Source organism: Akkermansiaceae bacterium, assembly GCA_017798145.1.
Classification (GTDB): Bacteria; Verrucomicrobiota; Verrucomicrobiia; order Verrucomicrobiales; family Akkermansiaceae; genus Luteolibacter.
On sequence record CP059069.1, the window covers coordinates 2,649,411 to 2,764,753 of the forward strand.

Sequence of the window (115,343 nt, forward strand, 5' to 3'; positions counted from 1 at the left end):
TTTCGGCGAGCACCGGATTCACTTGGGGTTCTTCCGGGCGCTATCGTCCAGGTTTCCCTACGCCATCTACTACCGGGACAAGGATGACATCCGGCAGGTTGTCGCCGTGCTGGATCTACGCCGATCACCGAAATGGATCCGGGAGACGCTTACCAAACGGTGAAAATGTCACAATGAAGCACCTGCAAAAAAAATGAATGATTTTCCCTTCAGAACCCGCAAACGGAATGTTTGGCTATTCACATGGGAATCAAGTCCCGCAGAACGCATAAAGGCGCTCGGCAGGCAAAAAATCGTAGCTGTTCTCGATTCAAGGGTTTCAAATACCTTTGTGGAAAGATATTTTCCACTTCTTCAATATTCAGAAAAATCCCTAACAATTCATGAAAAATGCGAGGGAATGCACTATGATTCAACCAAACATCCAAAAGACCCTAACTGGAAAGAAATAAGGTCAATCGAAGGACGATATAGGTCTAGGGGAAACCCTTGGCTTGAAGCAAGACGCGTAGAATGCTTTTTTGTCGATGTGGTGAACATTTACTTTGAAATCTCGTATTGGATTGAACCAGAAACATTAAATCTAAATTACTCAGAGGAGGCTGGCGCGGTTACTCCTCAGCGCCTCGTCAAGCTCGAATCTCGACGCCTGAAAAATGGCTACGACGAGCGAATATTTTACAACGAAAATGCAATCCCACCGAAAAAACCCGTAACAAAGGATACCGAGTTTTCAGAGGAGGACTATTCCTGCAGAAATCCCCGACGATTATTATGAGCGATCAGAAACGAGCGACGAAGACAGCTTTACTGTTGTATCAACCTGTATTGAAAGCTGAAGAGGATGAGAGGGTTGCGAACGAAATTCCGCATCCCGATTCCCAATAGTTCCGCAGCCTGCAATAGCCTTTCACAGCAAACCTAAGACCTCTCCTCGCAAATTTCCGAAGAACTACCAGAACCATCAGACGAGACCGGGCTGAGAATTCAGCGCGAGGCTGAATTGTCAAATCTCCCGAATGGAAGTTCTCCGGCATTGTCTGAAATTATCAATCGCTCACTAGTCCACATCCAGACGAGTAAGGTAAAGTGGATTCTACATCGAATTGGAGCGCATGAACTTTATGATCCGGATTACCGGCTTGTTTGCGCATACGGGGAGGAATTGAATCTACCGCTGGAGGAAGTGCTGACATTATTGCTGAGTGATCCGTGGAAAGGCCGCGACTCCCCCTTTCGAACAATTCTGCGCGATGGTCATTTTGTAAGACTTTACATTGATCAATCCCTGCTCCCGACTGCCCGCTTCCCGGCAATTACCGGCCTAAAGGTTACAGAGCTTGAACTCAGTTCGAGAGGGGGTCTAAATTTCGATCTTTCGGGTCTGAAACCAAAATCACTTCCAGATCTTATCGATTTTTGTTGTGTCTGTTCCGATTTACAAGAACTGGATCTTTCTCCGTTTCCAATGCTTGAAAGACTCCAATGCCAATTCAACCAACTGACAGAACTTGATCTTTCCCACGTGCCCAATCTTCGCGAACTGCTTTGCTTCGAGAATCAGCTCAAGGAGTTGGATCTGTCTCCGGTCAAAGGAATCAGAGTCCTTTGGTGCGGAGATAATCAGTTGACGGAAATCGACCTTTCCGAATCTCCCAACCTCGAGGATCTTTGCGATTGGAACAATCCTTCGACGGGAATTGATGTTTCGAATCTCACGAAACTCAAAAGGCTTGGGTGCACTGGAATGGGGATATCGAGTCTGGTTCTGTCTGCAAATCCAATTCTCGCAGAACTCTATTGCTTTAACAACCAATTGTCTGATCTAGACCTTTCCTCAGTTCCCAATCTCATTTCACTTGATTGCAGAGATAATCAAATCATCGAATTGGACGTCCGTAATCTGTCGAATCTTGAGACCTTGAAATGTGATCCGGCAACCCGTGTCGTTCAGCGTCCTGACCAGAACTTCAAATGACAGACGACGTAAATTGGATCCTTCTCGACACAGAAACCACCGGCTTCGCCCGGCCTGTCTTTGCTGTGGATCTTGCAGCGCAGAAGATGTGCGGCTGGGAAAAGGACGGCGAGCCGTTCCGGCGGATGCTCAATCACGGGTGCAAGATTTCCGATGAGGCATCGCGGGTGCATGGGTATACCCGTGAGATTCTGGAGCGGGATGGGAGTCCCCCGGCGGAGGTTTACGGGGAGTTTGCGGAGTATGCGGACGGTTTACCGGTGGTGGCCTACAATCTTGCATATGACTGGAACCGGGTGCTGTTGCCGGAGTGGAAACGACTGGGAATTTCCCCTATCGGCGCGCCGGGTTTCTGTGCCCTGAAGCTGGCGCAGCGGCTGCTCGATCCTGTGCCTGCGGGAAACTGCAAGCTCCAGACGCTGCGTCAATATTACCGCTTGCCGGAGAGCGGGGCTCATACGGCGCTGGGTGACGTGCTGACGGTGATCGACCTGATGCAGCAGATGCTGCGGCCCTTGGCGGAGAAGCGCGGACTGGATACATGGGAGAAGATCGTGGGCTTCGCGGGCGACGATTGGTTTCCCTCGCGGCTCTCATTCGGCAAATTCAAGGGCAGGCTTTATCAGGAGGCGCGGGAGGATGCGGAGCTGCGGGCGTGGCTGGAATGGTTGGCGGAGTCCTCGAACGGACGGAGTTCGGCGATGGGGCGCTGGTATCTCAGGCAACTTGAGAACGGCTGCGGGCTGGAAGATGCGGCGTTTCTCGACCTGCAAATCCAGGGGGATACGGGCGGAGCCACCGTCGAGGCCGGGCTGGTGGTTTTCCAGCAACCGGAGCTGGAGCTTTACCAGCGGCTGGTGGAAGCGGCGCGGAACCGGCTGGCGGAGTTGGAGCTGGAATTCGGGATCGAGAAATCAAAGGTTGATTCGGTACGCTCCAGGCTCTTCGCGGCATTGCGAGCAAGCTATCAGGAACGCGACCGTCTGCGGCTGTTGGTGCAGTTCCGCAAGGCCTTCATCGAACGTCTGCTGGCGGAAGGCGAGGAAGCCGCCGGAGCGACGAAGGACGACTATCAGCGCGAGGCGGCGGGGAAGGATCGGGAATATGATTCCACGGCATCGGCGCTGGAGGGGAAACGGGAACTTAACGACGACGAAACAGAACGCCTGAAACGGCTTTGGAAAAAGCTCGTTCGGATGTTTCACCCGGATCTCTACGAGCACGATCCGGAAAAGCGCAAGACCTACGAACGGCTCACCCAGGCAATCAACGATGCCCGCGACCGGGGTGACATCGAGTTGCTGGAACTCATCGCGAAGGATACTCAGGCATTCATTCTCAAGCAAGGATGGGCAAGCATTGCCCTCGACGGCGAACGCGAGCTAAAGGATCTCCGGTCTCTTTACGTACACCTCCAGGCAAGTATCCTGGAGATGATCGAGACTCTGGACGAATTGCGGACCAGTCCGGAGATGGAAATCTTCCAGGAAGTGGAACTGGACGAATCTGTAATCGAGCGGAACGCCGCTGCGCAGCGCGAGGAATTGAGGCAGGAGATCGAAGACCTGAAAGCCGAAGCGGAACGCGTGGCGGAAGAAGCGCGGGAGCTGGCGGGCGAGGTGCCGTTTTGAGAGGGGCGCGGATTCAGACCTCCTCAATATCCACGATCCGTAGCTCTTTGACGGGGTGATCCGCCCAGAAGGCGACCAGAAGATCGCGGATGAGGATGAACTGCACATCGCGCCCGGTATCATCCGGCTCGGAATAGTCCCCGATTTGAGCCGGGCTGGCCGCAAGCTGATATAGCAGCCCGATCAGCTTCTTCTGGCGAGCTTTGGAAAGCGATAGAAGGAAGTCTGCTGCTTTGGATGACAGGACAGGCTCGTATGAGTGCCTTTCAGCCATGTCCGAGATCGGTGGCGAGTTTGGACAGGGGGGTTTTCTTTCCGGCATCCATTTCCCTCATGAGTTTGGAAATGCTTTTGCGCCCGCTTTTTGACTGATGCTTGAGTCTGAGCAGATAAGCAGACATTGCTTGACGATCCCGCTCCGACAAACGGGCGAGGCGTTGTTTCAAATCCAATTCGATCGAAGCAGTCATCCTGAAGAAAGATGTCCCATTTCCCGCCATGGGTCAATCTTCGGGTATCATTTCAAGCACAGGACGAGATCACCGCAGGCTTTTCGATGCGAAGGCGCTCCGCGCCTTGCGTTCGGGGTGGCGTCTCCGCCGCCCGTGCAAGAGTCATTCATGCTGCGGGTGAAGACACCCGCTTGAAGTCAAGGCGCGGAGACGCGCCTACTCCCTCATGAAATCCGCTTAAAACAGCGCCATTCAACCCGGCTCATCCCAAATATCAAATCACCCAATCCCCAATTTCCCTTTCAGGCTAACCCTTCTTGCGGGATTTCCTTTTCCCGCCTTTTTCGGCTGGTACTTCCACCCGGATGGTGGTGGGTTCGCCGGGCGCGGATTCCACCTGGAACACGCCGCCCATCATCTCGACGCGCTCCCTCATGCCGAGCAGGCCGAGGCGGTTCTTCCTTTTGCCGGTCGAGGTGCCGGTGTTGTCGAAGCCCTGCCCGTCGTCCTTGATTTCCATGCGGATCACGCCGTCAACGAGCCGGATGCTCACTTCCACCTGGCTGGCCTTCGCATGGCGAGCCACGTTGGTGAGCGCCTCCTGGGCGACGCGGAAAAGCCCCGTTCGCACGGTGTCCGTCGATTGCTCGATCCCGGCGAAGACCTTGAGCCTGACGCGGATGCCGGTCTCTTCCATGAATTGTTTTAGGAATGCCTGGAGGGTTGGGATCAGTCCCAGTTCGTCCAGCATGGTCGGGCGCAATTCCCTTGCGAAGCGATGCACGGTTTCGACTGCCTTTGACACCAGCTCATGGGTGCTCTCGACCCTCTTCTGGAGGCTTCTCGGATTTGCAGCGGCTCCACTGGACAAGGCCGCCATGTGGACATTGATGCCCACCAGGGTCTGGATGATCACGTCATGCAACTCGCGGCTGATGCGCTTCCGCTCGTCCTCCTGGGCATGCAGGAGCCGATGGGAAAGATTCCGCAATTTCATTTCCTGGCGGCGGGATTGTTTCAGCAAGCGGCTCTGCTCCAGCCTGGACGAGCGAAGATCCGCCTCCACCGCGTGGCGCCTGACGATTTGCTGTTTCAGTTTCAGGTTCGATGCGCTCAGCACTTCCAAACGCCGCCGTGCGGCCTCGGCCTCGGCGCGCTCCGTGGTGTTTTCGAAAAAGCATACCACCCCGTATTCGTCGTCCGGCAAGGTGACCCGCTGGATCTGCCACTCGTAAACCTCCTTCACCCCGAGATCCCGGCGTCGCTCGGCAAACGCGGGTGACCGGTAGGGCTCTCCGGTTTTGAGGGTGCGCCGGAATTCCCTGATGATCTGATCCGCAGCCCGCCGCGGCCAGACGGCGCGCACGATCTCGGAAAAATCCCGGCCGATCAGGGGGCCGACATTTTGGAAAACCGCCATTGCCGTCGGGTTGGCCTGTTGCATGCGGAAATCGGTGCTCACCACGTAAACGCCGACGGGTGCCTGTTCGATGAGGGAGGTGAAAAGAATCCCGCTCCGGCGCGATTTGTCTTCCGCGAGTTTGCGCGCCGTGATGTCGCGGATGTTGCACTGGATGATGGAGTGGTCTCCCTCCTGATAGAGATTCGCCACCACCTCCACCTCGTGGAGCCGCCCGTCCTCGCTTTCCAGCGGCAGATCCTCGTAGCGGACTTCATGGTTCGTTTTTAGGTTGCGGAACATTTCGCGGCTCGCCGCCTCATCCTTGAGCAGGCCTATTTCGAAAAGCTCCTTGCCGATCAATTGCCCGCGCGGATAGCCCAGCAGCTTCGTCATGAACGGATTCGCATCGGTGATCCTGGAGGTTTCGGGATCGATGAGCAGGACGCCGTCGTGTGCCGCTTCGAAGAGGCGGCGGTAGCGGATTTCCGAAGCCAGCACCTGTTCCTCCGCCTGGGTTCGCTCGGTGATATCCATCACCACGGCGCTGCATTCCTCCCCGTTGGCCGAGCTCAGCACCTTGATGTTCACGATACGCGGCGGGGCGCTTCCGCTGGTGATCACGGTATCGATGGACTGCCTGGATCCCTCCCAGAAAGCCTTCTCAAGGAAGGCTTTGAAATCCGCCCGCATGTCAGGGGAAAGCAAAAGCGAGAAGGCACGTCCCGCAAGTTTCGCGCGATCGACGCCGGCCAGCAGGGAGCCGGTCAGGTTGGCAAGCCGGATGATCCCATCGGGTGCGAGGGTGAAATAGCCGACCGGTGCGAAATCATAGAGGTCGGTGTAAAGGTCGCGTTGCGTCTCCGCATCATCGCGGGCGCGACGGAGCTCCGCATTCTGCATCTCCAGCTCGATCTGGTGAACCTCCAGTTCGTGGAGCATGCGCCGGATGTCGGTCTCGGAATTGGGGGCGGCGGGTTTCGCAGTGGTTTCCTTGGCGCGCCGTTCGGCGCGGCGGCGCAAGTCGGCGTCCGTATCCTCGTTGTTCGGCTTCTTCGGCATGGCGTGGTGGATCAGGTGTTGGCGGATCCCGGCGGTTTGCCATCGCCCTTCCGCGACCGTTTGCGTTCCTCCTTCAGGTCCACCCTTGCCTTGTCCAGCTTGGTGGACTGGCCGACCAGGCGTTTCTCGAGAGTGACCTGCATATCCTTCAGCTTTGCCTCCAGCGTCTTCGCGATGCTGATGTCCCAGAAAGTGATCACCACGCCATCGATGCGGTCGTCCTGCGTGCGATAGGGGCTGATGCGCACCGCGAACCAGCGTCCGTCCCGTGTGCTGACCGCGTTCTCGGCGACTCCGAGTTTGCGCAAGACCTCGGAGGCGTCTTCGCTCAGCTCCGGGTAAAGCAGGTCGGATGCGAGGTCGGTGATGGGCCGACCGACATCGCCCGGAATGAGCTTGATGATCTTGGTGGCCTGCGTGGTGAAGCGGCGGACTTTGAGGTCGTTGTCGAGAAACAGGGTGGCGATGTCCGTGCTGTTGAGCAGGTTCTTCATGTCGTTGTTCGCGCGGGACAACTCGTCGAGTTTCCCCTGAAGCTCGGAGTTCACCGTCTGGAGTTCCTCGTTCAGCGACTGCATCTCCTCCTTGGAGGTGGTGAGTTCCTCGTTGGTGGACTGCATCTCCTCGTTGGTGGACTGCATTTCCTCGTTGGCGGATTTGATTTCCTCCTGCGAGGTCAGCATTTTCTCCCGCGTGTTGACCAGTTCCGCACGGGTCTGTTGCAGCTCCCATTCGGATTCCGCCAGGCGGAGGCTGGCAGCGGGCCGCTTGCCTTTCGCGGGCGGGGACTTGGTTTCCGCAGGAGCCACGACGTCCCGGAACACGATCGTCACCAATCCGGCAAGAGGCTCGGCCTCCCCCATCCGTTCCACGGTCACGTCGGCAAACTGCGGCCCATCGTTGGTTCCGATCTTCAAGCCGCGCAAGGTCACCGGGCCCTCCTGCCGCAGGGATTTCTGGAACGCGGCGCCCAGATCGTAGCGCAGTCCCTCGCGGGCCATGGCGAAAATGTTCAGGTTCGCCTTGCCCACGGCGGGTTCGAGATATCTCCCGGTCTGGCTGCTGATGTAGAGGACGTTTCCCTGTTCGTTCACGATCACCGTGGGCGGTGCGTAGCGCCGCTGGATCAATTGCTCCGCCTGCGTCTGGAAATTGAGATACGGCTTCTGCACAGTGCCGGCTCCCTTCCCGCCGATCAGCGCCGGGGCAAAGGAGGACGGAAACTCGATGGGCTCCGGCTGCACCGCGGGCTCCGTCCGCCGGAAGATCCGCGCCTTGATATTGGCGGTCGCAAACAGGTCGGTGAAATGGCCGACCGCCTCCGCGTTCCCCAACAACAGGATGCCACCCGGATTCAGGCTGTAGTGGAAAAGCGGAAGGATTTTTTTCTGCAGCTCCGGCGCGAGATAGATCAGCAGGTTCCGGCAACTCAGCAAATCCAACTTGGTGAACGGCGGATCCAGGATCAGGCTGTGGGGCGAAAAGATGACCATTTCACGTATCTCCGCGCGCACCCGGTAACCGCTGTCCTCCTTGCTGAAAAAGCGGCGGAGTTGCTCCGGCGTCACATCCGCGGAGATGTTTTCGGGAAACACCCCTTGGCGAGCCTTGTCGATGGCATCGCGGTCGAGATCGGTGGCGAAGATCTGGAGTTTGAAGTTTTTCTTCGGCTCGAGTTTCTCCACCACCTCCCTGAACGCCATCGCGAGGGAATAGGCCTCCTCACCTGTCGAACAGCCCGCCACCCATGCCCTCAGCGCACCTTCCGGGCGGTTTGCGAGCAGGGCCGGCAGGGTCTCCTCGCGCAACGTTTTCCAAACCAGCGGATCCCGGAAAAAGGAAGTCACGCCGATGAGGAATTCCTTGAAAAGCAAATCCAGTTCCTGCGGGTTCTCCTGCAGGAAGCGCACGTAGCTTCATGATCTTGTCGAGCTGGTGGATGCCCATGCGCCGCTCGATCCGGCGGTAGAGGGTGTTCCGCTTGTAGAAGGTGAAGTCATGGCCGGTGCGGGTGCGCAGGAGAATGAGGATCTTGTCCATCGCGCTGCGCATCTTCTCTTCGACCACGTCTTCGGGTATGGTGGCGGTGGGCTTGTGCTTCAGATACGCAAGGATTTTCCCCGGCAGCTCCTCCACCGGTGCGACGATGTCCGCCAGGCCGGCATCGATCGCGCTGCGCGGCATGCTGTCGAACTTTGCGGATGACGGCTCCTGCACCAGCACCAGCCCGCCCTTTTCCTTGATGTCCCGCAGGCCGAGCGTCCCATCGGAACACATGCCCGAAAGGATCACGCCGATACTCCGCTCCTGCTGGTCCAGCGCGAGTGAGCGCATGAAAAAATCGATGGGCAGCCGCAGGCCGCGTTTCTCCCCCGGCTCGAAAAGGTGCAACACCCCGTGAAGGATGGACATGTCCTTGTTCGGCGGGATCACATAGACGCGATCCGGTCGCACCCGTGTGCGATCCCTGACCTGCACAACCTTCATCCGGGTGCTGCGCTGGAGGAGTTGCGCCATGAGGCCTTTGCGGGTCGGATCCAGATGCTGGACAATCACCACCGCCACCCCGCTCCCCATCGGGAGGTGCGCCAGGAATTGGTCGAGCGCCTCGAAGCCCCCGGCGGACGCACCGATCCCCACGATAGGGAAAGCGGCAGCAGGCGGCGGGGCCGGGCTTTCCTCAGCGACCGCAGGAGCAGGCGACTTGGGGCGTGGGGATGACGGGCTCTTCATTTTCATACGACAGATGCCCAATGGCCTTTACTACGCGGTTGGTCGAATCGCAACGGCATTCAGCTTTGCAACCAGTCAACACCGTGCCCGCTCGGCATACGGCTCGCAATGCAATTCGTTTTCCGAACCAGAGCCATGGCTCCAAGCAAAGCAGTCATGATGCATGCACGACCTCCCCCGCACCGACCAGCTCGATCAATCGTGGGGCTATCTCTTCCAATGGCAAAACGAAGTCAACGTCGCCGGTCTCGATCGCGGTTTGCGGCATGCTGAAATCCTGCGAAGTGGGGCGATCCTGCGCGATGACCGTCCCGCCATTGTCCTTGATGATGCCCACCCCGATTGACCCGTCCCCATCCCCCCCGGTGAGCACCACCGCGATGGCATTCCTTTTGTAAAGCGACGCCACCGAAGCAAACAGCGGTTCGGCCGATGGGCGCGCGAAATGGACTTTCTCCGCCGTTGCCGAAGAGATCTCGATGATGCCGCCCGACAGGACGAACATGTGATGGTTGGGCACGGCCACAAAGACGCTGGAATGGCATAACACGTCGCCGGTCTCGGCCTGCCTGACATCCAAGGGCGTGCGGCACTTCAGGATCTCGGCCAGAAGGCTCTTATGATCCGGCGAGAGATGCATGACGATGGCGATAGCCGCCGGAAAATCAGCCGGCAAGGCTGCCAGAATGACCGACAGCGCGTTTAGCCCGCCCACCGATGCGGCGATTGCGATGACGCATTGGGCTGGCTCGCAGGGGCTGTCTTTCATGGGTTGCATCAAGGTGATGGAAATCCACAGACTTGCCATGGGGTGTATCCCTACCCCGCTTCACGGGCGTGGCTGCTCTTTGCCGAAGGTGCTGTATCTTTTTCGTCCTTTGGATTTTTACGGCTTATGAAGTCAGAAGTCTCAGTTTCAGCCCGTCCTTTTCGTAGTTCCGGAAGTCCCGGTCAAGCGTGACGAACTCCGCGTCGTGAAGGATGGCGAAGGCGGCGAGGTAGGCGTCCATCCAGACTTTGGGTGAGGAGGATGGTAGTCCGGCGAGGCGGTGCCAGAGCGGCTCCAAATCCGGAGCTTCGGCAAGCAGGTGGATTTTTGGCAGTTTGGCGAGCGAGGCAATCAGGCTCACCGCGTCCTGATTGGTGAATCCCTCAGCGCCGTAGGCACGGAGCAAGGCCGGGGTGGTGGCGAGGCGGAGGAAACTTTGCTGGCTCGCCCGGCAGAAGCAGGCGGGGGATTCCTCGGTGACTGCGTCGAAGACCTGCTTCGCGAGGGAGTGATGCGGGTGGGCCGAGAACGTGAGTGCCAGCCACACGTTGGAATCAAAGAGCGAGTCCAAGGCGCTGGAGATCTTCCTGTTGTAAGGTTTCCTGCTCAAGGGAGAGCAATTCATCGACCGTCATCCGACTGACCGGGGCGTCCGCGGCACACCGAACCACCGGCAGACCGTCTGCCTGGATCTCGATCCGGGGCTTGGCGGGCATTGGCTTTGACGTCGCCCCTTGGTCCGCGAGTCCACGTTTCAAAAGATCGGCTGCAACATCCTTGAGCTTCCGACCCTCATGCACGGCCCGGAGTTTCATTGCCCGCACCAAATCGGGAGGAAGATCGAAGGTGGCTTTCATAGGGGAAACTTGCTGGTTTTCTGGTTTCCTGTCAAATCCCCTGTTGGCGCTGCCAAGCTCGCGGAGAATGCACCGGCGGCGCTCGTTCGCGATGGTGCTAAACCTAAATTCAGATATGAGAACCACGGATGACACGGAAAGCACGGATCTAGAGGCACTTATGAAATCCATCCCGATCACCCAGAGGGTTAGTCGCACAGTCAATGTAACTCACTGATTATCCGTGTATATCCGTGAAATCCGTGGTTCCTATTTTCCTTTCTAGGCTAAGCCCTACCCGGCACCCGAAACTCGGCGAAATGCTCGCGTTGATCGTCGCAGAGGGGCAGGGATTTTCCTGGGATTTCTTTCCCGTCGAGGGTCAGGGAACCCGTTGCTGGCGAAGTTCCCGAAACGCGGCGGATCGTGATGTGATAGACGGTTTGGCGGTAGCGGTAGTGGACCTTGAAGGAATCCCACGCTTTCGGGAGATGGGGCGTCAGGCGCAGGTGATCGCCCTCCAGTTTCATGCCCAGCAAGGTATCCACGAGCAATCGGTACATCCAAGCGGCCGAGCCCGTGTACCAGGTCCAACCGCCGCGCCCGGTGTGCGGCGCGACCGCGTAGACGTCCGCCGCGACGACGTAGGGTTCGACTTTGTAAGTGGCGATTTCCTCCGGTGTCCCGCCGTGATGGACGGGATTGAGGAGGGAGAAGAGTTCCCATGCGCGTTCGCCGTCACCCATCTTTGCGAAGGCCATGGCGGCCCAGATCGCTCCGTGGGTGTATTGCCCGCCGTTCTCGCGCACGCCGGGAATGTAGGCTTTTATGTAGCCCGGATTGAGGGGGGATTTGTCGAAGGGTGGATCGAACAGTTGGATCAGTCCGTCATCGCGGCGGACCAAGCGCCGGTCCACGGAATCCATCGCCAGGCGTGAGCGTGACGGATCACCGGCTCCACTGATCACCGACCAGCTTTGCGGCAGGGAATCGATCTGGCATTCCAGATTGAACCGCGATCCGAGGGGTTCCCCGTTGTCGAAATAGGCACGGCGATACCAGTCGCCGTCCCATGCGTTTTCCTCGATATTGAGCTGCAAGAGTTGTGCGTGGGCGAGGCAGCGTTCGGCAAATGCGTGATCGTTCCGGCTGTGCGCTAGCGGGGCGAAGCGGGTGAGCACATCATAGAGGAAGAACGCCAGCCACACGCTTTCGCCGCGTCCCTCCTCGCCGACGCGGTTCATTCCATCATTCCAGTCCCCGCAGCCGATCAATGGCAGGCCGTGCGAGCCAAGGGGAAAGCTTTTCTCAATGGCCCGCACACAATGCTGATAGAGAGTGCCCGTCTCTTCGGCGCGATTGGGAAGATCGTAGTAGGCCTCCTCGTCGGGTTTGACCGGGCGGGCTTCAAGGAACGGAATGATCTCGTCGAGCACGCCGCTGTCCGCGACGGTGGAAACGTAGTGGCAGGTCACATAAGGCAACCACAGAAGATCATCGGAAAAGTGCGTCCTCACCCCGCGACCCGCCGGGGGATGCCACCAATGCTGCACGTCACCTTCCCGGAACTGCCGGGCGGCGGCGCGAAGCAGATGCTCGCGGGTGAGCGCCGGTTGGGCATGCACCAGCGCCATCACGTCCTGCAACTGGTCGCGGAATCCGTAGGCTCCCCCGGATTGATAGAATCCGGTTCTTCCCCAAAGCCTGCAGCCCAATGTCTGATAGAGCAGCCAGCCGTTTGCCATGACATTCACTGCCGGATCCGGCGTATCCACATTCACCGCGCCCAGCGTCCGGTTCCAGAATGACCAGACGCCTTCAAGCGCCTTCCGGCCCGCGTCCGCGCTGCGGAAGCGTCGGATCATTTCGCCCACTTCCGCCTTGTTCCGGCCGACACCGAGACGAAACGTGGTTTCTCGTTCCCCTCCGTCCGGCAGATCGAAGGTGACCTGAACGGCGCCGCATGGATCCAGCCCCGCACCGACCCTGCCGGAAAGTCGCGCCCGTTTCAGAGCCGCCGGATGCGAAAGGCTTCCGTTGCGCCCAATGAATTCCTTGCGGTCGCCGGTGACCGAGCGCGTGGCATCGCTCACATCCAGGAAGACGATCCGTCCCGGAAACTCGGTGTTGTCGAAGTTTCTCGCGAGCAACGCACCGGTCTTGAAATCCACTTCGGTCCGCACATGAAGCAGGCTCTTCGGCCTCAATTCGCCCAACACCCATTCCCAGTAGCCGGTGACGGAAATTCGGCGCGGACGACCCGAGACATTTTTCAATTTCAATACGGTGAATTTCACCGAGGCGTCCATCGCCACATAAACCCACAGCTCGGAGACAATGCCGTTTTCGGAGTGCTCGAACACCGTATAGCCGAAGCCATGGCGTATGACGTAGGGGGTCTCGCCGCGCGCGGGTGCCTGAGTCGGCGACCAATAGCGACCGGTCTCCTCGTCGCGGATGTAGAAAGCCTCACCCGTCGGATCCCGGACCGGGTCGTTGCTCCAGGGTGTCAGACGGAATTCATGTGAATTCTCAACCCAGGTATAGGCGGAACCAGCTTCCGAAACCACCGTCCCGAAATCCGGATTGGCCAGCACGTTCACCCATGGCGCGGGTGTCGTTTGTCCGGGCTGAAGGGTGATGACATATTCGTGGCCGTCCTCGGTGAACCCGCCATGGCCATTTTCGAAAATCAGTTCACGCGGGGGAAGCGGCATGGCCGGAACGACGGAGTGTTGCCGCGTGATCTCGAGCTTCGGGACCACCGGCTCGAATAAGCTGCGGTGTTCGGCCTGGTCCGCCAACGATCCCTTCTCGTCATCCAGGACGATGCGGGCGGATGCCTGGAGCAGGATCAGGTCATCATGGGCAACCTGTTCAAGGCTCCGCACGAAGATCCCGCCGGGTTTCTCACGCATTTGCGCTTCGGTTCCCGATGAAATCAGATTCGTGATCTCGTCGCCCAGGGATTGGCGGTAAACCGAAACGTCCTCATGCAGGATGACCAAGTCAACCGTCAGCCCCTTCATGCGCCAGTAGGAGTGCGCGCGGATCAATTCGCGGACGAGTTCGATCTTCGCCATGTCGCTGATGCGGAGCAGGATGATCGGTGAATCACCCGATATGCCATAACTCCAGAGTCCGTTCCTGCCCCGCTTGTTGTCGAGCAGGACACCGGGGTTCGCGCGCCTGGCGGGATCCGCGTAGATCAACGCTCCGGCGAGACGCCCGTAGAGCTGGGCTTCCGTTTCGGATACATTGAGATGGTGCAGGGTGACCAGATTGTGCGTCCATGCCAAATCGAAGGCACGTTCGGCCATGTGGAGGCTCTGATACTTTTCCACATGGGCCAGTGCGGCGTCACGGGTTTCGGCGACCCCCAGAACCAGGGTGACGACGGCGTTTCCATTCGGGGGGATCGAGATCGTGCGCCGCAGGGAAACGATGGGATCGAGCACGGAACCAACGCTGTTGGAAAGCGGATCAATGCTCTGCATGGCTGCCGGACGCGCCATGGTGCCGCCCCGGCCGACGAACCTGGTGCGATCGGTTTCGCAGGAAATTTCCCCCACATTGCCCTCGTGACTCACCATCATGTGCAGCAACAAAGGGGGATTCTCATCCTCGGAACGGCCGCGACGGGAGCAGAGGATGGCGGAGGATTCCTTTGCGAATTCCGTTTGCACGAACAGATTGCTGAATGCCGGGTGCGCCGAGTCCGCGCCCGGACTCGCGAGCACCACCTCGGCATAACTCGTCAACTCGACCAGGCGCGCCACCGCGGATCGGTTGCTGATGGTGACGCGGCGCAACTCCACGTCATCCTCCGGAGACACGATGATTTCCGTGTGAATGTCGAATTCGGCATGCGAATGGCGGAACTCGGCCCGCGACTGCTTGAAGATCGCTTCATAGCCCTTCGTCGGCTGCAATGTGGGTTGGTGGGCGGCGGACCATACCTCCCCGGTTGCGGGATCCCGCAGATAGACAAAGGTCCCCCAGCAATCGCGCGTCGCATCCTCGTGCCAGCGGGTGACCATGAGATCGCGCCAGCGGCTGTAGCCTCCGCCCGCACTGCTGATCGCGACATGATAGTTCCCGTTCGACAGCAGGTGCACATCCGGCACCGGTGGGGAGGGATTCGTGAACACGCGCATCACGTTCTCACGTTCATCGTAGAGGATTCGCTTGGCCTCAGGCGCCGAATCATCGGCCAACACCGTCGCCACCGCCTTGGGCACGCGTTCCTGCAACAGCAGGTCGGCGGCCTTGAGCATGGGGCAGGCCATGAAACGCCGTTGCATCGGATCATCAAGCAATAGGTTGTCCAGCGCGAGCAGGCTCATCCCCTGATGGTGGACCATGTAGGATTGGATCGTGGCGCTGGTCTTGCCCGGCGGAAGCCGCGTGGGCGTGTAGTCCACCGCTTCGTAGAATCCGTATTCGCCGGCAAGACCGTCGGCAGCCAGACGCTGAAGGTTTTCGCATGATTCCCGCGGCGCGACCATGAGCGCCATGGCGGAGGCATACGGGGCGATAACCAGATCCTCGGCCAACCCCCGTTTCAATCCCAGACCCGGCACGCCGAAGGCATGGTATTGATAGTTGTGCAGAACATCCGTCCGGTTGTAGCCGGATTCGGAAACTCCCCACGGGATGCCGTGTGCTTTTCCATAAGCGATCTGTTGCTGGACCGCCGCCTCGTAGGTATGATCCAGCAGGGTGTTTTCATAGGTCGGCATGACCAGCAGCGGCATCAGATATTCGAACATCGAGCCACTCCATGAAACGAGCAACGGGTCGCCACGCAGGGAAACGAGCAGGCGACCCAGCGAGAACCAGTGGTCCTGTGGAACCTGCCCCATGGCGATGGCGACGTAGCTGCACAGCCGCGCCTCCGAGGCCAGCAGGTCATAGAAACTGAGGTCACACCGGTTTGCGGGAACGTTGAAACCAACGGAAAACAACTCTCTGGCCGGATCGAACAGGAATGCGAAATCCATCGCCGCCAGATTGTCGCATTGTTTCGCCAGGGCTTCCAGCGACTCCAGACGCTGGCGTGCCCGGTCGCAGGATTCACCCAGACAGCGGGAAAGTTCGGTGAGACGATCGCGTTCGCCCGCCCGGAACCGATTCGGATTCGCTGCGATTTCCTCTGACACAGCGGTGGTCATGGACTGGAACGATTCACCGGATTCGGCCAACTCTTGCAAGGTGGTGACGTGGCCGAGACTGAGCCCGAGCGCCTCGCATGCGGGGAGCGGATCGCCATCGGTTTGCCCAAGGATTGGCAACTCAAGCCATGGCGCAAGAAACAACATCTCCGCGAGGTGCTCCCCGCATTCCCGCTCAAGGCATTGCGCCCACCGCACGGATTCCTCCCCTTCCTCCGCCAGCGAGGCGGCGAGGCCGGAGGCGTGGTCGCTCACCGCCAGTAACAACGAGTATGTGGCGCGGAAATTGCAAGGTGCGGCTTCCAGTTTCGCGTCGAGCGGCTCCAATTTCTTTCCTTCGCCGGTGAGTTCCGCGAGCACCCTCACGGTATCCCGCAGGCCCGAGAAGATCACGGGAGTAAAGGTTTTCGCCCCGGCCAGCTCCCTGAGCCCGGCGCCGAGAACCAGCAAATGGCCTGATAGATTTCCGCTGTCCACGCTCGAGATGTAGAGCGGGTGAAGCGGTTGCAGCGTGCGGGTGTCATACCAGTTGTAGAAGTGCCCGCGATAGCGCTCGAGTCCCTGCATCGTAGCGAGCGTGTCATGGCTGCGCCGGATCAGGCCGCCTGCCGGGAGATAGCCGAAATCAAGGGCGGCAAGATTCGCCAGCAGAGCCAGTCCCATGTTGGTGGGAGAGGTCCGTGTGGCGGTTGTCGGAACCGGAACCTCCTGATAGTTGTCCGGCGGCAGCCAGTTCTCCGTGGCGGTGACAAACGTTTCGAAGTAGTGCCATGTCTTGCGGGCGGTATTTCTCAGAAAACCCACCTGGCCTGCGGTCAGTGCCTGTGTCGGCGATTCAATGGGCAGGCTGATCCACCATGCGATCCACGGAGCGGCGAGCCATACTCCCAGAATCGGCAGCGCCGTGAACAGCTCGGCCGATCGCACGAAGAACAGGAAAAGGCCGACAGCCACCGAGACCGCGGGCGCGATCCACATGGTGATATAAAATCCGGCGAGATCCGATCGGGAGTCTCCTTCGGCATCGCTCGAGGTTCGCCACTCGAGGAGGCGCTTGTGCGTCACGAGCAAACGCATCAGCGTTTTTCCGATGGCATCCAGGCTGATGAACGCGTCGTAAGGCAGAAACGCAATGGTGAGGAATATCTGGCCGACTTGCCGTCCGCAGGATACTGCCACCGCCCGCAGATGCATCGCCCACGGCAAGTCGTGCGGCTTGCGGGCCAGATTGACCAGGGCTGACAGAAGTCCCGGCAGAATGACCATGGAAACGACCACGAGAGTCCCCACGTCTCCGAGGTCGGGAAGTAGAAGCCATGCGCCCAGAATCAAAAGCATCAGCGCCACAGGAACGAGACTCCGCCGCAGGTTGTCGAAAATCTTCCATCGGGAAAGGGCGGAGAGTGGATTGGCGATGCGCCGCGCATCTGGGCCGGGAACCCGCGGCAGCAGCCATTGCGTGATCTGCCAATCCCCACGGATCCAGCGGTGCCGCCGGTCGATATCCACGTTGTAGCGCGATGGATACACTTCGTAGAACTCCACGTCGCTGACCAGCGCCGAGCGGGCATGGCAGGCCTCCAGAAGATCATGGCTGAGAACGGTGTTTTCCGGAAAGCGCCCGCTCATCGCGCGCTGGAAGGCGTCCACATCATAGATCCCCTTGCCGATGAACGAGCCCTCGCGGAAGACGTCCTGATAGACGTCGGAAACCTCCCGCGTGTAGGGATCGATCCCCGCATCGCCGGCGAAGAGCCTGACAAACCACGACCTCCGGGCGCTCGGCAGACTCACGCCGATGCGCGGCTGGAGAATGCCATATCCTTCCGCGACCACACCGCGCTTTTGATCGAACACCGGGCGGTTCAATGGATGGACCATCGTGCCAACAAGCCGCCTGGCCGCATCGCGCGGCAACTGGGTGTCGGTATCGAGCGTGATTACATATTTGATGGAATGCAGGATCCGGACATCACCCACCACCACGGAAAAACAATTCGCGGAACCCCCGCGAAGCAGGGCGTTGAACTCCTCCAGCTTTCCGCGCTTTCGTTCGTAGCCCATCCACAATCCTTCCCCGACGTTCCAGCGGCGCGGCCGATGAAACAGGAAGAACCGGGAGTCGATCCCGTCCGCATACTTCCGGTTGAGCATCTCGATCCCGGCACGCGCCCGCGTCACCAGCAGCTCATCCTCCTCAAGCACTTCCTCCGCAGCGTCCCGGACGTCCGTCAACAGGGCGAAATGAAGCTGCGGGTCCCGGTTCGCGAGATGATGGATTTCCAAGGATTCTATCAGACGATCCACGCCCTCCGGACTGGCAAGCATCGTGGGAACGACGACCATCGTGCGGCATTCCGATGGAATGCCGGAAAAGAAATCGAGGCGCGGCAGCAGCCGGGGTTTCACCACCAGGGTGGATAGCCAGTTCATCAATGCCACTGCCAGTTGGCTTGCACCAACGAGAAACAGCAGGCTGAAAAGAACCAGTTTCCAACCGTTCACCCCGAACAACCGGGCTTGCCAGATGAAACCCGACGCCGCCAGCAGGGTGATCAACACGATGCCTCCGATATAGAAAGTCAGGGGGAAATCATGGATGAACCGCCCGATGGCATGGCGCAATGGCCAACGCACCTTCGCCGCCCTCTCCAACATGGGCCGACCCTTGTCGACCAGATAATGGCCGACATGCGCGGTCCGTGCGCCGTGCCCGTACTTCCGCGCACCTTCGTTGGACATCTCCACGACCAGATCCGCGACTTCGGTTTCCGAATACTTGCTGTGCCGGGAGATGGCTTCGACCGTATGACGGTAGTGATCCCGTGTGGCGAAGTCCATTTCACCGTAAACACCGGCGGCATCCGATCGCAAAGACCCCTCGACCCGGCTCAATGTCTCCACGAACTCCTTCCAATCCATCGCACTTAGAAAACGAAGGCTGCCGATGCAATGGCTCACCGAAACCTGGTCGGTCGCCTGATTCTGGCTATCGAGATGAACCAGTTGCTCGACGGATGTGCCCTCCTCAGCGAGGCGGTGCTCAAGCCAGGTGCGCGCCAGATGAAGAACCGGACTGTATTGTGACAAACGTTGGCTGAATTCCGCCACGAAGGAACTGGACAAATGCAGCTCGGCCTTCGCCATGTCCGCCACGATGATGACCAGGCCGGACGGGTTCTTTTCCGCCATCTCCTGCAATCGGGAGACCCACAGACCGGCCAGCTCGCTATCTTCGCGCGCGATGGTCAAGCGGGTGGCGATACGCTGGAGATTCTCGATCAATGCAAGGCGCAGCATGATGGGAATCGCCCACAGCTCGCCGAGCTTGAGCGTATCCACGGCCTGATAGGAGTCGATGAAGGCACCGAGCGGGCCGGCGTCGATCTGCGCGTCCACATGCCGGATCAACTCCAGCACGATGTCATACACTCGGGGGAATCCGACGGAGGAACCCTTCGAAAGGCGGGGCAATTCCCGGCAATAACCGCGAGGCAGATGCCGCCGCGCCATTTGGATCTGCTCCTCGATGAGATAGAAATTGTCCAACATCCATTCGGCCGCCGGTGGCAGGCGATCGCCGGGATTCATGCTCCGGGTGCTGCGATTGAAGGAGCGGAGATCCCGCTCGTTGGCGTCCAGCCGGGAGAGCAGGCGGTTGCTCCCGCTGTCGGTGACGGTTCGGTGGGCCGCGGCCAAATCTCGGGCGTGGCGAGCGAGCTGCTCGACGCTGAACAACTCGTCCCGCAGCGGAGCATCGGCCTCACCTGGCCGCATCTCTCTGGTTCCACAGCGTGGTTTGCCTGTCAGGAGTTTCCGCATGAATTGATCCCGCGAAAGGGCTTCATGATTTCCACCCTTTGCAAGCCAAGCTTAACCCCATGAAATCCGGAAGCCATGGGGTGTACCCCTACCCCGCAGCCTCATTCATGATCTTGACGATCGTGTCCTCCACCTCACGGGCGACACCTTCCAGTTGCGGGATATTGAAAAGCGTAAACAGCGTGGTCGGCTTCAAGGATGCGAAGATCGTTTTCCCATCCTCTTCGTAGACCGAAATCCGGCACGGCAGGGCGGTGGAGAGGCTCATGTTTTCATCGAGCACCTTCTTGGCATGCTGTGGCTGGCAGACCTCGAAGATCAGGCATTCCCGTGTGAAATCGACGCCCTTCTTCACCATGGTTTCCTTCAGGTTATGTATGTGCATGACACCGAAGTGGTTCGCTTCGACTGCTGCCTGCAGCGAGTCTGCAGCCTCCTTCACGGTTTTTCCGGTCGAAAATTCGATGAGCATAGGATTGTTTTGGTTGAGTGGTTTCGATGGATGTACGGCGCTCACCGCATCACTTGTTTGATCTCATGGTGGCGAACAAAATCAGCAGAACACCCGCCGCGAGCCCGATGGCGAGCCACGGGCCAAATGCCCCGTGATTCCATCCACTCATCCATTCATCGGTATGATACATCATGGATGGTTTTCTTCGGCGATTTGTACGGGATGCATTTTCTCCGCAGGTCAAGTTGCATCAGCCCGATTTAATGCCTGCTTCTATGGTCCGAACGGTTCGTATCCCGGAGATCATGGCTGCGGTTGGAGCCATAATCTTTGTATCTGCCTCCGTAAATGTATTGGCCGTTGTGGTAATAACGGCTGGTGTACGGATTTCCACCGTAGACGTATCTTCCCGTCTGGTAGCTGCCTCCTGAGTAATATTGCCCGTTGTGGTAGTAGGCGCTGCCAACGAATGTGTTCGGCAAAGTGGAATAGACGCCGTATCCGCCCCCACCTGAGGAGTGGCGGTTGTAACTAGAACGGCCTGGATCGACACACGAACCCAGGAGAGCTGCGGCAACAAGAGGACAGGCAAGGAATGCAGATCGGCAATGGTGTTTCTTCATACCCAGACAATGGCGCCGCAATGCCAACGGCCACAATGGGGTCTTCACCCCATCAAGCCGAGCCCCCGGATTTGTCGCCATGGAGTAGGGTTTCACCCCATAGCAACCGACACCGAACGGGAATATTTTTATCTAGGTGGAAAAACCACCCTCCAAAATCATGAAGCCTAAAACCAGACAGATCACCATCCTCATTATTTCAGCCGCACTTTTGTCGCTCTTCTCTTCAAGCTGCGGCACCGTCCACGGCTTCGGGCACGATGTCGAACACGTGGGCGACGCGATAGAGGGCTCAACCCGCTAAGCAAACTGGCGCCGTGCAATAATCCCGATTCAAACTCGGGGAAAAATACAGGGCCAAGGAATCCAAAACCACCGAAGAATCCATCCTCATGTTAATGACCATCGCAATCATCCTCATCATCCTTTGGGCGATGGGGCTCATCACCAGCTTCTCGCTCGGTGGCTTCATCCACATCTTGCTGGTGATCGCGGTCATCATGATCCTCATCCGGATTATCCAAGGACGCCGCATCCTCTGATGCGGATGAAGAGCCATCACCCTGCTATCCCATGAATGCCAAAGCCATAGCCGCCATCATCCTGATCGTCGCGGGTATCATCGTGCTCGCCTATTCGAGCATCAGCTTCACCACACCGGGTGAGAGCATCGATTTCCTCGGATTGCATGTAGAAACACGCGACTCGCATTTCATCCCACCCGTGATCGGTGCAATCGCCCTCGCCGCTGGGATCGTCCTGCTGGTGCTCAAACCCAGATCGGCCTGACGCCGGGATGCGGCCGGCAATCCCAAGAGAATTGAGAATGAGATGGATGCACCTGCCATTCGACCTTATGCTAAACGTTTGGAATGGGAAACTCCCTGAACCAGGGACATTATGAAACCAATCACAGTCTTACTGGCGGAAGACCACACGATGGTCCGCGAAGGGCTTCGCATCATGCTGAATCCGGAGACGGATATCGAGGTCATAGGCGAGGCTCCGAACGGGAGGCGGGCGGTCGCCATGGCCTTGGAGCTCCGTCCCGATGTGGTGGTGATGGACATAGCCATGCCAGGTTTGAACGGCCTGGAGGCAACCCGCCAACTGCTCAAGGAGCTGCCGAAAACCAAGGTCATCATTCTCACCGCACACTGCGACGACGCCTATGTGCAGAGCGCGACCGATTCCGGTGCCGTCGGTTTCCTGCTCAAACAGGACACCGCCCATGATGTCTCCATTGCAATCCGCGAGGCATACAGAGGCCGGACATTCTACAGCGCGTCGGTTTCCAGGCGCATGGGTCGCCTCAACACCAAGTCCCGCGACCGGGCGGGAAAGATCCAGACAAAGCCCTCCGTGCTGACTTCCCGGGAGATGGAAGTGCTGCAACTCATCGCCGAAGGCAAAGCCAACAAGGAGACGGCCTCCGATCTGGGCATCAGCATCAAGACCGTGGAGAAGCATCGCGGACATCTGATGGAGAAACTCGACATCCACGATACCGCCGGCCTCACCCGGCACGCCATCGCCACCGGCATCATCGAGAGCAGCGTGCAGGTCACTATCATTTAGGCAACCTGACGCAACCCTCTGGATGGGATCCTATTGGTTCTCCGCATCCACCTTGGCCTTGGCGGCTTCGGCCTCTGCATCGACCTTCTTCTTGTCCGCATCGAGCTGTGCCTGCACCGATTCCTTGTCGGCTTCGATCCTCGCCAGTTCGATTTCGGCATTCGCTTCGGTTTGCCGGATTGCTTCCTTGGCTTCCTCGCTCACTTCCTCCTTGCGTTCGTCGATCGCCTCCTTGGCCGCTTCCTTGGAATCTTCGATGGCCGCTTTCTGCTTGTCGCAACCTACGGAAAGAACCGCGGCAAGTGCGATGATGATGTATCTCGTGTTTTTCATGATGTTCTATCTTTTTCATCCGCCGTCGAAATTATGCCGGATGGCTCTCAATTTCCCGCGGATCTCGCAAACCTATGCGATCACCGGGGAAGCCACCATGGGGTGAAACCCTCCCCTGCAGGAAACAGCTTCTGGGGGTTACACCCCATAGCGAAGCCGATTCCCCGGCACCATTGTCCGGAGTGACGAATGGCGGATCCGCCAATTCACAAAACAACAAACAAAAGAACATCAAATTATGAAAACAACAAAACTGACCCGCACCGTATTCCTGATTTCCATGGCCGCAGCGTATCCCGCCGCACATGCCGAGGACGCAGTCACCGAAAAGCCGAAGATGGAGGAAAAGGCAACCGTGGAAGCCGGATCGCTCACTGCGGTGATTTCCGACAGCCTGACATTCTCCACTCTCACGAAATGCCTCAAGGCAGCGGAGCTCGACATCACGCTCGGCACCAAGGGTGACTACACGATCTTCGCCCCAACCGACGAAGCATTCGGCAAGCTGCCTGCGGAAACACTCACCAAGCTCATGCTTCCCGAGAACAAGGAGAAACTCCGCATGCTGCTGCTCTATCATGTTGTCGCAGGCAGGATGCTCGCCGCCGACCTGCAGGACGGCGATGTCAAGACGATGAATGGCGAGAAACTGAAGATCGATGCCGATAAAAAGGAGATCGAGATCAACGGAGAGAAAGTCTTCAGCGCCGATGTTACTGCAAACAACGGGGTCATGCACTCCCTTGGCAAGGTGCTTGTCCCTGATTCGCTTGAAGGATTCGTGGGTCTCGACAACTAAGGATCGCCCAACTGACGAGAGGCAGCTGCGTTCTACGGAATGGGCACGCAGGTGCCATGCGCCTTCCATCTGCTAGCTAAAAATGAAGTCCGTCCCGGCCAGAGCCGGGGCGGATTTTTGATGTTCGCTGTGGGGCTCTCGTACTGGAGACGGTTCTCAACCGCATGCTCGAAGACAGTGCTGATGAACCCCACAGGTGGTCTTTGTCGCAAACTCGCTATACTCCGGATTGTCGTCTCCAGGCTGCGACGAAATACCTTGTTACCATGCCGGATAACGGCGTAAAACATCTGCGTGGAGCGAGGGCTTTTACTAGCGCTTGTCGTATCGGATTACATTGCCCCATACGGCAAATTCGGATATGTAAGATGCTTCTCAAACACCTCACATAACTTCGCAAGCCATTGGAATCCAATAAGTTGCACGAGTAGCTCAGCGGTAGAGCAACCCGTTTACACCGTGAAATGACAGCTTGTTCGTGGGACGTTGCGGACTGAATAGGATTCTGTAATCCATTCTAATTCAATCACTTGGAGCATCCCCAAGGATTGAATCCGGATCGAGGTGAGAAGAGCCGATTTGCCCCAAATGGCCCCTTGCGACCTGATTTTGCCACCGCCAGTATACATAGGTAGTATACATAGCTCAAACCCGCTTGAAACGGGTCGCTCTGCGATCCGGTGAGAACCGCCATGGCCAGAATCCATGGTAAAGTCACCAAACCGGGCATCAACCTGGCCATTCGCTCGATCTTCGTCTTCCGGCGCTATTTCCCTTTCCGGATGGTGATCTTCCCGGCACGTCCGGCGGAATCCAATTTCTCCGAAAGGGTGGCGACCAGATCCTTGTGCTCCGGATCATCGACGAGATTGCCCTCGGGGGTCTGGGTTTCCCGATGATCATAGAGTTCCCTTGCCGCGATTTTTTTCGACTTCGTGTCGATCCACTCGGTGTAGCGCCACCGCTCCGTCCGCAGTGTGTATCCCATCGTTCCGCCGCGCGGATACTGGCTGAATGCGAACTCGCGAAGCGCCCCGCCGGGATCCTTCAGCGCCGGCCCGATGCTGCGCCCTTCGCAAGATGCAGGAATTTTCCCGCCGGTCAGTTGCGCCAAGGTCGGGAAAACATCGATCATTTCCACGAGGGCATCGGAGCTTTTCCCCTTGGCGAAACCCGGGGCGGAAACGATGAAGGGCACCCTCGTGTCCAGCTCCAGGTTGGTGTGCTTGCACCAGAGCCCGTAGTCGCCGAGCTTATAGCCGTGATCACCCCACAGCACGACGATCGTATCGTCGCGCAGGCCAAGCCGGTCGAGCTCGGCCATGACCTTGCCGACTTGGGCATCGGTGAAACTCACGCAGGCGGCGTATCCGTGCCTGAGCTCTTTCGTTTTCGCGTCGCTCAGCGGCCCCTCGGCCGGGATGCCCTGGTAGCCGCGCAGCTCGCCCCAATTTGTCAGCGCCAGCGAGGGGGTTCCCTTGGGCGGGTTGCGATCCGGCACGGAGAACCGGTCGCGCTCGTACATGTCCCAGTAGCGTTTCGGTGCGGCGAAGGGCAGGTGCGGTTTGGCGAAACCGACGCACATGAAAAACGGCTTGCCCTTGTTCCGGCGCAGTGACTCGATCGCCTGCCTGGCGACAACCCCGTCCTGATAAGCCTCATCGCCAACATCCGCCGCTTCCGTGTCCGGGCCTTTGGTGGCTGCCCGCAGTTCGGCATCCTTCAACCCTTTCTTCCTGGCCTCCGTGGCTTTCCGTTTGATCGATTGCAGCGTCTTCGGATCCGCATACTTGTCCAGTGACCGGCCGGGCAGTTCCGTCAAGTATTCCTTGTCGTCGCTTCCGTGGTGATAGACTTTGCCGAACGAGGCGGTCACGTAGCCCTTTTCCCTGAAGTAGCGCGGCAGGGTCATCGCATCCGGGATCGTGCGGCGCAGGGGGGTGAACAGATCGAATATGCCCGTGGTGTTGGGGTATTGCCCGGTCATGACGCTGATGCGCGACGGCGCGCAGATCGCCTGCTGGCAGTAGGCGCGCTCGAAAAGCACACCTTCCGAGGCCAGCTTGTCGATTGCCGGACTTTTGATGGATTCCACGCCGTAGCATCCGAGCTCAGGCCGCAGGTCATCGACGAAGAAGAAGAGGACGTTCTTTGCCATGGCGGATCCCGCCATCATCAGCGATGCCGCGAACAGGAGGGCGCCTGGGAAACGAAGGCCGGTTTCGCTACGGGGTGCCATTGTTCCCCCTCCAGAAGCTGTTGTCATTGCCGCCGCGTTTGTCGAACCCCTCGATGTCCTTCCTGCTGACTTCCCCGACGTGACCGTCATAGTAGGCAACGAGCGCCTTGCCATTGTGGCGGTAGGCGATCGCCGGGGCGTTGACCTTTCCCTCCTCACCTTTCCAACTGAAGCGCCCACCGTACTGAACCAACCAGTTCACGGCCGTCACGAAAGCGGCGGTCTGGGCAGGCGAGGTCAATTCAGCCATCCGGTAGCCGGAATCGACATCGCTGTTGCCCGACGAGTAGTTTTCCTTCGACACCATCCCGTAGCTCGCCTTGAGCGTATCGTATCCGCTCGCCCTTGCTTTGTAGGCGATGGAATCGAGGTAATTGGGACTCACCCTGCTTTCCTGGCTTTTGCCGGACGTGGGCCGGCTCACGCCGACGTAGAGGTCGAGGAAATCCGAATTCCTATCCCACAGGCCGCCCGTTTTGCCATCGGAATCCTGGGTGAACGTCGAAACATACCGCCCGTTGTTGTCGGATGCGTAGAGGCCGTTCGCAAGCTGGAGCTTGTGCAGATTGTCGGTGGAATTGGCTCGTCCGGCCGCCGTCCCTACCCTTGGTATCGCGAAGAAAATCAGCGCGGCTAGCACCACGATGATCGAAATGGTGACCAGGAGCTCCACCAAGGTGAAGCCGGACAGTGAATGGGCGGATGGGTTCTTGCGGATGTTGGATTTCACGGAAGCATTGGGTTTGTTGGCTGCGACAATTTGCTGAATCACCGCAACCGGGGAGTATCATATCATCTCCATGCACCCTGTATTGTCACGGGAGCAGGTTACAAGGCCGGCGTGGCCTCCGGGATGCCCTTGCGATCTCAGGTGACGGAAAGCGCCGGACTGATCCCGGCCCGACGCTTACTGTGGATTCGTTTGTCAGATCTGGCTGAGAAAAGACCTCAGCGGCGACGGCGGAGCAGGAAACCTCCTCCTAGGAGCGCGAGCAGCGCGGAGCTTGGCTCGGGAACGACACCGAAGACAGCAAGGTTATCCAGAACCGTGTCATTGCCGCTGCTCGCGGCCGTCCCTCCGGAGAAGGCCAATCGGAATACAACCGACCCACCTGCATCCAATGTGCGGTCGGCCAAACCGGTCAGGTCGATGTCGAAATTATGGGGGGTGGCGTTGGTCAATGGTTCGTTACCCAAGATCACCAGAGTCCCATTCGACACCGGACCGGTGGTGATGACTCCCGACTGCACCGAAAGCGCCCACAATTCAGGGGCATTGGACCGGATGGCGGCGGAATCGAAATTGAAGCTGGTCAGTTCGATCGCGAAGCCGACCGTCGAGGTGATGGTGAAATCGATGTGCCCGCTGTAGCCATTGGCCAACGCGGTTCCCTCGCCAAGGGCGACCGTTGTGCTTGGACCGGGGATGCCCGTCCCGGCAGCCACCGATCCCCAGGTTCCGTCGTTGCTTGCGCCGTAGTTGGCGGTGGCGTTGTTCCAGTTGAACCATGTGCCGCCGGCGTCGGTCGTTCCGACCCCTTGGCCTGAAACGGAGTTGGTTGTGTTCGCGTTCCAGGTGTCTGCGCTGACTTCGGTCCAGACATCCCAGCCGGCCAATAGCACGGCAGCGGAACCGTTTGAGGAAAGAGCCGCAACGGCACCGATTGCGAGTAGGAATTGTTTTTTCATGGTATGGATTTTGATGGGTTTGTTTCATTTGGCTCCAAGCGAACCGGACGCACGGCAACCATCTGGTTAGATACTGTGGGCAAAAAACCGAAATTTTGTAATGTCACTGGAATCCGTGACATGACAGGGCGCCGTGATTCCGGCAGAATATTTGCAGTCAAAATATCACAAGAGGAAAGCCGCGCCGGCAATCCGCCACGAACAACAGAAAACCAGGAAAACAGAAACATGAAAAATTCGGTACAAACTGCGGCCGCCCTTGCGCTCGCATCGACATCGGTGTTGCAGGCAGCTGTCATCACCCAAACGGGTCCGCAAACTGCGGCAAGCGGAGATGATTGGAATGTGCCCGCCCTATGGTCGAACACTGCTGCGCCTTCGGGCGGCAACACGTATGTGATGAACGCCCGCATCAACACCCCCGACACACCCGCCGCCACAGCGGTGTTCGGCGGAGACTCCCTTCGGGTGGATTCCGGCGGCAACCTGCAGGTGCGCGCCAGGAACGAAGCCGCCGATGCCGTCACCGTGAACCTGGTTCTGAATGGGGGACAGGTCGGGCTGAACAAGACGACTTCCAACTACGCCCAGCTTGAAGGCACCGTCTCGGTGACCGCCGACTCGACGTTCAAAATGTTCCAGAACGCGACCACGCAGCGTAACCTAAGGCTGAACTCGCTGGTCAGCGGGGGAAGCGGAAACGTCCTTTCATTGAACGGAACCTCCGGATTCACCGGCCCTGGCAACGTCTTTGTCGAGGTTCTGAACTCATCCAACTCCTTTGCGGGAACTTGGCAGATCAATGACATCAGGGCGATCTTCGGATCCGTCGGCGCAACCGGAAGCGGCGGTTTCAATTTACTGACGGATGGCTATCTCCGGATCAATGACAGCTGGAGCGGCTTCATCTCCGCCGTCAGCGGTTCGGAAGTCAACGTGGGCGGAACCAACACCTACACGCTCAACGGCCTGACCGTCGATGGCAACGCGTTCACGACGGCGGGCACCTATACTTCCAGCGAACTCAATCTGGCAACCGGCACCGCGATTTTCAGCGGACCCGGTTCCTTTGTTGTCGTTCCGGAGCCATCCTCACTGGCTCTTCTCGGACTTGGCGCCCTCGGCCTCATGGTTCGCCGCCGCTAAGCGGGATCCCAAGACATAAACCCAAACGGATCCAGGATTTAGGAAAACGGAGCGTTCGTCGGCTGCCTTCATGGCATGCCACGGAACGGCGATGAAGACAGCCACCTCACATTCAGGGTGGCATCCGGCGCTTGGAATTTTTCGGCCATTCCGGAATGACTCCGCATGAACCCATCAGGCACCCTGGGGGAAGAGGACGGGCGCAGGAAATCACCGGGGATGCGGGGAATTGCCGGAGACCAAGGCCGCTTCAACCGAAGCGCGATGGCTGGTTGCTCCGTTTCGGGGTGAGGGCTTCCGTGCGCTGGGCTGCTGCCGTCCTTGCTATGGCTGCCACCCTTTTACGAAAGCCCGGTCACTCTTGCTGAGTGTGGAGATCGGGATCTCATAGCGCCTGCCGCTTACCATGACGATCAAGGTGTCGCCGTCTTTCCCGATCAGTTGCGCTTCGATGACCTTGCCTTCGGCATTTGTGAGCTTGCGTACGGTAACGGGCGCAAGTCTTGACCCCTTGGCTCCATCCGAGTCACGCCTGCTTTCCGGTGGGTTTTCCCGCTGGATTTCGCGCAGGTCATGGTCTTCGTGAAACAGCAGGATGCGGTCGATGTTGAAGTTCTTGGATCTCCCTGAAATCGTGAGTTCGTAGGTCTCCCCTTGTTTGAGGCGATAGAGGACGGGGTATTTGATGTGGTTCACATCGATCTGCGTGGCCCAACCCCAGCCTTTGGGATCCCCGCCGAACATCTTGGTGTCGCTGCGGAGTATTTTGAGAGGGGCCTCGCCGCCTGCTTCGAAGTCACCCTTGAGCGCGATGTAGCAGTCGTTGGAAATGTCCTCGCGTTTTGACTCGAGGCGTTTCCTGGCGCGCAGGATGAGCTGATAGGTGCCGGGCTTGTTGATTTTGAAATGGTATCCGAGCGGTGAATCGGCAGGGCCGGATTCGGTCTTGTTGCCGGTGAATTCCAGGTGGCATTCGCCCTGGTAATCGGCGACGTCGGTCTTTTTCTTCCACTTTCCCAGCCTTGAATCGGTGGATTCCGCCTCGATGGTCACTTTGCCCCCCTGTTCCAGAAACACGGTCTCGCCGGCCGCGAAGACCGTGGGCAGCAGCAGTGCGAGTGATCGGATTGCTGTTCTTTTCGACATGGGTTCAGTGCTGGTTGGACGGCAAAACACGCGAGGCCTGCCAGAACATGAAGGGAGATTCGTTCAGCGGTCCGTGCGTGTTCGATCCCGGAGAAATTCATCCGTCGCTTTCCTTGAGGCGCGGCCTTCGAAGGTTTCCCTTTGCTCGATCAGCGAGAGCGCGGCGCCCGCCAGGGTGTTCTGGTATTTTTCTCCCCCAGCATCCGTTTCCGGATAGAAGTCGGGCCGGGGGTTGTAGGTGATGGGCAGGAAGATCACATCGTCTCGGCGGAGAAAATCGCCACCCATGATCCTGTCGCTGGCGAGCCAGTGGACGAACTTCCGCAATTCATAATAGAGATCCTCCTTCTCGGGTGCCTGGTTGAACGGAACCTGGAAAACCAGCGGCTTGTTGCGGGTTTTCGGATCGGTCGTGACCCACTTGAGGAATTCCTGTCGACGCCCGTTGTTGCCATACCATTTTTCCGGGGAGCCTTCGATCAGGATCACATCCACATTTGGATCGAGGCACATATCATGCTCGGCCTTGCTGTTGTTGCGCACGTTCCAACAAAGCTTCACGGGAGGATGGCCTTTCTTTTCGTGTGCCCTGAGCCAGTCCTTGGCCCGCTTGATATCCTGCGGTGTGTAGCTGTAGGCCTCCTTCGAACGATCCTCACCCGGCTGTGAACCGTAGAGCATGACCCACCGGATATGGGCGTTCAGCTTGTCCTTTTGCTTGAATATCGTCTCCAAGCGCTCTTCGAGGGTTCCCTTGCGCGTCACCGAGCCGTAGTTCCAATGGGTTCTCGGAATCGCGGCCATGCCGTTGTTCTTCGCCTTCTTGAATTGCGCGACGGTGGCTTTCCATGTGGCCGCGGTGTTCCTCTCCTTGGCCTGCGTGTCGCTGTCGTTGAGGCTGAGCCCCTCGCTCCTGTTGGCGATTTCCTGCCAAAGCCGGATCTTCTTCGCCGCGTCCGGCGGAATGTATGGCAGGGCGCTGAACACCTCGTAGGCCGCCGCAGGAGCGATCAGCGCGGCGCAGGTTATGAAAAGTCTTGGAAGGGGATTCATGGGTATGAAATTCTTGTCGGTGCAAGATAACCTCAACGGTGAAGATCCGAAAAATCATTCACGCCGGCAAGGATCCGCGCGTCACGGAAACAGGTGACAGATTTCGTGTGCCCTTTGCTCCATCATTCCCGTCTATTCTGATGAACGCGATCGTCCATCACCAAAAAGACCGATGACAAAAGAGGAACTCACAGAATTGGTTGAAGCCCATCAGGCGGAATTGTTCCGCTACCTGAGGTTCATCGGCGCCGACTATTCGTCCGCCGAGGATCTGCTGCAGGAAACCTACCTCCGGGCGTTCCGGGCGAAGGCGGCCCCCGGCCTCCACGATTACAATTCGCGCCGCGCCTGGCTCAGGAGGATTGCCCACAACCTTTTCATCGACCACTGCCGCAGGCGCAGCCGCTCCCCCGTGAGCTTCAGCAGCGAGCAGGCGGAAACGGCCGAGGAGTTTTGGAAGACCGGGTTTTACCAGCATGACGAAGGCTTCGGCTGCATGGAAGCGCTGGAGCAGTGCATGAAAGGACTCTCCGCAAGCCAGCGCGAGCTGGTCGATGCCTTCTACGCCGCTCGGCGCTCGCGCGAGGACATCGCGGAATCGCTGGGCATTTCGCCCAGCGGGGTGAAGGCGTCCCTCAGGCGCATCCGCGCGGCGCTCGCGGGCTGCATCGAACAGAAACTTTCCCAGGCATGAAACCGGAAGACCACCAGGACCACCTCGTCGATATGCTCTTGTCCGAATTGCTCGGCAAGGAAAGCCCGCCCGATGTGCGCGAAAAGGTTCTCGAAGCGGCGGAACGGCTCCCCCGACCTTCCATCGTCCGGATCCACCCCGGTGTGAAGCCGGGAAGGCGTTCGAGGAGGCCGGTTTTCGCGCTGGCGGCAATCGTGGCGCTGCTGGGGATTGCGGGCGCGCTTGTTCAGCTTCAGCGGATCTCGAATGCGCGCACTCCCGAGATCACGGAGTTCTCAGGTGAAATCGACCACAAGGGCGGCCGCATTTCGCCCGGCGAGAGCATCGCCACGGGCAAAGGCTCAACGGCGGTGCTGCGCTACCTCGATGGCACGGTGCTCAGGCTCGCTCCGGATACCGGGATCGTGGTGGAGGAAACTTCGCGATGGGATCGCTCCAAGCTGATCGAGCTTGTGTCCGGGAGTGTGGAGGCCGTGGTTTCGCCACAACCCGAAGGCCGCCCCATGGTTTTCAGATCCGGCAACACCCACGCCGAAGTGGTGGGCACGCGCCTCAGCTTCAGTGCGGAGGAAGGGCGCGTTCGCCTCGAAGTGAGCAAGGGCGCGGTGCGTTTCACTCCCGGCACGGCGGGTGGCGGGTTCGTCGTCGGTGCGGGACACTTCGCGGAATCGGACAAGTCGGGTCTCCGCCATGGGAAAATCCCCGTTCCCGGAATCACCGGATTCACCCTGATGAATGCGGAAACCGACAAGCCGATCCGCAAGCAAGTGCTCGTCAGCGGGGAAACGATTTCCCTCTACTCGCTTCCGACCCGAGAGATCAACATCCGTGCGGACTACCGGGGTGCGCCCCCGGCTTCGGTGAAGATCAGTGTGACCCGCCATGACGGAACCCCGACGGGACTCCCGCCGCATGCCGAAAAGGATCAGGAGCATCCCCCCTTCTTTGTCGCCGGCGACCATTGGCCGGAAGGGCGGCCGGAAGACTGCTCCGCATGGACTCCCCGCCCGGGCAGCTACCGCATCAGGGCCGAGGCCGCATACACCGACGAACGCCGGGCAAACCCGGGCGAAGCCCTCGAAATCGATCTGCGGATCACCGAGTGATGCACTGAGGAAGAGATGATCGGACAGAAACCCATTTTCACGAATCCAACAGATGAAACAGATAAGACAATTTGCATGGCTCCTAAGCTTCGGCCTATGGGCGGCCAACGTCTCCGCCTACGAAGTATGGATGGGAACCCACCTGATGCGCAGTTCCGACGCTTCCAATCTGTCCGAATGGTCCCTGGCCGCGTCACAAATGGATGGCATCAACATCAACCGTGCCCCGAACGATACCGAACCGGCGTCCAACAACGACTGGAGGACGATTTTCAAGCAGTTTTCCAATCGGAAACATTCCATGTCCGAGGTCGCACGCTCCGAGGTGACAAGGAATCCCGTTAGCGTGGACGAACTCGCATATGACGATATCGACCAACGGCTCAGTGAGATTTTCGGGTTTGAAAACACCTTCGGATACGATCTGGACATCCTGATGTTCTACAACGAACGGGGCACGTATCGTGGAGTTGAGTATCTTTATGAATGGACACAAAAAGAGGTTCAGCACATGCGCGAATGGCTCGACACGAATGGTCGCGCGGATGTCAGGCTGATGTGGAACGTGAGGAACAACAGTGTCGAAAACCAGAACTGGGCGAAAAATCCCTTAGTTGATCTCGTAGAGATCGAATCAAGCACCACGGCGTTCCTCGCAAACACCAACAACCAGATCACCTTTTTTACCTGGTTTTGGAATAACTCGGTAACCAAAAACAAGGAAATCGCCCTGCAGATGCCGCGCGTGCTTCCGGGGGATCCGCTAGATCAATTTCAGGGATCGCGCCGCGTGGCCAAAAAGGTCGGTGACATCATCGGATACGGAGAGGACGGAATGCGTAGCAACCGGCTCATCTTCATGCCAGTCACCTATAACGACAACTACCTGTATAGACCCGAGACGGTTTCCAACGGCACGTCCTATACCGACACGATGACCAGTATCTGTCTTTCGCTGATCGAACAACGCCAGCTCTTTGAAGGCCGCCTCCCGCAGCTACCTACGAATGCGCTCGCCGACAGCAAGGTTCGGACCATCCCCCCCACCATCACCGCCATCGCGAACCGGACGACGAATGAAAACACCCAGACACCGGCCATCGCTTTCACCGTAGCCGATGGTGATACCGCATTGACCGCCCTGACGGTCAGCGCGACCTCATCCAACCCCGTGCTGACCCCCGCCTCCGGGTTCGTCTTCGGAGGCTCCGGGAAGAACCGGACGGTAAAAGTCACTCCCGCTCCCGGCCAAATGGGCACCAGCGTCATCACCGTCACGGTCAGTGATGGATACTGGAGCGCCAGCTCATCCTTCACCCTCTCCGTCGGCACCACTCTCGCAAGTGGGAGCACCGATGCGGCCATCACCGATGCCCCTGCAGTCACTGATCAAACCGCTACCACCGTCCTCCTCGGTTCCGGAGGAAACAGCCCATACACCGAGCGCTGTGCCGTATATGCTTTCCAGCTTCCCAGCCTCGGGAATGTTGCCAATCCTTTCAAAAGCTCATCCTTCACCTTCAACCTGGAGGACAAGCAAGGCACGCTGACGAACAATGACCTCTACGGCTTGGGACGCCGGGACACAGGCACCGTTCTCGTAACGGATTACTATGGTAAAACAGCCACCGCAGACCCAACCGACGCCACCAGGCTTCAGACGAACATCCTCACCAATGGCACTCCGCTCGGACTCGTCAGCACTTCCGCCGCCGGAAACACCGCGTTGCTCAGCTACCTCAACGCCCAATACGCCTCCGGTGCGGGTGCCGGAAAATATGTCTTCCTCCGCTTGAATACCACCGGCCCGAAAACCGGGATCAACCGCGCGACGATCACCATGTCCGAAGGTGGAGAAACCAGCCCGACGGACACCCGCCCGCGCCTGTTTTTCACCACGAACTCAGCTCCGACGATTGCCAGTATCGGCAACGTCACCACCAATCAAAGCACCGCGACCTCAACCATTCCCTTCACCATCGGGGACGTGGAAAGCACGGCCAACTCCCTCACCGTCACCGCCACCTCGTCAAACACCGCGTTGATCCCAAATGCGAGCATCGTCCTTGGCGGATCGGGTACCAACCGCACATTCAGGATCACCCCCACCGCCGGAGCTACCGGCTCCAGCATCATCACGATCCAAGTGAGCGATGGTGTCCGCACCACCAGCACCACATTCACCATCAATGTCTTCAATGCCATTCTCGGTGAACTGGCGGATGCAGAGATCGCACCGAACCAGAGCACCGCGCCATTTACCTACGGCATCCAGAACCTTTCCTGGACTTCTCTCTCCGCAGGCACCTCCGGCGGAAACGTAGGCCGGGATCGCAGCGTGGTGTTTCCTTTCCTGCTCCCCAGCCTCGGCTCGATTTCCAATCCTTTTTCCGCCGTATCCTTCTCCGCGAATCTGGAGTCTTTGGACAATAGCCCGCTCGGAAATGTACGCATCTACGGCCTCGGAAAACGCGATACCGCCACCGTTCTGACCACTGATTACTACGCTGCCACCTCCACTCTGGACACCACGGACGCCACCCTGATCCAAACGAATTTCATCCCAAGCGGCACCACGGGAACTGGCTTGAAAAATACCGACAACGCCGGCGACGCAAAGCTGATCGCCTACCTTAACGCACAATACGCCGGCGGCGCGGGCGCAGGGAAATACGTCTTCCTCCGCCTCGCGACGGACACACCGCAGACCGGTGGTTCCAGCCGTTTCCGGTTCACCAGCGCCGACGGAGCCGTTGCCGCATCGAACGCGGCCATCCGCCCCCAGATCGGATATCTCGCCGCCAGCGGAAACCTCCCGCCGACCATATCCTCCATCGGAAACCGCAGCATTCCTGTGGATACAAGCAGCGGGGAAATCCCCTTCACCATAGGCGATAGCCAGACATCTCCGGCCTCACTGATCCTAACCCAGTCCTCCAGCAACACCGCCCTCGTCCCGGAGGAAAACATCGTCTTCGGCGGCAGCGGAGCCGAGCGCACCGTCTCCATCACCCCGGTTGCAAACCAGGTCGGCGACTCGACGATCACCATCACCGTCAGCGATGGCGTCCTCACTTCCAGCACCACTTTTAGCCTCAGCGTCTTCCGCGCGCTTTTCAGCGAGCAGAGCGACGCGGAAGTGCAGTTCACTCTGAGCACACCACCCTACGCCATTCAGGGACTATCGAACATCAACCTGTTCATAGGCACGGCAGGCGGAACTGTCGGCAAGGAACGCTGCCCCGTATTTCCCTTCCAACTGCCCAACCTTGGCATCATCAACAACCCTTTTACCGCCGCAGCTTTCACCATCAATTTCGAAAGCAAGGACAGCAATCCCGTGGGTAACGTGAGTGTCTATGGTCTGGGCAGGCGTGATGCGGGCACAGTCTCGTTTGACGATTACTGGACCGCTACTTCCGACACCGATTCCACGGACGCGACTCTTCTCCAGACAAATCTCATCCCCGCTGGTAGCAGCGACTTCGGCCTGAAAACCACCAACACAGCCGCCAATGCGACCCTCATCGCCTATCTGAATGCGCAGTATGCCGGGGGGGCAGGTGCCGGGAAATACGTCTTCCTCCGTCTCTCTTCGGACGCCCCGCAGACCGGTGGGGCCAGTCGCTACAAGGTCACCAGTGCCGACGGTGCGGCCATCGCGGAAAACAACGCCATCTGGCCGCAGATCGCATACACCGCCACAAGCGGAAATTTCCCTCCCACCATCTCGGAAATCACCAGCCATGATATCGCGATCGGCACCGATACCGGTTCCATTCCCTTCACCATCGCCGACGGCCAGAGCACCCCGGAATCCCTGGCCCTGAGCGCGACTTCCAGCAACCCCGCACTCATCCCCGCAGGAAACATCACCTTCGCTGGCACCGGAGCCAACCGCACCGTGACCGTTTCCCCGGTCGCCGGACAACTCGGCAGCTCCACCATCATCGTCACCGTCAGCGACGGAGCTCTTACCGCCAGCAGCACTTTCACCATCAACGTGCTGCCCGCGCTGTTCGGTGCCTTGAGCGATGCGGAGATACAGCCGAACGAAACCACACCTCCGCTTACCTATAACATCCTGAACCTTTCGGGGAGCACCTTGGTCATAGGCACCGCAGGCGGAAATACCGGCAGAGACCGCTGTGCGGTATTCCCATTCCAGTTACCGAACCTCGGAACCATCGACAACCCGTTCACTACCGTCGAGTTCACCGTGAATTTTAACAGCAAGGACAGCAATCCTCTCGGAAATGTGAGCGTCTATGGCCTGGGTAGCCGCAGTGCCAACACTGTTCTGGATTTCGATCATTGGGCGGCCACCACCGATGTCGATCCCACGGACGCCACCCTTCTCCAGACGAACCTCATCCCCGCCGGCAGCAGCGACTTCGGCCTGAAAACCACCGATGAGAACGGCAGTGCCAACCTGCTTGCCTACCTTAACGCCCAGTACGCGGGAGGAGCAGGTGCCGGAAAATACGTCTTCCTACGCCTCGCCTCGGATACCCCCCAGACAGGGGGAACGTCCCGCTACCGGGTCACCAGTGCCGATGGTGCGCTGGCGGTGACAAACAACACCCTATGGCCGCGCCTCACCTACAGCGCCATCATCCAGACCCCGCCAACCATCTCCGACATCACGGATCGCAGCATCAACGTGAACACGGAAACAGGTGCGATCCCGTTCACCGTTGGCGACGGCCAGACCGAACCCGGATTGCTCACCCTGAGCAAATCCTCAAGCAACCCCTCACTCGTCCCGACGGCCAATATCGTTTTCGATGGCACTGATGAAGACCGCACTGTGACCGTCACCCCCGCCGCCAACCAACTCGGCAGCTCCACGATCACCATCACCGTCAGTGACGGGACACTCACCACCAGCGACACCTTCGTCGTCACGGTCATAGGAAACGGCATCGAAACCTGGCGCTTCAACCACTTCGGCACCACCGCAGACACCGGCACCGCCGCCGACTCCTTTGATGCGAACAACGACGGCGAAAACAACCTCCTCGAATACGCCACCGGCCAGTCCCCCATGGCGAACACCACCGCCTCCACACCCATCTCGAAAAACGGAGCGAGCCTCGAATTCACCTACACCCGCAGCAAAGCCGCCATCGCCGATGGAGTCACCTTCCAGGTCGAATGGAGCGACACCCTCGCCCCCAACTCATGGGACAACACCGGCGTCACCGAAGGATTGCCAACCGACAACGGCACCACGCAAACCGTAAAGGCCACCATGCCCGCAGGCACATCAGGGAAACGTTTCGCCCACCTAAAGGTCACCCGATGACCCCTCACCCGCCCTTGCACGAAAACGCTCCCGCGCTTGTCACGTGTTTCAGTGACAAGACAGCCGTGGCGCTTCTTGCAAAATCCATCAACCCAGTCCGGACTTCGCAGCAGGCTGGCTCCAAAAATCCAACACACATATGAAAACACAAACTATAGCCCTTATCGGAAGTGCCGCCGTCCTAAGCACTAGCGCTTCACAGGCAGCAACGATCATCGATGCGAACAACACCGCGTTTACGATGAACGTGACCAAAACGATCACTGGAGACAACGCCCTGGCGTTCACCAATGGCGCGAGCCCCACCGTTGCATCAACCAGATGGGACACACCACCTTCCGTGGTCAGTGGCACTACGACCATCGGAACCACCGTCGCGAATACCACCTTGGGCACAAGCACGGATTACTACTTTATCATGAACAACACCGCTCTCGGGTCACCTGCCATATCTGCCAGCCGCTACGCGGAAGTCAGCTACTCCCTTGCCGGTGGTTGGGTCACCGGTGCCTCTGGCAGCCACGATATTCGACTGGATGATTCAGGTGCAACAGCCCAGCAATTTGTCGCCCCTTCCGGCACCGGTCTCATTGCTTCCGGCAATGGCACCCACACCTTCATCATCGATCTCCTGGATGCCACCAATCCATTGGGCTGGTCGGGGAACTGGACTTACTTTCGCTGGGACATGTTCAACAACAACGACAACAGTGGCGGCAAAACCTTCACGATCAATAGCGTGAAATTCGGAGACTCCGTCACCGCCGTTCCCGAGCCTTCCGCCTTGGCGCTTCTAGGCCTCGGCACACTCGGGCTCCTCGTTCGCCGGCGTCCGGATTGAATCCCGTCTGCCGTTCCATCTTCGCCGGGTGATGGCAGGGGCCTTTGGTTGGCCCAACCCGGATCCCGCCCACCTCGTGGGGGGGTGTGTTTTTCGACAGGCCTTCATTCCCCGCACGCAAGGAATGAAGGCCACGTGCGCGATCCCGGTGATCCGATGATTTAAAATGGGAAGTTACTATGATGGGAAATTTGTTTTCGAAGGTTGTTTTTTGTCTGTGCGTATCAATGGTGGTCGCAGTCGCTGACCGTCCGGTCGATTGGAAAGCGCAGTGGATCTGGCAGGAGGAGGATGGTTTACGAACTCATGGGTCGCCTTCCGCAAGGACGTCCGGATCGACAAGGTTCCGGAAAAGGTGGTCGCCAACATCTCGGCGGACAGCAAATACTGGATGTGGATCAACGGGGAACTGGCCGTCTTCGAGGGCAGCGTGGCGCGCGGACCGGGTCCTTCCAGACCGTGGAACCGGCAGAAGGAGATGTGGACCCTTCCGCCGGAAACCAAACCCTCGAACACCTGGTACGAGGAGGTGGATATCACCCGCTATCTGAAGAGCGGTGTGAATACGATCGCGGTGCTCGTCTGGTATTGGGGGAGGGAAACGCACAAAGGCACTCACATCGACAGCGGCAAGGGCGGCTTCATTTTCCAGGCGGACATCAATGGCAAGAGCCTGGTCTCGGACCGCAGCTGGAAGGTGAAGGCGGATCCAGCCTACGAACCTGAGAGAGCCGACACAGAGAAAATGGTTCTACAGTACAACGTGAACTACGATGCACGAAAGGAGATGGGCGGCTGGACCGCCCCCGGTTTCGCCGATGCCGGGTGGCAGCCCGCTAGCGAGAAAGGTCTGCCGCCATCGGCACCGTGGTACAAGCTCGAAAGAAATTACGTCCCCGCTTTGGTGAATCATGGCTTGAAGTTCTACGAGAGCCATCCGGAATCCCGCTTTCCCTTCGTCACCACGGGCGAAACCATCGTCTGCAAGCTCCCGTTCAACCAGCAGATCACGCCCTATCTGGAAGTCGAGTGCGACGGAGGGCTGGAGATCAAGGTCACGACCGACAACCCGCTCAACAGGATCAGCGCCTTCTATACCACCAAGCCGGGGCGACAGGCATTCGAGGGCTATTCATGGATGAACGGGCATGAAGTCCTCTATGAGATCCCGAAAGGCGTGAAAGTGATCGGACTGAAGTATCGCTGGATGAGCGTGGGCGAAATGGCCGGTTCCTTCGAATGCAGCGATCCGTTTTTTGAGCGGCTGTGGTGGATGGGGCGCAACACGCTGTTTGTCTGCGCGCGCGACAATTTCATGGACTGCCCCGACCGCGAACGCGCGTGCTGGATCGGCGATGTGTCGGACCAGGCGGGATATCTTTTCTACTGCATGGATGAGTCCGGCCGCAGGCTTCTGGAAAAGGCGATCCGGATCACCATGGCCTACAGTCACAAAGGAGTGTTCGGAGCGCTCGGGCCGTTGCGGATCCGTGAGTTGCCCGCCCAGAGCCTCCAGTTCATCGAACAGGGCGTCTGGCAGTATTACCTGAATACGGGCGACAAGGAGAGCTTGCGTTTTGCCTATCCCTACGTCCGGGCTTACCTCGCCCTATGGGAGATGGGGGAGAACGGCCTGACCGCAAAAAGGAAGCCCTCGATGGACTCATGGAATTGGTTCGACTGGGGTCAGGAGGGAACGATCGATCAGCCGGTGATTCTCGACGCGCTCTACTACATGGCGCTGGGGAGTGCCGGGAAGATGGCCCGCGAGCTGGGCGAGGACAAGGACATCGCCTGGTATGGGAAACGCATGGGTGGGCTCAAAAAGGGATTCGAGGCGACGTATTGGAAGGATGGCTTCTATTCCAGCGATCCGAAGAAGTTCCGGGACGACCGCGCCAATGCCCTGGCCATCCTCTCCGGGCTGGCCCCGAAGAGCCGTCATGAATCCATCGTCGAACGCGTCCTGATTCCGAACCGCTTCTGCAGTCCGCATTTCGAGTGGATGGTGCAAGAGGCGATGTGTGTGGCCGGGCGTCATCATGAGGCGCTCGCACGCATGAAGGAGCGCTACCAGAGCCAGGTGGACCGGAAGGGGATGACGACCCTTTATGAAAATTTCCCGAAGGGGGGCAGCTACAACCACGCCTGGAACGCGCCGAACACGGTTCTTGCCAAACACATAGCAGGCATCACCCCGGTGGAAACCGGTTGGCGGTCGTTCCAAATCCTCCCTCATCTGGGACACCTGACCGGGCTGAGGATGGAGATCCCAAGCGTGATGGGAAAGATTGCCGTGGACCTGAAGTCCGGAGAAAAAAGCTTCGCCGTGAACCTCGTCTCCCCGGCCGGAACCAAGGCGATCGTGGGCATTCCGAAGTCGCCTTTGTCACCCGATGTGATCGAGGTCAACGGTCAGGTCGTGTGGAGCAAGGGGGAGTTCAAGAGTGGGGTCGAAGGGGTCGGATGGAAGGGCGAGAGCGACGGTTTCATTCGATTCGAGGCCGCGCCCGGCACATGGAACATCTCCGCAACCGCACAATGAGCGCATCATCCCTCTGATATGAAGTTCACACCAAACCACCTCCTCCCCGTTGCGGCAGCCTTCCCTTTCATCGCAGCCGGACCCGCATCCGCAGGGAACGTAGGCGTCGGTGACCTAAAGGCGGAACAACTCGCCAATCCCGTCCAACTCGACATCGTGAAGCCACGCCTGAGCTGGCAACTCAAGCCCACCCGACCCGACGAGCGGATGCGACATCGTGTGGGATCCGGACCTTATCACTTCTCAATCCCCAATCCATGACTGGCGCTCCAATCAATCTCGGTGGTAGGGTTCTCCTAGGTATCAGGAGAATCGCGCTGCCTTCCTGCATTCTCGCGCTGTCAATCGATGCCCCTGGCGGAGCGGAGGACTTTTACAACCAGCGGGGAAGCGACCCGACCTTCGAGGAGGTGATGAAAAGCGGCAAGCTGCCGCGCGGCAGGAACTCGGCCAATGGATTCGAGGGTTCCCGCATCAAGGTGAACGATGATCTCCTGCGTGACGGGCCGAATGCCCGCCGCCCACTGATCCGCGACATCCTGATCCACACCCTCGGCAGCAGCGCGATCCGCCGGAATGATTTCCCAAAGTGGTCGAGGTGGTATCAGGAGGATGGAAACACCCAGGTTTTCCGGCTCTTCAAGGGCGAGGAAAACGTCCGCAACTCGCGCGAACTCGCCGCCCGGATCGAGGCCTTCAGCGAGTTCAACTGGAAGAAGGGCGACGGCTGGCAGGAATGGGTCGCCACCTACACGATCATAAAACCCCACCGCTGTGCGATCTTCCAGGCAAAGAACCCCATCAACGATTGGTCGGTCATGATCAACATGAACGATGATGGCGACGTGAGCCTCAACCACCGGCGCGGCGAAGACAAGGTCATGGCGCGGAGGATGACCGGCAAGCCGTTCCACATACGGATCCGGGAGAACGGATACGACTACGAGGTCTATTTCAACGGCAAAAAGGAAGGAGAAGGCAGCTATAGCCGGCCCAAGGGCCAAACCGGCTTCCGCTGGGGAATGTATCTCGGAGCAAAGGAAGTGAGGCACGACGCCATGATCCTCGTCACCGGAGCCGCAATCAATCCGAGGGATCCGGATGCGGGGCTCGCGGAGCAAGCCGCTGCCGAGGAAAAGCCTCCCGAACCCGCGCCGGTGCCCGGTGTCCCCATTCCATCCCGCGTCTGGAAGAACCGCAGTGGCGGGGACATCCGTGCCGAGGCGCGCTATCAACCAGGCAGCGATGTCATCCGGTTCCTGGTCGGGGGAAAGTGGATCGCCTATCCGCTTGCCGATCTGTCGGACGATGACCGCCGAGAATTGACCAAAGCCTCTGAAACCGTCGATGAATGAGCGCTCCTGCGGCATCCATTTCCTGCGCCATTTCTACACGGTCCTCGCGGAAAACGATCAGGAAGACCTCGCATACCGCATGCTCACAGACACCACCTTCCCCGGCACCGCCTACATCCTGAGCCAGGGACTTTCAACTTGGCCCGAGCGGCAGTTCGAGTGGGACAAGGAGGTCTACCGCAACTCATCCAACCGACCTTCGAGCAGCCCGGCTACAAGCACTTCAACCTGAAACCCAACCTGACCCCCGAGCTCCAGTGGGCGAAAACAAGCATGCAATCGCCCTATGGCACGAGCGGCAGCAACTGGAAAAGCAGCCCGGAGACCTTCGGGTGGACAATCGATATCCCCTCAAATTCCAGCGCCACCCTCTCCTTTCCCTATCAGGACGGCAGGCAGCTCCGCGAAGGCGGTCTCGCAGTCAATACGGCGACACGCCTCATCAAGGAAGGCCGCCGGCAATGGCTGCAAATGAAGGCGGGCTCCGGACTTTATCACTTCACGCTCGGAGCCAAAGCGAACTGATCCCTCACGCGCCACCCAAAGAGCGGTGAGAACTCGATTGCGTCCGTGTCACGAAAACAAGGGACAAACTTCCCTGTGCCCTTTTCGCCCTCGAATTCGTTTAATCCAATGAAACCCATCTCAGGGGGATCGATCCCATTTTCCTGACTCCCCCCAACAATCCCGATAAGCCAAACCCAACCCATGAAACGCATCTCCCTCGCAATCCTTGCCACCGCCTCCCTCTCATTCTCCCAAACCTATCAGGAAAGCGGCGGGCTCGTCGTGATGGAAACGGAGAACACTCCCTCCGCGCTCGGACTGTGGCAGAAGCAGACTTCCCTTTCCGGCCACTCCGGAACCGGATATCTCCAGTTCCTCGGAAACACCTACGAGACAGGTCCGGCGACATCGCCGCTTGAATACACCTTCAAGATCAACACGGCGGGTCTCTATTACCTCCACCTCCACTGCGCGAAGGAAACCCATGACGGGCGGACCGATGTGGCGAACGACTGCTACGTCCGTGTCGAGGGCGACTACAACGCCGGCCCGGGGCCCTACACCAGCCACGGCAACAACGCTTCGCTCGCGCTGCTGCAGAGTAATACGAAGTATTTCGGCGGCGCGACCAATGCGTGGAAATGGGAGAACGGCCAGAACTCGTCCGGAGGCGCGGGCAACCTTGATCCCGGCGGGAGCACCAACAAGCGGGTCGCCGCATATGATTTCAAGGCCGGGCAGACTTACAAGCTGGTCGTTTCCGGACGTTCCAAGTTTTTCCGGATCAACCGCATCGTCTTCCGTCACACCTCGACCTCTGCGGCCACCGCGCAGAACCTGAGCACACCGGAGTCGGGCACGATCAGCGGAAACCTGGCCTACCAGGCGACTGCGGATTTCCCGAACATCACGGGCGGGACGGTGCCTTACTACAAGGACAACACGCGCAACGCACTTGCCATCGATGCCTCCGTGGTTGCCAACCGCGACAAATACGCCAGAGCCCAACGGACATTCGATGGAGCCTCGGGAACATACGATGTGAGGATCACCGCACTGCGCGAGCTGGACGGCGAGTGCACGTACCGCTTCCTGGTCAACGGCACGGTCGTCGGCACTGCGCAAAATAACACGACCGGCACGGACTACGCCCCGCAAGAGCACGTTTTCAGCAATATCACCATCCCAAGTGGGGCGACAATTGCGGTGGAATCGAACACCCACTCCAATGGGCTTGTTCCCGAGACCGGAGGTTTCGCCTGGGCGCGGGGGCGGTGGACCACGCTGACACTTTCCACATCAGTCGCTTCGCTGGTTCAGCCTCCCGCCGGGCGACTGGCTTATGTCTCGGACGGAAATTCGCCCGATCCGGATGATATCGGAGCCAATGCCGTGGTTTTCGGACTTCTCGGCGCAACCGGACTGCAGGACAGATTGGTTCATTTCTCCCACTCGTGCGACCTGGTCAAGGCGAGCAATATCTCCGCCGCGGACGAGCTGCGCCGCCAGAACAAGCTGCATGCGATCTGCGGCGAGGGGGTCGGATACTTCGGCCCGTTTCCCAACCTCGCGGCCTACTACAACTGCCGTACCGATCAGGCCGCGGCGGTGAACAATCTCCGGGACGCCATCAACGCCTCCACCGCAAGCGATCCCTTGTGGATCATCGAGGCGGGCGAACCGGATATCATCGCCTACGCGCTGCAGGCGGCGACTGCGTCCAAGCGCCAATACGTCAACGTGGTGTCCCACCACCCGGCCAACGACAACAGCGGCGATTTCTTCACGTGGCAGCAGGTGCTTGATTTCGGGGTGATCGAGCACCAGATCGGCGATCAGAATGTGAACCTGCAGGTCGCGATCAGCAGCGGGCTGTGGGACTGGGCCGAAGGCCATAGCAATCCGGCCATCGTATGGATCCTGGATCAGCTGAAGTATGCGGAAGCCGATGGGGTTGTAGCTTTCCAAACGAATAAATACGACTGCTCCGATGCAGGGATGCTCTACTGGTGGATCACAGGAGCTTCCAATGGCGGGAACAGGCTTTCCACACCCGTCGAGATCAAGAGCATGCTTCTCAACGATCCCACAAGCGCCGCCCAGTCGGTGACCGGTTTCACGCTGATCAACGCCGACACGGACCAGCCCATCGGCGCCCTGAGCGATGGCGACACGCTCGACCTGAGCCTGCTCCCCACCGTGAATCTCAACGTCCGCGCCGACACCTCCCCGACCACCGTAGGTTCGGTGCGCTTCGCCTACGACGGGAATGCGACCTACAAGACCGAGACCACCGCCCCCTACGCCCTCGGCGGCGATACGAACGGCGACTACAACCCATGGACTCCCACCCTCGGCGCGCACACCCTGACCGCCACGCCCTTCACCGGAGCCGGAGCCACCGGCACGGCAGGCACCCCGCTCGCCATCAATTTCAACGTGGTGGACAATGGCGGCGGCACCGGCGCAACGGTCACCGGTGAGTTGAAAAAGTGGCACAAGCTCACCTTTTCCTGGGCCGGCCCGTCCAGCAGCGAAACGGCGGCGGCGAACCCGTTCAGCGACTACCGCCTCAACGTGACTTTCTCCCACCCGGCGACCGGCAAGACCCGCACCGTGCCGGGATATTTTGCGGCGGATGGAAACGCGGCCGAAACCTCCGCCCAATCCGGCAACGTCTGGCGCGCCCACTTCGCCCCGGATGAAACCGGGGAATGGACATACTCCGTCTCGTTCCGCACCGGCACCGACATCGCGGTGAGCACCGTGGCCGCGGCGGGTTCATCGGCGGGCTTCTTCGACGGCGGCAGCGGAACCATCCAGATCGCGGCGACCGACAAGACCGGCCGCGACCTTCGTGGCAAGGGCTTGCTGGAATATGTCGGCAAGCACCACCTGCGCTTCGCCGAGACCGGCGAGTATTTCCTCAAGGCGGGCTCCGACGCGCCGGAAAATTTCCTCGCCTACGACGACTTCGATGACACACCGAACGTCGGCGGCCGCCGCAAGTCCTGGAGCCCGCACGCGGCGGACTACGATGTGGCATCGGCAGCGCAATTCACCTGGCAGGGAGGAAAGGGCAGCGAGCTGCTGGGTGCGGTGCGCTACCTCTCGGACAAGGGGCTGAACGCGTTCTCATTCCTCACCTTCAGCCTCGATGGCGACGACGACAATGTGTTTCCCCACCTGATGAAATCCACGGCCACGGCCTATCAGAACGTCGCGGACAACGCCCGTTGGGAGAATGCCAACGGCGTCTATCACGACCGCTTCGACGTATCCAAGATGGCGCAGTGGGAGCGCATCTTCGAATACGCCGGCCGGATGGGCATGTATCTCCATTTCAAGACCCAGGAAACGGAGAACGACCAGAAAATGGACGGCGGGGCCTTGGCGCGCGAGCGGAAGCTGTATTACCGCGAGCTGCTGGCGCGCTTCGGCCACCACCTCGCCTTGAACTGGAATCTCGGCGAGGAAAACACCAACACAACCGCCCAGGAAAAGGACTTTGCACAATGGTTTTACGACAACGATCCCTACCGCCACAACATCGTCCTCCATACCTTCCCCGCGCAGAAAACCACGGTTTACACCCCCCTGCTCGGAACGGCATCGAAACTCACCGGCCTGTCGCTCCAAACCGACCAGGCGGATTTCTCGAACGTTTTCCCCGACACGCTCACCTGGGTCCGGAACTCCGCCAACAGCGGCGTCCCATGGGTCGTCGCCTGCGATGAGCCCGGCGATGCCCAGCACGCCCTTCGCCCGGTGGGCGACGAGGGCAACAGCTGGACCGATGGCCGGAAGAACGCCCTATGGGGGCATGTGATGGCCGGGGGCGCCGGGGTGGAATTCTATTTCGGATACGGCCACGCAAACTCCGACCTCACCTGCCAGGACTACCGCTCACGCGATGGCTTCTGGGATTACTGCCGCCACATGCTCGGTTTCTTCCGCGACAACGGCGTCCCCTTCCAGGACATGGCGAACGCGAACACCCTCGTCAGCGGGTCCGGGAACAATGCGAACCGCTGCCTCGCCAAGGCGGGCGAAGCCTATGTCGTGCAGCTTTACAGCGGTGGGAACCACACCCTCGATCTCAGCGCGGCTCCCGGCGATTTCTCTGTCCGTTGGTTTGACCCGCGCAACGGCGGGACGCTCCAACAAGGTTCGGTCGCCGCGGTCACGGGCGGAGCCACGGTGTCGCTCGGGACAGCACCCTCCGCGACCACCTCGGATTGGATCGTATATCTGGCAAAAAGCGGCGGCGGAGGCGACACAAGCTCCGGCGTGATGCATGGACTTCCCGGCGATGCGGATGTGCGCGAGGATAAAACGATTGTGAACCTGGCTGCGGCCAATCTCGTTCCGGGCAGATCGGGATCCAACCCTTCATACAACCGCTCCACCCACTTCGTTTTCGAGCTCCCCAATCTCGGGATCGTGGCGTCCCCCTTCCTCTCCGCAACCCTTGGCTTCAATGTGGAAACCGTCAGCACCGCGCCCCCGGGAGTCGATCTCTACGGTCTTGGAAAAAGGATCACGGCGGATGTTTACGGCACAGACTACTATGGGGAATCCGCAACCCCGGATCCCACCGATGCTACGCTGATCCAAGGCAACATCCTCAACGCCGGCACAGGGACGGGTTTGAAGACCTCCAACGCCAGCACCGCCCTCGCCTCCTATCTGAACGCGCAGTATGATGGGGGAAACGGAATCGGGAAATACGTCTTCCTCCGGCTGAGCACGACCGCTCCGGTCCCCGGCCTGGAACGGCACTTCGTCACTTCCGCGGACGCGACCGGAACCAACGGCCCGCGGATCAACTACACGGCGGTGACACCGCAGGATTTCGATTCGTGGCTCGGCTCATTCCCCTTCGCACCGGGCGCTGACCTCACCTCGGGCGGAGATCCGGATCACGACGGGCTGAGCACATGGTTCGAGTATCTCTTCGGCCTCGATCCCTCGGACTGCAGCTCGGTGAACCCGGTTACCATCGGGCTCTCCCAGTCGGACGGAACCTTCACCTACACGCGGAGGAACCCCGCGCTCACCGGCATCACGGACTATCAGGTCTGGGTCTCGGAAAACCTCTCCGGATGGGAGCACGACTCCGCCGCCCTGCAAGCCACGGGAGACATCGGGGAGATCCAGGTGGTGGCCGTCACCCTGTCCGGATCCAAGCCTCTCACCGCCCCGTCCTTTTTCATCCGGGTGAGGGCTTCGAATTAGACGACCTATGATCAGTCACCTCTCAGTTCCAAAATCCAGGGCGAATTTCCCGAAAATCTTCTCCGTAAACCGGCTCAGGACTTTTTGGCCATGCGCCATACTTCATCTGATCCTCCCAACTTTGAAGGCCGATGAGCTCAAGGTGCTTCAGCAGACGACACTCGACACAAAAGCCCTCACATTCGCCGACGGCGAGAAGACCAAGTTCGGCAACTTCCCGAACGGGATCACCCACCAGCAGTTTCCCCTGAGCACCTACCGCGGATACCAGTATGCCATCTACTATGACCACGCGCGCCGCGTCTGTGTGGGGCGGCGCAAACTGCCGGCTGGTGAATGGGAGATCATCCGTTTCAGCGACTACAGGATCACGAACAACGACACCCACAATGTCGCGGTTCTCGGGATCTGCGAAAACGATGGCACGATCCACCTGACATGGGATCACCATGTTTCCGACCTCCATTACCGGAGGTCGAAGATCGGGGCGGCGGACAAACCGGAATCCACCCCATGGACCGCCGAGCTGTTCGGACCCATCACCAACGTTCTCGACGGCATCGGGCCGGTCACCGAGGTGACCTACCCCCGTTTTGTCCGCATGCCCGATGGCAATCTCATGTTCTACCACCGATTCGTCACCTCGGGAAACGGCGACAGCTTCATCCGCGTGTATGACGGGAAAAAGAGCGAATGGATGAACAACCGCGGCAAGTTCATCGACCGGCAGATCGGCAATTACAAATTCAACGGGAAAACCAGCCGGTACCGCTACGCCTACATCAATGGCATCGGCTACGCGGGCAGGCGCCTGCATGTCTCATGGGTGTGGCGGGACAGGTTTGAGAAAACCAGCGCCACCAACCAGCACGACCTCTGCTACGCCTACAGCGATGACGACGGCCTCACCTGGAACAACTCCGACGGCACGCGGATCGCGGTCACCGGCAAGTCATTCATCAACATCGATTCCCCCGGGCTGGTCGTGCATCCGATCCCTCCCGGACGGAGCCTTACAAGCCAGAACACCCAGTATGCCTATCCGGATGGGAGCATCCATGTGATCCTGAACCACGAGCGGGAGGGGGGCAGCGGCGGCAGGGGTTACCACCACCATTGGCGGGACGCGGCGGGCAAGTGGCATGTCGAGTCGCTTCCTTTTTCGGGATCCCGGCCTGAGCTGGTCGGCGATGGCCAGCGCAACCTGTTCGTCGTCCACACCGCCGGAAAAGATCTGCGAATCCTCAAGGGGGTGCCGAACGCGAACCTTTCGGCCTGGTCCTGGTCCCTGATCCACAAATCCGGCAGCCCGGGCACCGGAGGCGATGGGCAGATCGACCAGTCCCGCTGGCAAAGCGAGGAAATCCTATCCGTTCTCCATCAGGAACTGCCCAAGACCATCCTCGACTACGGAAACCGCGCGCCGATCGACGGAATCCCCGCTCCCCTGCACGTCACCGATTTCCTGTTGTCCGCCCGCGAGACCCGGAAACTGACGAGCCGCGAGGGTGAGGCGGTGGAGGCGGAGCTTCTCGATGTGCAAAGCGGAAACCTCATCTGCATCGTCGGAGGGAAAATTATGGAAATCCCTATTTCCCAACTCACAGGCGAGGATGTCGCGTTCCTGAAAGAGTGGTATCGCCGTCGTCATCCCTAGGCACCGGATTCCCCATGCTTTTACTTTTGCCCCAATCGAACGGTAAGCCTAGCGTGGACTAACCCTAATGCCGTCGCACCTGTCATTCGTTCTTGTCGCTTTGCTGACGATCACCGGCCTCAGGGCCGGGGGTGAGTCGTCGGGGTGGCTCCACAGGGCATGGCAGACCGAGGACGGACTTCCGGACAACAGCGTCAACGGCATCGCCCAAACTCCCGATGGCTTCCTCTGGGTGGCGACAAATGGGGGGATACTCCGTTTCGACGGAAACGAATTCAGCCCCCTGCCACTGCGCAACATCCCGAATCCCTCCAGCAGTGAAGTCCATGCCATGTTCCTCGACCGGGCCGGGCAGCTGTGGATTGGCATGGAAAAGGGATCCCTGATCCGTATAGGCAAGGACTCGTTCCATGCCTTCACGCAGGAGGAAGGGCTTCCGAACAAGGCGGTGACAAGCATGGCCGATGATGCGGAAGGCAGCCTCTGGGTTGCCCACACCTCAGGGATTTTTCAGGTCAGTTCGGACCAGATCAAACTTTTTGGGGAAGGAAACGGCATACCCCATGGGAGCAACCCGAACCTGGCTTGCGATGCCGGCGGGCAGGTCTGGTTCGCATGCGGCGGCAAGCTCGGACGACTGAGCGACAAAGGTTTTGAGCTCGTCCGCGATTTCGGGGAGGCATCGCTCAGGATCGCTGCAGCCCGTGACCAGGGGCTTTGGCTCGCCGCAGGCCTGGAGCTGATGCGGCTCGACGACGGAGACAAGATCCGGACTGTTGCCTCACTTCCCAAGGCCACCGATGTCACCGTCCTTTTCGAGGATAGTGACGGCGCCACATGGATCGGCTCCGACGGCCTCGGGCTCTTCCGTTTCAAGGACGGCCTGTTGGAAATCGTGCCCACATCCATCGGATGGGTGGACTGCCTGACCCAGGACCGGGACGGCAACATCTGGGCTGGCACCAATGGCGGCGGACTGAACCTGATCACGGCCCGCACGGTGGAGTTGCTCGAAAAGGACAAGGGACTCCCATTCGCCTCCGTCCGCTCGGTCGCCTTCGACAATTCCGGGCGGATCTGGGTGGTAAGCCCCGCAGGTGGCCTTGCCTACAAGGAGTCCGGGCAATGGCAATTTTTCGAAAGCGGTGACGATGCGAATGGCTACAACTGCGTGGCCGCCGATCCCAAGGGCCGGATCTGGATCGGAACCCGGACCGGAGGCCTCAAACAGCTCGATGACGGGAAGCTGACCCATTTCGGCAAACGCGACGGACTCGCTGGAATATTCGTGCGGTCGATCCTGCCTGCGAAAAACGGGGACGTATGGATCGCCACCGACAGCCCCAACCAGCTCAACCGTTTCCGGGATGGTAAGATCACCAAGCTCTCGCACCCGGGGACGATCATGGCCATCCGTGCCATGGCGGAAGGTGCGGACGGCACGGTCTGGGTGGGGACTGCGGATGGGCGGCTTCTGCGGGTGGAAGGGGACAGGCTTGTGAACGAGGACGCCGTGGAGGCCACACCGTCGATCCGGACGCTCCACACGACGGCCGACGGATCCCTCTGGATCGGGTTTTCAGGCGACGGGCTCGGATGCCTGAAGGACGGGATTTATCGGAGATACACCACAAAGGACGGGCTCTTCGATGACTATATCTCGCAGATCGAGGACGATGGGTCGGGAACCCTCTGGATCGCCGCGAACCGTGGCCTTTTCACGGTGTCTTTCGACGCCCTCCCCGAAAGCCCTGATGCGGATTCGCTGGAGCCGAGGAGTCGGGCGTTCGGACGGAACGAAGGCCTGCCGGGATTCCGGGCGACCCATAACTATGGCCCGGCATCATGCCGGGGCCCCGATGGCGGCCTTTATTTCACGACCAATATCGGCCTGCTGGTCGTTCATCCGGAGAGACTGCACGAGGCGGCGCTCCCACCCCCTCTGGTCATGGAGCAGGTGACGATCGATGGCGAGGTCAGGGCGATCTATCGGTCGCGCTCCATGCTTCCGCCGGATCCGGGCGGGAAACTGAGCGACCTGAGCCGGCCGCATCCACGGATCGAGGTGCCGCCCGGCCATGACCGTGTGACAATCAGCTACGCGGCCCTCGGCCTGGGTTCACCCGAGAATGTCGAGGTGCGTTACCGGCTCAAGCCGCTGGACACGGACTGGCAAAAGCCCGACAGCAGGAATTTCACAAGCTTCACGCGCCTTGCTGCCGGCAGGTATGAGTTCCAGCTCATAGCGTGCAACAGCGAAGGGATCTGGAACCATGGCGCGAGAACACTCGAAATCGTCGTCCATCCGTTTTTCTGGGAAACCTTGTGGTTCAGGATCGGCGGCGGCGTGCTGACGGTCATCGCCTCCGCGGGACTCGTATTTCTGACCCTGAGGCGCAGGCATCGCGACCAACTCCAGCGCATGGCCGCAAGGAGTGCGCTTGAGGAAGAGCGAAGCCGCATCGCGCGCGACATCCATGATGACCTCGGCGCAAGCCTCACCCGGATCAGCCTGCTCAGCCAGCCATCCGGCGGAGAAGAACGCGATCCGGTGCTCGACCAGATCCAGACCACCACCCGCCACCTCATGCGTTCCATGGACGAGGTTGTTTGGGCGATCAGTCCGGAGCACGACACATTCGACGACCTGGCCAGCTACGTGAGCGCCTACGCCCAGGATCTACTCAGCATCGCGGGCATCCGTTGCCGCCTGGACATGCCCATGGATCTGCCGGAATACAGCCTCTCGTCCCAACTCCGGCACAATCTCTTCCTGGCTTTCAAGGAAGCGCTCAACAATGCAGTCAAATACTCCAACGCCAGCGAGGTTCGGATTTCCATCTCGATAGCCGACGGCGTCTTTTGCCTAAAGGTCGCGGACAACGGCGGCGGCATTGACGCGAACTCCCCGGCAGAACCCGCCCGGCAGAACGCCGGGAGCGGCCTCCAAAACATGACCGGCCGGATGAATGAGATCGGGGGAAGTTGCACCGTCAGCAGTTCCGCAAATGGGACGCTCGTGGAGTTCAGCATCCCTTTCAGAGGCACGCCTTGAGAAACGGCGTGTCACGGGTATTCGTGACAAGCACTCCACACGGAAGTAACATACAGTCCCGCAGATGAGCACCCTCGCCCAACCGATCCGAGTTTCCGTCGTCGAAGACGATCCCTCCCTGAGATCCATCTATACCGGATGGATCGGGGAGGCGGATGGGTTCACCTTGGTCAGCCAATACGGCGACGGGCTGGAGGCACAAAGAGGCATCCCCGGTGACAACCCCGATATCGTCCTCATGGACATCAACCTGCCCGGCCTCAACGGTGTCGAGTGCGTCCGCTCCCTCAAGCTGCAGCTTCCGAAAATCCAGTTCGTGATGATCACCGTCTATGAGGATTCCAACCGGATTTTCAGGACGCTGGAAGCGGGCGCCACGGGTTACCTTCTCAAGCAGACACCCCGCCAGCAATTGCTGGATTCCCTGCGCGAAGTGCACCAGGGGGGCTCCCCGATGAGCAGCGGGATCGCCCGGAAGGTCGTACAGTGTTTCCGGAAAACCAATCCGTCCGCGGAGGAAAACGAGCTCAACCAGCTCTCGAAACGCGAGGAGCAGGTTCTCAACCTGCTTGCCCAAGGTTACCTGTACAAGGAAATCTCCAGCGAACTCGGGATCAGCGACAACACCGTGGACACCTACCGCCGCCGCATCTACGAGAAGCTCCACGTCCACTCGCGCGCGCAAGCGGCCGCCGTCTATCACCAGTTGAAGCCCGCCACCGTCCAGCCGCCCGGCAGGGCATAGCAAGACTGCGGCGAAAGATCTTGCCATCGTATCGGATGACGGCGTAACACATCCCTGCAGATGCGAGCTGGCACAGGCACTTGCCACCCGGATCAGCTTGCCTGAATTACACTCACTTTGTTCCATAAGGAAACTCCGAGTATCCAAGCATCTTTCAATCATCTCACATAACTCCGCAAGTCATTGGAAACCAATACGTTGCACGAGTAGCTCAGCGGTAGAGCAACCCGTTTACACCGTGATACGACAGCTCGTTCGTGGGACGTTGCGGATTGAAGAGAATTGCGTAACTCGTTCTATTCCTTAGCTTTAGAGAATACCTGGCATCTGAACCCGGATCGACTTCAAAAGAGCCGATTTGCCCCAAATGGCTCCTTGCGACCCGATTTTGCCACCGCCTGTATACATAGCGAGTATACATAGCTCCAACCCGCTTGAAACGGGTCTCTCTGCGATTCAGCGGAAATTTGCGGTCGGTAGAGAGAATCGGGAATTCCAAGTTCTTGCCCGATCGTGAAACCGCCGCACGACTGCTACTGTACTATAATACCAATAATTCGAGTCCCGCCCACCTCCAGGCAGATGTTTTTCCCAACCTTTCCCCAAAAGCCGACTGGGCACGAAAGGCAGGAGTCGAGGACGCTCTTTCTGGGAACAACTCAGCTGGTTATCACCCGTAAATTTGGAGTCCTATGATGAATACCCGATTTTTGGTGCAAATAACCAAATGTTGCAAAACCACGTGGGACAGATCGCCCACCCCCAAAAATACTGCCGGGTTTGCCGTCAAAGCTATGCTCTGTAAGGAATTCTAATCCTTTGGATGTGTCATAGAGTGCACAGCCGGTGGCCCAACTGTCCCACGTGAATGACGTCAAAATCAAAAATTTGAGCGGAACTGGGGAGTTTTTCTTTTGAGCTGACAACGCCAGCTGGAGGGAAGAGTCCCGCTTGAGAATCACGGGCTAGTTCACGCTGAGTCCCCGAATACTGATGGTGCCTGCCGACCAACTGTCCCCACAGCTGAAACGAATCGAAGGAATCGAGTCGATCTTGTAGTCCCGCTTTTCCCACAGCTCTCCATCGCGATAGTATTCAACCCCATCTTCACGAACCTTCAGTGAAATTTTCATCGGCGTCGCCGACGTGTATTCATTTCCTTTCTCGGTGATCCGCTCGACACCCTTCCTCGGATAAAGAGCAAGGGTCCGTTTGCTGCCTTCGTTGCCGAGAGTCGTACCAGCTACTTGGACACGTGGTCTCAAACCACTTAACACATTGATTTCAAAATCGATGGACAATGGAGGTTTGCGGTTGAGACTGAGCGTGATTCCACCATTGCCGTAACCAATCAGCTGATCTGGGTGGAACTCCCAAGTCCCTCCCTTAGTCTCCCAGTTTTTCTCGTTCTCAGCACCAAATAAATCAGACACGGGAGCTTTAGTATTTCCTGAAAACCTGAGAGCTACGGCACTACCGCGAGTCAGTGTCCGTCCCGTATGTCCGGCGAGTTTCCAGAACCCGTCATCGTCGATGTAAACGTGTAACCGCTCACCGCCACCATTGAAACCGCCTGCCATCATGGACAGAAAACAAAAGCCATCGTCCTGATGAATCATTCGCACGGGTCCGTCTCCCTTGGTCCACGAGTAGGTGATCACTTCGGGCGGTGTCAGGCCAGCTACCCATTCCACCACGGTTGCGGCTCCGGTGGCAGGTCCGTCACCTTGAAGGTACCACCAGCCGTCAGGGTCTAGCCAGACACGGACATAGGTTTCTCCTGCAAGGAATTCGCCAGAAACCGCTGACAGGTAAGCGAAACCCTTTTTGCTCTCGACAAGGCGAATCGCGGGTCCCTTGCCCTTCCAAGCGACGGTTCGCACCGGTCCGAACAGATTTTTTCCGGTTGGCTCGACCGTCATCACCTTCGCACGCAACCATTGCTTGGATTTTCCGATGAAGTGCCAGTTGCCGTCCGCCCCCACGCTTACCTCGACGCCTTCCACCCCACCTCCGAACCTGCCGGAGATTGACGAGATACAAGCCACTCCATTTTCGGCCGGCATGAGTTTGGCGGCCCCGTCGCCATTCGCCCAATCGTGTTCCCGGATCTGAAACATCTTTCCGATCTCCGAATGGTCGGATTCTGGGCCTTGATCGGGAACGCCCGGAGTCGGGATCGGCGGATTTGGATCTTTCCCCCAAACCAGTTTGAAGCGGGCTGTGACGAATGCCCGCCCCTTGCCGTCGCAGGTCGGGCACTTGATTCCGGCAATCAGTTTCGAGCCTTCGCATTTCGGGCAAGCCTGCCGCTGTTTCTTGGTTAGCACGTAGTGCTTGCCGTCCCGAAGAAGGCTCTCGACCTGCTCTTTGGTTGGCTGTTGGGGTGGTGTCGGTTTAGGGGTATCCTTCGCTGGCTTCACTTCACGCAATTTCCTCACGGAGCGTTGGACACCATGCGTGTTCTCGAACTGATAGACCCCTCCTTGCTCGACAACGACACCGATTACCTCGCCATCAGCAATGCCTCCCTCCTGAAGACGATCATCAAGCAGTGTCAGGTGGAAAGTAGGACTCGGACCTGTGAACTGACTTTCGACAGCAAACCGAACCAGATACTGGCCCCACCCCAAGGACTGATTGACCCTGAAGAAAACTTGCCGGTGTTGCTGTTCCTTGAGTTCCTTGAGCTGCTGGCTGTATGCCAACTTTCTCTCCTCGAGTTCAAGCTTCTGGACGGTCTCCATCGCCCGGTTGAACTTGTCGGAATCTACGGCCTTCATTGGGCCGAGTTCGATGACATGGGCGGCGGTCGCAGGCTCCCTCGCGAAGGACACGCCAGTCGTGTTGGCGAAACAACCGAGCAGAATAAAAAATGCGGTTCGAGCGATTCCGAGAGAGCCCGTGATGGGATTCGGAATAGTTGGGCCACCGTCAACCACGGCATCTTTGATTCGTTGGATACCGTCCATGCCGCCTAGCAGTATCTAAGGTTGTAGCAACTGCTACAACCTCAAAATTACCGTCCGTCACCTACACGTTGGGCGTGAAGGACGAACAGGCGGACCAAATCGTCGAGGCCGTGGTGCGACGGCTACGCGAGCGGCGAGAACGGCTCGGTATGTCCGTGAACAAGGTCGCCGAGAAGGCAGGTATGAGCCACGTTGGCATTCTTCAGATTGAGAGTGGTGAACGCAGCCCGATGCTACGCAACGTCATCAAGATCGCGGCCGCCCTTGAGGTGGATTTGTCCGACCTGTTTTCGGACGAATGACAGTCAAATAAAAACCATACTGGATCCGGGGCACCGAATTGCTCACCGTGCGAAGCGGCCGTTGGGGCGTTCATTGTTCTGAAAATCGACGGATCCAGAAGCGGTCAGATTCGGCATCGAAAGCCATGCCCATGACGAACACCCGATTTTCGGTGCGAATAACCAAATGTTGCAAAATCAAATGGGACAAATCGCCCACCCCTAGAAATACGGCCGAATTTGCCTTAAAGCTTTGCTGCGTAAGGAATTGCAATCCTTTGGATGTGTCATGCAGTGCACAGTCAGTGGCCCAAATGGCCCAAATGATTTGCACCAACATCGGAAAAGTGAGCGGAACTGGCGAATTTTCCTCTTCGAGCGACAACGCCAGCTGGGGAGGAACCTCCATGATCGATCTCGCTGATAGCTAAAAAAGAAGCCCGCCCCGGCTGCTGCCGGGACGAGCTCTTTGTGTCGGCTCACTCGTAGGGGTTGTATTCCTGACGGCGTTGGGGCCGGCGGTTTGCCCGGTGCCTTTGGATCAGCTTCACCGCCATGAATGCGGTGGCGAGAGCCAGGACGATGGGCGGAAGCGTGGCGACTGCCACGTTGATGTTGTCGATCGTGGCACCGAGAAGTCCGGTCCAGTCGCGGATGCCTCCGAGGATGGCGGTGAGAGACGGGACGACGATCAGAGACAATACGATGAGCACCGCCCCCGTCCATAGGTTCAGGCGGAGCCACTCGCGTAGCCAACCTCCCTGGCTGAGCCAGTATTCGATGCTGAGCAACGTATGTCGCACGACTTCGGCACTTCGCTCCGGCCAGCTGAGCTGTTCCAGATCGGCGGGAATCACCGGTCTGGAAACAGGCTTCGGATTCCAAAACCGGCTACCCAGTTTGAACACCGGCCTGCTTGAGCTTCGGACGGTTGTCGACAGATCAGGATCTGGCATTCCGGATTCCGGGTTTTGGTCAGGATGTGAGGTCTGCATGATATCTACCCCTTGTTCCGATGGATGTGCCTGTGAAGAACGCGAGCACGGCAAACAGGCCGAGGCCGAATGAGGCCAACTGCCAGTTGTTCTTGCTGGTTGTTTCGTCGGAGGCCAGAGCTTCCGCTTCCGCACGGAGCTGACGCTCCACCTCCACCTTTTCCTCAAGCACCGTGATCGGATCGCGACCTGGCGGCGTGGAGGTTTCGGTGGCGTCGGATCTGTCGCAGCTGTTGAGCGTGAGCCCGGCCAACATGGTGAGCACGATTGTGATGATGGTTTTCATGATGTGTGTTTTCCTTTCTTGGTATTTGGGTTCAGTTCGCCAATCCAACGACCCCGTCGCACAGCCCATGGAGGGCTTCGCTGCGGATCATGGTGAGGCTTGGGTTCTGGCCTTTGTAGACCTCGGTGAATGCGTTGAATAAGCTCCACAGGTTTCGGGGACGAAACTCGCGGTGGCTCGGCTCACGCCATTCATTGACGACGCCAAGGACTTGGCTGGGGGTGATGGCTCCGCAGTCCATGGCACGGACGACGAAGTCATGGGCAGCCCAGTCTGGGATCTGGCAATCCCGGTAGGCGTCGATCCTTTTGTCGAGGCTGCGGAAACGCTCGCCGAGACGACCTACCGCACGTGCAGTAAGTTGACGCAGATCACGGTAGGCAAATCGCGTATGCTTGCGGCTGATTTTCACCTCCCCGCTGAAGGCGAGGTTGTCACAGGTGAAAACACTGGTGCCCGCCACGAGTCCCGCGGGAAACGTTTTGTCGTGCGAATTTCTCAATCCGACAACCCAAGCGTAGTCCTTTTCGGCCTGCCCGGGTTGCTTGACTTCCATCACGCCGAAGTAGCGTCGACCCTCGTGGGAGAGGGCGTGGCTTTCACGGCCGATCTGGAAACCGGCGGTTTCAAGCTGGGTCTGGACTTCATCCAGCAAAGCCCTGTGGGAGAGCGGATACCAGGTGCTGGTGCCACGCGGAGTTTGCACGGCATTCAGTGTGGACCGGTTGACGAGTTCCGCCCCGCAATGGAGCAGCATTCCGGCGACCGGCCGTTCTCTTGGTTCGACGATCTCGAAGGGTATCGGAGCGTCGGGATCAATGGTGTTGATGTTCATGTTTTTGCTATGGTTGTAGTTTTGTTGGTGGTGGAAACGAGAACGCCCGCCGTGGTCGGGTGACCTGGGCGGGCGGTTCTCTGGATTGGCTTGTTCTCTATCGGGCAACTCCCCATGCGGTGCATTCCTTCCGGAAAGAACACCACGAGCATTGCATGCCGGGCTGCGGGTGGAACCGCTCTTCGGCGATTCCCTCCACAGCCGTATCCAGCATGCGGATCACCCGGCTCTTCCGTTTCCGGTCGGCCGGTGGAGAGCTCACTTTCACGACCTGCGGCGTCTTGGTTTTCACCAGGAACACCAGATCGAGGGCGGGCGGAGTTTCTCCGGTCACTTCCTCAAGCAGGAGCTGGTAGCTCACAAGCTGGAGTTCGTGATCGAAGAGAGCCTGTTGGGGATCGGAACGTGAGGCGGCACTCTTGAAGTCAACCGGCGTGAGATTCTGGCGAACCAGATCCACGACGCCGGTCAGAGGGACGGAAAGCCCCTCGATCTTTTCGGTGAGCATTACCTCCACGCCCCGGGGCTTTTCCTTCATTGCCTCCGGGGAGTCGAGGTAGGCCGCCAGAATCCGGAGACCGTCAGCGTGAGATTTCTCACGCTTGGCATCGTCTTCGTAGTTGGCCGGACCTTCTTCCTTTTCCAGACGGACGAGGGCTTCCTCGTATGCCTGTGCGACAGCCTCGGCTGAATCATCGCCACCACGCCAACGGGCGAGATGGAACGATTGCAGGGCGGCGTGAACCGCCTTGCCGAGATGCAATGCCGGGGAAGTCGGCTTCGGAATGCAGGCGACCCGCTCGAAGTAGAAACGGAGTGAGCAACCCAGGTAGCTCTTGGCGGCTGTCGGGCTGATGTGTGTCGGCATGGTGGAGTGCTTCTCCTTGGCCGCCGGCATGACTGGAGCCGTCGCGGGGGCGATCATCGTCCACCTCCGTTCCGGTTGCCGGCGTAGGCCGAGCGACGCCCGTTGGAGCGGGTCGCATTGCTTCCACCGTGGGTTTCGAGCAACTCGTCGATGAGACCGGAGGCCTCCATCTTGTTGAGCTGCTTGACGCCCTTGCCGAATCGTTGGCGGGACAGATTGTCAACCTCGTTGCGGTCGAGGCTGTGCTCGTCGACAAGTTTCAGGATGAGATCCTTCTGCTTGTCGCTGCACTGCCAGCGGTCGCCGTTGGCCGAGTGGCCGTTGACACCGTTGCCGTTGGTCTGAGCCGGTTCCATGCCGTAGTCATGGGGCGGGACGAATCCGGTTGCCTGGATCTGCTCGTCCACATTGGATTGCAGGAGGTGGTAGATGCGTTCCGCTTCCTGAGGGACGTTATCTGTGGTGACCAGCTCGGTCTCGACGGAGACGCTGAACTGGTGGGACGAATAGCCGGGGAGACCCAAGCGTTTGCTGTAATTTGCGATCAGTTTGATAGCCATATTTTTGTTTCTGGTTGGTTGTTTTGGTTGATGCCCAGACACGAAAAAGCCCGCCGGTGAGGGCGGGCTGTTCGTGGGGACGGGCGTTTGTTGGCTCTGACTACCGCTGAGGGTAATCCTTTCGTGGTTCCCGGAGAATCCGGGTGGTCTCGTCGGCTTCCAAGGCGTTGCGAAGGAGCTGATCCACGAGCTTGGTCATGGGAATACTCCTGTGCTTGGCCTCATGGTAGAGGAGGCCGACAAGATCACCCCGAATCGCCGGAGAATAATGGTTTGGTCGTGCCATTTTCTCGTGAATTCGAGGTTCAAAACGAGCCGCGGAGATCTAGTCCCCGCGACTCAAGGTATTATGGCGTTTTTCGGGGCGGATTTTAACCCTGCGACGACAGAAAAACGCTTTTTCAACGAATTAGCTCAGCAAATTCTCACTCAGGAAGCCATTCCTCCCTCGATTTCAACCATGCTTCGACGCTGCGGCGATTGAAGCGAAGCACGCGATACTTCTTCGATGGCAGGTAGATGGCAGGGAAGCCATTTTCGCGGATGAAAAGGTCGATCCGTTCAGGCCGGACTCGGAGCCACTGGGCGACGTCCCTGATGGTAAGCAGCTTCTCTTCTTCCTTCACGAGCTACGATTCGGATGGTGAGGCCGGCCAGTTGAAGCCAACGTGGTACACGGAGAGGGACTCGAACCCCCGACAGCCTGAATGTAAATCAGGAGCTCTACCAACTGAGCTATCCGTGCGTCGTGTCAGACGGATTTCTTCATAGCGGCCCGCGGCACGAAGAGTCAAGGAACTTCCGGACGCGGGATCATTCCGGCCGATCCCGGGAGTGCGGCCGCTGAAACAGACCGTGCTCCCTGATTGCGGTGAAAAATGGCTCCGGATTGCCAACCCCCGCAGCTCATAGTATTATGCTTCAATGGCCAAAGACGTGATCTCGTGCAAGCTGACCGGTGACGTTGGCCCCGGTGTGAAAGCTCACATCGTCCCCAAGGCATTTCATGGCCTCAAGGACGAGAATGGCAAGGTGCGACAAGGAGGTGTGCAGTTCATATATGACGGCAAAGCCTTACATGAGAACAAGCGTCCGAAAGGCATCTACGATCCGACAATTGTCACTCAGAAAGGTGAAGAAGAATTCAAATCGTGCGACGATTACGCTGCCCGTTTCTTTCTCCAGGAATATGACCAGAAACCGTGGAAACCTTATCCCATCAGTGGAAACTTGCAGATCCTGCCCGCAGGAGAATTCAATGCCAACTTGATCCGACGTTTCTGTATGACGGTTCTTTGGAGAGCCCATGCCAGCAGCCAGCCTTTTTATGGCGAGGTGGATCTCGGCGTTCATGAAGAACGGCTGCGGAAGTTGATCCTTGCCGATGATGTTGGAGATCCTGGTGATTTCAGCGTCATCTTGTGGGACTGGCAGGGAGTGGATCGCCGTAAATGGCCGCTGGAAATGCCCAGTAAGCATAGGTTAGGAGGCGGGGTCAATTTTTACGAGTTCCGCTCAGCAGGGGTAAATTTCTCAATCAAGGTGGATGGCAGAAAAATTATAAACGATCCATCTATCGTGGGGATGGGATCCGACTTACGTGTGTTTTTGAAAAAGAGATCAGGAGGATCCGCAATGACTCGCGAATTTCTCCGCCAGATCAATGATCGCTACCAGTTGAAGGCTCTCTGACATCCGCGTTGAAAATCAGGTATGCGGCCTAGGCTACCATCCAGCCCGGTTGAAGCCTGTCGGCGTTTCGGGCTGGCAGTCGTGGATTGCTTCGGATACCTCAGGTGTCGATCCTAACATTCCGCATGACCCAGCCTTCCTCCCACCTCGACAAAGCCCGCCTCAACAACCTTGCCGAGGAAATCTGGAAATCCGCCGAGCGGCTTCGGGGCAAGCTCAAGGCCCACGAATACCAGAGCGTCGTCCTGCCGATCATCACCATCCGCCGGCTGGAGTGCGTGCTGATCCAGTGGCGGGAGCGGAAGGCGGAGGAAATCCGCTCGAAGCGGAAATCGATCAAGGACGAGGAGCTGGCGAAGCTGGTGAAGGGTCTGGAACTCAACCCGAAGCAGTCGCCCGGGTTCTCGAATTCGACGGACTGGACGCTCCGCAAGATCTACGAGGAGGATCACACGCTGCTGGAGAAAAACTTCCGTGCCTACCTCAAGGGCTTCTCGGAAGGCGTGCAGGACATCCTCGATAGTTTCGACTACCGGGCCATCGTCGGAAAGATGGTCAAGAACGCCCGCCTGGCACCGATCCTCAACCAGTATTCCACCCTCGACCTCGGTCCTGAGAAAATCTCCAGCCTGGAAATGGGCTATATCTATGAGGAGTTGCTGCGGAGGTTCTCGGAAGCCCACGCGGAGGCGGCGGGTGACCACTTCACGCCACGTGAGGTCATCCGGCTCATGGTTGAGCTACTGGAAATCCCCATCCCGACCCACCACACCTCGATCTACGATCCGGCCTGCGGCACCGGCGGCATGCTCTACGTGGCCAAGGAGCACCTCCTCGAAAAGGCAAAGACCGAGGAGGAGCGGGATCGCGTGCAACGGCTTGTCACACTTCATGGCACCGAGTTGATGTCGGAAACCTACGCCATCGCCCGCTCCGAGGCCCTGATCCGCGGCGAGTCGCACGCGACAATCAATTGGGGAAATTCTCTCATCCCCCACGATCCGCAGAGCAAGGAGCCCGGCGACCAGTTTCCGGAAACCGACAAGGCGAACCACTTCGACTTCATGCTGAGCAATCCGCCCTTCGGCGTGACTTGGGGCGGCAAGGACGGCTATCAGGACCAGGCCGAGAAGCTGCGGAAGACCCGATACTCCGCCGGCATGCCCGCGGTGAACGACGGCTCGCTTCTCTTCCTCCAGACCATCCTCGCCAAGATGAAACCGGTCGAGGACGGCGGCAGCCGGGTGGCCATCATCTTCAACGGCTCGCCGCTCAGCAACGGCGACTGCGGCGAGGGCGAGAGCGAGATCCGCCGCTGGATCCTCGAGAACGACTGGCTCGACGCGATCGTCATGCTCCCCAACGAGCTGTTCTACAACACCGGCATCTTCACCTACGTCTGGTTGCTCCGCAACGACCGCCGGAAACTCAAGCGGGACGGGCGGATCATGATCATCGACGCCCGCCAGCAATTCGAGAAGGAGCCCAAGTCCTTCGGCAACAAACGCAACCGCATCGTCGAACGCCACCGCCAGTGGATCGAGGACCGCTATCACAAGGGTTGGAAGAAGGACTCCGAGGACGAAAACGTGCGGTTCTTCACCCGCCACGACTTCGCCTTCCACAAGGTCGAGGTCGTCTTCTGGCAGACCGATGAAAACGACCAGCCGGCCATCATCACCGAGCCCTTCCCGGTGCAGTTCAAGGCGGCCAACGTGAAATCCAAGCAGGAGTTCTACGACAGCGAGATGATCCTGCACATCCGCGTCACCGCCCCGAAGAGCGGCAAGGTCCACCGCTTCGACCTCACGCTCGGCCCGGACGACAGCTTCCTCGATCTCTACAAGCCGGAAATCGCCGTCCGCTTCGGCAAGGAGATGGGCAAGCTCACCGCCGCCACCCTCGACCGCCTGGAAACCGAGGTCAGCTACACCCACCGCCACTACATCAAGGACGACGAATACATCCCCTTCGATGACAAGGGCGATCCGGACAATTACATCCCCGCCTTCCTCAAACGCGAGATCGAGCGGCAAATCATCCGCTGGCAGGACCGTCCGCAGCTCGGATACGAGATCCTGCCCAACAAGTATTTCTACCGCTACACGCCGCCACCCAAGGCCGATGATCTGCTCAAGCAGTTCTGGAAACTGGAGGAAAAGGCGGAAGGTCTGCTCAAGGCACTGGCGAAGGAGGGGGCATGAGCAAGGATATCACCAGTGATGTCTGGCTTGGCGGCCACCCGAACACTTGGCGGCGGACGAGAATCAAGCGTGTCTGCGAATTCTCGCCCTCCTTCTCATCCGGCAAGCCAGATGCGGACGAAGAGTGCACCGTCTGCCCGATGGAGACCATTTCAGAGCTCGGAGCCATTGATGCCGGCAAATGCGAACGCTTTGACGACGTCACCCCTGGACTGACACTATTCGAGCCGAAGGATGTCCTTTTCGCAAAAATCACGCCGTGCATGGAGAACGGCAAGGGAGCCTACGTTGAAACGCTACCCACACGATACGCATTCGGCAGCACCGAGTTCCACGTCCTTCGTCCATCCCATGAGGCCGACGGCAAATTCCTCTACTACTACACTTTCAACCCCACGTTTCGGGCTTGGGCGGAAAAGAACATGCACGGTGCAGCTGGTCAGCAGCGGGTTTCTGCCCGATTCCTGAAATACACTCATCTTCCCCTCCCACCCATCGACGAGCAGAAGCGGATCGCCGCGTATCTGGACGCGAGCTGCGAGGCGATCGACCGTGCCATAAAAACGAAGCGGCAACAGCTCGACACCCTTGATGCCCTCCGCAAGTCCATCATCACGCCAGCAGTGCTAAAGGGAGTTTCCCCAAATCCCAAAATGCGGCAGCTGGATAACGCATGGCTGAAAGAGATTCCGTCGCATTGGAAATGCGTCTCACTCAAGAGGCTCAGTGATAACCATGCAGGTCTCACCCTCGGCAAAACCTACGAGGGGATATTGGTCAGCATGCCCTATCTGCGGGCAGCCAATGTCCAGGACGGCTTCGTGGATCTTAGGCAAATTACCCACATCGAAGTTCCGCCGGAGATCGTGGAGAAAAACCTGCTGTTACCCGGTGATGTGCTCATGACCGAAGGTGGTGATCTGGATAAACTCGGACGGGGATGCGTTTGGAGAGGTGAGATTGATCCCTGCATGCACCAGAACCACGTGCACGCAGTCCGTTGCCATAAACATCGCCTGCTCCCTGATTTCCTCGCCTACGTTACCTCGTCGCAGCACGGGCGAGACTATTTTGAAGCAACTGGCAAAAAGACAACCAACCTCGCCTCCACAAACTCGACAAAGGTGGGGCTCCTGCCCATACCCTTGCCGCCTATCGAAGAGCAAAAAGAGATCGTTCAATACATTGATCAGGCACTTACGGATGCATCACGAATTCGCGATAACGTAGTCGAACAAATCTCCACCCTCACCACCTACCGAAAGGTCCTGATCCACGAGTGCGTCACCGGCAAGCGGCAGATCGCGGAGGCTGATATTGCCAAGCTTAAAGCCAAAACTGGGGGCGGCTAGCCCGAGAAAGCGGACTCGACCCTTGCCAAGAGATCCACTACATTACAATCACCACCCGATGGCCACAGCCGAACAAATCAAATCCTTAATCCGGTCTCACCTGAGTGACGACCACGAGCGGTTTTATACCTTGGCCCTGCAGGTGGCCGCACATGAGGCCCAGCAGGGCCACGCGGCACTGGCCCACGATATCCGCGAAATCGTGGATAAGGAACGCAAGGCCCGGGGTGGAAACGCGTTGCTCAAGTTTCCTCAGGATCTGGCCGGAATGGTGATGTCCGAGCGGACCGACACCCCGCTCGCAGCCCTGGTCATTCCCGCCGCATTCCGAGAGCGGATCCGCCGAATCGTCCACGAGCACCGCCAGCAGGAAAAACTCAAGAAGCACGGCCTTTCCAACCGTCGGAAAATCCTGCTTTCCGGCCCACCGGGCACGGGAAAGACGCTCACAGCCCGGGTGCTGGCACATGAACTCCGCCTGCCCCTGCACACGATTCAGGTCGACAAGCTCGTGACCAAATTCATGGGCGAGACCAGTGCCAAGCTTCGGCAGATCTTCGACCTCATCCGCGACGAACCAGGCGTGTATCTTTTCGATGAATTCGACGCGATAGGCGGCGAGCGTTCCCGGGACAATGACGTGGGCGAAATGAGGCGAGTGCTCAATGCACTCCTTCAATTCATCGAACAGGATAGCTCCGACAGTCTCATCATCGGTGCCACCAACAACCCGGGACTGCTTGATCGGGCTCTGTTCAGGCGTTTCGACGATGTCCTTCATTACCATATGCCGGATGAAGAATCCCGACGCCGGCTGATCGAGAACGTGCTCTCCTCGTTCATGGGCCGTCTCGGTTGGAAGGCGATCCTAACGGCAAGTTCAGGCCTCAGCCACGCGGAGATCGATCACGCCTGTCGCGATGCGATCAAAGAAGCGATCCTAACCGATAAGCAGAAGGTGGACACCAAGGCACTACTCCGGACACTTGGTGAACGCAGTCAGACCCACGCACGCGACTGATCCATGGCCGACGGACGATTCCCCCACTTGTTCCTCCAAGGCCCGTCGGATCAACGGGAGGACTATAGCAGCCCTCGCCGAGGAGGTGATGGCCCTCGGCTACGCGTCCAGGATCGTCCAACCCATGCTCAACACGTCAGGACCTCCCTGGAGAATGCTTGGGGCGATGCGGCAAATCGACAGGCTGTGGCCCACTCCACCCGCCAGGGAGTCTACCTGGAGTTTGCCAGTGAGCCCGGATTCGATCTCGCCTTGGGGAGCTTGGAGTCGAGGCGGGCGGGGATCAAACTGCTGAATGTCCGCAAAGAGGGGCCGGAGGGTTCAGAGGTCACGCGAGCGACAGTATTCATCCCCCAAAGCAAGAGCTCATACTTCCTGCAAAAGGCCATTCAATACGCCACTGAGGACAATCCACCCAGGCAGGACGGGACCACCACACCGAAGAACGCAACGTTGATCGGCAGCATCGGAGATGTGAGGGCGGCCATCTTGGAGTCATCCTTTTGGCAGGATTCGCGTGATCGAATTCCAAGAGAAACGCCCGAGTGGGTCGAAGCGTGGCTGAGCAGCGAAGACCTCGGAGTCATCGAGTCGTTTGAGGGGCTCTGTGGGGAACTAGGAATTCAGCGTGGTGAGGGTTCTCTGAGCTTTCCGGAGAGAACCGTCCGGTTGATCTTGGCAAATCGGCAACAGTTGGAGTCGCTCATCGAACACTCGGAATTCATCGCCGAGTTTCGCACCGCCAGGGAAGTGGCCTCGTTCTTTGTCGAGCAGGAGAACGCAGATCAAGCACAGTGGCTGGAACACCTGCTTTCCCGAACCACGATTCATCGCCCCAATGACGTGTGTGTCCTCGTGCTCGACCATGGTGTCAACAATGGACACCGTCTCTTGGAGCCCTTACTCCCCGACGAAGACTGTCATGTTGCCGAACCCACATGGGACGTTCAGGATGATCATGGACACGGGACGCTGATGGCTGGAACGGCAGCGTATGGAGATCTGCTTCATTACATTGCATCCGGGGAAGACATCGTCATCCGGCACGGACTGGAGTCAGCGAAGATTCTCCCACCGCCCCCGGAAGCTAACCCACGGCGTTTGTGGGGACATTACACAGCCCGGGGCATCAGTCGGGCAGAGATCCAAGGCCCACCGGATCGCAAGCGGGTGATCTGCATGGCCGTCACCAGTGAAGAAGCCCTGCAACAAGGACGACCGTCCTCATGGTCGGGGCAGATCGATGAACTGGCTTCTGGATATTCGGATGACCGAAGGCGTTTGATCATCATCAGTGCCGGCAACGTCAAGGATCCCGAGGATTGGAAGAATTTTCCCGCATCGAATATCACTCGGGAGGTGCATGATCCTGCCCAGGCATGGAACGCCCTCAGCGTTGGTGCCTACACCGAGAAAACCCGGATTGTTGATCCGATGCTTGCCTCCTACACCCCCCTGGCTGAAGCCGGCGATATTTCGCCGTTCTCCTCCACTTCTTCGACCTGGCCCAATCGGAAATGGCCGATCAAGCCGGACGTTTTGTTTGAGGGTGGAAATGTTGCGGTCGGCCCCAATGATTCAGTCTTCGATACCGATGACCTCAAGCTGTTGTCGACCTATCGCGATCCCCAGATTGCACAATTCGCATCGTTCGATGCCACCAGTGCGGCTTCAGCACAAGCGGCTTGGATGGCTGCCCGGCTGCAGGCGGAGTATCCCGAGGCATGGCCGGAAACCATCCGCGGCTTGATTGTGCACTCCGCTGAATGGACGGAAACCCAGCGAAGAAAGTATCTGCAAAACGAGTCGAAAGGAGCCTACCACCAACTGGCCAGAATCTGCGGCTACGGGGTTCCGAACCTCGAAAGGGCGATTTCATGTGCAAAGAACTCGCTTTCCCTGATTTCCCAAGCAGCACTCCAACCCTTCGACAAGCATGAGACTCAAAGTCGGTATGTTTCAAAAGACATGCACGTCTATCGATTGCCGTGGCCGGTCGATGTTTTGCGAGACTGCGGCGAGTTGCCGGTTCAGATGCGGGTGACACTCTCCTATTTCATCGAACCGAGCCCCGGCGAGGTGGGCTGGAAGGATCGGTATCGTTATGCATCTCACGCTCTCCGCTTCGAGTTGAATGGTCCCGGTGAGGAGGAGGTGGATTTTGTTCAGCGTGTGAATCGGAAAGCACGGGAAGATGACTTGCATCCGGGCACCGAAGGAGCTGCGGATCATTGGTCACTTGGTGAAACCAGAAATGTCGGATCAATTCACTCCGATGTGTGGACGGGTACCGCCGCGGAACTTGCTGGCTCGAACCTGATCGCCGTACATCCCGCCGTGGGCTGGTGGCGTGAGCGACCCCATCTCGGGCGGTTCAACAAGCAAACGCGGTACTCCCTGATCATGTCGTTTTCGCTGCCCAGAGCGGAGACCGACATCTACACGCCAGTGGCGGTGAGGCTCGGGGTCCCTACTCCTGTCCCGATCTCAATCTGACGTTGTGGAGCAGGCGAAGGCGGCTTCGCAGCCTTTCTGGAGGCCTGAAATCCTAAAATCTGAGCCGATTTGCAGAAATTCTTGCAAATATGATGGATTTTACCGAACCAGCACGTAGCTTGATGCAGCTATGATACGCCACCTGAGCTTTGAGAACTTCTGTTCGTTCCGGGATTCCGGCGAGCTCGCCCTGACCACCGGGGCGAAGACTCCCACCGATGATTCCTTCACCAAGTCCTCCTGCGGAGACCAGGTGACGGTGCTTGCCGGCGTGTTCGGACCGAACGCAGCCGGAAAGACCAACCTGCTCAAGCTGACGGCTTTCCTGAACTTCTTCATCCGCCATTCTTACCACCACCCAGTCGGGGACGGGGACGAGATCATCCCGGTGGATCCCTTTGCCACCAAGGCGGATGATCCGACCCGAGTGGAAATGGAGTTCGAAGGCAACGGCAGGGTCTATCGCTATGCGGCGACCTTGACGCGGAAGACCGTGATCGAGGAGCGGCTGTCACTCCGGAACCCCGAAACCAAGTCCTTCCGCATCGTGCTGAAGCGGCAGGAGGGAGCACGTGGAGCCCTGCTCACGCAGGACGATGATTTCACCGACCTCACCGCTATCCGCAATCTGCTCAAGGAGCGGCCGAATGCCTCGATGCTCTCCGCCGGTCTGGTCACAGGCCGTCAGGAGTTCAAGAAGGTGATGGCCTCGCTCGGCACCTTCGAGACCAACGTGGACCGTATGGGCAAGGCCGAGGTCGTCCATGGCAACCGCACCTCGGAGATCATCCGCTGTGGCGAATACCTGAGGGACAATCCTCACTTCGTCGCGGACATCGAGGCCCGGCTCAAGGCGGCGGATCTGGGAATCTCCGGCTTCCACATTAAGGAGCTCGAAGTTCTCAACGACAAAACCGGGGCGACCCAAAAGATTCCGGTGCCATACGTCGTGCATCGCTCGGGCGAGGCCCAGTTCGAGCTACCGCTCACCCACGAGTCCGCCGGCACCAAGCGGCTCTTCGTCCTGCTGCGGACCTTCCTGCCCGTGCTCACCGATGGCGGCATGGCTGTCATCGACGAGATGGAGTCCGACCTGCACCCGCACCTGATCCCGATCCTCCTGGATCTCTTCGTGGATCCGCACACCAATCCGAAGCGTGCCCAACTGCTTTTCACCTGCCACCACATGGAGATCCTGAACCTGCTCGCCAAGGAGCAGATCGTCTTCGTCGAGAAGGACGCGGATAACGTCAGCCAGGTGCGGCGGCTCAGCGAAGTCAAGGGAGTGCGGCGGGAAGAAAACTTCTTCGCCAACTACAACGCAGGTAGATACGAGGCCGTTCCTGAACCCGAACGATTCTAGCATTGGCACGGAAAAAGAGCATCGTCCTGTTTGGCGAGGGAAAGGCCGATGCGGTTTTCCTCAATTACCTGCGTTCATTGTATGCGGATCAGATTCAAGCCAGGGTGCTGATCGATGCCGGCCAGGGCGGCGGACCGAAACAAGTGGCCACCCGACTGATCAAGAAGCACCTCGATCTCGGTGCCTATGCCCGTAGCCTGCTGCTCATTGATGAGGATCTTCCGACCGATGAAATCCCTAATGCTTGGCTTCGCAAACACAAGATCACTCTGGTCACCAGCGGCCCCCGATGTCTCGAAGGGATACTTCTGACCCTGCTGGATGACCCGCCGCCCAAGAAAGATCGGCACCTCTCAAATGCTTGGAAAAAGCGGTTCTGCCGGAACCACCTGGGGACTGATCGCGACACGGAAATCCTCGACCGGTTCAAGAAGAAGTGCCCGGAACTCTTTCCACAGGAACTAATCGAAGCCCAAAAGAAGGAGATTCCGTCATTGCGGGAGATCGTGGATTTCCTGATAACCTAACAAGGATGGCAGAGAATCCTGAGAAGACGTTCCAGAAACATATCGCGGAGTTCCTGCTCCGCGAGCATGGCTATGGCGTCCTGACGATGGGCGAAATCACCGACCGGGATTTCTACTTCGCGGAGGATCACCTTTGGGGTTTCCTCAAAAAGACGCAGAACGAAACGGTCGAGCGACTCGAAGAGGACTACGGCCACGATGCCCGCGATGAGGTCTTCAAGGCTCTCCGGGAAGAGCTGGAACGCAGACCCCTGTGGTCGATCATCCGCACCGGACTGACCGTGCGGGGGCACGACATCAAACTCTATTTCCCCAAGCCACGGTCCAGCGGAAGCGTCGCCAACGAGCTCTACGCGGAGAATCGGCTGACCTTCATCCCCGAATTGATCATCAGCGGCGACATGCGGCCTGATTTCGCGATTTTCCTCAACGGCCTGCCCATCGTCACGGTGGAACTCAAGCACACCGCAGGTGGCCAGAACGTGAATCATGCGGTTACCCAGTATGTGAACCGTGATCACCGTGATCGGATTTTCCAGCTCCCCTTCCTGCACATTGCCGCTGATCAACAACAAGTGAAGGTGGCCACGGATCCGAGAGCGGAGAAGAACTTCCGCTGGTTCAACACCGGACTGACCAACCACGCCCAGAGCGAGAGCGAGTATCCCGTGGAGTTCCTCTACCGCGAGGTGCTCTCGAAGGATACACTGCTGGAGGCGGTTTCCTTCTACCTCGTAAACGCTCCGGCTCAGGACGCCTCCGAGGATCGCGGAGCCCGTCCGGCCTTCACGCTCTTCCCCCGCTACCACCAGAGGCGTTGCGTGGAGAAGGTGGCAACGGAGATCACCGGGCACTTCACCGAACACGGCGACATCGGGCGGAAGTTTCTCGTCAACCACTCCGCCGGCTCGGGCAAGACGCTCACGATGTGCTGGATGGCCGACCGCCTGAACAGCCTCTATAAGCCCCGCACACTGGAGAAGGTCGTGGACATGGTATTTCTGGTCACCGACCGCAAGTCCCTGGACAAGAACATCCGCGAAGACATGGAGAAGTTTTCCCACCTGGCCGACAAGGTGGTCTTCGCCAAGCGATCCGGTCACCTGCGGCGAGCCATCGAAAACCGAGCTCAGATCATCGTCACCACGCAGCAGAAATTCCACTACGTCCTCGACAAAATTTCCAAGGACGAGGGGCTGAAGAAGCTGCGGGTCGCTTTCCTGATCGACGAGGCTCATCGTTCACAAGAAGGCCGGATGGCCCGGGAGCGGAGCCAACCGTTTCGTGATACCGAAGTGCTTCGCGTCGAAGAAAACCTAGCCAAGGTTGCGGAGACTCCGGCCGTTTACCAAGCCGGGAACGACGATGATGACGAGGAGACGACCGCCGTCGAGGCTGCGGCAACCCACTCGCCGGAAGAACCCGATGCGGAGGACGCCCAGGACAAGGAAGATCCACAGGACAAGATGGCCAAGGTCATCGCCGAACGGGATCTGAACCAACTCTACGTGGCCTTCACCGCCACACCGTCACCAGCGACGATCCAGCTCTTCGGCAAGGCCTTCGACGAATACACGGAGGCGGAGGCAATCGCGGAGGGATACATCGAAGACGTCGCCCAGAGCATCATTTCCTACAAGACCCTCTACAACCTGCATTGCCCGATCGTGCCGCTGCCGGCCGAAGAGAAGCTCTATCCGCCTGGAATCGTCTCGAAGGCACTCAAGAACGTGGCGTTCCAAGATCCCGAGCTGATCCAATACAAGTCCGAGGTCATGCTGCGGATTTTCGAGCAGCAGGTGAAGCACCTGGTCGGCGGCAAAGCCAAAGCGATGATCGTGGCGACCTCGCGGATCGCGGGTCTCGAGTATTGGCGGATCATCACCGAAAAGCTGAAGGAGCGGGCGGGTGCGGACTACAAGGTGCTCTATGCTTTCTCGGATTTCGTGGATCCACGAACCAACAAGCTCGTCACCGAGCATGAGATCAACGGACTCAACGACGGGGAGCTGATTGAAGATCGGTTCGAGGACGACTCTTATCGAATCATGATCGTCGCCAGCAAATTCCAGACCGGCTTCGACCAACCCTTGTTGGCAGGCATGTTCCTGGACAAGGCGGTGGCTGACCGCAATGCAGTCCAGACGGTTTCGCGGCTCAATCGCTGTCACCCGGATAAGGAAGGCGTGATCGTGGTGGACTTCACAAACAACGCCAAAGCCATCCTCAAGGCATTTCACAAATACCGACACGGTTCACCCCACGAACCCGACGAGCCGGAGCCAGGCAAGTGCTTGGAGATCCTCGAAGAGATCCTCGATAAAGGCATCTTCACCCATGACGACGCGGCGGAGGTCGTCAACCTGTTGAAAAAGGGCGAGGAGGCGACTCTCGCGACCAAGGTTCAGGACTGCAAGCTGAGGTTCGAGCAGGCGATCACGGATTTCGAGGAACGGAAGGCATTCGTTTACCTGATGGCCAAGTTCACGAAGAGTTTCCATTTCCTCAACGCCTTCTTCAGCTACGAAGAGCCGGTCCATACTTTCGCCGCGTTCTCCGACTACGTCGGACCCCAGCTGATCAAAGAAGGTTCGGTTTCGGAGCTGATGAAGCTGGTGCGGGCGACGGTGGTTCAGAGAGCAGCGGTTCTCGACAACGGCATCGTTGAAATGCCGGGCGGGCAGAAGAAGCCCAAGCCGATCCGTGGTGGGGGTGGCGGCGGAGCACCGCCCGTGAAGAAAATCTCCGTGCAGGACATGATCACGAAGATCCGTGAGCAGTTCGAGATTTCCGACGAGGAGGCACTGCACATCCGTGAAGTATCGGAGGAGAAGATTGCCGACGAGTCCGTCCAGCAGACCGTCGCCGCCCACCGTGCAGACCTGACCTTCCTGGAAAGTGTCTTCCGCGATCAGCTGAACGGCGACATTCAGGACGCCTACGCCATCCGCCAACTCTACGAGCAGCTCGCCGACCCGAAATACACCGACAAGACAGGAATCTTCGATATCATGGCGGTGACCGTGATCCAGAAGGGGCTGGAGCTGTCGGAGGCATCATAGAACGCGTCGGCGGCTGTGAGGTCGCCAAACCCACTCACCCGTTATGGCAGCTCTCACAGAATTCAGTCACGCCCAGCTTGAGAGCATTTGCATCGTAATTGCGGATACCGAGAATGGTCTGACGGGTCAGGAGATTGGCAGCCTGCTTGATCAGGCCGGAATCGAAGATCCGATGCCAACTGGCACCAAGTGGCGTCGCCTTCTTCTTGCTCTCCAAGAACAACAGCGGGCAGACCGCTGCGGGAACAAGGTTTTCGATTTTCTACAACGAACCATGGATCCCGTGCGATACGTCGGCAGGAAGAACCGTTTCGAGTCCCAGCTGTCAGCTTTGAACGAAGTGCTTTGCTTTACAGGGCTTGAACTTGGTGCCGATGGTAGGTTCCGCAGGGTTACAGCGGTGAAGACTTTGTCCGAAGCGGAGAAGCGAGCAAAGCGTCTGCGGGAAAACCTGCTTCGACGAGAAATTCACCCCGATGTGTTGCTATCCTGCAGACCCGAGCTCCTTTCCGACGACTACTTCCACGTCGTGCTGGAGGCATCGAAAAGTGTCGCAGCGAAAATTCGCACGAGAACCGGAATGAGGGGCGATGGGTCTGCCTTGGTTGATCGGTTCCCTGTCCTTGGGAAAGCTGGCATGCCTATGCTGGCGTTCAACACGCTGCAAACTGAATCGGAGGAAATGGAACAGACTGGCCTCTCAACCCTGATCAAAGGATTATTCGGGACGTTTCGGAATCCGACCGCTCACTCACCGAAGATCCACTGGCATGTCACCGAACAGGACGCCATAGACCTGTTGACACTGGCATCCTTTCTCCACCGCAGGCTCGATGGTGCGGCAAGGACACCTCGCATAGAATAAGTATTCAGCCTCCTTGGTGAATGGGCCATCGACCCACCTCTTCCCCCTCATGCTCGACATAAACCTCCGCCGCTTTCAAATCGGCGACTACGGCGGCCGTTATCCCTGAAGGGCTCCATACTACAAAAGGGTCTCCAAAGCCGCTTTGAGTCAGAAGCTCAATTGCCTTCGCACGGCACAGGAGAATGTCATCTTCACCGAAATCCTCATCCGGATCGGTTTCCCAGGGCTCGTCCACGTCACCACCGCAAACCACAGGACGGATGGAGGAATGAAGATGCTCGGGTATCACCCGCTTGGCCTCCTCGATCATTGGCTTGAACAGATCCATTTCGTCCATGATCGGATTCGACGAGTGCAAGATAGCGGCCCAGCCCTTCCAGGCGATGCAGACGCCGATGCATGGCCCAAGTCCGTCAGTGTAGAAGAGGATTGGGCTATCGCATGCCCCCATGTATCTTGATCGATCGTCTCCGCGTCATAGTGGTCTGTTTCCATGGTTGAAATTTCTTTTTCGGTTCTTCCAAACGGAAAGTAATTCATGCTCCAGAACTCGCGGCCAAAATCAGGTTCTCAAGTGACTCTGCGACCTCACCCAGAGAATGCCTGGCAAACATTTCCCGACTCGTGCCCCGGATGGAGATCCGCTCGTCACGTAGAAAAATAGTATCCACGAGCAGGTGGTGGCGTATCCAGTCCCGCTCTTTCGATTTCACCAACGCCTGAGCAGCCTCCTCGGTAAAAAACGCCCCCTCAAAATAGTCAAACCTGCCGTCCCCGAACTTGCTTTCATACGTATCTTCTTCGAGCACGATAAATACCTGTAGCTCGCCGCTTCCTGCTGCTTTGAGTGCATCATGGAGGACAGGGTAATGATCGGCTGGGATCCCGGTCTCGGAGATGGAAGCACTCTCCTCTTCATCGAAGGAGCCGGCCGGCGAGTCTGGAATAGGCGGCAAGTTTGCTGGAAGCTCCTCCGGACGTATCTCGGTCAGCTTGTAATTGCGGAAAATTGCCTGATGGGAGGAGTCCCAATCAGATGAATTCGGAATCAAGAAATCCCACCGCAGCTCAGGATTGTAGCGTAGGCGAAACAGTCCACCATGGGCGAATGAACCGATGGCGGCGTATACTGTATCGCCTTCCCCGTAGTAGGTGATTTGATCGGACATATCTTCCTTCATGCAACAGCAGAGGCCTCGTTCTGCCAATACGAAACGGGCAGGCAAGCCGAGAGACAATGGCTATGAGCATGAGGGCTGAGGCTGAGTCAGCACGACGCAAATGGAGGTTAGTTTCAGGAGGCCTTTTGATACTTGTTAGCACAGGAGGATTTCCACACCCTACGGGAACCGATGCGAATTCTCACCTGGAACCTGATGCACGGCGGTGGCCCCCGCATCGACCGGATCAAGGTAGCACTGGAACCTTACAAGGCGGACGTGCTTATCCTCAGCGAATTCCGGAACAACCCACAGGGAGCCGATCTGAGGAACTGGCTGAAGAATCAGGGCTACGGACACCAGGCCGCACCGGAAGGCCCACCAGGGCTGAATACCGTGCTTGTAGCGGCACGCCATCCGTTCGAGTCACAGACCTTCCCCGGCGAGATGTCCGATCCTGAGCTGGGGTCTTACCCGGAGAGCGTGATCCTCGCCCGATTCGAGAAACTGAACGTCTTCGGCCTATACCTGCCAGGGGAGGAGAGGAAGCGACCCGTCTTCGATTTCCTCCTAGATCTGCCGGAACGTTATCTGGCGGAGGACACGATGCTGATCGGCGACATGAACACCGGAAGACACTACGAGGACGAGGCAGGAAAGACCTTCACCTCGGCACACCAGTTCGACGCCATGCTGGGGCAAGGGTGGGTCGATGCGTGGAGAACACGGAATCCTGAGGCTAGGGAGTTCACCTGGTATTCAAACAAATGGAAGAACGGCTTTCGGCTGGATCATGCACTGGTGAGCCCGTCACTCGACGCCAGGATCACTGAGGTGAGGTATTCACACGGTGAGAGGGAGGCGAGGGTGACGGACCACTCGATCATGCTGGTGGAGTGTGGTTGAGAGCGAGCGTCATTCAAACGATACGCTTGTGATAGCGGGAATGAACGGAAAAATCCGTAGAAGTCGCCAAGTGGTTCTGAAGACCGCCCATTGAAGCGTCCAGTGTGCATCAGACCTTAGTGCCTGGAAACCAAACCGGTTCCTAGCTGGTGCCCCTTTTACCCTCCCACGGCAGGCACGGCTTCGCCGACCTGCCTGCGTTCCTCACTCGGCTTCGCCTCGCTCGTCACCGGTCGGGTAAAGGGGACACCCAGCGGAACCTGAAAGCCACTGCCAGCTTACGCCGGCAGTGGCTCGTGTTTCCGACTCGATGGCAAGACTTCAAGCCGGTGATCCGGTTTTCCTTCCGCTCATTGATTTGAACGAAAGGAAAATTTCTTTCTGCTTCTTACACCTAATAGTGCACCTGCCCCCACTTCAGGTGCCGATCACTGGGATTCACGATTCTGCCTCCTGGCCGTGCCCCGGAACTGGTGGAGCTGCTCGGCGACCGATCTGGTGAGGTAAGGTGGCGGCCACTGCTCCGGGAAGAGCTCCGGCCAGTCCACCCCGATCACCGCAAGGTTCCGGCCCGCGATGTCACGCAGGGTATCTTTTTTTGTCTTTTTGCACGCTCCGCACGAGCGGAGATGGTCGAGCGGGGTGCGGCCGTCCGGCATGAGGAGATTTACCCGGCAGGCGTGGGCGAACACGTCGAGCAGAACATCTTGCTTTGAACGATCTTTGCCATTCCGCGTCGTTCCGACCTTGCAACTGCTAGGGCGGAATCCGTGCATGATGGCACGGTATGCTTGGTAGCATTCATCGAAGTTCAGCTCCCTCGGGCAAACTCCGGGCTCAGGACCAAGGAACCTCTGAAGGGGCGAACCTTCCAACCTGGCCTCAAGCCGAAGCGTTTCTCCAAGTCCCCGACTCTCGTCCAATTGAAGTTCCTTATCGTAGGCGGTAATTTTCATCTTCCCCGCCAGATGGGTAACGGAGTTAAAACCATTGAAGAACCAGTCCCCACGCCCTTTGCGGCAGTCAGGATGATTCATGATCGCGATGGACTGGATCATCTCCGTTGCAGGGATGTCCGGAATCTCGAACTGCAGAACCAGATCAATCCTGACGAACTCGTATCCACGACCCCAGCCGGTCTCGTTCGGGTTCAAAGCCCACTGCTGGAGCTGTCCTTCGATCAGCGAGAATGCCGATTCGATCTGACTTTGCTCAGTAATCAGCGAGCCATTGTAGCCGAAGACCAGACGAGGAAGACTGGTTTCGACATATACCGCAGAATCCCCGGCGATGCCGATGCGAAGCTTTGAGGGACCATGCTTGAGCATGATCCCGCTTACCCACCGCTCTCCGACCTGCATGCGGTCGTAGCTGTAGCTCCAACGTGAATCCTCCCTGAGCATGGCCTTGGTTTCGTCGAATGAACGGCGAAGCGGCCGGGGTGGGTTGAAGTTGATGCGTATTGTATCAATCATAAAATGCAGGGTGAGATTGATTAGACGGGTTCAGGCGGGCGAGCTTCCGCAATTTTGGCAAGCATCTCCTGGGGCAGAACTTTCCACTGCCCGTCGAAGAATCCCTCGATGGAAATCCAGTCATCGGATGGGATGGCGTCGAAGCTAATCCGCCACTGCGAAATGTTGGCTCCCGATTTCTTTGCCGTCTGCTTCAGGACTTTGGCGACCCTGGATTTGCACCCCGACAAGCGGGTGAATGCCAGCCACCCGAAGCGGTATTTCTCAGGATCGACCTCAATACGGATCGGAGTTTCGACCTCAGCGAATTCCTCGAAGCTCAGCGGCGAGAAATCGTATAGCATGGGTGTTGCGGTGGGTTCCCAATGTCGGTGGAATGACAGCCAGACTACCGGCTTCTCGCGGGATGTGTTTACGAAGGCGGTGGCTTGATGGATTTGACCCGAGTTGAGAATGCCGACCAAGTTGGTGGCACGGGTGTAATGATACAGGTGTTTCATGGTTCTAGTTGGTTTCAGTGTTGGTGATGGAATAAATGAGGATTTCATTTGGGTTTGGTTCAGCGGCGAACGTCGAGAAGACGTTCGACCTCTGAGCGTGGAATCAGCAAATGACGAAGCTGCGGCAGGGCACGGAGTTCGCCATTTTTGACAAGCCGACGGATGGTCCTCTCGGACACATTCAAGCGTTCGGCAGCTTCTGGAACCCGGTATACATCCGGGACAATCTTCTGGGCCGGTGAGGCCTCTTGGGGGTGTTTTTCAGACATAGCGGGCATCATATGCCCGAATGAGGCCGCAAGCGTCATCCCCAATGAAAATCTAATACTCTGGGGATGACTCGCCTCGTAATTTTAACCCCCAGAGTATCCAAGAGAATCAGCAAAAAGCCGGAAATTCTGTTCCTCAAGCTTCGCTAGGAATTGTGTCAAAACTGGGAGCTCCAGATACTCCGAAATCGACACCTTTGGGTTGGCTTGACGCCACGCCTCACCCTCAGGAGAGATCTCCCAGTTGCCGTCATACTTGGGATCCACATACGCGAACTCACAGAGTTTTTTTAGCTCTGCGACGGGCGGCTTCTGCAAATCCACCTCAGCTGATGAAGCGGAATGACTAGCTTCCGTTTCACCGCTATAAACAGATTTGGAGTAATCCGGTAAGAAATCAGCTAGCGAAAAAAAACAAAAACGCCCGGGGTCTAGCTGATGCGTCTTGCGGAGATGCTCATACACCGCATGGCAGACAAAATCGGGGGTGCGGAGAGGGATCGGGGTGTAGACGTCGGGATACTCCCGAAGAACAGCATTGAGCTGAGTCAGGAAATCAGCCTCTTGCGATATCCTCGCAACTCGACGCATAAATGGGTTGAGCCGTTTGCCATTTACTCTCGGGAGTATCAGGGTCTCATCGACGATCCGGGTGATTCCTGACTCGCTCTGAGCTGGGCCCTTGTTCGCCCCCGCCTGGATCAATTCTGGGACTGTGGGGAACCGGCCCTGATTACGAAGAGCTTCCTGGTAGAGAACAAGGATCCGACAGTGAGTCTCGAATTTCACGTCCGTGCCGGGTCCTCCATACCGCTGGAGAGCCAAGCGAACCGATTCGGTTGGCCCGTAGCCTTGCTCACGCTGCTTGCGTCTCAACGCCCCTAGAACAAACCGCCCCTCGGGATTCGACTCCATCTTTTGAATGCCCTTTTCATCGAGCATCACCTCAAGGCCGTGCGGATGGAGAATTTCTGGACCATACCACGCCACGAACATTTTGATGGCGAACGGAAGCGGGCCAAAAAATGAGTGCTCAGGCAGACCTGCTGGGCGTTCTGTTTGATCCGAGGGAGTCATGGTTTTCCAGCTCTGACTTTTTGTGGCTAATCCTCTTTTCCGAGGAGCTTCGCCATCTCGTCGTGGTGAGGCCGGCGGACGTGGCTGTAGGTGTCGAGGATCAGCTTCCCGCCATCGACGTGACCTTGCCATTCGGCGATCACTTTAACATCGATGTTTTTCTCGATCGCGTTTGTGATGAACATCCGGCGAAAAGCCCGGTGCTCGAACTGCGGATAACCGAGCTTGTCACAGGCCGTCTGCAGGGCCTTGCGTGCGGAGTGGAATGGAAAGACAGGATCCCGCGGCTTGCGGGGTTCCTTACCTTTCCTCCGCTCCATCAATTCCCGGAGCTGAGGATAGAGCGGCACCTGAAAGCCGCGTCGGGTTTTCTGCCGAAACAGCGTGATCCTCTCCGTCGCGAAGTCCACGTCCCCCCACGTGAGATTCTTGACCTCGGCATTCCCGACCCCGGCCAGCCCCAGGAACTCGACCAGATCGGCACTGTCCTCCCGTCTGGCGTTAAGTTTTTCTCCCCGGATGGATTTCACGATCGCCTGGAACTGTTCGCGGGAAGGCGTTGACCGGATGGGACGCCCCCTCTTTTGAACCTTGATGTTGGCAGCGGGGTTTTCGTGAAGGAGCCGGTTCTCCACCGCATGCTCGAACACCGCACGGATAAACCAGAGATGGGCGTTGTAATATGCGGCTCCGCCATTCACCCCAACCAGCCACTTGGCGACTTCGGCAGGTCGAATCTTACCGACGGGGCGGTTACCCCCATCGGGCGTCGGCCAAGTTTTCTTGATCGTTCGCACCATGGCCTTTTTCTCACGCAACGTCTTCTCGGCGTTCCTCAAGGTCTCCAGATACTCATCACAAAGCGACCCCAGCGTCACCTTGCCTGCCCGCTTGTCGACCGCTGTGATCTTCCGGCGTTCGTCCGGGAGCTTGCGGTTCGCGATTGCCCTGACGGTCGTCTCCAGGCTCCGCCGATGCAGTTTGCCCTCATGCCGAATTACGGCGTAGTACATCCCTGTGGTCGAAAGCCGATACAGGCACTTGTCGACCCGGACCAGATCGCCTGAATTGTCCTCACCTTGCCCCATACGGAAACCTTGAGTATACATAGCCAGTATACAAGCAGATTTTCACCCTCCCACTTTAACGCCTTAAACCCTTGTAGATAAACAAGTTGCACGATTAGCTCAGCGGTAGAGCAACCCGTTTACACCGGGTCGGTCGGCGGTTCGATCCCGTCCTCGTGTACCATCTTTTCCTCTGCCTGATGCGGCTCAGTAGTATTCCTTGCGCCTTTCCTCGATGAGGATGAGCCAGTTCATCATGGTGATAGGCGGCAGCTCGGCGGGGTGACGGATCGGGGAGAGGTTGATCTTGATCCTGTTTCCAGACATCGATGTGCCGGAAACTCCGGTGGCATCGAGCGGGCGGATCGGATTGGCGGCGCTCTCGCTGGCGAGTGAACCGATTTGGCCGCTGTGCTCCACGCCAAAGGGATCCAACTCCACGCCGTACCTTTTTTCCGGGGCGAAGAGCGAGCATGGCGGGTAGAAAGTCCCGCTCGGCGGGGTGAAGCCAGCGGGCGGAGTGGTGGGCACGATGTTGAAATCTCCGCCGATGTGGAGACGGAGGTTTGTCACCAGTGAGAAGCCCTTCGTGAAAGAAGTGAGGTTCCCGCACTCCTGGAGGATGACGCCGTAATCGTTCGCGGTGCAGGGGATGTTGGGCCTGGTGAGGTTCGATCCCGTCACGTAATCGACATTGACCGCGAGCGAATTATTGATGTCGAGGCCGTCCGCGCCGAGGTTCAGCAGGAAATCCCTGAAACGCTCCGGATAGACGGCGACGCAGATCCTGCCGTTGGGCAGGTTCTTGATGCCGAAGGGATAGATCGGCTTGAAATACCCCCGCTTGACCGTCCCGACGATGGGATCCCCGAAAGTCGCGTTGTTGAACGTCACGGGGCCGCTGAGGTTGTTCTTGTAATAGAAGAAGCCGTTGGCTCCGTAGGCCGTGTCCACGGGGGTGGCGAAGGTCACTGTCTGGTTCTCCGATACGGATGAAATGTAGCCGGCGGGGAGGTTCGCAACCACGCCCGAATTGAGCGGGACGGTCAGTGTCTGGCGGCTCCCGTTCTTCAGGTATGTGAAGCGCAACTCCGTCGGTGTCCTGTCGCTGGCGCTCGCACGTTTGGAAATGTCCAGCGTCATCGCGCATTGCAATGCACCGACGGAATACTGGTTCCACGTCGTCGGGGAAATTGTGGTCGATTCCGTGCCGTGGGCGAAGCGGTCGAAGTAGTCCGCACCGCGATTGATCGGCACGAAGGCGGCTTTGCCGCTTTCCGAGGAGAGGGAGATGGGGAAAAAATCGCCTTCCGTAAGGCGGTAGGTCTCGCGGACGCCGGGTGTGAAGGGGTTGCCGTTGAAGGTTTTCCCGGCGATCGTCGTCCCCGATGAAAGCTGGGATCCGCGGCGTGTCGCAAGGCCGGGGAGGGCGGTGTTCCCCTCGACGATGGCGCGGCTCGCGAAGATGTTCCCGGCGATCGTGACGTTCTCCCAGTTGTCTCCGTTCCCGTATCTGCCCAGCGACATGAATGAGCCTGCGGAAATCGGCAGCTGCGAGGGGATCTCGTAGATCGACAGGACGAACTGGCGCTTGAAGCGCGCGAGCTTGGTGATGTTGTCGTCATGATCCGCCAGATCCATGGTGAAAGCCCACCAGTTGCGCTTCGCCACGAAGGGGTCGCCAGGCTTGGAGTATCCAAAGTTGATCTGCGGGTAGGTCAGGATATTGAAATCCTTGTATGTCGTCGTAGAGAGGCCGACCCTCCCGGAGGCCAGCCCGCCGTATTGTTTCTGCGTGGAGATGATCGGATAGATGTCGTCGTTCGTGATGGGGGTGTTCGAATTCAGGGCAGGCGGGAAACCGGTGCCGAGATCGCGGTTCAGTCCGCCGGATACCAGGCCGGGGTTGGAGACCATGGACTTGAACATGCGCGCCCTGCTGCCGAGGGCTGAGTCGCCGGGGTTGGCGCCGAAGGTGTTGTTGAGGCTGAGCGCGGCGGCGACGTCATCCGGGATGGACTTGCGGGCGTTGGACTGGGTCAGCGCCTCGCTGAAAATGTCCTCCCAGCGCAGCGGGTTGCGCCTTGCTGCGGTTGAGTTGGAGCCGTCCTGCATGGCACGGATGGCCCGGTTCGGGGTGATGGCGACGATGGAGCGGAGTATGGTTTCCTCCTTTTCCCGGTAGTCTCCCTGGGTCTGTATGTCCGACTGTATCCCCTGTGCGTTGATGGCGCGGGTGTATGCGAAGAGCATCAGGGCGAGCATGAAGAACGAGACCGTGGAGACGGTCACGAGCGAGACGTAGCCGGATGGATGTTCCCTTTGGGGGCTGGTTTTCATGGTCGTATTCACTGCATGGCTCCGGAGAAGGTGAGCTCTTCGCCTGCGGGGCCGGTGAGGCGGGTGCGTATGATTCCGGATTCCACGAAAAAGCTCACGTTCGAGGGCTTGTTTGTGATAGTCCATTGCGGGGCGGTGAGGACTCCGGAGACGGGAACTACGTAGTAATAGAGGGCGTTCCCCTGGCCGCGGTTCTCAAAGGAGAGGATGCCGGCGCGAACCGTTCCGTCCGGTTGGCGGAAATTCAGCACGCAGACGGGGGAATCGGTGAGGCGGGGGTTCGTTCCGGCAAGGGCATCCGCCACTGAGGAGTGGAGACGGAAGCGCTCTGCGTTGAGTAGCAGCTTGGAAACGTGGTTGCTGATGATGGGTGCCTCCTCGTTGAGGAAGCTCTGCGCGCGGAAAATTTTCAGAAACGCCACCTGCTGGTTGAGCATCGCGAGGATCAGCGCGCCTATGGTCATGCCGACCATCATCGTAACGGTCAGCTCAAGGAGCGTGAAACCGTGGCGGGCTTTTTTTGCGGAAGTCCTCATTGGGCGCGGACGAGGGTTCGGGATTTCACATAGGTCCGCCCGGAGATTTCGAAGCGGAGTATGCTCTGGACACGCCACACCTTCATGGCCGCAGGGTTGGAGACCACCGTTCCGCTGCCGCCGTCGATGGGGTAGTTCTCGGCATCCGCGATGCGGGTTCGGAACACTGTGCCCGAGACGGCGGTGCCGCCGGGCAGCCTGCCGAGTACGACGTTTTCCGTGGCGAAGGCCGGATAGGCGGGCCATGGGGAATTGCTCGCCAGCAGGCTCTCGAAGGGTATGCGCTCGGCGCGGGCGCGCTCGAAGGTCATGTGGGAGTCGGAAAGCACCTGCTGGAGGGAGTACTGGCGCGGGGCGATGACGTTGAGGGATAGCTTCAGCAGAAACAGCCCGACCACGGAAAGCAACGACATGGCCATCGTCGCCTCCACCAGGGCGAAGCCGCGCCGCAGGGATCGCGGCTTGCGGAGGCGCGCCTTCCGGAGGATGATCGCCATGTGATCCGGACAACCTGCCTCCACACGCTGGCCTGCATGCTCCTCGCCGTTTCCGGCCTGAGCGCACAGGCCATCCTCGCACCTCCCTTTGGGCTGCGCTGGGGTGATTCTCCCGAAAAATTGATATCTTGGTCTTCCAAGCATTCCTTGGATCTTAATATCTTTCTCCCCGGAGATCAACCCGGATTGCGCGTCCTCAGCGTCCGGCGGAAAAAAGGTTTCCTCCCGGATTCCGCAGCCTCGGCGGTCGAGGGGAAATTCCTCAACGGCGGGCTCTATGAAGTCACCGTCCACTACTCCGATCCGGAGGCCGGCGCGGAGGCCATGGAAGGGCGCTTCGAGAAACTCCGGAAGCAGCTCACCACCGAGCAGGGGCCGCTTGTCGCCAACCAGCAGCGGAAGCTGGTGGAGGATCAGTTCGTGACTAGGACGCAGTCGTTTCATCGGGAGCCGGTGAGAGGGGTTTTCCTGCTCATCGCCTGGACGGAGGTGGAGGATCTTCTCAGGAAATCGAAGGAAGCCAGGTTTTCGCTGATCTATAGGAATGACAATTTCAGGGATGAGCTTGCGAAGAGGGCGGAGAGGGCGGAGAAGGATTGAGGCTCATTCGGAAGTCGTCACCGAGGCGTTGACCGTGATGGTGCGATCGACACTGAAGCTCACCCACGAAAGGCGGTCTATCCCGAACGGCGTGGAGGTGAGAAGCTCGACAGTCCAGATCCCGTCGTCGGTGATCACATAATCCCAGTTGGACACGCTCAGCAGGCGGCTCTGCGGCACGGTTTCCTTGACGATGACAGCGGAGCCCGGCAGGATGGTTCCGACAAAACCATCGTCCCTCCTGTTGCCCCGATATGCCTGGGCATAGACCTGTGAGTCGGGGTAGATGTCGTTGATCGAGAGCGTCAGCGTGGGGGCGGTGAACTGGATCGTCTGGCCGCTGCTGATTCCGGAAATCGTGCCGGATGCCACCGGCCAGACCTGCACGAACATGGAGGCGAGCTGGGACTCGGGCGCCTGGTAGTCGGCATGGGTGAAGACCGAGAATCGTTCCTCGCCGCGTATCTTGGAGCGATCCGCACCCGGCACCGAGCTGAGCGCGTAGGTCAGGGTCATGAGTCCGTTCTGGTTCACCGTTGACTGACTGAGTAGGGTGGCCTGGGAGCGGTTGATCGCGGTTCCGTCGCCCGTGCCATAGGATTGCACGTGCCGCAGGAGCTTGACGCTCTTGGAAGCCACCGGATCGCTTGCACCGTTGAGCAGGCCGGATATGTTGATATCCACGTAGAAGGGCCTGTCGGCGCGCGTCCGCGGGATCTGGGTGTAGGGATCCTCAGTACGGATCGAAATCTCGGCCATGGGCACGTAGGTCCCCACATATTTCGTGTCGAGCAGGTAGCTTGTCAGGGGCGTGGCCTTCACCGTATGGAGCTCGAAGCGCGCTCCCCCCGGATTGATCTCAAGCGGTGAGAGCTGCTCGCCGGTGGAGTTCACATAGACGTCCCGCGTGATCCTGTCCGGCTCGTAGGGGAGCTGCACCTGGCGGATGAAGTTCGTGTATCCCTCCGCTGTGTTCTGCGCCCCTGCCTGAGGGAACCCGGCCACAAGGATGATCGCGGCTATGGCCGCATGTGTTGTCTGTTTCATCATTTCAGTTCCTCTTTCTTGGTTTCCGCATCGCCCCTGTAGGGCATGTAGGAGATCGGGCCGGAGTCCAGCACGGTCACAATCATGTTCTTGCTCTTGTCGAGCTGATCGGAAAGGCCCTCTGCGAGCGCCTCGTTGCCCCCCGCCTGGCTGCGCGTGATTTCCACCACGGTGATCCAGCCCCTGTTAAGGGCGTAGAAATCCAGCCAACCCACCACCCGGTTGCCCGGCGGAGGATTGTTGACCCTGTCCTTGAAAGCCTCCGGCAGCTTGATGATCGCCCGTTTTGGAACAAGGGTCGTAAGACCCTGGAATGAAATGAGATCCGAGGATTCCAGCAGGTTCTGCGGCTGGTTGGAAACGGAAGGATCGGCACCCTCGGACGGCAGCAACGCCTTCATCGGATCCTCCTGATCGGCCTTCCGCAGCTGGAGCGAGAGCTCCTCGTGCGTGGCGGCGTCACGGAAGGCCGGTTTCTTGGCGCCATCCCCCGCTTCGCAGGGAGCTGCGGCGGCGAGGATGATTGCGAGGGCGTATCTCTTTCTCATGTGTCGTTATTTCCTTTCCTTGAACGTGACCAGCAGAACCATGTCCTGGAGGTCGTATCCTGAGTCGTTCTCGTTCGTGTGCGTGAGTTCCATGAAAACGATCACATCCATCGGGCCGATCTTCACCTTGCCGTTGGGGCCGAGGTAGGGGCGGATGAAACTCTCAAGCGACGGTGCCCCGTATTCCGGGACCTTGTTGGGAGGGGTGTCCCCGTTCACGAGAGTCCGCACGTTCTGGTTGTTGGAGGAAGAGGTGGTGAACAGGGGTCCCCAGCTGTTGTTGTAGTAATAACGGCCACCGAAGCGCAGCGTCTCGTTCTTCCTGATCTTGTTCTTGCTCCAGACGACGGTGTTCGGGTTCACGTTGAGGTTGGATCCGTAGAAGATCCGGTCATACGAACCGCCCTTGTAGCTGAGCAGGGCTTCGCCTGGAACGAAGTTGAATCCGTTGTTGTTGGTGGTGACCGTCACCCCGTTGCCCAATACGCGGATTTCCACGTCCAGGTCCACTTTCGGGGTGATGGTAGATGGCGGGGTCACATCCACGAAATCCTTCACCACTGAAGGATAGGAGATGTCCCACGTAAGGGTTGGTTTTGTTCCGGTTTGGACCACGGTCGGGTAAGCGGTGAGCCAACCGACCGGCATCGACGGGCTGTTGGCTTGGGCGTTGAGTTGGGCGGATGCTGCGGCGAGGGCGCACGCAGCGACTGCGACTGCCTTTACGGCAGCCAGGTGGCTGGTTGTTTTCATGGCTGGTTGTAAGGGTTGGCAGCACCTTTCCGCCTTGGTTCCTGACAGATGGGACGTCCATCAGGAGGCGGGTGGCCCGGATCGGGCAAGGGCAGGGACTTCGCGCGGCTAACGCTCCGGCCATGCCGATTCGGGACAGAACCCCGATCCGGGCCACCTGGAAACTTTCTCGGGACAGAGGGTTTCCAGGAAAAATGCTATGAATTCACTTCGATTTTCTTTTCGTCGTATCTTCTGGGTTGGGTGTTGGTAACAGCAGTTGTCTGCGGGTGTGGGTGAGAGTGTTTATCGCTTTGGGAGCGGCGGCTCGCCGGGTGTGGCCCCGGGGCGGAAAGCGGAGGAATTCCAGGGGCCGCGCGGCACCTCGTGCTCCTCGACGAATTTCCACTCGACGACGCCCTTGCCGGACATTCCGAGGAAATCGCGGACGGCGGGGCTGACATCGAGGCCAGCGCCCTGGTTGCGGTTCTGGCGGGCGTCTTCGTTTCCGAAAACGTATTGGTAATGATCTGTCTCGAAGGGGCCGACATCCTCCCACTGGGCGTAGCAGATCCTGCCTTCGTGGTGGATGGCGAGCCAACGGCCTTTGCATACCGAGATGCCCTCGCCCTGGTAGCGCTCCCAGAACCATGGGATCACCTGCGCGGCCTCAGGGCGGTGGCGGTAATCCTTGCCGATGTCGTTGTAGGGCAGGGCGACATAAAAGGGGTTGAGGAGCGGGGTGAAGCCCTTCGGCAGGTAGCCGTCGCGGCTGTTGGGGTCATCGTACCCGCCGAAGTTTTCCTGCCAGTTCTGATCCCAGGCGCTCTTGTTGTTCGGTGTCGGGTTGTTTTCCGTGGGCTGTTCGCCCACCCAGAACACCGTGGCGACGACATTCCTCTTCCATGCAGCCTCACTGCGGAAGCGGGCGGAAGGATCCTCCAACACCACACGGGCTGCGGCGGGCACCCCGAAGGGATCAGAGAGGCTGGAAAGGATCTCCCTGCGGTCGTTGAGCAGATCCTCATGCGCCGTTGCCAGGCGATCCGTGAGCCGCGTGGCCGAGCCAACACCCATAAGGGCGAGGCTGAAGCTGATTGCGGCTGGAACTGGATGTCTCATTGTTTCGGTTAAAAAATGGCGCGATTGCCCTGAACTTGAAGGCATCTTAAATATTTACCTCTGCGTTTCAAGATTTTTTTGAACTATTTTTGAACGAATCCGGAGCAACCTTTTGTTTTTCCTTATCCTCTCATTTTCAATGACTTGAAAAGCATTGACGCGCTCTTTCAGGGAGGTGAAATCAAGCGAGCCAACTCATTTTCCAGAAAACTTGATACGCGAAACCGAAATTTTTTGGAAAAAATTTGAACGGATCCGGAAACCGCATTCCAAGTGCTCAGGCCCTGCCGACACCGAACCTGCGGTCTATGTCCTTGCGGTTGTATTCCGTGAGCGTCGGCCGGCCGTCCGCCGCGCAGTAGGGCAGATCGCACTGGAACAGCTCATCTAACAGGGCGGATGTCTCGCCAAGGCGCGGGATCACGCGCTGCGCGGCCCTGTTGGCCATGATGCGCGCGATCCGCTCGAAGGCGAACTTTCCCGCTGCGATGGTTCCGTGCAGCATTTCCTCCATCATTCCGTCCAACAGCACCGCCGGATCCTCGTCCCCGAGGCAGGCGGGGAGGCTGCGGATCTGGAGGGTGTTCCCCCCGAAGGCCTCGATCTCGATCCCGGCCTCCATCAGCGCCATTTTCTCCCGCAGGAGCAAATCCAGGTCGCGGGGATCCAGCTCGATGAGAAGGGGGACGAGCAGATTCTGCGTCTCCATCCCCGCGCTGCGGCCTTTCGCAAGCCGCTCGAAGATGATGCGCTCGCGGGCCGCCTTGGGATCGAAAAGCACCAGCCCGTCGGTGCTTTCCAGGATCACGTAGCGCTCCTGCAGCATCCCGATGCTCCGGAAATCCGGGCTGTGCCGTTTTCTTGGCGCGGCTTCCACGGGTGCCATCTCCATCTCCGGCTGGATGGGGTGGAAAACGGGACGGCTGCCCATTTCGGACGGGGTGATTTCCGCAGGCCTGGCCACGGGAGCTTTCACCGGAGCCGGGCGCAGGCACTCGGCCACCGTCGCCGCGATGAGATCCCGCACCTCGAAGGGGCGATGGAAGCGCACCTCGCGCTTGGCCGGATGCACGTTCACATCCACGAGCTGCGGCTCGATCTCAATCCAAAGCCAGGCCGCCGGATGCAACCCTTCCTGGAGATTCCCCCGGAAACCATCCGCCAATCCCTTCGTCACCGCCGCATCCTCGATGGGCCTGCCGTTGAGGAAAACGAACTGGTGCCGTCGCCCCTTGCGGGCGTGTTTCGCAGGCAAAACGAAGCCCATCACGCTCATCCCAGCCGCCGTCCCCTTCGGCATCGCGACGAGCTCCGCGCCCATCTCATTTCCGACAAGCTGCCGCACCCGGTCCACAGTCCTCGCCACTCCGGGGAAATCGAAGACCACCCTGTCATCCTTCCGGAAGCGGAAGCGCACCCCCGGAGCCGCCAGCGCATGCAGCCGGAGCTGCTGCTCCACGTGCGCAGCTTCCGTCGTCTCCGCCCGCATGAACTTCCGCCGTGCGGGCATGTTGAAGAACAGGTTCCGCGCCTCGATCACCGTCCCCGGCGCGCCGCCCGCATCCCGCACGTCGCGCAGCTTCCCGCCATCCACCGTGATTTCCGTGCCGGTCAGATCCTCCGGCCTCCTTGTCAGCATCCGGAACTTTGCCACGCTTGCAATGCTCGGCACCGCCTCACCGCGGAACCCCAGGGTCATCACCGTGGCGAGATCTGCGGATGTCCGCAGCTTGCTCGTCGCATGCCGTTCCAAGGAAAGCAGCGCATCCTCGCGTGCCATCCCGCAGCCATCGTCGGAAACGCGGATCAGGTTCACGCCCCCCTTCTCTATGTCCACGGTCACCGCCTTCGCGCCGGCGTCGATGCTGTTTTCCACCAGCTCCTTGACCACGCTCGCCGCCCGCTCCACCACCTCCCCCGCCGCCACCTGGCTGGCGAGGATGTCGGGGAGGATCTTGACAAGCGGCATGCATGCGATTTTGCGGAGCCACCGGGATCGCGCAACTGTTGTTTGTGTCCGATTCCCGGTATCCGCCGTGCGCTGCCAGTGGCGCCATGGCCGCAGGGCGGCGGAATCTGCTGCTTGATCCGTAGCAATTACATCCCCCTGGGCATCCGTATCCACCCATGGAAAATTAAATATGGAAAACGTTGACATGATATCCATGATTCTGTTTCCTCCCGCCCGCAACCAGCCGATCCGATGAAACTCCAATCCATAACAACGACATCCGCCGCCCGCCGCCCATGGCTGGATCGCGGGTTGTTTGGCAGAAACGGGCTTCACGCGTCCTGTCACGGGCTTCTCCCGATGATTTCGAAAAGCGAAACCCCGCAAAGCCGCGGAAGCAGGTTATGGCACTTGTGTGTCTAGGAACTCCATAGAACAAAGGATCCTCCGCCCTGCTTCCCCACCGGAACAGGGCTTTTTTATTGCCCGAATTTTCAGAACCACCAAACCGATCTCCCAGAATGCCCATCAAGCCGCCGGCCATGCACCGGCTCACGCGAATCCCTGACTGAAGATCCCGCCCTTCCCGGCGGGAAGCGCCTTCCATAACATATCATGCCCGGAAAAACTTATCTTCGGGTCATGGCACCACTGTATCCATAAATATGACTTCCCAAGCTCTCCATCAGAAAACCGTCCTTGTCCTGAACCGGCACTGGCTGCCCGTTTCCGCGGTATCACCTGCGGACGCGTTCTGCCACATGGTTGCGGGAACGGCCGACGGCCTTTTCATCTCCGCGGATTCCATGCTCACCCTTGCGTGGGACGCCTGGAGGAAACTGGCGGTCGGCGATTCCGGCTCCATCGGCACCAAGGAAGGCCGCGTCCGGATCCCCACGGTGATCGTTCTGTCCCGCTTCGGCGGTCTGCCGGTCTGCAGGCCATCCTTCGGTTTCCGCGCTCTCTGGGAACGGGACGGCGGGCGCTGCCAATACAGCGGCCGCAAGCTCGCGGTGCACGAGGCGGACATCGACCACATCCTGCCGCGCTCGCGGGGCGGGCGGGACGCATGGGATAACTGCGTGATTTCCGACAGGAACATCAACCGCCGGAAAGGGGCGCGGACGCCCGAGGAAGCGCGGCTCACCCTGATACGCAAGCCGAGCGTCCCCCGTGCGGTGCCGGTGACCCACACCATCGAAAACACCTGCAACATCAACGACTGGAACCACTTCATCATGAAATAGATCACGATCCACCATGCCGGTAAACGGCCCGAAGGGGAGATTCCCCGGAGGGTTCCGTGCAGTTCCCGGCGGATCGTAACAATGGATAGCTCATTGGTAGAGCCCTTGCCTGATAAGCAAGTTGTAGCGGGTTCGAATCCCGCTCCACGAAAAACCGCTCCCGCCCCGGCCCTTCGATGGGAAGGGGACGAAAGGCCATGCGGCGCCCGCAAAAACCGTTTCCCGCCACCGTGCGGGATCCGAAAAGCGGAACGCCCCGCCCGGAGTCCCCGGGGCGGGAGTCGGTTCATCCCGATTTCCGGGAAAACAACAAACAAAAGAAGAAAACGAAAATGAAATACATGCACACCATCACCGTCCGCGAAACCCAGGCCGCCTTGCTTTACCGCAACGGCGTCTTCGAGCGCACCCTCGCGCCCGGCAAGCAGCGGCTCTTCGGCTTCGGATACGAGGTGCGGATCCACGACAAGCGTTGGAAGGAAATGCAGATCCAGGGACAGGAGTTCATGACCGCCGACAAGGCGCAGCTCCGCGCCTCCGCCTTCGTGAAATACCGGATCGCAGATGCGCTACTCTTCGAAAGCGTTTCCGACAACCCCGCCTACGCGATCTACACCGCCGCGCAGCTCGCGCTGCGGGATGCGATCGGTGCGCTCGGCGTCGAGGACGCGCTTGACCGTGGCAAGGATCTCTCGCCCGACCTCACCGCGAAAGTCGTCGCCGAAGCCGCCGCGCTCGGTGTCGAAGTCGGCAAGGTCGCGGTGAAAGACATGGGTGTCGGCGGTGATCTGAAGAAGGTCTTCGCCGATGTCCTCTCCGCGCGGAGCCAATCGCTCGTGACCCTTGAAAAGGCACGGGCCGAGGCCGCCGCGATCCGCACCTTGTCGAACGCCGCCCGGGTCTTCGAGACCAACCCCGCCCTGCTCAAGCTCAAGTTCCTCCAGGCGCTTGAGAAAAGCGAAGGCGGCTTCGCCCAACCTTACATGCTCGGCAACGCCGGCAACTGGTTGGATTTCCTGAAAACCTAACAACAAATCCGAACCACGGATGGACGCAAATGCACACGGATTGAAGAATCCATAGCACTAGATCCGTGTTTATCCGTGTCCATCCGTGGTTCCTCCATTTTCCCGCTTTATGAAACTTCTCACCAACCAAGACCTGATCGACGCCGGATACGAGCCGGGGCCGATCTTCAAACAGCTCCACGCCTGCATAGCCGGCTACGAGGCGAAGGGCATCACCGATCCGAAATACGCGATGAAACTGCTCAAGCGCGATTGCGGGAAGCCGGTTGCGAAACTGAAGAGGCTTGCGGAACCCATCCCGTTTTCCGAAGCGATCTCTCCCGCCAACGCGGAGGAGGAACGCAACGTGGAGAGCGTGCGCAAACAGATGCGCGGCCTGCTGCGCACACCCGTCATCCATGCCGGGGTGATCCTGCCCGACGCGTGCCCCGTGGCTCCTCAGGAGGCGGTGATCCCGGTCGGCGCGGCGGTGGTCGCGGAGAACGCGATCATCCCCTCCGCCCACTCGGCGGACATCTGCTGCTCCATGTGGGCGACGTTCTACGAGAAACGTAGTAGCCTTGCCTCCGAGCTCGACGACCTGGTTTCCGTGACGAACTTCGGCCCCATTCCCCGCGCCCATGCGGATGCGGTGGAGGACTCGGTGACAGCCGAGGATGTTTGGGAAAACCCTTTCCTGAAAGGGCTGGAAAACCGCGCGCGGATGCACATGGCGGACCAAGGCGATGGCAACCACTTCGCCTACATCGGCGAGATGGCGGTCAGCCCCGAGTTTCTGGCCGTGCTGCGCCTGACTGGGCACGCGGATCTCGCGGAAAGCCTCGCGGCCAGCGCCGGGAAAACCCTGCGCGTGCTGGTCACGCACCACGGTTCGCGTAGCATCGGCGCACACCTTTACAAGCGCGGCCAGATTGCGGCGGAAAAGCACACGGCGAAGGTGGCGGAAGGGATTCCGAAAGCCTCGGCGTGGCTGGATGCGAACTCGGATACCGGCAAGGACTACTGGCACGCCCTGCAATACATCTCGCGATGGACGAAAGCGAACCACCGGGCGATCCACCGCCGTTTCCTCGAAAAGATAGCCGGAAGTGGAATCGCGGAGCTGGGCAACGAGCACAACTTCGTCTGGAAACGCGGCGACCATTTCCTCCACGGAAAAGGTGCGACCCCCGCGTGGAAGGACGATGCGGGCCGCCCGAAGCTTGGATTGATCCCGCTCAACATGGCCGAACCGATCCTGCTGGTGCTCGGTGCCGACAAGGAAGAATTCCTGTCCTTCGCTCCCCACGGGGCAGGGAGGAACCTTTCGAGGACGGCACTGATGCGGAAATTCCCGGAGGAAAGAGACCGCGAGCGCCAGCTTGTGGAATCGATCGAAGGGATCGACGTCCGTTGGTTCTCCGGAGTGGCGGATCTGAGTGAAACCCCCGTCGCCTACAAAAACGCGGCGGAGGTGAAGCGGCAGATCGCGGATTTCGGGCTGGCGGAAGTCATCGCGGAAATCCGGCCTCTCGGTTGCATCATGGCGGGCCACATCGACCAGCCGTGGCGCTCCCGGAAGGACGTGCTTTCGCCGAAACAACTCCGCCAGATCGAGCACCGCGCTGAGCGGCGGAAGGTGAGGCAGGAACTGGACTGAAAACAGGGGGCGCGGAATGAAGTCCGCGCTCCTTTGCTATTTCGTCCGCTTGGAGAAGCGCTGGTTGTAGTCGTAGTCCCCGCCCTTCATGTTTTGCCCTTCACCCAGTTTTCCGGGAGTTGGTCGAGGAGATCGAGGCGGCGGAGGGTGTTGAGGAGGTTCAGCGGGTGGCGTCGGGCTTTGAATCGACCTCTGAGCGAAAATCGGGAAAACCAAAGATGCGGGGGATCGGGGAGCCGTCGGGGCTGATGACGAAAAACACGCTCCGGCTGCGGGGGTCGTGGGTCCAGCTGGTTTCGCAGAGCGATTCGAGGCGCGTTTTGTCGGGGGGCTGGAAGTGGATGTTGACCCGGTAGTCTTCCATACCGGTGGCGGGCGCGTCGAGGATCAGGCGGGATTGCGGATCGAGGAGGAGTTTCCGCGACCCGAGGAGGCCGCCGATCCTGTTGTCGGTGAGGTTGTACCAAAGCATCTGCCCGCGCTTGAAATTTGCCGCATCGGCGTTGATGACCTGCATCGCGACGGGCGCGATTTTGTTTGCGGGATCGCTGGAAACGATGAGGTAGAAATCCGTGACGGACTCCGCGAGGGTGGCCTTGGGCGCATCCGCCGGGATGGCGCCGTCCGGGGCGGGCGGAGAAGGCAGCAGGGCGAGGGCGAGGGCACCGGGGCGGAGCGGATAGACCTGGGAGAAATTCATGCGCGGCAGCTCGACCTCCTGCGACTTCAAGCCATCGAACAGATGGAGGCTCTGCGGGGCGTCACCCGATGCGTTGAGGAAAAGGATCCGGCAGGTGCGGGAGGATTTTTCCGCAGCGTGGGCGGCGAGGGAGAGAATAAGGAAGATGAGGACACGCATGGATGTTGGGTTTTGGGGATTCAGATTTCGGATTCGTTCAGCCAGCGGAAGGAGATGATTTGGTAGCGGCGGCCGAAGGTTCGGTTGGCGGCGGCGACGGGAAGGCTGGTGGTTTCCGGAGCGTCCGAGGGATCGACGTAAGCGCGGCTGCGGCGGACGACGGCCTCGCAGGTGGCGCGGGCGGTGATTCTGCCCGAGGCATCGCGGGCATCGCCGTAGGCGCGGATGGTGAAGGTGTCGTCGCGGGCGGAGAGGATGGGCGCGATGGGGCGCAGGACATCGGCTTGGCGCGTCCAGCCGGGCAGGCCGTAGTTGCTTTTGCCGATCGCGGCCTCGGGAAACACGTAACCCGCTCCCGCGAGTTTCGGATCGTTGGGATCCCCCGCATTCTGGGACATCGCCGCGCTTTTCAGTGCTTTGTATGGGTCGTTGGCGCCCGCCTCATCGGACATTTCGTTGAGCGCCGTCTGGATGGCTCCCGCAAGGGCGAGGTCTTTGTCGCCGGAGAGCTGGCGGTTCACGAATTCGGCAAGCGAGAGGAAAGGGCCGCGGAGACGGATCTGTTCAACGATTTTCTCTGCGAGGATATCGAGCAAGGCGTCGTCAAATACGCGGTATCCGGTGATTTCCGAGCTTCTGACGGGTCCGCCGGAAATCCCCTGTTCGCCGGCTTTCACATCGCCCGCGACGATGAAGCGGGAGTGGGCGTAATCGGTGGTAGCGGAAAGGCTCATGCCGCCCTCGGTGTGGTGCGGGATTTTCTGATTCCGAGCGTGGCCGAGGAGAGCGCGCCATGCTTTCACGGAAGTGGAGTTCACGTTGAACATGCCCTCGACCTCGATGCGGGAGGCGATGGTTTGCCAGGAATCCGGGTTGTCGATGTTTTGGCTGAAAAGATTGGCGGCTTGCGCGGCGGCGGAATCCTCACGGATCGGGTGATAGGCGCGGTTGGGCAGCGGCTCGGCGCCGGTGATCCAGTCGGTGTAGGTTTTTCGGAGGTCGGCTGATTGCGGCGCGATGGAGGAGAAGAACCAGTCGTCGAAGAGCAGGTGGTTGGCGCAGTAGGAATCGTCGTGCTGGAGGTTTCCTGCGGGGTCGGAGATGCCGGCGTTCACCACATTTTCCTGCGGGATGAGGGGAGAGGCGTCACTATTGGCGATAACGTTCAATTGGAAAGGTGGGACGCCGTTTTGGGATCGCATGTCCCAGTTCTGGAGTTCCGCGATGGAGGCAAGTGGCTGGAGCGGGATTTCTCCCAGGATGAGGCGGGAAAGACCGTCTGCGGCGGTGAAACCCGAAACGATGAAGCCGCGGTTGTTGGCGTTGTTGAAATTGGGCAGCTTGTCGTCCAAGCCGGTGTGCCTGAAGAAGCTGAAATCGCTGGCTGCATTGGCCGGGTGCGCGGCACCCGCGGCGGAGCCTCCTTTCTGGTCCGCGTAATTCCCCTCCAGCCTCGCATAACTGACCAGCGGGCTGGTCTGGAGGAGTCCCTTGCCAGGCAGGCCGGTGCTGCTGGGTCCGGAAATCCGCGTGCCGTAAACCGCGGACAGGAAGGGCTGCCAGATGCCGTTGATTTCCTCTGCGGTCGGGCTGGCCAGTTCGGCGGCGGGGATGGGAGGCCAATACTTGTTTGCGACGTCTCGCAGGTATTGCATGCGGTTCACCTGAAGGTAATGCCCCACATTTTGGTTGGCTCCGAGGAACATATCGAGCCAGACACCCACGAACGCCGGTTTGCCCTCCTCCTCCTTGAACCGGCTGTCAAACACCACGTCAACCTTGACCGGGTCTGTCGCGTCCAAGGGGCCGATATACGACGAGATGTTCACCGAATGACCGGTGCCCGGACGGTATCCCGGACTGAGATTGAGGTTCCCGGTCCCGATTCCGGCAACTCCGCCCGGGCTGAAAACCCGGGTTTCTCCGGGGGCGAGGGTGAAGGCGGTTGGGATGAGATAGTTGAGGGCATTCGCGCCGGGCGGCATCACGGGATGATTTCCCGGGATTTCGGGTGTTCCGGCGTAGCTGTATCCCAATGTCAGCCTCCGGTATTCCGGTTGCGGGATTCCGTCCTTGTTGTAATGCCGGAAGGCGCAAGGCATGGGCTTGCCCATCAGGATCCGGAGGTTCGCAGGGCTGGTAAGCGCCACGTTGTAGGGATTCCACATCGTGATGACCGGAGTGACGAGAAACTCCAGGTTGTATGTGTTGCGCATCGCGGGATCCGGGTGGCTCACCTGGCGCACGGTGCGATGGGAAAACACCCAGTGGACGCGGGCGATGGCCATCGTCGTCCGTGTTTTGTGGAGGTAGTCGAAGGTGTGGTTGGAGTCCACGATGTTGAACTGATCGTAAGCCCGGTTGCCGCCGGATTTGTAGGCCGTGGCATAGTCCTTGAGATTGTGCCATGAACCCACCGCGCCGGGCTGATAGATCGGCGCGGGGTCGAGATTGAAGTAGTTGCTCCACGGATAGAGGATGGACCGGCTCGCGCGGCTGTTGGATGCGGTCGGCCTGGTGACGCTGGTGGTGGTGTCGGCATTGATCCGGAAAAAGGGAAGTCCGGTGGCGGGGAGCTTGTCCCAGTTTTCGGTGGCGAGGGAGAGATCCTTGCGCCAGCCGCCGGTGGCGGTGTTGGTCAGCAGGCCGACGGAGGTGGCGGAGAGGTCGTGGAAAAATTCGGCGGACGCGGCGAGGCCGGCTTGCTCCGGGGCGATGAAGTCGGCTTGGCGGAGGCTGACCGACTTGCCGGCGGGCGTGGCATCGGCCAGCAAGGGTTCCATGCGGAAAACCTCCGGATCGGCGACGGCATGGGACTTGGTGTGGGCGACCCATCCGGCGACCGTGTCGCTGGCGGGCTTGTTGGGTTTCGGCAGGCGTGCTTTCTGGTTCTCACCTCCGATCCACCAGGCGATGGAGCCCCTGCCACTGCCTGTGGCGACTGCAGAGGGAAGCAGGTGGATCTGGAGCTTGTCGCGACCGGCTCCTGTGCCGACGGAACCCGAGCCGACGAGGGTGATTTTCCCTGCGCCCGCCGCCACATCCGGCACGACGGTCGGGCTGGTCAGGGACGAGGGGACTCCGGACACCAGCCAGGAAATGAAACGCGCGTTCTTCACCGTCCTGTAATCGCTTCCGGGGGAAACCGGGCGGCCTGCCAAGGCACCGGTGGTGGTGTGGTTCGTGCCTTCCCAGCTTTTCCACACGCCTAGGATGGGCGGATTTGTTTCGTCCAGCACATCGGCGCGGGCTGTCACGCGGGTATCGGTGCCGGTTTGCTTCTGGAGCTCACCCAGCGCCATGGTCAGTGCCATGCGGGCGTTGGCGCGGGCGCTTGCCACTTCAAGCCCACTGGATGAGGCACGCAGGCTGATGCTGCTCAGCGTGAGCAGTCCCACGGAGAGTAGCGCCAGCAGAACCATCAGCGAGAGGGTCACCACGAGCGCGAAGCCCTTGCCCCGCCGATTGCCGGAGGATGCCTGCGGAATGCGGCGGGATGCTGTGGGTTTCATCATGGTCGGGAGTGGGAGCTCCGGATGGACTGGGCTTAAGGGCAGATGGGACGGCTGCCGTTGCTAGGCTCAGAAAAATCCGGCCTAGCGAGGGTTTGTATTTACAATGTTAATTTAGGTCGGGGATTTTGGCTATGACTCCAAAGAGTCATTTTTCCCGGTGGGCGGGTAAGGTTGTTGATTATGGGAGCTTGTGACGAAGCACGTGTCTGCCCGGTGGCAGAACGGTGGCTTCTTTGCCGGGCAGCATGAGGGTGGCGGTGGTGTTCGGCGGGACGACGGCTTCGATGCTGAGGATGCCGTTTTTGAGGATCCATGCGCTGGAGGCTTTGCCGTAGGGGGTTTCGAGTTCGGCGCGGGCGGTGGTTAGCGGGCCGCCGGGAGCAGGCTGGATGAAGAAATGCTTGTAGCCGGGCTGCGCGGGATCCGGGGCGAGGCCGGCGATGCGTTCCTGCATCCACTGGCCGATGGCTCCGTAGGCGTAGTGGTTGAAGGAGTTCATTCCCGCATCGCCGAAGCCGTTTTCATGGCTGTAGCTGTTCCAGCGTTCCCACATGGTGGTGGCGCCTTGGTGGATGGAGTAGAACCAGGAAGGATAGGTTTCCTTGAAGAGAACCTGATAAGCGAGGTCGGTGTGGCCGAAGCGGTCGAGCACCGGGGCGAGGAGCGGGGTGCCGAGGAAACCTGTGCGGAGATGGCCGTCCGCGGCACCGACGAGGCGGACGAGGTTTTGTGCGGCGGCGGGGCGCATCGGCTCGGGCATGAGATCGAAGCCGAGGGCGAGGAGGTATCCGGTCTGGGATTCGTGCGCGGTGGTGAGCTTGCCGTTGGCATCGAAGAACTTGGCGGTGAAGGCGGCTTTGATGGAGGCGAAGAGGGCTTCCAGCCGTTCCGCGTCTGCGGTTTTCCCGAGGCGGCGGGCGGCTTGTGCGGTGAGGTCGGCGGAGCGGGCGAAGTAGGCGGTGCCAAGGAGATCGCGCGGGGTGTCGCCTTGGGGGTTGCCGGAGGCGGGATGGGGTTGGAGCCAGTCGCCCCAGGCATCGACGTCGATGATCAGGTTGTTGGCTTTGCTTTCGTACCAGCCGACCCAGCGGTTCATCATGTCGAAGTTTTCCTCAAGCACCGAGATGTCACCGGTGCGGATGTAGATTTCCCATGGCATGACGGTGGCGGCGTCCGACCAACCCGGGCCGCCGCAGCGGTTTCCGAGGAGATTCTTGATGTCGGGGATGATGCTGGGGATGGCACCGTCGGGTTGTTGGTCGAGGCGCATGCTTTCGAGCCAGCTTGCGAGGAAGGAATGGACATCCGAGATGAAGATCGCGGCGGGAGTGAAGACCTGGGCGTCGCCCGTCCAGCCGAGGCGTTCGTCGCGCTGCGGGCAGTCGGTGGGGATGTCGAGGAAGTTGCCGCGCAGGCCCCAGACGATGTTGCTCTGGAGTTGGTTGAGCATTTCGTGGGAGGAGGTGAAAGTCCCGGTGGATGGGAAGTCGGAGTGAAGCACGGCGCCGGTGACCCAGGATGGATCGGGGCGTGTGCCTGGGGGGAAGCCGCTGAGCTCCACGTAGCGGAAGCCGTGGAAGGTAAAGGTCGGGTGCCATGTGATGGTGCCGTCGGTGGCAGCGGTGTAGGTGTTGGTGGATTTGGCGCTGCGGTAGCTTGCGGTGTAGAGCGTGCCGTTTTTCTCCAACATCTCCGCGAAGCGTGTGGTGACGATCTGATCCTTGCGGACGGGGATTTTCAAAACGGGCCAGCCGACGATGTTTTGGCCGAGATCGAAGACGAAGCGCCCGGGTTCCGGCTCCGTGACGGCGATGGCGGGGATCTGTTTGGTGATGCGCACCGGGTGATGGCGCTTGGGCGCGAGCGTCACCTCGGGTGAGGGATTTTCGGTGGCGACCGCTTGCCAGCCCGAGTCATCGAAGCCCGCGGTGTCCCATTGGCCGAGTTCCTTGCGGGCGTCGTAATTTTCCCCGTCGTAAATGCCCGAGAAGCGGATGGGGCCGCTGTCTGTGGCCTTCCAACCGGCATCGGTGGCGATGGTGCTGGTGGTGCCATCGGCATGGGTGAGTTCGAGTTGGAGGAGGAGGTGGGGCTTGCGTCCGGTGGGTGGCAGGGGTTCCCAGCCGAGGCGTCCGGCATACCAACCCTCGCCGAGGATGGCGCCGATGGCGTTGCAGCCTTCGCGGAGCTGAGGGGTGACGTCGTAGGTGAGCGTTTCGATTTTCCGGTCGTAGGGAGTCCAGCCGGGAGCCATGAAATCGTTGCCGACCTTGCTGCCGTTGAGACGGATTTCGAATACGCCGCGGGCGGTGACGTGGAGGCGGGCGGAGCGCAGGGGTTTGGCGAGTTGGAATTCGCGGCGGAGATGCTGGGGGACGAAGTCGTTTGATTCGCCGGAAAGGGCACCGGTGATGAGATTGTATTTCCGGTCTTCGGGAATGACGGTTTCCTCGCGCTTGCCGTTGCGGACGATGACGAGCGCGAGCGTCTTGGGGACGCCGTAGATCGGATCCCGTCCGGCGAGGTCGTTGTTGGCGACAATCTCGGGTTTGCCGTCGGCCAGAAGCTGTTTGAGCGTTGCGCTGACATCGGCGAGGTGGGCGGGGTTCCCTTGTTCACCGTAGAGGGCTTTTTCGATGACGATATCCGCATCCGTGGGCGTGCCTGCTTCGGGATCCAGGCGGATCCACTGCGCCTGCCAATCGGAGCGGTCCAAGAGTCCGAGTTCAAAACGCGCGGGTTGGCTCCAGGGAGAGGGTTTCCCGTCCTGATCCCAGAACATGACCTGCCAATGCACGGACAGGCGGGAGGCGAGCGGTTTGCCCGCGTAAGGGATCCATGCGGATTGGTTGGATGCCACCTTGCCGCTGTCCCAAAGGTCCGCCTCGTCCGGCAGCAATCCGGGATGGGACGCGGCGATGATGCGATAGGCGGATTGTGATTTCACGCCTTCGGCTGGCGGGAGTTTCCACGATAGGGTGGGTTTCGGATCGTGGAAGCCGATGGGGTCGATGAAACCCTCGCCGACGCGCAAGTCGGCGGGCGCGGGAGTGGCTGCCAGATGGCTTGTTAGGAAAACGCCCGCCAAGGCGGAGAGGAGCGGGGTGGGATGGAATGGTTTCATTTCGGGAAGGTGGATGGGTTCAGCGGGATTCGAATTCCCAGGTGCCGGGGGCTACGGTGAAGCTGGTCCAGCCGTCGGCCTCCCCGTCCGGGGTGATGCCGGGGACATCGCCGTTGGATTTTCCGTTCAGCCAGAGCGGCAGGCCGTTCACGCGGACGGCGCGAAGGCCGTATTCCTTGAGCGGGAGATGCACGGTGGCGGCGGTTTGTTGCGGGGACGCCAGCCTGAGGAGGAAACGTCCGCGTTCACGCTGGATTTCGACATTCACGAGTCCCTTGGGCGTGTGGGAGGCGGCTTTTATCTTTGTGAGAGAGCCGGGCTGGGGTTTTACCGAATAGGTGGCGAAGGCGGGCGAGGTCGGGCGGATGCCGGCCATGTATTCGTGCATGAGGGTGAGCGGGCCGCCGGCCCAGCCGTGGTTGTAGGAGCCGCCGCCGAAGCCTTCCGCGCCGACGCCCCAGCCTTCCCAGAGGGTGGACCATTCGCTATCGACCATTTTGCCGTAGCGCTTTTTCATGCGGGTGATGGCGGCGTCCGGTTCTCCCATCTGATAGAGCGCTTCCAGGACAAATTTTTCCATGTAGGGGCTGGCGTGGAAGCTGTTTTGGAAGACCTTGAGGATGGCGGGGTATTGATCGGGTTTTGCGAGGCCGAAGAGGACGGCGACGCCGTGGCCGCGCTCGTCGGTTTGGCCGGTGTAGCCCGGGGAGCGGTATTCCGTGCCCTGCCAGAGGACGCGGTTGTAGTTTTCCGCGATGCGGCGGCGGGCGGCTTGGTAGGCCGGGATATCGCTATCGTTGCCGGTGAGTTCGGCCATGTTGATGGCGGCTTCGAGGGCTTGGTAGAACCAGGCGTTTTCGATGACGGGCGAGTCGATGTTTTCGCCCCAGTCCGCCCAGTCCCAACCGCCGGGGCGGTGGACGACGAGGCCGTCGGAGCCGAAGGTCCAGAGGGCGAGGTAGCGTTTGACGGCGGGATAGGCCTTTTCGATGGCCTGGCGGTCGCCGGTCTGGATGTAGTAGTTCCAGAATCCCTGCATTCCGACGCTTGTGAGCATCTGCATGGGCAGTTCGTAGTCGTAGCTGCCGGTGGGGACGGGGGAGTAGAGGACACCATCGGGTTTTTGCCAGTCCACGAGGTTGTCCACTGCCTTGCGGACGAGCATGGTGCCGCGGTGGTCGCAGGTGTAGAGGATCTGGTTCATGAGGATGACGGCATCGCCCCACCACTGGGCGCGCTCGCGGTCGGGGTCCTGGATGCAGTCGCGCATGTTCAGGTTCATCGTGTTGCGGGCCTTGGTGGCGAGGGTGTTGATGAAGGCGTCATTGGATTTGAAGCTGCCGACGTAATCGGTGTCGTAGCGGGTTTCGCGGTAGCGTAGGTCGAGGATTTCGACGCCGGGAGGGATCGAGTAGATCATCCAGTGGCCGTTGAGGTAGGCGAGGCTTTCGAATTCCTGGATCCCCTCGCGGGTGATGTATTCCGAGCGGAAGTTGTATTCGCTGCCGCCCTTGTAGTTGTCGGTGCGCATGTCGATGGTGAGGCCGGCGGGAGCCTTGATCCTGAGGTAGGGCGAGATCGAGAGATTGAGAGGCAGGCGGGCGATGATGGGTTTGCCGTTGCTGATTTTGGGGAGTTCCGCGGCGTTCACATATTTCGTCAGATCGCCGGTGCGCCATTGGGGGATGGGGCGTTCGATGAGTTGGTTCCAAGGGGCGGCGGGTGGTTTGCCGAAGGTTGCGGCGGGTTTCCAGGAGGAGTCGTCGAAACCGGGGGCGGTCCAGCCGCCGATGTCGAGGCGGGCGTCGAAACGGATGTTTTCCTCCTGCATGCGGTAGTTCGGATGCGGTGCGCCGGTGCGGCCGTAGGCGGGATGGCGGAGGGTTTTCCAGGACGAGTCTGAGAGGAGGGTCTCGCCCGACCCGGTTTCGAGTTCGAAGACGAAGCCGTTTTTTCCGCTGTTCTTGTGGGAGAATCCGTCCTTGCCCCAGAACCAGACGAGTGCGGCGATGGTGTTCTCGCCTTGTTGGAGGAAGGGAGCGAGATCCACGCGGTCGAAGTAGGTGTCGTTTGGGTTGGGGCCGCGTTTCAGGCCGCCTTCGTAAACGGCGAGTTTGCCGTTGATCCAGAGCCAGTATTTCGAGTCCACGGCGATACGTGCGAAGGCGGTGGCGGGCTTGTCCCTGAGGGTGAGTTTTTTCCGGTAGCAGGTCCAGAGGTTCGCATGGGCGGAGGCGGCGTCCGATGGGATGGCACCCCATGGGGCGATGCCGAGGTTTCCGATGACTTTCACGGGCTTCCATGTGGTGGCGCTGGCGGTTTCCGCGCTTTGCCATGATGCATCGGTGACGATTTCCTGGGCGGCGCGCCCTCCCTGTTGGATGAGGATCTTGCCGATGATGCCGACGGCGTTGAGAGGCCCTTCTTCGGGTTCGTTCGCGCCTTGGACGATGATCGTGTTCGCTCCGCTTGTCAGGGATGCGGCGATGTCGATGGTTCGGGGGTTCTGCCAGTCGTTGCCGCCACCGAGGTGCTTGCCGTTGACAGTGAGTTTGAAATGGTTGTCCGCCGTGAAGACGGCGATGGCGGACGTGAGTTTCGCGCCGGGATCAAGATGGATTTCGCGGCGGAAAAAACGGCTGCCGGGTTTCGCGTTGCGGGTGGGATCGATGCCGGGTTCATCGCTCCAGATCCATGCTGCGCCGGTCAGTTCCGCGCTTGGAGGCTGGGCGGGGCCGATCCATTGCGCCCGCCATGGTGGCGCTGCTGCGGAGATCGAAGGGAGAGGAATTAGAAAAAATCCGAGAGTGAGGAAGCAGGGTGCGAAGCGGGATGTCATTATTTTGCAAGGTCATCGCCAGTGGGAACCATTCACCTCCCTACGGTTGGCGGAACTCCGTAACCGATGGGGATGGGGGAGCACTGGAATCCCGAGGCCTTGCGGAAACCCGGTATTTTCGTGTTCCCCACCGGCTGGGGGGATCAATGAAAGAGGGAAAAACCCCGGCTGAAAGCAGCGGTTTTTCCCTCCGTAAAAGAGCGGATCAAGGATCAGCGGGCCTCTTACCTTCTGCGGCGCAGAAGGGCGAGGAGACCAAGGCCGCCGAGGAGCGCGGCGGAGGGCTCGGGGATGGCGGTGATGCTGAGGTTGTCGATGTTGGCGACGGTGCTGTTCGCATGGAAGCTGATGAACTGGTCGGTCGCATCGAGGTTCAAACCGGTGAAGGTGTTGGTCAGCGAGCCGTTGACATACATTTTGACGATGTCGTTCGCGCCGTTGCTATCACTGAATGCGGATCCGCTTCCGGAGGCATCCGAAAATATGAAAGAGATCAGCTGGCCGTCAGTGAAGGTGGCGGAGCTGCCAACCTCACCACCATTGGAGAACTGCTGGGTTGCGCCGTTATCCCGGAAGAGGGCTCCGAAACCAACCGTACCCGCGTTGACGAACGGATTTGGGTTGCCGACGGTGAAGGATGTCCAATCGGGGGCGGTTACTCCAAGACTGACACTCATATTGAATGAGATCTCCAACGCAGAGCTGAGGCCGTTCGCGGCGGCCGCGATGTCATAGTTCAAGCTACCGCGTGAGTTTGTGTTTGAAGCGTCGAAGAAGTCACCTCTGGCGTGCATCAGCCAGGTGCCACCGTTGCCGCGCTGGTATGCGCCGCCCCAGCCAACGTGGCTGGTGGTGTAGGTCTGTGTCGCCGCAGAGCCGGACTGGTCAGCGGCAAGGCTAGCGGGAGCATTGAACGTATCTCCGCCATCTAAATTGCCAACCGTGTCGAAATTATCCGAGAAAAGCAAGGTGGCTGCATTCGCTCCGGCGATGCCGGATAGCCCCAGGGCGCACAAGGTGGCTAGGTATGGATTTTTGGTTTTCATTTTTGGTTTCTGGTATGTCTTTCGTCTCGTTTTTAAACCGGGAATCATTGGTTTTGGAGATTCCGCCCATGAAAATAGGTAATGGCCGGGGTGATTGGCAATGACTCTAAAGAGTCATTTTCATGAACACCGGGGAGGGAGGCGGATCACCGCTGTGGCTCCCAGCAGCCGTTCCCGAGCCACCCGACTTCTATGCTTGAACTCGCTGGAATCGGGTCACAGGTTGCCGCTTATGAAACAGCCTGCGTCGGTCTCAACGAAAATCTCCCTCATGGTGGTGGACGATCATGCGATCGTGCGGATGGGACTGAAGGCGATGCTGGGGCTGGAGCCGGATTTCGAGGTCGTCGCGGAGGCGGAGGATGCGGAGGAGGCGGTGGCGCGTTACCGCGAGTGCCTGCCGGACGTGATGCTGCTGGATCTGCGCATGCCGGGTGACAGCGGCGTGGTGGTGGTGCGGCGCATTCTCGGCGAGTTTCCGGCGGCGCGCATCATCATGCTCACCAGCTTCGATCTGGAGGAGGAGGTTTTCCAATCGCTGGATGCCGGGGCGCAAGGCTATGTGCTGAAATCCGTGGAGCGCGGCGAGCTGAACCGCACGATACGCCGGGTGCATGGCGGGGAGCGCTGCGTGCCGCCCGCGATCGAGAAACGCTTGGCCGAGCGCGCCCAGAACGATCCGCTCTCCGCTAGGGAAATCGAGGTTCTCGACCACATGCGGCGCGGGCATTCAAGCCGTGACATCGCCAGGGCGCTGGGCATCAGCGAGCATACGGCGAAAAACCACACGCGGGCGATCCTGCGGAAGCTCAGGGTGGCGGATCGCGCGGAAGCGGTGGCGGCCGGGTTCGAGCGCGGACTGCTGCACGCCAGTTCCTGAAAACCCACCGCGGGTGGCTGGCCGTGGTGGGCTTTTGCCATGGAAAACACCACCTATTTCATGGGGATGGAAGGGTTGCGTTGCCTTCGGGCTTGGACATTCCAACAGAAAAGCGGGCGGAAGCCCTTGTATCGGCGGTGAGCTTGATTTCGTATGTTCCGGGAAACCCGCGCCATTGGACGCGGCCTGCGGCATCGGTGGTCAGGGTCACTTCGGTGCGCCAGCGCTTGCCGAGCCATTCCTCGAGAACCTCGCCGCGTTTGAGAATGCTCCAGTCCTTTTTCCACGAGGCGGCGGTGGGTTCCCAGTGGCTGCCTTCCCAAAATCCCCATAGGAGGAAGCTGGTGTAGGCGGGGTGGCTGAAGCAGGCGATGAGCAGATCGCGTGTGTAGTCGGCGGCGAGCTCCTCGTCATCGACCGTTTTGATGTCGAACTCGGTGATGGATTGCGCCTGAACGACTTCCGCGAAGCGATCCGTTACAGCGAGCACGTGCTCGGGGGAAGGAAGGTAGCTCTCGTGGAGGTGCGCTTGGTTGCCGAGGCCGTCGATGCGAATTCCGGCGTCCTTGAGTTCCTTCAGGTATGCCCATGTGCCGTCGGATTGTGGGCCGGGGCGGAAGAGTTGATCCTCGTTCACGAACATCGGCACGAGGGTGAGGCTGCGTGCCAGGGCGAGGACTTCCAGGTCGATTTTTTCCAGGCCGGGGCGGGTGCTGAGCAGTTCCGCGCCCGTCCACGCGATGGGGTGATTGATCGCGTCCCATTCGCAGACACGATCCCCGGCGAACCCGATGCGCCGGCGTGTGGTTTCCAGGAAATGGCTGCGGATGGCGGGGCTTTCCATCCCGGAGAGGTTGTGCGGCACGGCGGTCTGCATCAGGTAGTGGCCGCGGACGGCGATGCGGCGCTCTCCGAGCCAATCGAAGGCTTTGTCCAGTTCCGCATTGCGCGCGGCTCTCTCGTGCGCAGGCGTCGAGCCCCCCCACCACATGTCCTTGAGGTCGTTTTCGAAAACCACGATGCTGAACAGGCGGTCCACGACCTCGCGGAAGCGCTCGCCGTCCCGGGTATTCGCGACAAGGAGTGACGCGGGGATCGCCGAGCCGAAGCCGAACTCGTGGCGCCGGAGCGTGAGGTCAACCGAAGTGTTGGCGAGCGGCTTGCCGGTGGGATCCGTCAGGACGAGGGAGCAATCCGCTTTCCTGATTTTTTCGATGCGTTCGAGGGCGGCCTTTCGCCAGGGGGCATCCGCCTCGCGGCCTGCGTAGCTGCGGCGGACGCGGGGAAAACGGGATACGTCGGTTTCAGGCGCGTAGCGCAAGACACGGATCGCGGAAACCTCGATGACCTGCGCGGCATTCGCGCAAAACAGGTTCATGCTGGACTTGCCTTCCGGGATCGGGTTTTCCACCACAAAGAGGAGCGGGTAATCTGCCCATGCCGGGGAGAGGGAAATGTTGGTGGGGTTGGAGGCTTGGGTGTAGGGCGCGCCCGCGAGCTGGAGCTTCGCTTCGAGAGAGCCGGTTTCTCCCCCGGCTACCCGGGCGGTGACCACGGCGAGCACCTTGTCGCCCTTGGCGAGCGCCCCTTGCGGGCAGGCGATGCTGACCTGTGCGCGGAAGCTGTTCGCGGGATCGGGATGGGTGATGGAGACCCGGAATCCTGCCGGCGTGAGTTTCCCGACTGTTCCCACTTTGCCATCGGCGTAAGCGGTAAGTTTGGCCGAGGCGCTCATATCAAATCCCCCTGCGGGAAGCTCCAAGGCTCCCAAGCGCGTGGCGACGAGGAGGAGAGCGGTGACTGTCGGGATGAGTTTCATGGTTGTCTCAGCGCAGTTCCGCGGCGGTCCAAGGGGTGGTGCGGGTTTGGTGGGTTTCGCGGGTGGATTTCACTTGGGCTGGGTTGACGGGGGCGGCGTCGTTTTTCCATGATTGGCGGACGTAGGTGAGGACGTCGGCGATTTCCTGATCCTTCAGGTCGGTGTGGGGAGGCATGATGTTTTCGTACTTCCGGCCCAGAACTTGGATGGGGCCATGGAGGCCGTGGAGGACGATACGGATGGGGACGGTGGGGTCGCCAGTGGCCCAATCGACGCCATCGAGCGGAGGGAAAGCGCCGGCCACGCCCTTTCCATCCGGGCCGTGGCAGGCGACGCAGGTGCGCTGATAGACCTCGCGGCCGCGGGCGTGCACGGCGGGGTCAGGGGCGTGGGTGCGGACGATGGTTTTTTCCACGCCCGGTGGGGTGCCGAGTGTGGCGAGGAGCGGTTTGGCTCCGGGGGAGGTGCTGGCGGTGAGTTTTTGGATGACCGCGGTGCGCGCGGCGGGCTCGCCTTTTGCCGCGAAGTGCGAGGCGACGGCCTGGATGGGGGCGGTGATGTCACCGCCGCCGATTTCGTGGAGGTAGAGGTCGTCGAAAAGGGCGGTGCCGTTGGAACCGCCGTATCCGCCGAAGAGGCAGTGGACGAGGATGCTATCGCGGTTTCCGGAGGAGAACTCGGTGGAGAGTTCCGTCCATTCCGTGTCGCCGGAGATGGCCTTGGTGTTGCCTTCCGTGGTATGGACGTTGAGCATGGCGCCGCGGCCGCCGTGGTTTTTGAGGCCTTCGGTGCGGACCCATCCGCCGAGGCGGTAGCGGGTGTTGGGTTTCACTTTCACGTCCGCTCCCGCGCCGACGTCCGCGCGGATGTCGGATTTGATGCGGAGGGAGGGGCCGTTGCGTCCGTCCGGGGTGGTGGTGATTTCCACGGCGTCCGGTCGCGCGACGTTGTAGGCTCGCAGGGTCCAGCCAGTGGCTCCGTCCGAGAAGCCGGGGTTCACGAGGAGGTTCACGGGTGCCTGGACGGCTTGCGCGGTGGGGTCTTCCGCGGCGGCGAGGAGGACGCCGGCGGCGTGGTGACGGGCGGCGATCTGCCAGGCGTCCGCGAGGGTGGGGTCTCCGAGGATGTCGTCCTTGCGGGTTTGGAGGGTTTTGTAGAGGACGTTTCCGATGGGTTCCGAGGGGGCGAGGCGGGTGAGGGCGACGAAAATTTCCGCGAGTTCGCGGTCATCCGCGGCTTGGAAAATACCGTCCTTGGCGGCCATTTCCGGAAGCGTGGCATCAAGCGGCGCGTTGGCGATGGCGGCGCGGCGGAGGCCGCGGTTTTCCGAGGATAGGCCGGCGGTGATGGTGGGGAGGTCGAGCGCGCCCATGCCCTGGAGGGCATGGAAGGCGTGGAGCGCGGAGGATTTTCCGGCGGGTGCGCCAGAGGCGACTTCCCGGCGGAGGGCGGGAATGATGGCCGCGGGGCGGGTTTCCACGAGGAGGCGCTGGGCGTGGAGGCGCCAGAACTGGTTGCTGTGGCCGAGCGCGGCGATGAGCGTGCCGGGATTCGCGGGATCCAGCGCGGGGTTGGGATCGTCCGTTGTGCCTTTGGGGAAAACGCGGTAGATGCGGCCGTGGCGGACATCGCGGTGGGGTGTTTCGTAGGCGTTGCCGCGGCCGTTCGTGGCATCGAAGCCGGCGGAGGCTTTGTTGGGCGTGGGGTTGTGCTGGATGATGATGTTGTACCAATCCGCGATCCAGACCGCGCCGTCCGGGCCGGTCTCCGCCTGGACGGGGCCTGACCAACCGTCGGCGCTGCTGTAGAGGTTGTTCGGGAGTTGCCGGGCGACAAAGCCCGCGCCTTTGCGGGTGAAACCGAAGGATGCGACGAGTTTCCCGGTGGGCTCGCAGACGAAGGCGACGCGGTCGCGGTATTTTTCCGGGAAGCGTTCCGAGGTGTAGAACGAGTGGCCTGCGGCGGCGCTGAAGCCGTCGTGGACATCCACCTGGCGGATGTCCATGGAGCTTGGGAAGAATTTGGGGTTGTTGTCTGCGGCGGGGGTGCGGGGTTGTTGCAAGCCGGCGGCGGTGTAATGGGCCTGCGGGAAGGTGAGATACCAAGAGGGGTTCCCGTTCGCGGTGGAGCCGGTGATATCGAAGTCGTTGGTGAAACCGAGACCCCATGTGTTGTTGGTGGTGGCCTGGAGGTATTCGAGGGCGCTGCCGTCCGGCCTGAAGCGGAAGGTTCCGGAGGAGAATTTGTGGGCGGTGCCGCCGACCGTGCCATCGAACCCGGAGTATCCGACGGTGGCGTAGATCCAGTTGTCAAACCCGTAGCGGAGGTTTGAGGGGCCGGCGTGGGTGTCGCCCATGCCGAAGCCTTCGAAGAGGACTTCGCGGACGTCGGCTTTGTCATCGCCGTCGGCGTCCTTCAGGAAGAGCATCTGGCTGCCGTTGGTGGTGATGAGGCCGCCGTTTGCGAAGACGATGGATGTGGGGATGGAGAGTTTGTCCGCGAAGACGGTGAATTTGTCGGCCTTGCCATCGCCGTTGGTGTCTTCGCAGATTTTGATGCGGTCGTTTCCGAGGTTTCCGGCATGGAGGTTGTTGGGGTAATCGACGGTTTCGACGACGAACGCGCGGCCTCTGTGATCCCATGCGATGTGGATGGGGTTCACGATTTCGGGATCCGAGGCGAAGAGCGAGAGTTCGAAGCCGACGGGGACTTGGGCGAATTTGAGGGATTCCGCGGCGGGCAGGGGTGATTGGCCGCGGGTGATGGTCCGGCGTTGTTTGTAGCCGGGGAGAACCATGTCTTCCATTTGTAGTTCGGGAAGCTTGAGGTTTGTGAGTTGGGCGCGGACTTCCCCGCCGACGCTCCAGAGGATGGCGCGGCGCAGCAATTCGTGGAAACCTGCCTGATCCCAGCAGCGCATGTCATGGCCGTAAGCGGTGTAGAACACGCGGCCTTTGCCTTGCTCGCGGACCCATGTCCATGGTTCCTCCTCGCGGAGCTGGAGGATGGTGCGGTCATCGCCGTGGCGGTCGTGGACGTAGGTTTCATCCCACGTCTCGAAGCCTTCATAGCCGCGCATGATGGGATGTTCCGGAGCGACGATTTTGGTGCGGAAAACCTCCGCGCCGTGGGATTGGAAGCGGGCGCCGACGAGTTTGATGAAATTGTCCGAGGCTCCGAAGCAAGCGGATGCGCAGTGGATGGGTAGGAATGCGCCGCCGTCTTCGACGTAGCTGATGAGCGCTTTTTCGCGATCCGGGTGGAGGGTTCCGCCCTGGTCCCAGTTGGCATACATGAGAACGGCGTCGTATTGGTCGAGGACGCTGCGGTTGATGTCTGCTAGGTCTTCGGTGTATGAGAAGTTGATGCCGTCTGCGCCGAGTTCTTTTTTGATGAGGCGGTAGCGTTCGATGGGGTCATGGGCGGGGCTGTTTTCGAGCGGGGCACCGAGGAAAAGGACTTCGATACGGCGTGCTGCCGGTTCCGGTCTTTTGCCGGATTGTGAGAACCCGACGGCGGCGGTGAGTGCGGCCAGCGGTAGGAGTAGGAGTAGGTTTTTCCTCATGGCGGAACGGTGTGCGGGGATTTGTGTTTGAGAGGATCGTGCGGACGATTTCAGCTGCTGGGAGTTTGCTTTCTGTGGGAGGCTGAAGAAAAGGGTCACGCGGGAAGGGGCACCCTGGCGCGGATGGTGGTTCCCTGGCCGGGAGCGCTTTCCACTTTCACCGTGCCGCCGAGGCGTTTCATGCGCTCGCGCATGCCTTGCAGGCCGAGGTGGCCCTCGGAAAGTCCCGGCGCGTTGACGGGATCGAAGCCGATGCCGTCATCATGCACGCGCAGTTCCACGGAGCCTTCGCCGAACTCCAGAGTGATACGGATGTTTTCCGGTTTCGCGTGTTTGATGGCGTTGGTCATGGATTCCTGGGCGAGGAGCAACAGATGCCCGGCGATGAAATCCGGAAGGTCGCGTTCCTCGCCGATCACCGAGACGTGGGTGCGCGCCGGATTGCGGGTGGAAAGGCCGGCCGCGACATCGCGCAGAACCTCCGCAAGGTTTCGCCCGTTGAGAGCCTGGGCGCGCAGGTTCCACACCGAGCGGCGCACCTCCTCGCGGCTCTGCGCGAGCAGTTGCTTCGCCAGGTCCAGATGCTGCAGGCTGCGCTGGGGCTGGCCGGCATGGAGCGCTTCGGAAACCTGCAACTGGTAGGAAACGCCGGTCAAGGCCTGCTCGACGGTGTCATGGAGATCCACCGCCATCCGTTCGCGTTCGCGCGAGGTGGCGTTGAACTCGACTTCCGCGTCGCGCCGCGCCCGCGTCTCGCTGACCAACGCCGCCGTGCGCTTCACGACCTCCCGCCGCAGCGACCTTGCCCATGCAAGGGAAGCCAAGAGGACAGCGAGGATCACACCCAGGGAAAGGCGCAGGCGTGTCGGCGTCCACCAGGATGCCGCGCGCAGCACCCGGATATCGGAACTGTGCCGGAGCAGCAGGGACATTCCCGTCGGATCGGCGTATCGCGTAGCCGGCCACACATCGGAATATTGGACTACGCAGATGCCCGTGGCGGAAATGGAGCTGCCGGGACGCAGCGAGGCGATGAACCCCGTCTGATCCCGCCAGCCCAGGATCGCCTGCGTGATCTGCCCTCCGCTTTCGATGTAAAGCTGGCACTGGCCGTCCTTGAGGATCTCCACCCGATCCAGCCGGCCTGTAAGTGTGATGAGGCGCCCGTCCCAGTCGTTTTGCGCACGCTCTGCGACCGACAGGCCGGTCCGCAGGATCCGTTCCGGTGTGCTGGCGACCGGCGGGGGCACGGGTGCCGTGCCGGTCTTGCGGATCACCGACCGATGCCACTCGACAAAACGGGTGCGCACGCTGGGAAAGCCGACCGCTTCGATCCGGTCGCCCACCTGCACCGTGGAGTCCCCGGCCAGGTTCACCCGCACCGCATGATCGCCGTCCTGCAGATAGAGGTAGCTCCCGGGCTTGATCAGGGTGACGGTCCCCCGGATGCGCTTGCGGTGGAAATTGTTGCCGATCGGCGAGAACGGCTGCAACCGGTCCAAGGCCACCAGGGGGGTGGAAAACACCTTTTCGAACGGCGGGCGGTTGATCTCGATCTCTTCCGCGCTGCCCATTTCCAGGCGGACGCCGGCCACCTGCGCCCGCTCGTTGAAAAACGGGAAGCATACGGCGCGCACCGTGACCTCCGCATCAATGAGATCGGCGGGAGTGAAAGCACCCGGATCGAGGGCGAGCACAGTGACCCGGCCGAATTCGCCATCCAGCTCAAGCCCGAATTTCTCAACCTGATTCCGGGCTTCGGCGTGCTGCACCACCCCGCGTACCTCCACCCTGCGGCTGTCAAACCTGCCGGTCAGCAACTGGTTCACCGTCGCGGGCCGCGCGACCGGTAGGGGCGCGGTGCCGAGAGCTTTGATCGCTTTCGCCGTCACCACCGGCGCGTAGCCGCCCTCGCCGGTCATCCCGGTCACCTCCACCAGGGTTCCCGGAACCGGGCGGGATGATTTTCCACGCGGTTCCGCTGCTTGGATGTAAAGCCCGCCGGACTCATCCTCGATCACGAAATCCCCGATCTGCTCCGGGTATGCGTAGGTGACCACCCCGCGGACTTTGACGGGGCGTGCGAGCGCCGCCTCATCGCGCGGCATGGAGTGAATCTCGCCCGGTGTCATGGGGCGGGGCTCCTCACCGCGCACGGCCGGTGATAGCGCCATGAGGAACAGCGCCGCGAAAATCGCCGTACGGAATACGCGGCGATGCGACGATCCACCCGCGCAATCTTCCATCCCGTAGCCTTCGCGCATCCGCGCGCCGCCGTCAACCTTGCCGTGGCAGCGGTTCATTTCCCGCCGGGGATGTTGAGCGGGATCCCGTTCTCGATCGCTCCGATATCGGGTGCCGCTCCGGTGAAGCCGTCGGTCAGGGGGGCGATGGTTTCGCCTTTGTCCAGGAGAGGGGAATCCGCCGCGAAGGTGTAGTGGGGCGGCCGCAAGGGGGCGGCTTCCGAAAGGGTGATCCGCGGGTCGCCGGTCATCGCCTTTTCCCCGCGCGGGGTGACGTTTGAGAAGAAATTATGGGAAACCTTGCCGGGGATTTCCGTGCCCCAGATGTCCTCGGGTTCGAGAGTGCGGAGGATCAGGTTGTTG

General features: G+C 59.6%; 87 protein-coding genes, 3 tRNA genes and 1 pseudogene (2 of these 91 cut by a window edge). 41 read left to right on the forward strand and 50 right to left on the reverse strand.

Annotated elements, in window-relative coordinates; all coding sequences use genetic code 11:
- The 4 genes from HZ994_11335 to HZ994_11350 all read left to right on the forward strand — a co-directional run.
- Window positions 1-163 carry the 3' portion of a type II toxin-antitoxin system RelE/ParE family toxin gene (locus HZ994_11335; protein QTN32893.1) on the forward strand. Its footprint begins 140 nt before the window's first position, so only the last 163 of its 303 coding nucleotides appear in the window; its start codon lies beyond the left edge, outside the window; the stop codon is at window positions 161-163.
- A gap of 30 nt (window positions 164-193) precedes the next feature.
- Complete coding sequence (locus HZ994_11340) at window positions 194-778, forward strand: hypothetical protein (GenBank protein QTN32894.1); 585 nt, start codon at window positions 194-196, stop codon at window positions 776-778.
- Window positions 779-1,036: 258 nt separating this feature from the next.
- A complete protein-coding gene (locus HZ994_11345) occupies window positions 1,037-1,978 on the forward strand; it encodes a hypothetical protein (GenBank protein QTN32895.1) in 942 nt (313 codons plus the stop codon).
- Entirely contained in the window at window positions 1,975-3,609 is a 1,635-nt protein-coding gene (locus HZ994_11350; protein ID QTN32896.1) for an exonuclease, read from the forward strand. Before HZ994_11345 ends, HZ994_11350 begins: the two co-directional genes overlap by 4 nt.
- A gap of 13 nt (window positions 3,610-3,622) precedes the next feature.
- Here the strand turns inward: HZ994_11350 and HZ994_11355 are convergent, their stop codons facing one another.
- From HZ994_11355 to HZ994_11400, 10 genes and pseudogenes are all read right to left on the reverse strand, one after another.
- Complete coding sequence (locus HZ994_11355; protein QTN32897.1) at window positions 3,623-3,883, reverse strand: hypothetical protein; 261 nt, start codon at window positions 3,881-3,883, stop codon at window positions 3,623-3,625.
- Complete coding sequence (locus HZ994_11360; protein QTN32898.1) at window positions 3,876-4,079, reverse strand: hypothetical protein; 204 nt, start codon at window positions 4,077-4,079, stop codon at window positions 3,876-3,878. The genes HZ994_11355 and HZ994_11360 overlap by 8 nt, the downstream gene beginning before the upstream one ends.
- A 289-nt stretch (window positions 4,080-4,368) precedes the next feature.
- Complete coding sequence (locus HZ994_11365; protein ID QTN32899.1) at window positions 4,369-6,522, reverse strand: PAS domain S-box protein; 2,154 nt, start codon at window positions 6,520-6,522, stop codon at window positions 4,369-4,371.
- Window positions 6,523-6,533: 11 nt separating this feature from the next.
- Window positions 6,534-9,255 (reverse strand): annotated as a pseudogene (locus HZ994_11370) (PAS domain-containing protein).
- 154 nt (window positions 9,256-9,409) lie between these two features.
- Window positions 9,410-10,033 (reverse strand): chemotaxis protein CheB, encoded by a 624-nt coding sequence (locus tag HZ994_11375; GenBank protein ID QTN34380.1) that lies wholly within the window; start codon window positions 10,031-10,033, stop codon window positions 9,410-9,412.
- A 115-nt stretch (window positions 10,034-10,148) separates the two neighbouring features.
- On the reverse strand, window positions 10,149-10,649 hold the full coding sequence (locus HZ994_11380; GenBank protein QTN32900.1) for a PIN domain-containing protein: 501 nt from the start codon (window positions 10,647-10,649) through the stop codon (window positions 10,149-10,151).
- Entirely contained in the window at window positions 10,579-10,881 is a 303-nt protein-coding gene (locus HZ994_11385) for a hypothetical protein (GenBank protein QTN32901.1), read from the reverse strand. Before HZ994_11385 ends, HZ994_11380 begins: the two co-directional genes overlap by 71 nt.
- A gap of 266 nt (window positions 10,882-11,147) precedes the next feature.
- Window positions 11,148-19,625: a cyclic beta 1-2 glucan synthetase gene (locus tag HZ994_11390; protein ID QTN34381.1), complete on the reverse strand. Its 8,478-nt coding sequence runs from the start codon at window positions 19,623-19,625 to the stop codon at window positions 11,148-11,150.
- Window positions 19,626-19,944: 319 nt separating this feature from the next.
- Entirely contained in the window at window positions 19,945-20,328 is a 384-nt protein-coding gene (locus HZ994_11395; GenBank protein QTN32902.1) for a DUF302 domain-containing protein, read from the reverse strand.
- A gap of 242 nt (window positions 20,329-20,570) precedes the next feature.
- Entirely contained in the window at window positions 20,571-20,792 is a 222-nt protein-coding gene (locus HZ994_11400) for a hypothetical protein (protein ID QTN32903.1), read from the reverse strand.
- 301 nt (window positions 20,793-21,093) lie between these two features.
- On the opposite strand from HZ994_11400, the gene HZ994_11405 reads away from it, so the two are divergent.
- From HZ994_11405 to HZ994_11420, 4 genes are all read left to right on the forward strand, one after another.
- Window positions 21,094-21,237, forward strand: a complete 144-nt coding sequence (locus tag HZ994_11405; protein ID QTN32904.1) for an entericidin A/B family lipoprotein — start codon at window positions 21,094-21,096, stop codon at window positions 21,235-21,237.
- Window positions 21,238-21,325: 88 nt separating this feature from the next.
- Window positions 21,326-21,475, forward strand: a complete 150-nt coding sequence (locus HZ994_11410) for a lmo0937 family membrane protein (GenBank protein QTN32905.1) — start codon at window positions 21,326-21,328, stop codon at window positions 21,473-21,475.
- Window positions 21,476-21,506: 31 nt separating this feature from the next.
- Window positions 21,507-21,722, forward strand: a complete 216-nt coding sequence (locus tag HZ994_11415; protein ID QTN32906.1) for a DUF3185 domain-containing protein — start codon at window positions 21,507-21,509, stop codon at window positions 21,720-21,722.
- A 111-nt stretch (window positions 21,723-21,833) separates the two neighbouring features.
- Window positions 21,834-22,511, forward strand: coding sequence for a response regulator transcription factor (locus tag HZ994_11420; protein QTN32907.1), 678 nt, complete (start codon window positions 21,834-21,836; stop codon window positions 22,509-22,511).
- Between the two features lie 30 nt (window positions 22,512-22,541).
- On the opposite strand, the gene HZ994_11425 is transcribed toward HZ994_11420, so the two are convergent.
- Window positions 22,542-22,844 (reverse strand): hypothetical protein, encoded by a 303-nt coding sequence (locus HZ994_11425; GenBank protein QTN32908.1) that lies wholly within the window; start codon window positions 22,842-22,844, stop codon window positions 22,542-22,544.
- Window positions 22,845-23,082: 238 nt separating this feature from the next.
- On the opposite strand from HZ994_11425, the gene HZ994_11430 reads away from it, so the two are divergent.
- Window positions 23,083-23,643 carry a fasciclin domain-containing protein gene (locus HZ994_11430; protein ID QTN32909.1) on the forward strand — a complete coding sequence of 187 codons (561 nt, stop codon included), beginning with the start codon at window positions 23,083-23,085 and terminating at the stop codon, window positions 23,641-23,643.
- A gap of 766 nt (window positions 23,644-24,409) precedes the next feature.
- On the opposite strand, the gene HZ994_11435 is transcribed toward HZ994_11430, so the two are convergent.
- The 3 genes from HZ994_11435 to HZ994_11445 all read right to left on the reverse strand — a co-directional run bounded on the left by HZ994_11435 (window position 24,410) and on the right by HZ994_11445 (window position 27,571).
- Window positions 24,410-25,882, reverse strand: coding sequence for a sulfatase (locus HZ994_11435; GenBank protein ID QTN32910.1), 1,473 nt, complete (start codon window positions 25,880-25,882; stop codon window positions 24,410-24,412).
- The gene (locus HZ994_11440) at window positions 25,869-26,612 is read right to left on the reverse strand and encodes a prepilin-type N-terminal cleavage/methylation domain-containing protein (GenBank protein ID QTN32911.1); all 744 of its coding nucleotides are present in this window, start codon (window positions 26,610-26,612) and stop codon (window positions 25,869-25,871) included. Before HZ994_11440 ends, HZ994_11435 begins: the two co-directional genes overlap by 14 nt.
- Before the next feature lie 218 nt (window positions 26,613-26,830).
- Window positions 26,831-27,571, reverse strand: a complete 741-nt coding sequence (locus HZ994_11445; GenBank protein QTN32912.1) for a PEP-CTERM sorting domain-containing protein — start codon at window positions 27,569-27,571, stop codon at window positions 26,831-26,833.
- A gap of 3 nt (window positions 27,572-27,574) precedes the next feature.
- On the opposite strand from HZ994_11445, the gene HZ994_11450 reads away from it, so the two are divergent.
- Window positions 27,575-28,717 carry a PEP-CTERM sorting domain-containing protein gene (locus HZ994_11450; protein QTN32913.1) on the forward strand — a complete coding sequence of 381 codons (1,143 nt, stop codon included), beginning with the start codon at window positions 27,575-27,577 and terminating at the stop codon, window positions 28,715-28,717.
- A gap of 324 nt (window positions 28,718-29,041) precedes the next feature.
- Here the strand turns inward: HZ994_11450 and HZ994_11455 are convergent, their stop codons facing one another.
- Together HZ994_11455 and HZ994_11460 are read right to left on the reverse strand one after the other, a co-directional pair.
- Window positions 29,042-29,863 (reverse strand): hypothetical protein, encoded by an 822-nt coding sequence (locus HZ994_11455; GenBank protein QTN32914.1) that lies wholly within the window; start codon window positions 29,861-29,863, stop codon window positions 29,042-29,044.
- A gap of 63 nt (window positions 29,864-29,926) precedes the next feature.
- Complete coding sequence (locus HZ994_11460; GenBank protein QTN32915.1) at window positions 29,927-30,916, reverse strand: hypothetical protein; 990 nt, start codon at window positions 30,914-30,916, stop codon at window positions 29,927-29,929.
- A 172-nt stretch (window positions 30,917-31,088) separates the two neighbouring features.
- On the opposite strand from HZ994_11460, the gene HZ994_11465 reads away from it, so the two are divergent.
- From HZ994_11465 to HZ994_11525, 13 genes are all read left to right on the forward strand, one after another.
- Window positions 31,089-31,610, forward strand: a complete 522-nt coding sequence (locus HZ994_11465; protein QTN32916.1) for an RNA polymerase sigma factor — start codon at window positions 31,089-31,091, stop codon at window positions 31,608-31,610.
- Window positions 31,607-32,716, forward strand: coding sequence for a FecR domain-containing protein (locus tag HZ994_11470; GenBank protein ID QTN32917.1), 1,110 nt, complete (start codon window positions 31,607-31,609; stop codon window positions 32,714-32,716). The genes HZ994_11465 and HZ994_11470 overlap by 4 nt, the downstream gene beginning before the upstream one ends.
- A gap of 52 nt (window positions 32,717-32,768) precedes the next feature.
- Window positions 32,769-38,024 (forward strand): hypothetical protein, encoded by a 5,256-nt coding sequence (locus HZ994_11475; protein QTN30773.1) that lies wholly within the window; start codon window positions 32,769-32,771, stop codon window positions 38,022-38,024.
- 139 nt (window positions 38,025-38,163) lie between these two features.
- Window positions 38,164-38,865, forward strand: a complete 702-nt coding sequence (locus HZ994_11480) for a PEP-CTERM sorting domain-containing protein (protein ID QTN32918.1) — start codon at window positions 38,164-38,166, stop codon at window positions 38,863-38,865.
- 271 nt (window positions 38,866-39,136) lie between these two features.
- Complete coding sequence (locus HZ994_11485; protein ID QTN32919.1) at window positions 39,137-41,410, forward strand: alpha-L-rhamnosidase N-terminal domain-containing protein; 2,274 nt, start codon at window positions 39,137-39,139, stop codon at window positions 41,408-41,410.
- A gap of 18 nt (window positions 41,411-41,428) precedes the next feature.
- Window positions 41,429-41,671 carry a hypothetical protein gene (locus HZ994_11490; protein QTN32920.1) on the forward strand — a complete coding sequence of 81 codons (243 nt, stop codon included), beginning with the start codon at window positions 41,429-41,431 and terminating at the stop codon, window positions 41,669-41,671.
- Complete coding sequence (locus tag HZ994_11495) at window positions 41,668-42,765, forward strand: hypothetical protein (GenBank protein QTN32921.1); 1,098 nt, start codon at window positions 41,668-41,670, stop codon at window positions 42,763-42,765. Before HZ994_11490 ends, HZ994_11495 begins: the two co-directional genes overlap by 4 nt.
- Window positions 42,758-42,997 carry a hypothetical protein gene (locus tag HZ994_11500; GenBank protein ID QTN32922.1) on the forward strand — a complete coding sequence of 80 codons (240 nt, stop codon included), beginning with the start codon at window positions 42,758-42,760 and terminating at the stop codon, window positions 42,995-42,997. Before HZ994_11495 ends, HZ994_11500 begins: the two co-directional genes overlap by 8 nt.
- Window positions 42,925-43,290 carry a hypothetical protein gene (locus tag HZ994_11505; GenBank protein QTN32923.1) on the forward strand — a complete coding sequence of 122 codons (366 nt, stop codon included), beginning with the start codon at window positions 42,925-42,927 and terminating at the stop codon, window positions 43,288-43,290. Before HZ994_11500 ends, HZ994_11505 begins: the two co-directional genes overlap by 73 nt.
- A 183-nt stretch (window positions 43,291-43,473) precedes the next feature.
- Window positions 43,474-48,510, forward strand: coding sequence for a DUF5060 domain-containing protein (locus HZ994_11510; protein QTN32924.1), 5,037 nt, complete (start codon window positions 43,474-43,476; stop codon window positions 48,508-48,510).
- 121 nt (window positions 48,511-48,631) lie between these two features.
- Entirely contained in the window at window positions 48,632-50,167 is a 1,536-nt protein-coding gene (locus HZ994_11515) for a BNR-4 repeat-containing protein (protein QTN32925.1), read from the forward strand.
- Window positions 50,168-50,234: 67 nt separating this feature from the next.
- The gene (locus HZ994_11520; protein QTN32926.1) at window positions 50,235-53,222 is read left to right on the forward strand and encodes an ATP-binding protein; all 2,988 of its coding nucleotides are present in this window, start codon (window positions 50,235-50,237) and stop codon (window positions 53,220-53,222) included.
- Between the two features lie 64 nt (window positions 53,223-53,286).
- Window positions 53,287-53,967 (forward strand): response regulator transcription factor, encoded by a 681-nt coding sequence (locus tag HZ994_11525; GenBank protein ID QTN32927.1) that lies wholly within the window; start codon window positions 53,287-53,289, stop codon window positions 53,965-53,967.
- 965 nt (window positions 53,968-54,932) lie between these two features.
- On the opposite strand, the gene HZ994_11530 is transcribed toward HZ994_11525, so the two are convergent.
- Complete coding sequence (locus tag HZ994_11530; GenBank protein ID QTN32928.1) at window positions 54,933-56,939, reverse strand: hypothetical protein; 2,007 nt, start codon at window positions 56,937-56,939, stop codon at window positions 54,933-54,935.
- Between the two features lie 149 nt (window positions 56,940-57,088).
- On the opposite strand from HZ994_11530, the gene HZ994_11535 reads away from it, so the two are divergent.
- Window positions 57,089-57,241, forward strand: a complete 153-nt coding sequence (locus HZ994_11535; GenBank protein QTN34382.1) for a helix-turn-helix transcriptional regulator — start codon at window positions 57,089-57,091, stop codon at window positions 57,239-57,241.
- A 70-nt stretch (window positions 57,242-57,311) separates the two neighbouring features.
- Here HZ994_11535 and HZ994_11540 read toward each other — a convergent pair whose 3' ends face one another.
- From HZ994_11540 to HZ994_11580, 9 genes are all read right to left on the reverse strand, one after another.
- Entirely contained in the window at window positions 57,312-57,629 is a 318-nt protein-coding gene (locus HZ994_11540; protein QTN32929.1) for a hypothetical protein, read from the reverse strand.
- Between the two features lie 70 nt (window positions 57,630-57,699).
- A complete protein-coding gene (locus tag HZ994_11545) occupies window positions 57,700-58,077 on the reverse strand; it encodes a hypothetical protein (GenBank protein QTN32930.1) in 378 nt (125 codons plus the stop codon).
- A 118-nt stretch (window positions 58,078-58,195) separates the two neighbouring features.
- Window positions 58,196-58,501: a hypothetical protein gene (locus tag HZ994_11550; protein QTN32931.1), complete on the reverse strand. Its 306-nt coding sequence runs from the start codon at window positions 58,499-58,501 to the stop codon at window positions 58,196-58,198.
- Between the two features lie 31 nt (window positions 58,502-58,532).
- Window positions 58,533-59,258 (reverse strand): DUF932 domain-containing protein, encoded by a 726-nt coding sequence (locus HZ994_11555; GenBank protein QTN34383.1) that lies wholly within the window; start codon window positions 59,256-59,258, stop codon window positions 58,533-58,535.
- Between the two features lie 175 nt (window positions 59,259-59,433).
- On the reverse strand, window positions 59,434-60,204 hold the full coding sequence (locus tag HZ994_11560) for a PD-(D/E)XK nuclease family protein (GenBank protein QTN32932.1): 771 nt from the start codon (window positions 60,202-60,204) through the stop codon (window positions 59,434-59,436).
- Between the two features lie 53 nt (window positions 60,205-60,257).
- Window positions 60,258-60,764 (reverse strand): hypothetical protein, encoded by a 507-nt coding sequence (locus tag HZ994_11565; GenBank protein QTN32933.1) that lies wholly within the window; start codon window positions 60,762-60,764, stop codon window positions 60,258-60,260.
- 100 nt (window positions 60,765-60,864) lie between these two features.
- A complete protein-coding gene (locus tag HZ994_11570; GenBank protein ID QTN32934.1) occupies window positions 60,865-61,050 on the reverse strand; it encodes a hypothetical protein in 186 nt (61 codons plus the stop codon).
- 139 nt (window positions 61,051-61,189) lie between these two features.
- Window positions 61,190-61,390 (reverse strand): helix-turn-helix domain-containing protein, encoded by a 201-nt coding sequence (locus HZ994_11575; GenBank protein ID QTN32935.1) that lies wholly within the window; start codon window positions 61,388-61,390, stop codon window positions 61,190-61,192.
- A 43-nt stretch (window positions 61,391-61,433) separates the two neighbouring features.
- Window positions 61,434-61,509 (reverse strand) — tRNA-Val (locus HZ994_11580).
- 179 nt (window positions 61,510-61,688) lie between these two features.
- On the opposite strand from HZ994_11580, the gene HZ994_11585 reads away from it, so the two are divergent.
- The 9 genes from HZ994_11585 to HZ994_11625 all read left to right on the forward strand — a co-directional run bounded on the left by HZ994_11585 (window position 61,689) and on the right by HZ994_11625 (window position 75,346).
- Window positions 61,689-62,456 (forward strand): hypothetical protein, encoded by a 768-nt coding sequence (locus HZ994_11585; protein ID QTN32936.1) that lies wholly within the window; start codon window positions 61,689-61,691, stop codon window positions 62,454-62,456.
- 125 nt (window positions 62,457-62,581) lie between these two features.
- Entirely contained in the window at window positions 62,582-64,660 is a 2,079-nt protein-coding gene (locus HZ994_11590; GenBank protein QTN32937.1) for an SAM-dependent DNA methyltransferase, read from the forward strand.
- Window positions 64,657-66,012 (forward strand): restriction endonuclease subunit S, encoded by a 1,356-nt coding sequence (locus HZ994_11595; protein QTN32938.1) that lies wholly within the window; start codon window positions 64,657-64,659, stop codon window positions 66,010-66,012. Before HZ994_11590 ends, HZ994_11595 begins: the two co-directional genes overlap by 4 nt.
- 58 nt (window positions 66,013-66,070) lie before the next feature.
- Entirely contained in the window at window positions 66,071-67,033 is a 963-nt protein-coding gene (locus tag HZ994_11600; protein QTN32939.1) for an ATP-binding protein, read from the forward strand.
- Between the two features lie 3 nt (window positions 67,034-67,036).
- Entirely contained in the window at window positions 67,037-69,529 is a 2,493-nt protein-coding gene (locus HZ994_11605) for a S8 family peptidase (GenBank protein QTN32940.1), read from the forward strand.
- Between the two features lie 130 nt (window positions 69,530-69,659).
- Complete coding sequence (locus HZ994_11610; protein QTN32941.1) at window positions 69,660-70,892, forward strand: ATP-binding protein; 1,233 nt, start codon at window positions 69,660-69,662, stop codon at window positions 70,890-70,892.
- A gap of 2 nt (window positions 70,893-70,894) precedes the next feature.
- Window positions 70,895-71,419: a hypothetical protein gene (locus HZ994_11615; GenBank protein ID QTN32942.1), complete on the forward strand. Its 525-nt coding sequence runs from the start codon at window positions 70,895-70,897 to the stop codon at window positions 71,417-71,419.
- A gap of 5 nt (window positions 71,420-71,424) precedes the next feature.
- The gene (locus tag HZ994_11620; protein ID QTN32943.1) at window positions 71,425-74,481 is read left to right on the forward strand and encodes a type I restriction endonuclease subunit R; all 3,057 of its coding nucleotides are present in this window, start codon (window positions 71,425-71,427) and stop codon (window positions 74,479-74,481) included.
- 43 nt (window positions 74,482-74,524) lie between these two features.
- The gene (locus HZ994_11625) at window positions 74,525-75,346 is read left to right on the forward strand and encodes a TIGR02391 family protein (GenBank protein ID QTN32944.1); all 822 of its coding nucleotides are present in this window, start codon (window positions 74,525-74,527) and stop codon (window positions 75,344-75,346) included.
- A 4-nt stretch (window positions 75,347-75,350) separates the two neighbouring features.
- Here the strand turns inward: HZ994_11625 and HZ994_11630 are convergent, their stop codons facing one another.
- Window positions 75,351-75,686 (reverse strand): hypothetical protein, encoded by a 336-nt coding sequence (locus HZ994_11630; protein ID QTN32945.1) that lies wholly within the window; start codon window positions 75,684-75,686, stop codon window positions 75,351-75,353.
- A 199-nt stretch (window positions 75,687-75,885) separates the two neighbouring features.
- On the reverse strand, window positions 75,886-76,530 hold the full coding sequence (locus HZ994_11635) for a hypothetical protein (protein QTN32946.1): 645 nt from the start codon (window positions 76,528-76,530) through the stop codon (window positions 75,886-75,888).
- 171 nt (window positions 76,531-76,701) lie between these two features.
- Here HZ994_11635 and HZ994_11640 point away from each other — a divergent pair, with 171 nt between their 5' ends.
- Entirely contained in the window at window positions 76,702-77,415 is a 714-nt protein-coding gene (locus HZ994_11640; protein QTN32947.1) for an endonuclease/exonuclease/phosphatase family protein, read from the forward strand.
- A 428-nt stretch (window positions 77,416-77,843) separates the two neighbouring features.
- Here HZ994_11640 and HZ994_11645 read toward each other — a convergent pair whose 3' ends face one another.
- The 5 genes from HZ994_11645 to HZ994_11665 all read right to left on the reverse strand — a co-directional run bounded on the left by HZ994_11645 (window position 77,844) and on the right by HZ994_11665 (window position 81,749).
- Window positions 77,844-78,890, reverse strand: coding sequence for a hypothetical protein (locus HZ994_11645; GenBank protein QTN32948.1), 1,047 nt, complete (start codon window positions 78,888-78,890; stop codon window positions 77,844-77,846).
- A 20-nt stretch (window positions 78,891-78,910) separates the two neighbouring features.
- Window positions 78,911-79,390, reverse strand: coding sequence for a hypothetical protein (locus HZ994_11650; protein QTN32949.1), 480 nt, complete (start codon window positions 79,388-79,390; stop codon window positions 78,911-78,913).
- A 59-nt stretch (window positions 79,391-79,449) separates the two neighbouring features.
- Complete coding sequence (locus HZ994_11655) at window positions 79,450-79,659, reverse strand: helix-turn-helix domain-containing protein (GenBank protein ID QTN32950.1); 210 nt, start codon at window positions 79,657-79,659, stop codon at window positions 79,450-79,452.
- 84 nt (window positions 79,660-79,743) lie between these two features.
- Window positions 79,744-80,736: a hypothetical protein gene (locus HZ994_11660; protein QTN32951.1), complete on the reverse strand. Its 993-nt coding sequence runs from the start codon at window positions 80,734-80,736 to the stop codon at window positions 79,744-79,746.
- Between the two features lie 26 nt (window positions 80,737-80,762).
- Complete coding sequence (locus HZ994_11665; GenBank protein QTN32952.1) at window positions 80,763-81,749, reverse strand: tyrosine-type recombinase/integrase; 987 nt, start codon at window positions 81,747-81,749, stop codon at window positions 80,763-80,765.
- Window positions 81,750-81,912: 163 nt separating this feature from the next.
- On the opposite strand from HZ994_11665, the gene HZ994_11670 reads away from it, so the two are divergent.
- Window positions 81,913-81,987: transfer RNA gene (locus tag HZ994_11670), tRNA-Val, on the forward strand.
- Between the two features lie 23 nt (window positions 81,988-82,010).
- Here the strand turns inward: HZ994_11670 and HZ994_11675 are convergent.
- The 3 genes from HZ994_11675 to HZ994_11685 are packed head-to-tail and all read right to left on the reverse strand — an operon-like array spanning window position 82,011 to window position 85,176.
- Window positions 82,011-84,143 carry a hypothetical protein gene (locus HZ994_11675; protein ID QTN32953.1) on the reverse strand — a complete coding sequence of 711 codons (2,133 nt, stop codon included), beginning with the start codon at window positions 84,141-84,143 and terminating at the stop codon, window positions 82,011-82,013.
- 8 nt (window positions 84,144-84,151) lie between these two features.
- The gene (locus HZ994_11680) at window positions 84,152-84,679 is read right to left on the reverse strand and encodes a prepilin-type N-terminal cleavage/methylation domain-containing protein (protein QTN32954.1); all 528 of its coding nucleotides are present in this window, start codon (window positions 84,677-84,679) and stop codon (window positions 84,152-84,154) included.
- On the reverse strand, window positions 84,676-85,176 hold the full coding sequence (locus tag HZ994_11685) for a hypothetical protein (GenBank protein QTN32955.1): 501 nt from the start codon (window positions 85,174-85,176) through the stop codon (window positions 84,676-84,678). The genes HZ994_11680 and HZ994_11685 overlap by 4 nt, the downstream gene beginning before the upstream one ends.
- Between HZ994_11685 and HZ994_11690 the strand changes: the two genes are divergently transcribed.
- Window positions 85,177-85,776, forward strand: coding sequence for a hypothetical protein (locus HZ994_11690; GenBank protein QTN32956.1), 600 nt, complete (start codon window positions 85,177-85,179; stop codon window positions 85,774-85,776).
- 3 nt (window positions 85,777-85,779) lie between these two features.
- Here HZ994_11690 and HZ994_11695 read toward each other — a convergent pair whose 3' ends face one another.
- The 5 genes from HZ994_11695 to mutL all read right to left on the reverse strand — a co-directional run bounded on the left by HZ994_11695 (window position 85,780) and on the right by mutL (window position 91,194).
- Window positions 85,780-86,823 carry a hypothetical protein gene (locus tag HZ994_11695; GenBank protein QTN32957.1) on the reverse strand — a complete coding sequence of 348 codons (1,044 nt, stop codon included), beginning with the start codon at window positions 86,821-86,823 and terminating at the stop codon, window positions 85,780-85,782.
- Window positions 86,823-87,371, reverse strand: a complete 549-nt coding sequence (locus HZ994_11700; protein QTN32958.1) for a hypothetical protein — start codon at window positions 87,369-87,371, stop codon at window positions 86,823-86,825. The genes HZ994_11695 and HZ994_11700 overlap by 1 nt, the downstream gene beginning before the upstream one ends.
- Before the next feature lie 6 nt (window positions 87,372-87,377).
- Window positions 87,378-88,124: a hypothetical protein gene (locus HZ994_11705; GenBank protein QTN32959.1), complete on the reverse strand. Its 747-nt coding sequence runs from the start codon at window positions 88,122-88,124 to the stop codon at window positions 87,378-87,380.
- 285 nt (window positions 88,125-88,409) lie between these two features.
- Window positions 88,410-89,225, reverse strand: a complete 816-nt coding sequence (locus HZ994_11710) for a hypothetical protein (protein QTN32960.1) — start codon at window positions 89,223-89,225, stop codon at window positions 88,410-88,412.
- Window positions 89,226-89,502: 277 nt separating this feature from the next.
- Window positions 89,503-91,194, reverse strand: coding sequence for a DNA mismatch repair endonuclease MutL (mutL, locus tag HZ994_11715; GenBank protein QTN32961.1), 1,692 nt, complete (start codon window positions 91,192-91,194; stop codon window positions 89,503-89,505).
- 647 nt (window positions 91,195-91,841) lie between these two features.
- Between mutL and HZ994_11720 the strand changes: the two genes are divergently transcribed.
- The 4 genes from HZ994_11720 to HZ994_11735 all read left to right on the forward strand — a co-directional run bounded on the left by HZ994_11720 (window position 91,842) and on the right by HZ994_11735 (window position 95,090).
- Window positions 91,842-92,423: an HNH endonuclease gene (locus HZ994_11720; GenBank protein ID QTN32962.1), complete on the forward strand. Its 582-nt coding sequence runs from the start codon at window positions 91,842-91,844 to the stop codon at window positions 92,421-92,423.
- A gap of 73 nt (window positions 92,424-92,496) precedes the next feature.
- A tRNA-Ile gene (locus HZ994_11725) sits at window positions 92,497-92,574 on the forward strand.
- A 181-nt stretch (window positions 92,575-92,755) separates the two neighbouring features.
- Window positions 92,756-93,451, forward strand: coding sequence for a slipin family protein (locus tag HZ994_11730; protein QTN32963.1), 696 nt, complete (start codon window positions 92,756-92,758; stop codon window positions 93,449-93,451).
- Between the two features lie 109 nt (window positions 93,452-93,560).
- Complete coding sequence (locus HZ994_11735; GenBank protein ID QTN32964.1) at window positions 93,561-95,090, forward strand: RtcB family protein; 1,530 nt, start codon at window positions 93,561-93,563, stop codon at window positions 95,088-95,090.
- A 160-nt stretch (window positions 95,091-95,250) separates the two neighbouring features.
- Here the strand turns inward: HZ994_11735 and HZ994_11740 are convergent, their stop codons facing one another.
- The 5 genes from HZ994_11740 to HZ994_11760 all read right to left on the reverse strand — a co-directional run bounded on the left by HZ994_11740 (window position 95,251) and on the right by HZ994_11760 (window position 106,473).
- Entirely contained in the window at window positions 95,251-95,949 is a 699-nt protein-coding gene (locus HZ994_11740) for a hypothetical protein (GenBank protein QTN32965.1), read from the reverse strand.
- Window positions 95,950-95,969: 20 nt separating this feature from the next.
- Window positions 95,970-99,464 carry a hypothetical protein gene (locus HZ994_11745; GenBank protein QTN32966.1) on the reverse strand — a complete coding sequence of 1,165 codons (3,495 nt, stop codon included), beginning with the start codon at window positions 99,462-99,464 and terminating at the stop codon, window positions 95,970-95,972.
- Between the two features lie 178 nt (window positions 99,465-99,642).
- Window positions 99,643-102,588, reverse strand: a complete 2,946-nt coding sequence (locus HZ994_11750) for a family 78 glycoside hydrolase catalytic domain (protein QTN32967.1) — start codon at window positions 102,586-102,588, stop codon at window positions 99,643-99,645.
- A gap of 19 nt (window positions 102,589-102,607) precedes the next feature.
- Complete coding sequence (locus tag HZ994_11755; GenBank protein ID QTN32968.1) at window positions 102,608-105,427, reverse strand: alpha-L-rhamnosidase N-terminal domain-containing protein; 2,820 nt, start codon at window positions 105,425-105,427, stop codon at window positions 102,608-102,610.
- A gap of 224 nt (window positions 105,428-105,651) precedes the next feature.
- The gene (locus HZ994_11760; GenBank protein QTN32969.1) at window positions 105,652-106,473 is read right to left on the reverse strand and encodes a hypothetical protein; all 822 of its coding nucleotides are present in this window, start codon (window positions 106,471-106,473) and stop codon (window positions 105,652-105,654) included.
- Window positions 106,474-106,705: 232 nt separating this feature from the next.
- Between HZ994_11760 and HZ994_11765 the strand changes: the two genes are divergently transcribed.
- Window positions 106,706-107,353 (forward strand): response regulator transcription factor, encoded by a 648-nt coding sequence (locus tag HZ994_11765; GenBank protein ID QTN32970.1) that lies wholly within the window; start codon window positions 106,706-106,708, stop codon window positions 107,351-107,353.
- Window positions 107,354-107,411: 58 nt separating this feature from the next.
- On the opposite strand, the gene HZ994_11770 is transcribed toward HZ994_11765, so the two are convergent.
- From HZ994_11770 to HZ994_11785, 4 genes are all read right to left on the reverse strand, one after another.
- Entirely contained in the window at window positions 107,412-109,172 is a 1,761-nt protein-coding gene (locus HZ994_11770) for an endo-1,4-beta-xylanase (GenBank protein ID QTN32971.1), read from the reverse strand.
- A gap of 7 nt (window positions 109,173-109,179) precedes the next feature.
- Entirely contained in the window at window positions 109,180-112,737 is a 3,558-nt protein-coding gene (locus tag HZ994_11775; protein ID QTN32972.1) for a ThuA domain-containing protein, read from the reverse strand.
- Window positions 112,738-112,832: 95 nt separating this feature from the next.
- Window positions 112,833-115,040, reverse strand: coding sequence for a sensor histidine kinase (locus HZ994_11780; GenBank protein ID QTN32973.1), 2,208 nt, complete (start codon window positions 115,038-115,040; stop codon window positions 112,833-112,835).
- Window positions 115,037-115,343 carry the final stretch of a right-handed parallel beta-helix repeat-containing protein gene (locus HZ994_11785; protein ID QTN32974.1) on the reverse strand. It continues 1,250 nt past the right edge of the window, so 307 of the gene's 1,557 nt are visible here — the last part of the coding sequence; its start codon lies off the right edge, out of view — the gene reads right to left on this strand; its stop codon occupies window positions 115,037-115,039. The genes HZ994_11780 and HZ994_11785 overlap by 4 nt, the downstream gene beginning before the upstream one ends.

Bases quoted from the DNA above. Each gene is read 5' to 3' on its own strand.
- HZ994_11700 (QTN32958.1), bottom strand. From the start codon at position 87,371: ATGAGAAAGAGATACGCCCTCGCAATCATCCTCGCCGCCGCAGCTCCC.
- HZ994_11735 (QTN32964.1), top strand. From the start codon at position 93,561: ATGAAACTTCTCACCAACCAAGACCTGATCGACGCCGGATACGAGCCG.
- HZ994_11585 (QTN32936.1), top strand. From the start codon at position 61,689: ATGGCCAAAGACGTGATCTCGTGCAAGCTGACCGGTGACGTTGGCCCC.
- HZ994_11645 (QTN32948.1), bottom strand. From the start codon at position 78,890: ATGATTGATACAATACGCATCAACTTCAACCCACCCCGGCCGCTTCGC.
- HZ994_11630 (QTN32945.1), bottom strand. From the start codon at position 75,686: ATGGACGAAATGGATCTGTTCAAGCCAATGATCGAGGAGGCCAAGCGG.
- HZ994_11680 (QTN32954.1), bottom strand. From the start codon at position 84,679: ATGAGGACTTCCGCAAAAAAAGCCCGCCACGGTTTCACGCTCCTTGAG.
- HZ994_11355 (QTN32897.1), bottom strand. From the start codon at position 3,883: ATGGCTGAAAGGCACTCATACGAGCCTGTCCTGTCATCCAAAGCAGCA.
- HZ994_11660 (QTN32951.1), bottom strand. From the start codon at position 80,736: ATGACTCCCTCGGATCAAACAGAACGCCCAGCAGGTCTGCCTGAGCAC.
- HZ994_11765 (QTN32970.1), top strand. From the start codon at position 106,706: ATGAAACAGCCTGCGTCGGTCTCAACGAAAATCTCCCTCATGGTGGTG.
- HZ994_11540 (QTN32929.1), bottom strand. From the start codon at position 57,629: ATGGAGGTTCCTCCCCAGCTGGCGTTGTCGCTCGAAGAGGAAAATTCG.
- HZ994_11780 (QTN32973.1), bottom strand. From the start codon at position 115,040: ATGAACCGCTGCCACGGCAAGGTTGACGGCGGCGCGCGGATGCGCGAA.
- HZ994_11425 (QTN32908.1), bottom strand. From the start codon at position 22,844: ATGAAAAACACGAGATACATCATCATCGCACTTGCCGCGGTTCTTTCC.
- HZ994_11475 (QTN30773.1), top strand. From the start codon at position 32,769: ATGAAACAGATAAGACAATTTGCATGGCTCCTAAGCTTCGGCCTATGG.
- HZ994_11530 (QTN32928.1), bottom strand. From the start codon at position 56,939: ATGGACGGTATCCAACGAATCAAAGATGCCGTGGTTGACGGTGGCCCA.
- HZ994_11450 (QTN32913.1), top strand. From the start codon at position 27,575: ATGGATTTTGATGGGTTTGTTTCATTTGGCTCCAAGCGAACCGGACGC.
- HZ994_11610 (QTN32941.1), top strand. From the start codon at position 69,660: ATGATACGCCACCTGAGCTTTGAGAACTTCTGTTCGTTCCGGGATTCC.
- HZ994_11405 (QTN32904.1), top strand. From the start codon at position 21,094: ATGAAGCCTAAAACCAGACAGATCACCATCCTCATTATTTCAGCCGCA.
- HZ994_11675 (QTN32953.1), bottom strand. From the start codon at position 84,143: ATGAAAACCAGCCCCCAAAGGGAACATCCATCCGGCTACGTCTCGCTC.
- HZ994_11465 (QTN32916.1), top strand. From the start codon at position 31,089: ATGACAAAAGAGGAACTCACAGAATTGGTTGAAGCCCATCAGGCGGAA.
- HZ994_11410 (QTN32905.1), top strand. From the start codon at position 21,326: ATGTTAATGACCATCGCAATCATCCTCATCATCCTTTGGGCGATGGGG.
- HZ994_11365 (QTN32899.1), bottom strand. From the start codon at position 6,522: ATGCCGAAGAAGCCGAACAACGAGGATACGGACGCCGACTTGCGCCGC.
- HZ994_11655 (QTN32950.1), bottom strand. From the start codon at position 79,659: ATGTCTGAAAAACACCCCCAAGAGGCCTCACCGGCCCAGAAGATTGTC.
- HZ994_11665 (QTN32952.1), bottom strand. From the start codon at position 81,749: ATGTACTACGCCGTAATTCGGCATGAGGGCAAACTGCATCGGCGGAGC.
- HZ994_11535 (QTN34382.1), top strand. From the start codon at position 57,089: ATGTCCGTGAACAAGGTCGCCGAGAAGGCAGGTATGAGCCACGTTGGC.
- HZ994_11375 (QTN34380.1), bottom strand. From the start codon at position 10,033: ATGCAACCCATGAAAGACAGCCCCTGCGAGCCAGCCCAATGCGTCATC.
- HZ994_11430 (QTN32909.1), top strand. From the start codon at position 23,083: ATGAAAACAACAAAACTGACCCGCACCGTATTCCTGATTTCCATGGCC.
- HZ994_11710 (QTN32960.1), bottom strand. From the start codon at position 89,225: ATGAGACATCCAGTTCCAGCCGCAATCAGCTTCAGCCTCGCCCTTATG.
- HZ994_11520 (QTN32926.1), top strand. From the start codon at position 50,235: ATGCCGTCGCACCTGTCATTCGTTCTTGTCGCTTTGCTGACGATCACC.
- HZ994_11460 (QTN32915.1), bottom strand. From the start codon at position 30,916: ATGAATCCCCTTCCAAGACTTTTCATAACCTGCGCCGCGCTGATCGCT.
- HZ994_11380 (QTN32900.1), bottom strand. From the start codon at position 10,649: ATGAATTGCTCTCCCTTGAGCAGGAAACCTTACAACAGGAAGATCTCC.
- HZ994_11415 (QTN32906.1), top strand. From the start codon at position 21,507: ATGAATGCCAAAGCCATAGCCGCCATCATCCTGATCGTCGCGGGTATC.
- HZ994_11470 (QTN32917.1), top strand. From the start codon at position 31,607: ATGAAACCGGAAGACCACCAGGACCACCTCGTCGATATGCTCTTGTCC.
- HZ994_11495 (QTN32921.1), top strand. From the start codon at position 41,668: ATGACTGGCGCTCCAATCAATCTCGGTGGTAGGGTTCTCCTAGGTATC.
- HZ994_11420 (QTN32907.1), top strand. From the start codon at position 21,834: ATGAAACCAATCACAGTCTTACTGGCGGAAGACCACACGATGGTCCGC.
- HZ994_11775 (QTN32972.1), bottom strand. From the start codon at position 112,737: ATGAGGAAAAACCTACTCCTACTCCTACCGCTGGCCGCACTCACCGCC.
- HZ994_11685 (QTN32955.1), bottom strand. From the start codon at position 85,176: ATGGCGATCATCCTCCGGAAGGCGCGCCTCCGCAAGCCGCGATCCCTG.
- HZ994_11745 (QTN32966.1), bottom strand. From the start codon at position 99,464: ATGATGAAACCCACAGCATCCCGCCGCATTCCGCAGGCATCCTCCGGC.
- HZ994_11350 (QTN32896.1), top strand. From the start codon at position 1,975: ATGACAGACGACGTAAATTGGATCCTTCTCGACACAGAAACCACCGGC.
- HZ994_11595 (QTN32938.1), top strand. From the start codon at position 64,657: ATGAGCAAGGATATCACCAGTGATGTCTGGCTTGGCGGCCACCCGAAC.
- HZ994_11730 (QTN32963.1), top strand. From the start codon at position 92,756: ATGAAATACATGCACACCATCACCGTCCGCGAAACCCAGGCCGCCTTG.
- HZ994_11555 (QTN34383.1), bottom strand. From the start codon at position 59,258: ATGCTGCTCCATTGCGGGGCGGAACTCGTCAACCGGTCCACACTGAAT.
- HZ994_11755 (QTN32968.1), bottom strand. From the start codon at position 105,427: ATGACATCCCGCTTCGCACCCTGCTTCCTCACTCTCGGATTTTTTCTA.
- HZ994_11650 (QTN32949.1), bottom strand. From the start codon at position 79,390: ATGAAACACCTGTATCATTACACCCGTGCCACCAACTTGGTCGGCATT.
- HZ994_11570 (QTN32934.1), bottom strand. From the start codon at position 61,050: ATGGCACGACCAAACCATTATTCTCCGGCGATTCGGGGTGATCTTGTC.
- HZ994_11435 (QTN32910.1), bottom strand. From the start codon at position 25,882: ATGGCACCCCGTAGCGAAACCGGCCTTCGTTTCCCAGGCGCCCTCCTG.
- HZ994_11740 (QTN32965.1), bottom strand. From the start codon at position 95,949: ATGCGTGTCCTCATCTTCCTTATTCTCTCCCTCGCCGCCCACGCTGCG.
- mutL (QTN32961.1), bottom strand. From the start codon at position 91,194: ATGCCGCTTGTCAAGATCCTCCCCGACATCCTCGCCAGCCAGGTGGCG.
- HZ994_11490 (QTN32920.1), top strand. From the start codon at position 41,429: ATGAAGTTCACACCAAACCACCTCCTCCCCGTTGCGGCAGCCTTCCCT.
- HZ994_11455 (QTN32914.1), bottom strand. From the start codon at position 29,863: ATGTCGAAAAGAACAGCAATCCGATCACTCGCACTGCTGCTGCCCACG.
- HZ994_11340 (QTN32894.1), top strand. From the start codon at position 194: ATGAATGATTTTCCCTTCAGAACCCGCAAACGGAATGTTTGGCTATTC.
- HZ994_11445 (QTN32912.1), bottom strand. From the start codon at position 27,571: ATGAAAAAACAATTCCTACTCGCAATCGGTGCCGTTGCGGCTCTTTCC.
- HZ994_11770 (QTN32971.1), bottom strand. From the start codon at position 109,172: ATGAAACTCATCCCGACAGTCACCGCTCTCCTCCTCGTCGCCACGCGC.
- HZ994_11705 (QTN32959.1), bottom strand. From the start codon at position 88,124: ATGAAAACAACCAGCCACCTGGCTGCCGTAAAGGCAGTCGCAGTCGCT.
- HZ994_11600 (QTN32939.1), top strand. From the start codon at position 66,071: ATGGCCACAGCCGAACAAATCAAATCCTTAATCCGGTCTCACCTGAGT.
- HZ994_11560 (QTN32932.1), bottom strand. From the start codon at position 60,204: ATGCCGACACACATCAGCCCGACAGCCGCCAAGAGCTACCTGGGTTGC.
- HZ994_11480 (QTN32918.1), top strand. From the start codon at position 38,164: ATGAAAACACAAACTATAGCCCTTATCGGAAGTGCCGCCGTCCTAAGC.
- HZ994_11510 (QTN32924.1), top strand. From the start codon at position 43,474: ATGAAACGCATCTCCCTCGCAATCCTTGCCACCGCCTCCCTCTCATTC.
- HZ994_11635 (QTN32946.1), bottom strand. From the start codon at position 76,530: ATGAAGGAAGATATGTCCGATCAAATCACCTACTACGGGGAAGGCGAT.
- HZ994_11525 (QTN32927.1), top strand. From the start codon at position 53,287: ATGAGCACCCTCGCCCAACCGATCCGAGTTTCCGTCGTCGAAGACGAT.
- HZ994_11760 (QTN32969.1), bottom strand. From the start codon at position 106,473: ATGAAAACCAAAAATCCATACCTAGCCACCTTGTGCGCCCTGGGGCTA.
- HZ994_11500 (QTN32922.1), top strand. From the start codon at position 42,758: ATGAATGAGCGCTCCTGCGGCATCCATTTCCTGCGCCATTTCTACACG.
- HZ994_11605 (QTN32940.1), top strand. From the start codon at position 67,037: ATGGCCGACGGACGATTCCCCCACTTGTTCCTCCAAGGCCCGTCGGAT.
- HZ994_11395 (QTN32902.1), bottom strand. From the start codon at position 20,328: ATGCTCATCGAATTTTCGACCGGAAAAACCGTGAAGGAGGCTGCAGAC.
- HZ994_11590 (QTN32937.1), top strand. From the start codon at position 62,582: ATGACCCAGCCTTCCTCCCACCTCGACAAAGCCCGCCTCAACAACCTT.
- HZ994_11550 (QTN32931.1), bottom strand. From the start codon at position 58,501: ATGAAAACCATCATCACAATCGTGCTCACCATGTTGGCCGGGCTCACG.
- HZ994_11390 (QTN34381.1), bottom strand. From the start codon at position 19,625: ATGAATCCCGGCGATCGCCTGCCACCGGCGGCCGAATGGATGTTGGAC.
- HZ994_11620 (QTN32943.1), top strand. From the start codon at position 71,425: ATGGCAGAGAATCCTGAGAAGACGTTCCAGAAACATATCGCGGAGTTC.
- HZ994_11720 (QTN32962.1), top strand. From the start codon at position 91,842: ATGACTTCCCAAGCTCTCCATCAGAAAACCGTCCTTGTCCTGAACCGG.
- HZ994_11640 (QTN32947.1), top strand. From the start codon at position 76,702: ATGCGAATTCTCACCTGGAACCTGATGCACGGCGGTGGCCCCCGCATC.
- HZ994_11695 (QTN32957.1), bottom strand. From the start codon at position 86,823: ATGAAACAGACAACACATGCGGCCATAGCCGCGATCATCCTTGTGGCC.
- HZ994_11750 (QTN32967.1), bottom strand. From the start codon at position 102,588: ATGAAACCATTCCATCCCACCCCGCTCCTCTCCGCCTTGGCGGGCGTT.
- HZ994_11625 (QTN32944.1), top strand. From the start codon at position 74,525: ATGGCAGCTCTCACAGAATTCAGTCACGCCCAGCTTGAGAGCATTTGC.
- HZ994_11385 (QTN32901.1), bottom strand. From the start codon at position 10,881: ATGAAAGCCACCTTCGATCTTCCTCCCGATTTGGTGCGGGCAATGAAA.
- HZ994_11360 (QTN32898.1), bottom strand. From the start codon at position 4,079: ATGACTGCTTCGATCGAATTGGATTTGAAACAACGCCTCGCCCGTTTG.
- HZ994_11565 (QTN32933.1), bottom strand. From the start codon at position 60,764: ATGGCTATCAAACTGATCGCAAATTACAGCAAACGCTTGGGTCTCCCC.